This is a genomic window from Terrabacter carboxydivorans, assembly GCF_039532035.1.
Taxonomy (GTDB): domain Bacteria; phylum Actinomycetota; class Actinomycetes; order Actinomycetales; family Dermatophilaceae; genus Terrabacter; species Terrabacter carboxydivorans.
Genome location: NZ_BAAARE010000017.1, coordinates 1 through 111,186, shown reverse-complemented (window position 1 = coordinate 111,186; position 111,186 = coordinate 1). Strand labels below are relative to the sequence as shown.

The 111,186-nt window shown below is 72.1% G+C and carries 110 protein-coding genes, 3 pseudogenes and 1 other annotated feature; of the genes and pseudogenes, 60 read left to right on the top strand and 53 right to left on the bottom strand.

All coding sequences use genetic code 11. The annotated features are described in order from the left end of the window. Positions 1-613 precede the first annotated feature (613 nt). A complete protein-coding gene (locus ABD297_RS17950; protein WP_344256429.1) occupies positions 614-1,039 on the top strand; it encodes a hypothetical protein in 426 nt (141 codons plus the stop codon). Positions 1,040-1,143: 104 nt separating this feature from the next. Here ABD297_RS17950 and ABD297_RS17945 read toward each other — a convergent pair whose 3' ends face one another. The 5 genes and pseudogenes from ABD297_RS17945 to ABD297_RS17925 all read right to left on the bottom strand — a co-directional run. Further along, the gene (locus tag ABD297_RS17945) at positions 1,144-1,395 is read right to left on the bottom strand and encodes a hypothetical protein (RefSeq protein ID WP_344256428.1); all 252 of its coding nucleotides are present in this window, start codon (positions 1,393-1,395) and stop codon (positions 1,144-1,146) included. Between the two features lie 166 nt (positions 1,396-1,561). Then, positions 1,562-2,032 carry a UPF0158 family protein gene (locus tag ABD297_RS17940; RefSeq protein ID WP_344256427.1) on the bottom strand — a complete coding sequence of 157 codons (471 nt, stop codon included), beginning with the start codon at positions 2,030-2,032 and terminating at the stop codon, positions 1,562-1,564. A 160-nt stretch (positions 2,033-2,192) separates the two neighbouring features. After that, a complete protein-coding gene (locus tag ABD297_RS17935) occupies positions 2,193-3,248 on the bottom strand; it encodes a hypothetical protein (RefSeq protein ID WP_344256426.1) in 1,056 nt (351 codons plus the stop codon). Between the two features lie 335 nt (positions 3,249-3,583). After that, positions 3,584-3,745: pseudogene (locus ABD297_RS17930) on the bottom strand (ISL3 family transposase); the annotation flags it as partial. 45 nt (positions 3,746-3,790) lie between these two features. Then, a pseudogene (locus tag ABD297_RS17925) lies at positions 3,791-4,774 on the bottom strand (IS3 family transposase); the annotation flags it as partial. Next, positions 4,634-4,765: a sequence feature (AL1L pseudoknot), on the bottom strand. Its footprint overlaps the pseudogene before it by 132 nt. 80 nt (positions 4,775-4,854) lie before the next feature. Between ABD297_RS17925 and ABD297_RS17920 the strand changes: the two are divergent. Then, on the top strand, positions 4,855-5,016 hold the full coding sequence (locus ABD297_RS17920; protein WP_344256425.1) for a hypothetical protein: 162 nt from the start codon (positions 4,855-4,857) through the stop codon (positions 5,014-5,016). Here the strand turns inward: ABD297_RS17920 and ABD297_RS17915 are convergent. Beyond that, positions 4,974-5,324, bottom strand: a complete 351-nt coding sequence (locus ABD297_RS17915) for a transposase (protein WP_425581193.1) — start codon at positions 5,322-5,324, stop codon at positions 4,974-4,976. The two genes, ABD297_RS17920 and ABD297_RS17915, sit on opposite strands and share 43 nt — an antisense overlap. A 21-nt stretch (positions 5,325-5,345) precedes the next feature. On the opposite strand from ABD297_RS17915, the gene ABD297_RS17910 reads away from it, so the two are divergent. The 11 genes and pseudogenes from ABD297_RS17910 (at position 5,346) to ABD297_RS17860 (ending at position 14,362) form a co-directional block, all read left to right on the top strand. Beyond that, positions 5,346-6,257 carry a tyrosine-type recombinase/integrase gene (locus ABD297_RS17910; RefSeq protein ID WP_344256434.1) on the top strand — a complete coding sequence of 304 codons (912 nt, stop codon included), beginning with the start codon at positions 5,346-5,348 and terminating at the stop codon, positions 6,255-6,257. Between the two features lie 59 nt (positions 6,258-6,316). Further along, positions 6,317-6,523 (top strand): annotated as a pseudogene (locus ABD297_RS17905) (IS3 family transposase); the annotation flags it as partial. Positions 6,524-6,639: 116 nt separating this feature from the next. Continuing rightward, a complete protein-coding gene (locus ABD297_RS17900) occupies positions 6,640-7,527 on the top strand; it encodes a hypothetical protein (RefSeq protein ID WP_344256424.1) in 888 nt (295 codons plus the stop codon). 31 nt (positions 7,528-7,558) lie between these two features. After that, positions 7,559-8,449: a hypothetical protein gene (locus ABD297_RS17895; RefSeq protein ID WP_344256423.1), complete on the top strand. Its 891-nt coding sequence runs from the start codon at positions 7,559-7,561 to the stop codon at positions 8,447-8,449. Further along, the gene (locus tag ABD297_RS17890) at positions 8,446-8,730 is read left to right on the top strand and encodes a hypothetical protein (RefSeq protein WP_344256421.1); all 285 of its coding nucleotides are present in this window, start codon (positions 8,446-8,448) and stop codon (positions 8,728-8,730) included. The genes ABD297_RS17895 and ABD297_RS17890 overlap by 4 nt, the downstream gene beginning before the upstream one ends. A gap of 50 nt (positions 8,731-8,780) precedes the next feature. Next, positions 8,781-9,038, top strand: a complete 258-nt coding sequence (locus tag ABD297_RS17885; protein WP_344256420.1) for a hypothetical protein — start codon at positions 8,781-8,783, stop codon at positions 9,036-9,038. Between the two features lie 367 nt (positions 9,039-9,405). Continuing rightward, entirely contained in the window at positions 9,406-10,113 is a 708-nt protein-coding gene (locus ABD297_RS17880) for a nucleotidyltransferase family protein (RefSeq protein ID WP_425581194.1), read from the top strand. A gap of 30 nt (positions 10,114-10,143) precedes the next feature. Then, a complete protein-coding gene (locus tag ABD297_RS17875) occupies positions 10,144-11,049 on the top strand; it encodes an AAA family ATPase (RefSeq protein ID WP_425581192.1) in 906 nt (301 codons plus the stop codon). Beyond that, positions 11,046-12,179, top strand: a complete 1,134-nt coding sequence (locus ABD297_RS17870; protein WP_344256418.1) for a vWA domain-containing protein — start codon at positions 11,046-11,048, stop codon at positions 12,177-12,179. The genes ABD297_RS17875 and ABD297_RS17870 overlap by 4 nt, the downstream gene beginning before the upstream one ends. Beyond that, entirely contained in the window at positions 12,172-13,344 is a 1,173-nt protein-coding gene (locus tag ABD297_RS17865) for an XdhC family protein (RefSeq protein ID WP_344256417.1), read from the top strand. Before ABD297_RS17870 ends, ABD297_RS17865 begins: the two co-directional genes overlap by 8 nt. A gap of 76 nt (positions 13,345-13,420) precedes the next feature. After that, the gene (locus ABD297_RS17860) at positions 13,421-14,362 is read left to right on the top strand and encodes an SGNH/GDSL hydrolase family protein (RefSeq protein ID WP_344256416.1); all 942 of its coding nucleotides are present in this window, start codon (positions 13,421-13,423) and stop codon (positions 14,360-14,362) included. Between the two features lie 29 nt (positions 14,363-14,391). Here the strand turns inward: ABD297_RS17860 and ABD297_RS17855 are convergent, their stop codons facing one another. Then, the gene (locus ABD297_RS17855; protein ID WP_344256415.1) at positions 14,392-14,862 is read right to left on the bottom strand and encodes a PaaI family thioesterase; all 471 of its coding nucleotides are present in this window, start codon (positions 14,860-14,862) and stop codon (positions 14,392-14,394) included. An 83-nt stretch (positions 14,863-14,945) separates the two neighbouring features. Between ABD297_RS17855 and ABD297_RS17850 the strand changes: the two genes are divergently transcribed. From ABD297_RS17850 to ABD297_RS17840, 3 genes are all read left to right on the top strand, one after another. Beyond that, entirely contained in the window at positions 14,946-15,755 is an 810-nt protein-coding gene (locus ABD297_RS17850) for a FadR/GntR family transcriptional regulator (RefSeq protein WP_344256414.1), read from the top strand. Next, entirely contained in the window at positions 15,755-16,582 is an 828-nt protein-coding gene (locus tag ABD297_RS17845) for a sterol desaturase family protein (RefSeq protein WP_344256413.1), read from the top strand. Before ABD297_RS17850 ends, ABD297_RS17845 begins: the two co-directional genes overlap by 1 nt. Before the next feature lie 116 nt (positions 16,583-16,698). After that, positions 16,699-17,268: an NADPH-dependent FMN reductase gene (locus ABD297_RS17840; protein WP_344256412.1), complete on the top strand. Its 570-nt coding sequence runs from the start codon at positions 16,699-16,701 to the stop codon at positions 17,266-17,268. 61 nt (positions 17,269-17,329) lie between these two features. Here the strand turns inward: ABD297_RS17840 and mgrA are convergent, their stop codons facing one another. Then, on the bottom strand, positions 17,330-18,373 hold the full coding sequence (gene mgrA / locus ABD297_RS17835; protein WP_344256411.1) for an L-glyceraldehyde 3-phosphate reductase: 1,044 nt from the start codon (positions 18,371-18,373) through the stop codon (positions 17,330-17,332). Positions 18,374-18,559: 186 nt separating this feature from the next. Between mgrA and ABD297_RS17830 the strand changes: the two genes are divergently transcribed. From ABD297_RS17830 to ABD297_RS17810, 5 genes are all read left to right on the top strand, one after another. Further along, on the top strand, positions 18,560-19,042 hold the full coding sequence (locus ABD297_RS17830) for a (2Fe-2S)-binding protein (RefSeq protein ID WP_344256410.1): 483 nt from the start codon (positions 18,560-18,562) through the stop codon (positions 19,040-19,042). Continuing rightward, positions 19,039-21,534 carry a xanthine dehydrogenase family protein molybdopterin-binding subunit gene (locus tag ABD297_RS17825; RefSeq protein WP_344256409.1) on the top strand — a complete coding sequence of 832 codons (2,496 nt, stop codon included), beginning with the start codon at positions 19,039-19,041 and terminating at the stop codon, positions 21,532-21,534. The genes ABD297_RS17830 and ABD297_RS17825 overlap by 4 nt, the downstream gene beginning before the upstream one ends. Beyond that, positions 21,531-22,388 (top strand): FAD binding domain-containing protein, encoded by an 858-nt coding sequence (locus ABD297_RS17820; RefSeq protein ID WP_344256408.1) that lies wholly within the window; start codon positions 21,531-21,533, stop codon positions 22,386-22,388. The genes ABD297_RS17825 and ABD297_RS17820 overlap by 4 nt, the downstream gene beginning before the upstream one ends. A gap of 7 nt (positions 22,389-22,395) precedes the next feature. Next, positions 22,396-23,211: an SRPBCC family protein gene (locus tag ABD297_RS17815; protein ID WP_344256407.1), complete on the top strand. Its 816-nt coding sequence runs from the start codon at positions 22,396-22,398 to the stop codon at positions 23,209-23,211. A gap of 109 nt (positions 23,212-23,320) precedes the next feature. Beyond that, positions 23,321-23,980, top strand: coding sequence for an SDR family oxidoreductase (locus tag ABD297_RS17810; protein WP_344256406.1), 660 nt, complete (start codon positions 23,321-23,323; stop codon positions 23,978-23,980). Between the two features lie 31 nt (positions 23,981-24,011). On the opposite strand, the gene ABD297_RS17805 is transcribed toward ABD297_RS17810, so the two are convergent. Beyond that, entirely contained in the window at positions 24,012-24,959 is a 948-nt protein-coding gene (locus ABD297_RS17805) for an ornithine cyclodeaminase family protein (RefSeq protein ID WP_344256405.1), read from the bottom strand. A gap of 1 nt (position 24,960) precedes the next feature. Continuing rightward, a complete protein-coding gene (locus ABD297_RS17800) occupies positions 24,961-25,290 on the bottom strand; it encodes a hypothetical protein (protein WP_344256404.1) in 330 nt (109 codons plus the stop codon). 182 nt (positions 25,291-25,472) lie between these two features. Between ABD297_RS17800 and ABD297_RS17795 the strand changes: the two genes are divergently transcribed. Continuing rightward, the gene (locus tag ABD297_RS17795; protein WP_344256403.1) at positions 25,473-26,846 is read left to right on the top strand and encodes an L-serine ammonia-lyase; all 1,374 of its coding nucleotides are present in this window, start codon (positions 25,473-25,475) and stop codon (positions 26,844-26,846) included. A gap of 285 nt (positions 26,847-27,131) precedes the next feature. After that, a complete protein-coding gene (locus ABD297_RS17790) occupies positions 27,132-27,629 on the top strand; it encodes a hypothetical protein (protein ID WP_344256402.1) in 498 nt (165 codons plus the stop codon). A 66-nt stretch (positions 27,630-27,695) separates the two neighbouring features. Here ABD297_RS17790 and ABD297_RS17785 read toward each other — a convergent pair whose 3' ends face one another. After that, the gene (locus ABD297_RS17785) at positions 27,696-29,027 is read right to left on the bottom strand and encodes a glycoside hydrolase family 1 protein (protein ID WP_344256401.1); all 1,332 of its coding nucleotides are present in this window, start codon (positions 29,025-29,027) and stop codon (positions 27,696-27,698) included. Between the two features lie 42 nt (positions 29,028-29,069). On the opposite strand from ABD297_RS17785, the gene ABD297_RS17780 reads away from it, so the two are divergent. From ABD297_RS17780 to ABD297_RS17770, 3 genes are all read left to right on the top strand, one after another. After that, positions 29,070-30,263, top strand: a complete 1,194-nt coding sequence (locus ABD297_RS17780) for a molybdopterin molybdotransferase MoeA (RefSeq protein WP_344256400.1) — start codon at positions 29,070-29,072, stop codon at positions 30,261-30,263. Positions 30,264-30,299: 36 nt separating this feature from the next. After that, complete coding sequence (locus ABD297_RS17775; RefSeq protein WP_344256399.1) at positions 30,300-31,937, top strand: ABC-F family ATP-binding cassette domain-containing protein; 1,638 nt, start codon at positions 30,300-30,302, stop codon at positions 31,935-31,937. A 204-nt stretch (positions 31,938-32,141) separates the two neighbouring features. Next, positions 32,142-32,492 carry a VOC family protein gene (locus ABD297_RS17770; protein ID WP_344256398.1) on the top strand — a complete coding sequence of 117 codons (351 nt, stop codon included), beginning with the start codon at positions 32,142-32,144 and terminating at the stop codon, positions 32,490-32,492. 122 nt (positions 32,493-32,614) lie between these two features. Here ABD297_RS17770 and ABD297_RS17765 read toward each other — a convergent pair whose 3' ends face one another. After that, positions 32,615-32,953: a YciI family protein gene (locus ABD297_RS17765; protein WP_344256397.1), complete on the bottom strand. Its 339-nt coding sequence runs from the start codon at positions 32,951-32,953 to the stop codon at positions 32,615-32,617. A gap of 50 nt (positions 32,954-33,003) precedes the next feature. Next, positions 33,004-33,852: a formate dehydrogenase accessory sulfurtransferase FdhD gene (gene fdhD / locus ABD297_RS17760; protein ID WP_344256396.1), complete on the bottom strand. Its 849-nt coding sequence runs from the start codon at positions 33,850-33,852 to the stop codon at positions 33,004-33,006. Positions 33,853-33,889: 37 nt separating this feature from the next. Between fdhD and mobA the strand changes: the two genes are divergently transcribed. Together mobA and ABD297_RS17750 are read left to right on the top strand one after the other, a co-directional pair. Continuing rightward, complete coding sequence (gene mobA / locus ABD297_RS17755) at positions 33,890-34,513, top strand: molybdenum cofactor guanylyltransferase (protein WP_344256395.1); 624 nt, start codon at positions 33,890-33,892, stop codon at positions 34,511-34,513. 231 nt (positions 34,514-34,744) lie between these two features. Next, positions 34,745-36,805, top strand: coding sequence for a M4 family metallopeptidase (locus tag ABD297_RS17750; RefSeq protein WP_344256394.1), 2,061 nt, complete (start codon positions 34,745-34,747; stop codon positions 36,803-36,805). A gap of 160 nt (positions 36,806-36,965) precedes the next feature. Here the strand turns inward: ABD297_RS17750 and ABD297_RS17745 are convergent, their stop codons facing one another. After that, positions 36,966-37,622 (bottom strand): hypothetical protein, encoded by a 657-nt coding sequence (locus ABD297_RS17745; protein ID WP_344256393.1) that lies wholly within the window; start codon positions 37,620-37,622, stop codon positions 36,966-36,968. A 294-nt stretch (positions 37,623-37,916) separates the two neighbouring features. Between ABD297_RS17745 and ABD297_RS17740 the strand changes: the two genes are divergently transcribed. Next, a complete protein-coding gene (locus ABD297_RS17740) occupies positions 37,917-39,860 on the top strand; it encodes an N-acetylmuramoyl-L-alanine amidase (RefSeq protein WP_344256392.1) in 1,944 nt (647 codons plus the stop codon). Positions 39,861-40,121: 261 nt separating this feature from the next. On the opposite strand, the gene ABD297_RS17735 is transcribed toward ABD297_RS17740, so the two are convergent. From ABD297_RS17735 to ABD297_RS17725, 3 genes are all read right to left on the bottom strand, one after another. After that, a complete protein-coding gene (locus ABD297_RS17735; protein WP_344256391.1) occupies positions 40,122-42,047 on the bottom strand; it encodes a penicillin-binding transpeptidase domain-containing protein in 1,926 nt (641 codons plus the stop codon). Positions 42,048-42,082: 35 nt separating this feature from the next. Beyond that, a complete protein-coding gene (locus ABD297_RS17730; RefSeq protein WP_344256390.1) occupies positions 42,083-43,174 on the bottom strand; it encodes a hypothetical protein in 1,092 nt (363 codons plus the stop codon). An 83-nt stretch (positions 43,175-43,257) separates the two neighbouring features. Next, on the bottom strand, positions 43,258-43,890 hold the full coding sequence (locus tag ABD297_RS17725) for an N-acetyltransferase (RefSeq protein WP_344256389.1): 633 nt from the start codon (positions 43,888-43,890) through the stop codon (positions 43,258-43,260). A 103-nt stretch (positions 43,891-43,993) separates the two neighbouring features. On the opposite strand from ABD297_RS17725, the gene ABD297_RS17720 reads away from it, so the two are divergent. Both ABD297_RS17720 and ABD297_RS17715 read left to right on the top strand, forming a co-directional pair. Next, the gene (locus ABD297_RS17720) at positions 43,994-45,106 is read left to right on the top strand and encodes an App1 family protein phosphatidate phosphatase (protein ID WP_344256388.1); all 1,113 of its coding nucleotides are present in this window, start codon (positions 43,994-43,996) and stop codon (positions 45,104-45,106) included. A gap of 12 nt (positions 45,107-45,118) precedes the next feature. Then, complete coding sequence (locus ABD297_RS17715; RefSeq protein WP_344256387.1) at positions 45,119-45,979, top strand: Fpg/Nei family DNA glycosylase; 861 nt, start codon at positions 45,119-45,121, stop codon at positions 45,977-45,979. A gap of 88 nt (positions 45,980-46,067) precedes the next feature. Here the strand turns inward: ABD297_RS17715 and ABD297_RS17710 are convergent, their stop codons facing one another. Then, positions 46,068-47,747: a phospholipase C gene (locus ABD297_RS17710; protein ID WP_344256386.1), complete on the bottom strand. Its 1,680-nt coding sequence runs from the start codon at positions 47,745-47,747 to the stop codon at positions 46,068-46,070. 261 nt (positions 47,748-48,008) lie between these two features. Between ABD297_RS17710 and ABD297_RS17705 the strand changes: the two genes are divergently transcribed. Then, a complete protein-coding gene (locus ABD297_RS17705; protein WP_344256385.1) occupies positions 48,009-48,797 on the top strand; it encodes a hypothetical protein in 789 nt (262 codons plus the stop codon). 9 nt (positions 48,798-48,806) lie between these two features. Here the strand turns inward: ABD297_RS17705 and ABD297_RS17700 are convergent, their stop codons facing one another. Together ABD297_RS17700 and ABD297_RS17695 are read right to left on the bottom strand one after the other, a co-directional pair. After that, positions 48,807-49,367, bottom strand: coding sequence for a CD225/dispanin family protein (locus tag ABD297_RS17700; RefSeq protein WP_344256384.1), 561 nt, complete (start codon positions 49,365-49,367; stop codon positions 48,807-48,809). 27 nt (positions 49,368-49,394) lie between these two features. Continuing rightward, positions 49,395-49,718: a rhodanese-like domain-containing protein gene (locus tag ABD297_RS17695; RefSeq protein WP_344256383.1), complete on the bottom strand. Its 324-nt coding sequence runs from the start codon at positions 49,716-49,718 to the stop codon at positions 49,395-49,397. 93 nt (positions 49,719-49,811) lie between these two features. Between ABD297_RS17695 and pdxY the strand changes: the two genes are divergently transcribed. Both pdxY and ABD297_RS17685 read left to right on the top strand, forming a co-directional pair. Then, a complete protein-coding gene (gene pdxY, locus ABD297_RS17690; RefSeq protein WP_344256382.1) occupies positions 49,812-50,660 on the top strand; it encodes a pyridoxal kinase PdxY in 849 nt (282 codons plus the stop codon). 230 nt (positions 50,661-50,890) lie between these two features. Further along, complete coding sequence (locus ABD297_RS17685; RefSeq protein ID WP_344256381.1) at positions 50,891-52,159, top strand: ATP-binding protein; 1,269 nt, start codon at positions 50,891-50,893, stop codon at positions 52,157-52,159. A gap of 63 nt (positions 52,160-52,222) precedes the next feature. Here the strand turns inward: ABD297_RS17685 and ABD297_RS17680 are convergent, their stop codons facing one another. Beyond that, positions 52,223-52,774, bottom strand: coding sequence for a hypothetical protein (locus ABD297_RS17680; protein WP_344256380.1), 552 nt, complete (start codon positions 52,772-52,774; stop codon positions 52,223-52,225). A 148-nt stretch (positions 52,775-52,922) separates the two neighbouring features. Here ABD297_RS17680 and ABD297_RS17675 point away from each other — a divergent pair, with 148 nt between their 5' ends. Continuing rightward, entirely contained in the window at positions 52,923-53,597 is a 675-nt protein-coding gene (locus tag ABD297_RS17675; RefSeq protein ID WP_344256379.1) for a Type 1 glutamine amidotransferase-like domain-containing protein, read from the top strand. Positions 53,598-53,855: 258 nt separating this feature from the next. On the opposite strand, the gene ABD297_RS17670 is transcribed toward ABD297_RS17675, so the two are convergent. Then, a complete protein-coding gene (locus tag ABD297_RS17670; RefSeq protein ID WP_344256378.1) occupies positions 53,856-54,371 on the bottom strand; it encodes a hypothetical protein in 516 nt (171 codons plus the stop codon). 146 nt (positions 54,372-54,517) lie between these two features. On the opposite strand from ABD297_RS17670, the gene ABD297_RS17665 reads away from it, so the two are divergent. Beyond that, a complete protein-coding gene (locus tag ABD297_RS17665; protein ID WP_344256377.1) occupies positions 54,518-54,910 on the top strand; it encodes a tautomerase family protein in 393 nt (130 codons plus the stop codon). A gap of 15 nt (positions 54,911-54,925) precedes the next feature. Here ABD297_RS17665 and ABD297_RS17660 read toward each other — a convergent pair whose 3' ends face one another. After that, positions 54,926-55,663 (bottom strand): metal-dependent hydrolase, encoded by a 738-nt coding sequence (locus tag ABD297_RS17660; protein WP_344256376.1) that lies wholly within the window; start codon positions 55,661-55,663, stop codon positions 54,926-54,928. 121 nt (positions 55,664-55,784) lie between these two features. On the opposite strand from ABD297_RS17660, the gene ABD297_RS17655 reads away from it, so the two are divergent. After that, complete coding sequence (locus ABD297_RS17655) at positions 55,785-56,591, top strand: HNH endonuclease family protein (protein WP_344256375.1); 807 nt, start codon at positions 55,785-55,787, stop codon at positions 56,589-56,591. 217 nt (positions 56,592-56,808) lie between these two features. Here ABD297_RS17655 and ABD297_RS17650 read toward each other — a convergent pair whose 3' ends face one another. Beyond that, positions 56,809-58,206 carry an alanine--tRNA ligase-related protein gene (locus ABD297_RS17650; protein WP_344256374.1) on the bottom strand — a complete coding sequence of 466 codons (1,398 nt, stop codon included), beginning with the start codon at positions 58,204-58,206 and terminating at the stop codon, positions 56,809-56,811. A 78-nt stretch (positions 58,207-58,284) separates the two neighbouring features. Here ABD297_RS17650 and ABD297_RS17645 point away from each other — a divergent pair, with 78 nt between their 5' ends. Then, on the top strand, positions 58,285-59,292 hold the full coding sequence (locus tag ABD297_RS17645) for a YdcF family protein (RefSeq protein WP_344256373.1): 1,008 nt from the start codon (positions 58,285-58,287) through the stop codon (positions 59,290-59,292). A 15-nt stretch (positions 59,293-59,307) separates the two neighbouring features. Here the strand turns inward: ABD297_RS17645 and ABD297_RS17640 are convergent, their stop codons facing one another. Both ABD297_RS17640 and ABD297_RS17635 read right to left on the bottom strand, forming a co-directional pair. Beyond that, complete coding sequence (locus tag ABD297_RS17640; RefSeq protein ID WP_344256372.1) at positions 59,308-60,870, bottom strand: acyl-CoA synthetase; 1,563 nt, start codon at positions 60,868-60,870, stop codon at positions 59,308-59,310. Further along, positions 60,867-61,679 (bottom strand): enoyl-CoA hydratase/isomerase family protein, encoded by an 813-nt coding sequence (locus tag ABD297_RS17635; RefSeq protein ID WP_344256371.1) that lies wholly within the window; start codon positions 61,677-61,679, stop codon positions 60,867-60,869. The genes ABD297_RS17640 and ABD297_RS17635 overlap by 4 nt, the downstream gene beginning before the upstream one ends. 105 nt (positions 61,680-61,784) lie before the next feature. On the opposite strand from ABD297_RS17635, the gene ABD297_RS17630 reads away from it, so the two are divergent. The 5 genes from ABD297_RS17630 (at position 61,785) to ABD297_RS17610 (ending at position 65,242) form a co-directional block, all read left to right on the top strand. Beyond that, positions 61,785-62,384, top strand: a complete 600-nt coding sequence (locus tag ABD297_RS17630; protein WP_344256370.1) for a sulfite oxidase-like oxidoreductase — start codon at positions 61,785-61,787, stop codon at positions 62,382-62,384. Further along, positions 62,354-63,109, top strand: a complete 756-nt coding sequence (locus ABD297_RS17625; protein ID WP_344256369.1) for a ferredoxin reductase — start codon at positions 62,354-62,356, stop codon at positions 63,107-63,109. Before ABD297_RS17630 ends, ABD297_RS17625 begins: the two co-directional genes overlap by 31 nt. Positions 63,110-63,122: 13 nt before the next feature. Further along, entirely contained in the window at positions 63,123-63,413 is a 291-nt protein-coding gene (locus ABD297_RS17620; protein ID WP_344256368.1) for a DUF6510 family protein, read from the top strand. Between the two features lie 459 nt (positions 63,414-63,872). Next, complete coding sequence (locus ABD297_RS17615; protein ID WP_344256367.1) at positions 63,873-64,448, top strand: RNA polymerase sigma factor; 576 nt, start codon at positions 63,873-63,875, stop codon at positions 64,446-64,448. Beyond that, positions 64,445-65,242 carry a hypothetical protein gene (locus ABD297_RS17610; RefSeq protein ID WP_344256366.1) on the top strand — a complete coding sequence of 266 codons (798 nt, stop codon included), beginning with the start codon at positions 64,445-64,447 and terminating at the stop codon, positions 65,240-65,242. Before ABD297_RS17615 ends, ABD297_RS17610 begins: the two co-directional genes overlap by 4 nt. 116 nt (positions 65,243-65,358) lie before the next feature. Here the strand turns inward: ABD297_RS17610 and ABD297_RS17605 are convergent, their stop codons facing one another. After that, complete coding sequence (locus tag ABD297_RS17605) at positions 65,359-70,896, bottom strand: ATP-binding protein (RefSeq protein ID WP_344256365.1); 5,538 nt, start codon at positions 70,894-70,896, stop codon at positions 65,359-65,361. Positions 70,897-70,987: 91 nt separating this feature from the next. Continuing rightward, positions 70,988-71,890, bottom strand: coding sequence for an aminoglycoside phosphotransferase family protein (locus tag ABD297_RS17600; protein ID WP_344256364.1), 903 nt, complete (start codon positions 71,888-71,890; stop codon positions 70,988-70,990). 80 nt (positions 71,891-71,970) lie between these two features. Here ABD297_RS17600 and ABD297_RS17595 point away from each other — a divergent pair, with 80 nt between their 5' ends. Then, on the top strand, positions 71,971-72,579 hold the full coding sequence (locus tag ABD297_RS17595) for a thymidine kinase (protein WP_344256363.1): 609 nt from the start codon (positions 71,971-71,973) through the stop codon (positions 72,577-72,579). Between the two features lie 13 nt (positions 72,580-72,592). On the opposite strand, the gene ABD297_RS17590 is transcribed toward ABD297_RS17595, so the two are convergent. Continuing rightward, positions 72,593-72,916, bottom strand: a complete 324-nt coding sequence (locus ABD297_RS17590; protein WP_344256362.1) for a DUF309 domain-containing protein — start codon at positions 72,914-72,916, stop codon at positions 72,593-72,595. A 205-nt stretch (positions 72,917-73,121) separates the two neighbouring features. After that, entirely contained in the window at positions 73,122-73,775 is a 654-nt protein-coding gene (locus ABD297_RS17585) for an O-methyltransferase (protein WP_344256361.1), read from the bottom strand. Positions 73,776-73,847: 72 nt separating this feature from the next. Between ABD297_RS17585 and ABD297_RS17580 the strand changes: the two genes are divergently transcribed. After that, on the top strand, positions 73,848-74,561 hold the full coding sequence (locus ABD297_RS17580; protein WP_344256360.1) for an alpha/beta fold hydrolase: 714 nt from the start codon (positions 73,848-73,850) through the stop codon (positions 74,559-74,561). A 181-nt stretch (positions 74,562-74,742) separates the two neighbouring features. Continuing rightward, complete coding sequence (locus tag ABD297_RS17575) at positions 74,743-75,084, top strand: metallopeptidase family protein (protein ID WP_344256359.1); 342 nt, start codon at positions 74,743-74,745, stop codon at positions 75,082-75,084. 1 nt (position 75,085) lies between these two features. On the opposite strand, the gene ABD297_RS17570 is transcribed toward ABD297_RS17575, so the two are convergent. Beyond that, positions 75,086-75,904 carry an MBL fold metallo-hydrolase gene (locus tag ABD297_RS17570; protein WP_344256358.1) on the bottom strand — a complete coding sequence of 273 codons (819 nt, stop codon included), beginning with the start codon at positions 75,902-75,904 and terminating at the stop codon, positions 75,086-75,088. A gap of 145 nt (positions 75,905-76,049) precedes the next feature. Between ABD297_RS17570 and ABD297_RS17565 the strand changes: the two genes are divergently transcribed. Then, positions 76,050-77,432 (top strand): M1 family metallopeptidase, encoded by a 1,383-nt coding sequence (locus ABD297_RS17565; RefSeq protein WP_344256357.1) that lies wholly within the window; start codon positions 76,050-76,052, stop codon positions 77,430-77,432. Here ABD297_RS17565 and ABD297_RS17560 read toward each other — a convergent pair. The 7 genes from ABD297_RS17560 to ABD297_RS17530 all read right to left on the bottom strand — a co-directional run bounded on the left by ABD297_RS17560 (position 77,402) and on the right by ABD297_RS17530 (position 85,759). Next, positions 77,402-78,082, bottom strand: coding sequence for a hypothetical protein (locus ABD297_RS17560; protein WP_344256356.1), 681 nt, complete (start codon positions 78,080-78,082; stop codon positions 77,402-77,404). The genes ABD297_RS17565 and ABD297_RS17560 overlap by 31 nt on opposite strands. Positions 78,083-78,120: 38 nt before the next feature. Continuing rightward, on the bottom strand, positions 78,121-79,287 hold the full coding sequence (locus ABD297_RS17555) for a VWA domain-containing protein (RefSeq protein WP_344256355.1): 1,167 nt from the start codon (positions 79,285-79,287) through the stop codon (positions 78,121-78,123). Further along, positions 79,284-81,503: a DUF5682 family protein gene (locus ABD297_RS17550; RefSeq protein WP_344256354.1), complete on the bottom strand. Its 2,220-nt coding sequence runs from the start codon at positions 81,501-81,503 to the stop codon at positions 79,284-79,286. Before ABD297_RS17550 ends, ABD297_RS17555 begins: the two co-directional genes overlap by 4 nt. A 1-nt stretch (position 81,504) precedes the next feature. Further along, positions 81,505-82,602 carry an ATP-binding protein gene (locus ABD297_RS17545; protein WP_344256352.1) on the bottom strand — a complete coding sequence of 366 codons (1,098 nt, stop codon included), beginning with the start codon at positions 82,600-82,602 and terminating at the stop codon, positions 81,505-81,507. Then, positions 82,599-84,119 (bottom strand): DUF5691 domain-containing protein, encoded by a 1,521-nt coding sequence (locus tag ABD297_RS17540; RefSeq protein WP_344256351.1) that lies wholly within the window; start codon positions 84,117-84,119, stop codon positions 82,599-82,601. The genes ABD297_RS17545 and ABD297_RS17540 overlap by 4 nt, the downstream gene beginning before the upstream one ends. Beyond that, complete coding sequence (locus ABD297_RS17535) at positions 84,116-85,423, bottom strand: SWIM zinc finger family protein (protein WP_344256350.1); 1,308 nt, start codon at positions 85,421-85,423, stop codon at positions 84,116-84,118. Before ABD297_RS17535 ends, ABD297_RS17540 begins: the two co-directional genes overlap by 4 nt. Positions 85,424-85,519: 96 nt before the next feature. Continuing rightward, positions 85,520-85,759, bottom strand: a complete 240-nt coding sequence (locus tag ABD297_RS17530; RefSeq protein ID WP_344256349.1) for a helix-turn-helix domain-containing protein — start codon at positions 85,757-85,759, stop codon at positions 85,520-85,522. A 139-nt stretch (positions 85,760-85,898) separates the two neighbouring features. Here ABD297_RS17530 and ABD297_RS17525 point away from each other — a divergent pair, with 139 nt between their 5' ends. Then, the gene (locus tag ABD297_RS17525) at positions 85,899-86,591 is read left to right on the top strand and encodes an SDR family NAD(P)-dependent oxidoreductase (protein ID WP_344256348.1); all 693 of its coding nucleotides are present in this window, start codon (positions 85,899-85,901) and stop codon (positions 86,589-86,591) included. On the opposite strand, the gene ABD297_RS17520 is transcribed toward ABD297_RS17525, so the two are convergent. Together ABD297_RS17520 and ABD297_RS17515 are read right to left on the bottom strand one after the other, a co-directional pair. Further along, on the bottom strand, positions 86,581-88,782 hold the full coding sequence (locus ABD297_RS17520) for an acyltransferase family protein (protein WP_344256346.1): 2,202 nt from the start codon (positions 88,780-88,782) through the stop codon (positions 86,581-86,583). The genes ABD297_RS17525 and ABD297_RS17520 overlap by 11 nt on opposite strands. Then, positions 88,751-90,025, bottom strand: coding sequence for an MFS transporter (locus tag ABD297_RS17515; RefSeq protein WP_344256345.1), 1,275 nt, complete (start codon positions 90,023-90,025; stop codon positions 88,751-88,753). The genes ABD297_RS17520 and ABD297_RS17515 overlap by 32 nt, the downstream gene beginning before the upstream one ends. A 71-nt stretch (positions 90,026-90,096) precedes the next feature. Here ABD297_RS17515 and ABD297_RS17510 point away from each other — a divergent pair, with 71 nt between their 5' ends. Continuing rightward, entirely contained in the window at positions 90,097-91,026 is a 930-nt protein-coding gene (locus ABD297_RS17510; RefSeq protein WP_344256344.1) for a LysR family transcriptional regulator, read from the top strand. On the opposite strand, the gene ABD297_RS17505 is transcribed toward ABD297_RS17510, so the two are convergent. Together ABD297_RS17505 and ABD297_RS17500 are read right to left on the bottom strand one after the other, a co-directional pair. Next, a complete protein-coding gene (locus tag ABD297_RS17505) occupies positions 91,010-91,240 on the bottom strand; it encodes a hypothetical protein (RefSeq protein WP_344256343.1) in 231 nt (76 codons plus the stop codon). The two genes, ABD297_RS17510 and ABD297_RS17505, sit on opposite strands and share 17 nt — an antisense overlap. Before the next feature lie 115 nt (positions 91,241-91,355). Continuing rightward, positions 91,356-92,048 (bottom strand): cobalamin B12-binding domain-containing protein, encoded by a 693-nt coding sequence (locus ABD297_RS17500; RefSeq protein WP_344256342.1) that lies wholly within the window; start codon positions 92,046-92,048, stop codon positions 91,356-91,358. A gap of 168 nt (positions 92,049-92,216) precedes the next feature. On the opposite strand from ABD297_RS17500, the gene ABD297_RS17495 reads away from it, so the two are divergent. Then, positions 92,217-93,257: a DUF3800 domain-containing protein gene (locus tag ABD297_RS17495; RefSeq protein ID WP_344256341.1), complete on the top strand. Its 1,041-nt coding sequence runs from the start codon at positions 92,217-92,219 to the stop codon at positions 93,255-93,257. Positions 93,258-93,301: 44 nt separating this feature from the next. On the opposite strand, the gene ABD297_RS17490 is transcribed toward ABD297_RS17495, so the two are convergent. Next, entirely contained in the window at positions 93,302-93,874 is a 573-nt protein-coding gene (locus ABD297_RS17490; protein WP_344256340.1) for a hypothetical protein, read from the bottom strand. Beyond that, positions 93,865-94,416, bottom strand: coding sequence for an RNA polymerase sigma factor (locus ABD297_RS17485; protein ID WP_344256339.1), 552 nt, complete (start codon positions 94,414-94,416; stop codon positions 93,865-93,867). Before ABD297_RS17485 ends, ABD297_RS17490 begins: the two co-directional genes overlap by 10 nt. Before the next feature lie 202 nt (positions 94,417-94,618). Between ABD297_RS17485 and ABD297_RS17480 the strand changes: the two genes are divergently transcribed. The 7 genes from ABD297_RS17480 (at position 94,619) to ABD297_RS17450 (ending at position 97,421) form a co-directional block, all read left to right on the top strand. Continuing rightward, complete coding sequence (locus ABD297_RS17480) at positions 94,619-95,074, top strand: Asp23/Gls24 family envelope stress response protein (protein WP_344256338.1); 456 nt, start codon at positions 94,619-94,621, stop codon at positions 95,072-95,074. Between the two features lie 5 nt (positions 95,075-95,079). Further along, a complete protein-coding gene (locus ABD297_RS17475) occupies positions 95,080-95,394 on the top strand; it encodes a hypothetical protein (RefSeq protein WP_344256337.1) in 315 nt (104 codons plus the stop codon). An 82-nt stretch (positions 95,395-95,476) separates the two neighbouring features. Continuing rightward, positions 95,477-95,656 carry a DUF2273 domain-containing protein gene (locus ABD297_RS17470; RefSeq protein ID WP_344256336.1) on the top strand — a complete coding sequence of 60 codons (180 nt, stop codon included), beginning with the start codon at positions 95,477-95,479 and terminating at the stop codon, positions 95,654-95,656. After that, positions 95,649-96,029 (top strand): Asp23/Gls24 family envelope stress response protein, encoded by a 381-nt coding sequence (locus tag ABD297_RS17465; RefSeq protein WP_344256335.1) that lies wholly within the window; start codon positions 95,649-95,651, stop codon positions 96,027-96,029. The genes ABD297_RS17470 and ABD297_RS17465 overlap by 8 nt, the downstream gene beginning before the upstream one ends. After that, the gene (locus ABD297_RS17460; RefSeq protein WP_344256334.1) at positions 96,026-96,625 is read left to right on the top strand and encodes a DUF6286 domain-containing protein; all 600 of its coding nucleotides are present in this window, start codon (positions 96,026-96,028) and stop codon (positions 96,623-96,625) included. The genes ABD297_RS17465 and ABD297_RS17460 overlap by 4 nt, the downstream gene beginning before the upstream one ends. Beyond that, positions 96,622-97,191 (top strand): hypothetical protein, encoded by a 570-nt coding sequence (locus ABD297_RS17455; RefSeq protein WP_344256333.1) that lies wholly within the window; start codon positions 96,622-96,624, stop codon positions 97,189-97,191. The genes ABD297_RS17460 and ABD297_RS17455 overlap by 4 nt, the downstream gene beginning before the upstream one ends. A 56-nt stretch (positions 97,192-97,247) precedes the next feature. Beyond that, a complete protein-coding gene (locus ABD297_RS17450) occupies positions 97,248-97,421 on the top strand; it encodes a CsbD family protein (protein WP_344256332.1) in 174 nt (57 codons plus the stop codon). Between the two features lie 84 nt (positions 97,422-97,505). On the opposite strand, the gene ABD297_RS17445 is transcribed toward ABD297_RS17450, so the two are convergent. Next, positions 97,506-97,826, bottom strand: coding sequence for a DUF2853 family protein (locus ABD297_RS17445; protein WP_147062756.1), 321 nt, complete (start codon positions 97,824-97,826; stop codon positions 97,506-97,508). Between the two features lie 126 nt (positions 97,827-97,952). Then, complete coding sequence (locus tag ABD297_RS17440) at positions 97,953-98,942, bottom strand: ArsR/SmtB family transcription factor (protein ID WP_344256331.1); 990 nt, start codon at positions 98,940-98,942, stop codon at positions 97,953-97,955. A gap of 57 nt (positions 98,943-98,999) precedes the next feature. Here ABD297_RS17440 and ABD297_RS17435 point away from each other — a divergent pair, with 57 nt between their 5' ends. Then, positions 99,000-100,208, top strand: coding sequence for an MFS transporter (locus ABD297_RS17435; protein WP_344256330.1), 1,209 nt, complete (start codon positions 99,000-99,002; stop codon positions 100,206-100,208). On the opposite strand, the gene mgtA is transcribed toward ABD297_RS17435, so the two are convergent. From mgtA to ABD297_RS17410, 5 genes are all read right to left on the bottom strand, one after another. Further along, on the bottom strand, positions 100,147-102,867 hold the full coding sequence (gene mgtA / locus ABD297_RS17430; RefSeq protein ID WP_344256329.1) for a magnesium-translocating P-type ATPase: 2,721 nt from the start codon (positions 102,865-102,867) through the stop codon (positions 100,147-100,149). The two genes, ABD297_RS17435 and mgtA, sit on opposite strands and share 62 nt — an antisense overlap. 101 nt (positions 102,868-102,968) lie before the next feature. Continuing rightward, complete coding sequence (locus ABD297_RS17425) at positions 102,969-106,016, bottom strand: helix-turn-helix transcriptional regulator (RefSeq protein ID WP_344256328.1); 3,048 nt, start codon at positions 106,014-106,016, stop codon at positions 102,969-102,971. Continuing rightward, the gene (locus ABD297_RS17420; protein WP_344256327.1) at positions 106,013-106,171 is read right to left on the bottom strand and encodes a hypothetical protein; all 159 of its coding nucleotides are present in this window, start codon (positions 106,169-106,171) and stop codon (positions 106,013-106,015) included. The genes ABD297_RS17425 and ABD297_RS17420 overlap by 4 nt, the downstream gene beginning before the upstream one ends. A gap of 156 nt (positions 106,172-106,327) precedes the next feature. Then, on the bottom strand, positions 106,328-106,777 hold the full coding sequence (locus ABD297_RS17415) for a nuclease-related domain-containing protein (RefSeq protein WP_344256326.1): 450 nt from the start codon (positions 106,775-106,777) through the stop codon (positions 106,328-106,330). A 596-nt stretch (positions 106,778-107,373) separates the two neighbouring features. Then, on the bottom strand, positions 107,374-107,970 hold the full coding sequence (locus tag ABD297_RS17410; RefSeq protein WP_344256325.1) for a LysE/ArgO family amino acid transporter: 597 nt from the start codon (positions 107,968-107,970) through the stop codon (positions 107,374-107,376). Between the two features lie 70 nt (positions 107,971-108,040). On the opposite strand from ABD297_RS17410, the gene ABD297_RS17405 reads away from it, so the two are divergent. Further along, positions 108,041-108,964, top strand: a complete 924-nt coding sequence (locus ABD297_RS17405; protein WP_344256324.1) for a LysR family transcriptional regulator ArgP — start codon at positions 108,041-108,043, stop codon at positions 108,962-108,964. Here ABD297_RS17405 and ABD297_RS17400 read toward each other — a convergent pair. Both ABD297_RS17400 and ABD297_RS17395 read right to left on the bottom strand, forming a co-directional pair. After that, complete coding sequence (locus tag ABD297_RS17400; protein ID WP_425581191.1) at positions 108,885-109,304, bottom strand: rhodanese-like domain-containing protein; 420 nt, start codon at positions 109,302-109,304, stop codon at positions 108,885-108,887. The two genes, ABD297_RS17405 and ABD297_RS17400, sit on opposite strands and share 80 nt — an antisense overlap. After that, positions 109,301-109,798 carry a cysteine dioxygenase gene (locus ABD297_RS17395; protein WP_344256323.1) on the bottom strand — a complete coding sequence of 166 codons (498 nt, stop codon included), beginning with the start codon at positions 109,796-109,798 and terminating at the stop codon, positions 109,301-109,303. The genes ABD297_RS17400 and ABD297_RS17395 overlap by 4 nt, the downstream gene beginning before the upstream one ends. Positions 109,799-110,047: 249 nt before the next feature. On the opposite strand from ABD297_RS17395, the gene ABD297_RS17390 reads away from it, so the two are divergent. Continuing rightward, the gene (locus ABD297_RS17390; RefSeq protein WP_344256322.1) at positions 110,048-110,980 is read left to right on the top strand and encodes a DMT family transporter; all 933 of its coding nucleotides are present in this window, start codon (positions 110,048-110,050) and stop codon (positions 110,978-110,980) included. Positions 110,981-111,186: the final 206 nt, after the last annotated feature.

Below are 111,186 nucleotides of genomic sequence, written 5' to 3'. Positions count from 1 at the left end.
GCCTCTACGCGTACTGCGGCGACGTCCCACCGGCCGAACTCGAAGCGGCCTACTACGCTCAAAACGAGTCCCAGCAGGAGCTGGAGCTCTCAAACCAGTAAGTCTCCGGACATCCCGGGGCGGTTCAGTTTCATCGAGCGAGAGTCCTTCCACTCGTCAGGGGGAGAAATGGCAGGCCCTTCGACAGGCGACACCTGTGCACTCTGTGTAGTCATGAATACCTATCGAGATGAGCGCTCCGCGGTCACTACCGTGCGTGGCATCCGAATCTGTGCCGAGCACCTCAGGGAGCTTGAGTTGTCGGGATCGAGGGCGGCAAAGACGCTAAAGAAGATCGCGGAGGCCGCTGGCAGCTGAGCGCTGGTCAAGCGCCCTCTGCCTGTTCGCGCACTACGCGGCGCGAGGACGCAGGTAGAGGAGAGGTTCGAGAGGGGTGGGGTGGGCTGGACGCGCTACTACTTGGACGCCCCATCCAGTCCGTCGGTCGCACGAGATCGGTCCCTTGTCAGCTTGGTAGGCGGTCGAGGTGTACTCGCCACGAAACGCCTGACACCCACCCCGTGACAGGGCACCCTGTATCGAGTATGCATTTCACGCGTTCAGGAGGTCATCGGTGCCGTTTGGAAAGACTCAAGAGCAGAAGGAAATCGAAGCTAGGGAAAAGGCCCAGCGTGAAGAGGCCGCTAAGGCGAAGCGCGAGCAGGACGCCTTCTTGGCGAGCCCGATCGGGCAAGCGACCACCGCCAAGGAGCAAGGCCAAGGCTTCTTCGAGATTCAGCTAAAGGTGGGCTCCTCACAGCGCGACAGCACGGTCTGGGGCGGCAACAACTTTGCCCTCTCCAAGGTGAACACGCAGAGTCACGCCGGCACCCTTGCTGGCATCGAGGCAGTGGGCTGGCGACTTGAGCACGTTGGCTACGTATTCCTGATCACAGGCGAAAGCAGCCGCGACAAGTTCATGTCCAGCGGCCAGCAGACGGCGGTGAGTGGCGAGCTCGTCGGCATCTATCTGTTCCGCAACACCGACCAAGCAGACTAGGCAGGTCGCGAGCTACGTCGTCGGCCGCGTCTGGCCACCGAGCTGCACACATCGCGGTAAGACACCGCCGCTTCGCAGCGGAAGAACGCACGCGAGGGGACCGACTACGCCGGGTTCACCGGACCGCTTGGTGTCGTCGGGTCCGTCGGACTCGCTGCCGCGACCGGTACTCCATCCGCGAAGGCGTAGGGCCACTGACGCTTGACGGCGTCTTCGTGCCATCCTCCCTGAAGCCGGTTGTGGGCACGACTGGCGAGGATGTACAGCGAGCGGACCAGTTCCGCTGGAGGCGTGGGGTCCTTGGCGACGATGTAGCTGATGACATTGTTGACGGCGGTTGCTTCGGCGGGGGTCATGCGTGCCATCTCCCCACAGGAGGACCGTGTGATCGCTCGAACTGCCGAACCCAGACAGGCGTGCTCAACAGGTCGCGAAGGGCAGTGGCTGGCGATAGGCGGCGAAGCGACTCACGGTGGCCACGCAGCAGCCGGGTCTCGTAGCCGCATCTGCGTGGAGTGTGATTCAGGGCAGGTCGGGCTCCGGGTTGTCGCGGATGAACCGCTGACCTGCATCGTCGTCGACCAGGCCCTCGTCCACCAGCCACTGGACCGCCCGGACTCGGGCCCTGGCATCACGCATCGCCTGCCAGACCGAGATCAGCTCGGGATGGTGGTCGTACACCTCGTTCCGGAACCGCCGGAACGCACCCTTCCCCTGCAACGACGCACGCAGGCGTCGACCAGCAGCCCAGTCGCTGATGCCCTCGGCGAAGTCGACCATGTCCTGGTACCACACGTAGGACGGAAGGGGATCTATGGCAATGAGATCCGGCTCGTCGATCTCGACGGGGTTCTCACCGTCGATGCCGGTGTCGCTGGTCCAGAAAACGATCTCGCCCGTGCGCGGATCGATCAGCCAGCGATGGTCATAGTCCGTTTGGTCCTCCAGCGCCGTGGCGATCTCCTCGACGTCGATGCTGTCCAGGTTGAGCACCTGTTCAGCGTAGAACTCGAGTGCAGCGCCCCGGTCCGTGAGGCCTCGGCCGTCTGCGCCGAACTCGCGGCGGAAGGACGCAGGGCGTCGGCGCCGGCATAGAACCTGAGTTTGTTCACCTGCTGCCGTCAACCCCCGCAGTGGTCCCGTACATGCGCGTTCAAGGTGCCAGGCGCTGGGTGATCCTGTTGCCGTCACTCTCAAGGCCGCTCATTGAGATGGGGCCCACGCAATTGACGTCGTTTGCCGAGTACGACAGCTGCTTGCCAGTGTGTGGGTCAAGGGTCGCCCTCTGAGAGTTGACCGAGACCGATAGTTGGCTGGAGCTGGCACCGCAGATGCCGACGACCACAGGCAGGGCCCATCGCAGAGCGCCTGTCTCTTGGTCTAGCGCCGCCGTCGTCTCCTCGCCGGTCTGTGCACTTCTTCGAGTGATCAGAAGAATGCCATTTGCAACACCACTCAATGATTCGGTGTAGTCGTTTTTGGACTTCACGACGAAAAGCGGTTTAAGGGACGGTATTGACCAGGCCTTGATGGGCCCGTTGCCAAAGGTCCCGTTTTCCGAAGCCTCCGTGCCGAATAGCACCTTGCCATCGAGGCTACTCCCTGCACCTTCCTCAGTGAGAACACCGTGCGACCCCGCCCAGCCCCACGCATCTGGGGAAATGTCAGGCATTGTTCCCATCCTGCGGCCAGTGGCGGGATCTACCAAGGCGTATGGAACTCGATCGCCGACTACCAAGTAGTCGCCTAAGACGCCTCGAACAGAACCCCTTTTGAGTATGCTGCCACTCTTGAGGTCCAAGAGGACCCCGCCTGCCGCGAGCAGAGCGTACCTCCCGTCTGAAGTTGCAGTGAGGTGATCCAGGCTCAGGCTGTTCTCATTGAGGCACGCACCGGTGCGCTCGTCAGGTGGCTGGACCGTTGTGTTCCAGCGTTTGGAGCCGGTGACGGGGTCCCAGCCCGTCACATCGAGGCTACGTGTCTCCGGGGAGACGCCCTGGGCCGGCTGGGTAATGAGATTTTCGGTAATGACTATCCTGGAAGCTTGTGAGCCAACGTCCGCAAGCCCGCACTCTCCAGTAAACCCCTGGTCAGACGTAACCTGAGCCATTCGATTTCCCGACTGGTCGAAGCTCGAAAAGATGGACTCGTCTTTTCCGGACGGCGAGATTATGCTATCTAGGTAGGAGAATCCTGCATTACGATTCATCGCCAGAACCGGGCGGCCTTTACCGTCTACCTGGAAAAGTACCGTTCCTACTGCTGCTGCTGCTGCTTCGTCAGGCGCTGGCGACGAGGGTGTGGGACTAGCAGGACCCTGCGTATCCGTCATTGGGCCATCGGTGCCTTTGATCGACTCCGCACCTGGAACTGGGGAGGCGGCGGGTGACGAGCAGCCCGCAATGAGTGCCGGCAGCGTCAGCGCTAATCCAGCAACCAGTAGATGTGCGATTCTAGCGCGCAACATTCCTCCATCAGGACCTGAGGTTCGACAGTTGATGCTAGCGGGGCCAGGTGGCAAGTTCACTCAATCGTCAGATTTGTCTTGGTGCCGCCGTTGTTCGCGCCGGCGGTGGTGAAGTAGGCCAGGAACGCCTCGCGCCACTGCGCCAACGTGCGGCCGAGTCGGGCGATCTCCGGGATCGGGCACGAGGAGAACGAGTCGAGGATCTTCTCGGCGACGACGCGGCCTTGGTCGTGGCTGGCCTGGTGGTAGGTGAAGTGTCCTGAGTCTCCCGGAGGGCTGGTTATTTACGCGACCTCCGGGTTGGGGGCCACGGTCTTAGCCTGCCGGTGAGCGTGTTCGTATTCAATCGGGGGCAGGTTCCCGATTGAGGAGTGCAGTCGCTGGTGGTTGTACCAGTGGACCCAGCGGGCGACCTGCCACTCGACCTCGCGGCGGTCGGCCCAGGCGGGTCCGGCGATGTCGATGGCCTCGGTCTTGAACAGCCCGATCGCCGACTCGCAGAGCGCGTTATCGAGCGCGTCCCCGACGGTCCCGATCGAGCCGGCGATCCCGGCAGCGATCAGCTCGGCGGTGAACGCCACCGACGTGTACTGCGATCCGGCATCCGAGTGGTGCACCAAACCTGTTGGTGTCCAATGGGCCTCACGCCGGGTGCGGACGTTGAGCGCTTGGCGTAGCGCGTCGGTGACCAGCGCCGTGTGCTTGCTCGTGGACACCCGCCACCCCAGGACCCGCCGGGAGAACACGTCGACGACGAACGCGACGTACACGAACCCGGCCAGCGTCCACACGTAGGAGAAGTCGGCCACCCACAGCTGGTCCGGCCCGGTCGGGGCGTCCCAGCCGCGGTGCACCAGGTCCGGGTGACGGACCGCGGCTTCGTCCCGCCTCGTGGTGACGGTGCGGTGCCGGCCGCGGACGGCCCCGTGGATCCCGGCGATGGCCATGAGGCGGCCGACCTGGTCACGGCCCACCTGAAGGCCCGCACGGCGGGCTGCGTGCCACATCTTCCGGACCCCGTACACGCCCCAGTTCTCCTGCCAGAGGGTCACCAGCGCGTTCACGAGGTACGCCTCCTCCAGCACTGCGTCGGACACCGGGCGGGCCTTGTGGGTGTAGTAGGTGGACGGCGCGATCTTCATGCCGTGCTCGGTCAGCACGGCACAGATCGGCTCGACGCCGAACCGGTCCCGGTACTCATCGATGTAGGCCACGATCACTTGAGTCGGCGGTCGAGCTCCGCCTGAGCGAAAAACGGCTTGATATGTGGGTGTTCGGCGCGTCGGTTCTGGGCCTGGGCGGGGGCGGGTGGAGGCTGTGGGTGACGGCGTCCGTGGAGGAGGTCGGGATGTCCGTGCTGGGGTCGTTCGTGCCGTGCTTGTTCTTCACCACCATCGAACACCGGCCCACCATCCAGGCCCAACGCGACGACGCCAACACCAAAGGTCAAACCGGCCGCCGCGACATCTATGACGCGCTGCTCAAACGCCTCGACGACACCCCCACTTGACACCGATCACCTGCATAAGCTGAGGCGGTCTTGAGGATGTCGTTGGCCCGCTCCAGCTCGGCCACCCGACGCTTGAGCGCACGCACCTCCTCCGACTCCGCCGCACGTGTCGATGCCGCCGGGCGCGAGCCCTCGGCCCTCTCTTCGGCCTCGACCCAGTTGCGGATCGTGGCCTGGTTGAGGTCGAGCAGCGCGCCGACCTGGCGACGCGCCTCGACCTTCGATTCCCCGTGCTGCTCGAGCCGGTCCCGGTACATCCGGACCGCTCGCTCACGGGTCGCCTCGTCGAACTTCCTCGGTGCAGGCATGAGAACAGTCTCCCTTGCTAGATCAGCACCCTCCGGGAGAGTCAGGGCGGTTCACTCGAAGCCTCCCCGCACCGCCTCGCCGCCGACGCGCTGCTGCTACAACGCGCCTGCGGCCTGAGGATCGGGGAACTGCTCGACCTCGAGCTCGACGCCGTCATCGACCTACCCGGCTCCGGGTCCTGGCTCAAGGTCCCCCTCGGCAAGCTCGACACCGAACGAATGGTCCCCATCGACGCCCAGGTCCTCGCGCTGATCGACCGGATCACCACCCACCGCAGCCCCGGACGGCCGATCCTGCACCCGCGTACCGGACGACCCGCGGACTTCCTGTTCACCGCCCACGGCCACCGCATCGGACAGAACCGGCTGCGCCAGGAGCTCGACCGCGCCGCCAAGAGCGCCGGCATCGGACACGTCACCCCTCACCAGCTCAGACACACCTACGCCACCGCCCTGGTCAACGCCGGCGTCTCGTTGCAAGCCCTGATGGCCATCCTCGGACACGTATCCGCCGAAATGAGCCTGCGCTACGGGCACCTGTTCGACACCACTGTCCGTGCCGAGTACGAGCGGGCCCTCGAGCTGGCCAAGCAGTCCATCGGCGCCCTGCCCAACCCGAGCGAGCCGGCGCCGAGCACCAGCGACGACTGGCGCACCACCGCGACCGTCAAGACCGCCCTCGCCGGCGGCTACTGCCTCCGCGCCCCGGCCCAAGGCCCGTGCAGCTACGCGAACATCTGCGAACACTGCCCCAGCTTCCACACCACCGCCAGCTACCTGCCCGTGCTGACCGCGCAACGCGACGACGCGGGCGCCCTCGCCGCGGACGCCACCACCCGCGGCTGGGACGCGGAAACCGAACGCCACCTGCGGCTCATCAACCGCCTGACCACCCTGATCGACGAGGCCGCGACACGCCCGACCGCCATGTGAGGCAACAAACGAAAGGGACCGAACCGGAAAGAAGCCCGCGCCGATTAGCCGGTTAAGCCGGGGACAACGCTGCGATGGAGTCGTTCTTCGCGCTGCAGCAGAAGAACGTCCTGGACCGGCGACGCTGGGCGACCCGTGATGAGCTGCGGATCGCGATCGTCACGTGGATCGAACGGACCTACCACCGTCGCCGGTGCCAGGCCGGTCTCGGCCGGTTGACCCCTATCGAATACGAGTTGATCATGACGACAAACGCCACCCAGGCGGCCAAACCGAAACTGTGCCCGTTCGTGCAGCAGACCCACCCGCGCTGTCAGACCACGCTGCGAGGCTAGGACCTGCCGGGTCGCCGTCCGGAATGTGGCGAGGAGAGACAGGGAATATGGTGAACGTCCACGAGGCATGGCGACAGATCAAGGGCAGTACAGCGGAGACGGTCTTGCTCAACACCTATGAGGCTGGAGGCGAGGCTTTCCCGTCGGTCTACTTTGAAGGCATCGACGACACGCTCTCGGGGGCGCGGGGGGCGAACTTCCTGCGCGAGCTTGGTCTGGCTCATGATGACTCCTCGATGGCGGCGGAACTCGTTCTCACGGCCGAGGGCTCAGCGCTGGCAAAGCACATCACGCAGTCCCGCATGGATGGCCCGGAAAGATGGGATGCAGTCCAGCGGGCGATGCTGCGGCTCGTCGCGGAGGGGGCGCCCTCCCGTGCGTTCGACTTGATCGGAGTCGAAGTCGATGGTCGTCTGGTCTCGGAGGCTGAGGCGCGGCTCGCGCTGGACTACCTGACGTCGCACGATTTGTTGGTCACGTTCCGATCGTTGGGCGGACCGGATCTGCGGCCTCGTATCACCACCAAGGGGATGTACGCCATGCACGAGCCCACCATCCGGGAGTACGTGGAGCGCGGATTCGTCTCCGTGAATAACAATTACAGCACCAACACGACCATCAATGGCGGCAATGTCGGCGCGGTGAGCGGCGGCTCGGGCAACACCACCAATGTCCAGCAGACGATCACTGCCGACGAGCGCAGCCAGACACTGATGCTGGTCGAGCGGGTGCTGTCCGGTCTCGGGGAAGACACCGAGGACGCGCCCCTCCGGGCGAAGCTGGAGCAGATCAAGGCCGATGTCGAGGGGCCCGATCCGTCCAAGCCCGGCATCCTTGCAAAGGCCCGAGACGCGCTCCTCGTTGCAGCGGCAACGGAGGGCGGCCGATCCGTCATCCAGTGGATCGGCCAGATCATCTCTGGGCTCGGTGGCTGATGCGACACCGGAGAGGAGGCGGGAGGCAACGATGAACGACGACGACGTTTGGCGTCAGATTCGAGGCACCGACGCCGAGAAGGTCCTCATCGCAGCAGAGGAGGCCGGCGGGGTCCTGACGCACCAACAGGCCGCGAACGTGGTTGGCAGTGAGTGGGCGGGCAGCATGGCGACTGCTCCACTACGGACGCTCGGGCTCACCAGCCCGGACGAGGACTACGACGAGTTCCGTCTATCCGAGCACGGTCGACGGCTCGCGCGGAAGTTCAGGAAGTCACGCATCGACGGGCCGGAGAGGTGGGACGCAGTGCAGCGGGCAGTCCTCGAATTCATCCGTGACAAACGGCCGGGCCGTGCAGTGGATCTTGTTGGCACCGACGAGGGCACTATCGACGATCGCCCACTGACCGAGGACGAGGTGCTCGCGGAGTTTGAGTATCTCAGCGACCATGGGCTCGCCAAGTCGGTTCGGGCGTGGGGCGCCCCTGACCTCAGACCGGAGATCACCAACAAGGGACGGTACGCCATCCACGAGCCGAATATCCGGGATTACGTAGAGCGAGGGTTAGTATCCGTCTCGAATGACTTCAGCACCAACACCAATGTCCACGGCGGCAATGTCGGCGCGGTCGTCGGCGGGCAGGGGAACACCGCAAGCGTGGTGCAACACATCAGTGACGACGAGCGCAGCCAGACACGGATGCTGGTCGAGCACGTGCTGTCTGCTCTGGGGGACGATACCGAGGACGCGCCCCTCCGGGCGAAGCTGGAGCAGATTAAGGCCGACGTCGAGGGCCCCGATCCGTCCAAGCCCGGCATCCTCGCAAAGGCCCGAGACGCGCTCCTGCTCGCCTCAGCGACGGAGGGCGGCCGGTCCGTCATCCAGTGGATCGGCCAGATCATCTCTGGGCTCGGTGGATGACCGTGGTCGACTACATGAACGACGAGGACTTGCGCGAATGGCGCTCGATGACGCCCGAGGAACACATCATTCAGCACCTCGGCTACTCAATTATGAGTGTCCGAGACCTACTGCCCTACGCGTGCGACGACGGACGACCCATGCCGATAGACGTGGCGCTGGCATGTCGCGAGGCCTTCTATCTGCACGCGCGAATCGTCGCTGAGTTCTTCGTCCGCATGCCCAAGCAAGATTGGACAGCGCGCGACTTCTTGCCTGATTGGGCACCTCCTGAGCGCTGAACGGCCGCCTTGAACGAGTGTGGCTTGTTGCTTCGAAGCACATCGCGCACATGTCGAAGCAGCGGGTCCCAGATGTGGAGAACTTCGTACCGGAGGACACGTCCTTGCACGGCCTCACCCAGATCTCGATGGACTGCCACCGGATGCTCGCCGCCTTTGTCGCGGAGTACCAGCATCAACCCGGCGCAGAGCATTTTGAAGCCTTCTCGGGGTACCTGCGGGGCCCCGACATCGAAGCGTGGGTGCGCGATTGGATCGTCTTGGAGCCTTGGGATGCCAAAGATCGAAGCGATGACCCCGTCGACTGAGTGACGCCGTCAGCCTTGCCTCGGGGAGGCTGAGGGCCGTGCTCGGGCTCGAACCAATCAGCTGCCCAGCGCCGGTGGCAGCCGCCTCTGAAGGCGGTTCGGGTGCTGCACCAGCACAGGAGCACGAGGGGCTCGGAGGGGTAGCGGAGCGCGATGTCGGCCAACTCGCTCCAGACGCGGCCCTGCCGCTTCGCGAGGGTGTCGATGTATGCGGCTTCCTGGGCGGTAGGCCGCACGCTCCGGCACACGCCCTATCTGGGCGGGGTGACGCGGGTTTGCCGCGCAGTGCATGAGGGCGGCAGGGGGCTGCTCCGCGGGTAGGTTCACGACTGTGAGTGACCTTGAGGGAGGGCCCCATCCAGCTGCCGTGCACGGCCGGGCGGCGCATGTGCGCGGACTCGTGCTGGCCGCTGGCGCTGGGCGGCGGATGGGTGGGCCGAAGGCGCTGGTTCGCCGGCAGCCGGATGAGCCGACTATGGTCGAGCACGCCGTTTCTCTGCTGCACGCCGGCGGGTGCTCCGGCATAACCGTCGTCGTCGGTGCCGCCGCCGAGGAAGTCACTGCCATCGTCACCGCCCTCGGTCGTGACGTGAATGTCGTCCCCTGTCCTGACTGGGACGAGGGCATGGGCGCCTCGCTCCGTGCCGGCCTCACGGCTCTGACCCGCTCCACCCACGAGGGTGAGGGCTGCGTGGACGCCGTGCTCGTCACTCTCGTCGACCTGCCGGACCTGATCCCCGAGGTCGTCGCCCGCGTGCTCGACGCCCCGGGCCACGTCGACAACGACCACTCGCCGCACCCCGACCCCGACGAGCACGCCGTCGAGCTCCACGAGACCGCCGCCCAAGCCGCGCAAGCCCTCCGAGCGACGCTCCGCCGCGCGGCATACGACGGCGTCCCGGGACACCCCGCGCTCATCGGTCGCGACCACTGGGAGCAGGTGATCGCCACGGCGACCGGCGACCACGGCGCCCGCCACTACTTCCGCGCCACCCCGCACGAGCTCGTCGAGTGCGGCGACCTCGCGACCGGCCGCGACGTCGACACCCGCGAAGAGCTCGACACGTCCCGCTAGGCGGGCCCTGCGCTTCCGCAACCTCGGTTCATGAGTGATGCTCAGGGGATGGATCACCTGTTCAACAGTGCCGACGACGTCACGACCGCCCTGGGCGGCACGGGCTACCTCGCCGACGAGGCACTCGCGACGATCACCTTCCTCGCGACCCGGCTGAACCGTCCGATCCTGCTCGAGGGCGAACCCGGCACCGGCAAGACCGCCCTCGCCGAGGGCCTCGCCCAGGCGCTCGACCTCAAGCTCATCCGCCTGCAGTGCTACGAGGGCATCGACGCGACGCAGGCCCTCTACGACTGGGACTTCCCGCGCCAGATCCTGCACCTGCGCACCGTCGAGGCCCTCAGCCGCGACGAGCACCACGACGCCAAGGCCCTCGAGGCCGAGCTCTTCGACGAGCGCTTCCTCCTCGCCCGCCCGGTGCTCCAGGCCCTGCGCGAAGCGCCCTGCGTGCTGCTCATCGACGAGATCGACCGCGCCGACGACGAGTTCGAGGCCTTCCTCCTCGAGGTCCTCTCCACCTGGCAGGTGACGATCCCCGAGCTCGGCACCATCGCCGCCAAGACCCCGCCGATCGTCGTGCTCACCTCCAACCGCACCCGCGAGCTGCACGACGCTCTCAAGCGCCGCTGCCTCTACCACTGGATCGACCACCCCGGCTTGGCCCGCGAGCTCGAGATCGTGCGCACCCGCCTGCCCGAGGTCAGCGCCGCGCTCGCCGAGCAGGTCGTCACCCTCGTCCAGCGCCTGCGCACGAGCGGCGACCTCATCAAGCCCCCGGGCGTCGCCGAGACGCTCGACTGGGCCCGCGCCCTCGAGAGCGTCGGCGCCACGCGCCTGGACCCCGAGGTCGCCGCCGCCACCCTCGGCGCCGCCCTGAAGTACCGCGAGGACTCCGAGAGGATCCGCGCCTCGCTTGACAAGCTGCTCACCGCATGACCCTGACCGCCGCGCCCCCACCCGCCGGACCCGCCGAGCCCGACGTCGACGAGCTGCTCCTCGGCTTCGCCCGCGCCCTGCGCGCCGCCGGCCTGCACGTCACCGCCGACCGTGAGCGCACCTTCCTCGTCGCCGCGGCCGCCGTCGGCATGGGCGAGCGCTCGGGCGTGTACTGGGCCGGCCGCGCGACCCTCACGTCCACGCCCGCGGACTTCCCGGCATACGACGAGCTCTTCGAGCGGTGGTTCGGCGGCGAGGACGTGCCCAAGGGACGCAACGTCGACGTCCAGCGCCCGCCCGTGAGCCAGGCTCCGCTCGACAGCGGCGAGGGCGAGGCCGGCGACGGCGACTCCGACAGCGTCCAGGCCCGTGCCAGCGCGCAGGAGGTGCTCCGTCACCGCGACCTCGCCACCCTCAGCGCGGCCGACCGTGCCGCTGCCGCAAGGCTCTTCGCCGGCCTCGACCCGCGCTCGCCGCTGCGCCGCGCCCGCCGTCACGTCCGCGGACGCAGCGGCCTGATCGACGGCCCCGCGACCCTCCGCGAGCAGCTGCGCCGCATGGGCGAGCCCGGCCGCATCCACCACCGCCGCCGCGGCACCCGCCCCCGCCGCATCGTCTTCCTCATCGACGTCTCCGGGTCGATGAGCCCGTATGCCGACAGCCTCCTGCGCCTCGCGCACGTCTTCGTGCGCACGGTCCCGCACGTCGAGGTCTTCACCATGGGCACCCGCCTGACCCACGTGACCCGCGCGCTCACCGAGCGCGACCCCGACCGGGCGCTCGCCGCCGCCGGTCGCGTCGTGCCCGACTGGTCGGGGGGCACCCGCCTCGGCGAGGCCATCGGCGCCTTCCTCGACCGCTGGGGCCGCCGCGGCATGGCCCGAGGATCGGTCGTCGTCGTCGTCTCCGACGGCTGGGAGCGCGAGGGGCCGGAGGTGCTCGGCGAGCAGATGCGTCGCCTCGCCGCCCTCTCGCACCGCGTCGTGTGGGCCAACCCGCACCGCGGCAAGGTCGGCTACCAGCCGGTGCAGCAGGGGATCGTCGCGGCGCTCCCGCACATCGACGACTTCGTCGCAGGGCACTCGCTCTCGGCGTTCGAGGAGCTGATCGAGGTGGTGGCCCGTGCGTGAGGTGATGGACGAGCTGATCCAGTGGTGGTCGGCCGGCGAGACCGTCGGCGTCGGCACCGTCGTGGGCACGTGGCGCTCGGCGCCGCGCCAGGCCGGCGCGTCGATGCTCGTCGGCCCCGGGGGCGAGGCCGTCGGCTCCGTCTCCGGCGGGTGCGTCGAGGGCGCCGTCTACGAGCTGGCCCAGGAGGTCGTCGAGTCCGGCCGGCCCGTGCTCCAGCGCTACGGCGTCAGCGACGACGACGCGTATGCCGTGGGCCTCACCTGCGGGGGCATCCTCGACGTCTTCGTCGAGAAGGTCTCACGCGAGACGTTCCCCGAGCTCGGCGACGTCGCCGCCGACATCGCGGCCGGTCGGCCCGTCGCCGTCGTCACCGTGATCGAGCACCCCGAGCCGACGTGGGTCGGGCGCCGCGTCGTCGTGCACCCCGAGACCGAGGGCGACGACGACGAGACCTCGGTGCTCGGCTCACTCGGCAGCGGCCGTGCCGACGACGCCGTGCGCGACGACGCGAGAGGGCTTCTCGCGCAAGGTCGCTCGGCCATCCTCACCTACGGTCCCGACGGCGAGCGACGCGGCGAGGGCATGCGCGTCTTCGTCGCCGCGCACGCGCCCAAGCCGCGGATGCTCGTCTTCGGCGCCATCGACTTCGCTGCGGCGGTGGCCCGGGTCGGCAGCTTCCTCGGCTACTACGTCACCGTCTGCGACGCCCGGCCCGTCTTCGCCACGAAGACCCGCTTCCCCGGCGCCGACGAGGTCGTCGTCAAGTGGCCGCACGACTACCTCCAGCACGAGGTCGACGAGGGCCGCATCGACAGCCGCACCGTCATCGCCGTGCTCACCCACGACCCGAAGTTCGACGTGCCGCTGCTCGAGGTCGCGCTGCGCCTGCCCGACGTCGCCTACATCGGCGCCATGGGCTCGCGCCGCACCCACGAGGACCGGCTCGACCGGCTCCGCGAGGCCGGGCTCACCGACGACGAGCTGGCCCGGATGAGCTCGCCCATCGGGCTCGACCTCGGCGCCCGCACGCCCGAGGAGACCGCCGTCTCGATCGCCGCGGAGATCATCGCGCTGCGCTGGGGCGGTGCCGGCGAGCGGCTCGCCGCCACCGAGGGACCCATCCACCACCACCATCCGGCGCACGACAACCCGGTGGGGGAGTGACCTCGGTTCCACGCCGCCGGGCGCTCCGGCAGGTCTAGCGTGTGACGCACTCGGGATCTGACGAGAGGTGACAGCGATGAAGCGTCCGGTGTGGGTCGTCGGGGCCGTGGCCCTGCTCGTGACGGGACTGACGGGACTGGGATCCCCGGCCGCTCAGGCGCAGTCCGGAGGTGTCGACCCCGTCCCGGGCCTGCCGGTCTACCTCGCCCTCGGCGACTCGATCGCCAACGGCCAGGCGTCCGCCCCCGAGATCGTCGACTACGCCACGACCGTCGCCGGCTGGCGCGCCAACGGCTACGTCGCCCAGTTCGACGCCGTGCTCAAGGACCGCCTCAACTGCCTGCCCGCTGCGAGCACCAACGCGCGCACCGGCTGCAAGGCCCTCCAGGTCGTCAACCTCGCCCGCTCCGGCGTCCCCGCGATGGACGGACAGCCGGCCAAGCCCGGCGTCACCACCCAGACCGTCATCGACGAGCAGCTCCCCGTCGCCCTGCCCATGCTTCGGGCCCGCAACCACGACGCCAACCCGCGCAACGACGTCGAGGTCGTCACCCTCACCGTCGGCGGCAACGACATCTTCGGGCCGATCACCTCGGCCTGCCTCGCTTCCGACCGCAGCGGCTGCCCCGCAGCGATCCAGACCGCCTTCGCGGCCTTCTCGGTGCGCTACGCGACGATCCTCGCCGAGCTGCGCGCCGCCGCCGGTCCGAACACCCCGATCATCACCATGACCTACTACAACCCGCTGCCCTACTGCTACATCGGACAGGCCAACCCCCAGGCCGGCCCCTTCGCCAACTGGTTCCTCGAGGGTGGCACGCTCCCCGGCTTCGGCACGCTGCCGGCCGGCTTCAACGACCTCATCCGCGGCATCTCGGCCGCCAACGGGGCCAAGGTCGCCGACACCTTCGGCACCCTGGGCGCCGGTGACTTCGTCGGCGGCACCGACTGCCTGCACCCGGTCCGGTCGGGCCACACGAAGATCGCGGCCGACTTCACCGCGGCGATGTTCGGCTAGGCCAGGTCGGCTGGGCGGCCCACCTCGGCTCAGGTGCGCGGCCGCCAGCGCTTCCACACGGCCGTCGCCTCGGCTCGCACCTTGCCGTCGTGACGCAGCTGCACGGCGACGGTCATCTGCGGCTCGTCGGCCTCGGTGACGACGGCGTGCAGCTCGACCGCGTCGTGCAGCGGCGCCGGCCGCAGGAAGCGCACGTCGAGCCCGGCCGTCACGTAGGACAGGTCGGCGCCGGGCAGCGGCGCCCACCCGTGGCGCTCGGCCTCGAGCATGACGGCCGCCGCGCTGTGGCAGTCGAGGACCGTGCCGATGATGCCGCCGTTGAGGTAGCCGAGACCGTTGTCGTGCTCGGGCCACGGCGTGAAGGTCGCCGTCACCCCGTCGCCGGCCATCTCACCGAGCGAGTAGCTCCGCAGCTGCAGCCCCTTGGCGTTGCCCGGGCCGCAGCCGAAGCACGGGAGGTCGGGATAGAGCCGCTCCTGGATGCTGCGCTCGCTGGACATGCGGGTCACGCTACCCGTGCGCTGCGCCACAGAAGTGGTCCAACCTCTTGATGAGTCGCGGCGCCGGTGTCATCCTCGACCTCATGCCCGAGAGCACCCCCGAGACCGCCGCCGTGACCGTCGCTGAGATCTCTACCGAGACCGCCGACCACGCCGGTCCCGACACCGGCTTCAAGCCGGTCAAGCGCCGGTCCGTCTCCGCCCAGGTCTTCTCCGAGCTGCGCGACGCGATCCTGACCGGACGGTTCGCCCCCGGCGACTCCCTGCCGCCCGAGCGCGAGCTCGCCGCCTCCTTCGCCGTCAACCGGCACGCGGTCCGCGAGGCCCTCCAGCGCCTGCAGGCCGCCGGCTTCGTCCGGGTCGTCCACGGCGGCGGCACGACCGTCCTCGACGTCCGCAGCACCGCCGGCCTCGACCTGCTCGGCCACCTCGCCCGCTCCGGCGAAGGCCTGGACCCGATGATCCTGCGCGACGGCCTCGAGATGCGCCGCTGCATCGGCGTCGAAGCGGCCCGCGTCGCCGCGACCCGAGCGTCGTGCGAGGCCCGCAACAGCGTCGTGGCGGCAGCGGCGGCATACGACCTCGACGACCACCCCGACGCCGACCGCGCCTTCTGGCTCGCGGTGGTCGAGGCGAGCGGCAACCTCACCTTCCGGCTCGCCCTCAACTCGCTCGTCCAGGCCATCGACAGCGGCCCCGACGTCATGGACGCCCTCCTTGCCGCCGACCGCGCCGACCTGCTGCCGCACGCCCCGCTCGCGTCCGCCATCGCCGCCGGCGACGCCGAGCTCGCCGCGCGCCTCGCCGACGCGATCCTCAGCCAAGCCGTCGACGTGTGGGCCTCGCTCACCGACTCCGGCCGCACCCTGGACCCGGTGACCCGAGGCGCCTGATGGTCGACATCATCCTGACGGCGATCCCCTTCTTCATCGCGTTCATCGTCATCGAGGTCGTCTCGCTGTGGTTCGCGCCCGACGACGACGAGGTCGGCTACGAGGTGCGCGACACGGTCACGAGCCTGACCATGGGCCTCGGCAGCGTCGGCATCGGGATCTTCTACAAGGCCCTGCAGCTGCTCGTCTACGCCGCGCTGTATGCCGTGACGCCCCTCCGCCTCGACACCTCGCTCTGGTGGGTGTGGGTCGTCATCTTCCTCGCCGAGGACCTCGCCTACTACTGGTACCACCGCGCCCACCACGAGGTGCGCATCCTCTGGGCCAGCCACGTCGTGCACCACTCGAGCCAGCGCTACAACTTCTCGACCGCGCTGCGCCAGACGTGGACGCCCTTCGGCGGCATCCCGTTCTGGGCGCCGCTCGCCCTGCTCGGCGTGCCCGTCTGGGCGATCTTCCTCCAGCAGTCGATCTCGCTCATCTACCAGTTCTTCCTGCACACCGAGCGCGTCGGGAAGCTCTGGCGCCCGGTCGAGTTCGTCATGAACACGCCCTCCCACCACCGCGTGCACCACGGCATGAACAACGCCTACCTCGACCGCAACTACGGCGGCATCCTCATCGTCTGGGACCGCCTCTTCCGCTCCTTCGAGCCCGAGGGCGACCGCGTCGTCTACGGCCTGACCAAGCAGCTGCGCACCCACAACCCGCTCGTCGTCGCCACCCACGAGTACGCCTCGATCTGGGCCGACGTGCGAGCCGCGAGCACCTGGCGCGCCCGCTGGGGGCACGTGCTCCGCGGTCCCGGCTGGCAGCCCGGCACCTGAGCGCCGACCGAGCCGGCACCCGGCCGGAACTGGGCCGGCACGTCTGGCCGAGCCCGGGCCCGAGGGCCACGATGGAGTGATGGGAGCGGCGCCCGCTCCCGGACCAGGAGGACATCGTGAGCACCTACAAGGTCGGCTACCTCGTCGGCAGCCTGTCATCGACCTCGATCAACCGCACCCTGAGCAAGGCCCTGATCCGCCTCGCGCCGAAGGACCTCGAGTTCACCGAGATCCCCATCGGCAACCTGCCGCTCTACAGCCCGGACTTCGACGCCGACTACCCCGCCGAGCCACGCGCCCTCAAGGAGGCGCTCGCGGCGTCGGCGGCCGTCCTCTTCGTGACGCCGGAGTACAACCGGTCGATCCCCGGCGCCCTGAAGAACGCCATCGACTGGGCCTCGCGCCCGTGGGGGCAGAACTCCTTCAACCACGTGCCCGCCGCCGTCATCGGCGCCTCACCCGGGCAGATCGGCACGGCGCTCGCCCAGCAGAGCCTGCGCGGCGTCCTCAGCTTCTGCAACGCCCGCCAGATGACCTCGCCCGAGGCCTACGTGACCCTCCGGCCGGGCCTCATCACCGAGGACGGCGAGGTCACCGACGAGTCGACCGCGACCTTCCTCACCGACTTCATGCAGGAGTTCCGCGACCACATCGAGCGGGTCCTCACCGTCCTCCCGCGCAACTGACGCCACGCGGAGGTCGTATGCCGTGTGGCCGGGCCACACGGCATACGACCTCCCGACGGGGTCAGTGCGCGCTCGAGGTCTTCCAGAGGTTGATGCCGCCTTCGACGGCGTGCTGGTCGATCGTGTCGAGCTCCTCCTGCGAGAAGTCGAGGTTGTCGAGCGAGCCGAGGCTGTTCTCGAGCTGGCCCACCGACGAGGCGCCGATGAGCACCGACGTGACGCGCTGGTCGCGCAGGATCCACGCGAGCGCCATCTGGGCGAGCGACTGGCCGCGCTGCTTGGCCATCTCGTTGAGCGCACGGATGTGCGTGAGGTTCTGCTCGGTCAGCAGGTCGGTCGACAGCGACTTGTCCTGCGACGCGCGCGAGCCCTCCGGGACGCCGTTGAGGTACTTGTCGGTGAGCATGCCCTGCGCGAGCGGGCTGAAGGCGATGCAGCCGACACCCTCCTCGCCGAGCACGTCGAGCAGGTCCTCCTCGACCCAGCGGTTGAGCATCGAGTAGCTCGGCTGGTGGATGAGCAGCGGCGTGCCGAGGTCGCGGAGGATCTGCACGGCCTCGCGGGTGCGCGGACCCGAGTAGGAGGAGATGCCGGCATACAGCGCCTTGCCCTGGCGCACGGCGGTGTCGAGCGCGCCCATCGTCTCCTCGAGCGGCGTCGTCTCGTCGAACCGGTGGGAGTAGAAGATGTCGACGTAGTCGACGCCCATCCGCTGCAGCGACTGGTCGAGCGAGGACAGGACGTACTTGCGGCTGCCGCCACCCTGGCCGTACGGGCCCGGCCACATGTCGTAGCCCGCCTTGGTCGAGAGGATCAGCTCGTCGCGGTAGCGCTTGAAGTCCTGCGCGTAGATGGCGCCGAAGTTGCGCTCGGCGCTGCCGTAGGGCGGGCCGTAGTTGTTGGCGAGGTCGAAGTGCGTGACGCCGAGGTCGAAGGCTCGGCGCAGGGTCGCGCGCTGGCGGTCGAGCGGCACGTCGTCGCCGAAGTTGTGCCACAGGCCGAGCGAGACGGCGGGCAGGTCGAGCCCCGAACGGCCCGTGCGGCGGTAGGTCATCGAGTCGTAGCGGGTGCGCGCGGCCTGGTAGTCGTCGGCATGGAGAGTCATGCGTCCCAGTCTCGTCGCAGGGACGTATGCCGCGAAAGGCGGGGCCCACGACGCGTCGTGTCCCGGACGTCCCCTGTGGATGTTGAAGGTTCTTCCTGTTGCCCTTGTGAAGCAGGTGACGGCGAGTAAGACTGCGCGTGGGGAAGTCAACGATGTCAACTGCAGCGTGGCAGGAGGACCGACAGCATGACCCGTATCAATGTGACCGTCGACGGGGTGAGCTACTCCGACGAGGTCGAGCCCAGGACCCTTTTGGTCCAGTACCTCCGTGAAGGGCTGGGCAAGACCGGAACCGTCGTCGGGTGCGACACCAGCAACTGCGGTGCCTGCACCGTGCACCTCGACGGCACGAGCGTGAAGTCGTGCAACGTCCTCGCCGTCCAGGCAGACGGGCACGAGGTGACGACGATCGAGGGACTCGCCGAGAACGGCGAGCTCCACCCGGTCCAGCAGGCCTTCCACGAGTGCCACGCCCTCCAGTGCGGCTACTGCACGCCCGGCATGATCATGCAGGCCTGCGACGTGCTGAAGAACAACCCCGACCCCAGCGAGCAGGAGATCCGCGAGGGTCTCGAGGGCAACCTCTGCCGCTGCACCGGCTACCACAACATCGTCAAGGCCGTGCAGCAGGCGGCGAGCACGATGAGCTCGCAGGCGGTGTCGTCATGACGATCACCGAGGACCGGGCGGCCGACGCGGCCGACGCCCCAGCCGGCGAGATCGGCAAGGCGCGTCGCCGCAAGGAGGACCAGCGCCTCATCACCGGCCGCACCCGCTGGACCGACAACATCCAGCTGCCCGGCATGCTGCACCTCGCGATGGTGCGCAGCCCGTTCGCGCACGCGACGATCAGCTCGATCGACGCCAGCGAGGCGCGCTCGTCGACGGGCGTCATCGCCGTCTTCACCGGCGAGGACCTCAAGGACATCCAGGGTGTCAACATCACGGCGTGGCCGGTGTCGGCCGAGCAGAAGAGCCCCGACCACCTGCCCGTCGCCGTGACGCACGTGGCGCACGCCGGCGAGATCGTCGCCGTCGTCGCGGCCCGGTCGGCCGCCGCGGCGCGTGACGCCGCCGAGCTCGTCGACGTCGAGTACGACGAGCTGCCTGCGGTGCTCGACCTCAAGGAGGCCGCGAAGGACGAGGTGCTCGCGCACCCCGACCTCGGCACCAACACGAGCGCCGTGTGGCAGCTCGACTCCGCCGGCCAGGGCAGCGGCGGTGACGTTGAGGAGTCGATCGCCAAGGCCCGCGAGGGCGGCATCCTCATCGAGCGCGAGTACCGCCAGCAGCGGCTCATCCCCGCCTTCATGGAGCCGCGCTCGACCGTCGTCGACCCCACCGGCGAGCAGGTGACGATGTGGACCTCGACGCAGGTGCCGCACGTGCTGCGCTTCTGCATCGCCGCGACGACCGGCCTGCCCGAGTCGAAGATCCGGGTCATCGCCCCCGACGTGGGCGGCGGCTTCGGCGGCAAGCTGCAGACGACGCCCGAGGAGTTCGCGACGCTGGCGGTCGCGCGCAAGCTCGGCAAGCCGGTCAAGTACACCGAGACCCGCTCCGAGACGATGGTGAGCGGCCACCACGGCCGCGACCAGTGGCAGAAGCTGACGCTCGCCGCCGAGAAGGACGGCCGCGTCACCGGACTCAAGGTCGAGCTCATGGCCGACCTCGGGGCGTATGCCGCGCTCGTCGGCGGCGGTGTGCCCGTGCTCGGCGCGTGGATGTTCAACTCGATCTACAAGTTCGCGGCCTACCAGTTCAACGTGACGAACTACTACACCAACAAGACGTGGGTCGACGCCTACCGCGGCGCCGGCCGGCCCGAGGCGACCTACGCCATCGAGCGGCTCATGGACGAGCTCGCGGCCGAGGTCGGGGTCGACCCGCTCGAGATCCGCGAGAAGAACTGGATCACGCACGACGAGTTCCCGTTCACGACCGTCGCCGGCATGACCTACGACTCCGGCAACTACGAGGCCGCGACCGCGAAGGCCAAGGAGCTCTTCGGCTACGACGAGCTGCGGGCCGAGCAGAAGCGCCGCCGCGAGAGCAACGACCCCGTGCAGCTCGGCATCGGCGTCTCGACGTTCACCGAGATGTGCGGCCTCGCGCCGTCCCGCATCCTCGGCGCGCTCAACTACGGCGCCGGTGGCTGGGAGAGCGCCAGCATCCGCATGCTCGCGACCGGCACCGTCGAGGTCATCACCGGCGTCTCGCCGCACGGCCAGGGCCACGAGACGGCGTGGAGCCAGATCGTCGCCGACCGGCTCGGCGTCCCCTTCGAGAACGTCGAGGTGCTGCACGGCGACACCCAGGTCTCCCCGAAGGGCATGGACACCTACGGCTCCCGCTCGCTCGTCGTGGGCGCCGAGGCCGTCGTCCGGGCCGCCGACAAGGTCATCGAGAAGGCCAAGGTCGTCGCGGCCCACCTGCTCGAGGCGAGCGTCGACGACATCGAGTTCAAGGCGGGGACGTTCGGCGTCAAGGGCACCGACAAGGGCATCTCGATGCCCGAGGTCGCCATCGCGACGTGGACGGGCCACAACCTGCCCGACGGCGTCGAGCCCTCGATCGACGCCGACGCGACCTTCGACCCCGACAACTTCTCCTTCCCGCACGGCACCCACCTGTGCGCGATGGAGGTCGACACCGAGACCGGTGCGACCTCGATGCGCAAGTACGTCTGCGTCGACGACATCGGCACGATCATCAACCCGCTCATCGTCGAGGGCCAGGTCCACGGAGGCCTCGTGCAGGGCATCGCCCAGGCCCTCTGGGAGGGCGCCGAGTACGACGAGCAGGGCACCCTCGTGACCGGCTCGTTCGTCGACTACACCCTGCCGACGTCGGCCGACACGATCAGCTTCGTCACCGACCACACGACGTCGCCGTCGACCTACAACACCTTGGGCACCAAGGGAGTCGGTGAGGCGGGCGCCATCGCCTCGACGCCGGCGGTCGTCAACGCGATCGTCGACGCGGTGCGCCAGTTCGGCGTCAACGACATCCTCATGCCGTGCACGCCCGAGCGGGTGTGGAAGGCGATCGAGAAGGGCCGCTCGGTCCCCGGCGAGGGTGAGCGCGACGCAGCGCCGCACTTCGACGAGGGGGTCCCCAACCAGGATCCCGGCGCCGCGAGCGAAGGGAGCCAGGCATGATCCCCGCCCAGTTCGACTATCTCGCACCCGGTTCGGTCGAGGAGGCCGTGGCGGCGCTCGCCGAGCACGGCGACGAGGCCAAGGTGCTCGCCGGCGGCCAGTCGCTGCTGCCGATCCTGCGCATGCGGCTCAACGCTCCCGGGGTCGTCATCGACCTCGGGCGCATCCCCGAGCTGCAGGGCGTCACCGAGGACGGTGACCACCTCGTCATCGGGGCCATGACGACGTATGCCGCGCTGCTCGCCTCCGAGGCCGTGTCGATGCACGCGGCCCTGCTGTCCAAGGCGGTCGCCACCGTCGCGGACCCGCAGATCCGCCACCGCGGCACGGTGGGCGGCGCGCTCGTGCACGCCGACCCGGCCGGTGACGTCGGCGCACCGGCGCTCGCGCTCGGGGCCGAGCTCGTCATCGCGGGAGCCGGTGGCTCGACGCGCACGGTCGCCGCGGAGGACTTCTTCGAGGACCTCTTCACGACCGCCGTCGGGGAGGGCGAGCTGCTGACGCAGATCCGCATCCCGAAGCACACAGGGTGGGGCGCGCACTACGAGAAGTTCGTCCGCGTCAGCCACCAGTGGTCGATCGTCGGCGTCGCGGCCACCGTGCGCAGCGAGGGCGGCTCGATCGCCGAGGCCAGGGTCGGGCTGACCAACATGGGCTCGACGCCGCTGCGGGCACGCTCGGTCGAGGAGGCCCTCGTCGGGCAGCCCGCGACCGACGAGGCCGTCCGGGCGGCTGTCGCGTCCGTCGCCGAGGGCACCAACCCGCCCTCGGACCTCAACGGCGACGCCGACTACCGCAAGCACCTCGCCACGGTGCTGACGCGGCGCGCGGTCCTCGCCGCGGCAGGAGCGTGATGCCCGGATGGACCTGACGCACTCCTTCACCGTGCCGACCTCGGTCGACGACGCGTGGGGCCTCTTCATGGACCTCGAGCGCGTCGGCGGGTGCTTCCCCGGGGCGACCGTGACGGAGGTGACCGACGACGGCTTCTCCGGCACGGTCAAGGTCAAGCTCGGGCCGATCGCGCTCGTCTACTCCGGGTCGGGCTCGTTCGTCGAGCGCGACGACGCGACGCACCACGCCGTCATCGAGGCCAAGGGCAAGGACAAGCGTGGCAACGGCACCGCCGGCGCCACCGTGTCCATCACCCTGAGTCCCGACGGTGAGGGCGCCCGCGCCGACGTCGTCACCGACCTCGCCGTCACGGGCAAGCCGGCCCAGTTCGGCCGGGGCGTCATGCAGGACGTGTCCGACAAGCTGCTCCAGGCCTTCGTCGCCTGCATCGAGAAGCAGCTGACCGGGCCGTCGGCAGCGGCGGAGGCGCCGGCCGTTCCGGTGGCGGCCGCGGCTCCGGCGGGTGCAGCGGCCTCGGGGGGTGCGGCGGCTCCGGCCGGCGCGCCCGCCCCGGCCTCCTCGAACGGCTACGTCGAGACGGCCTCCGACGCGCTCGCAGCCGACACTGGTGCAGCTCGGACGGCGGCCTCGGCTCCGGCAGCACACGCAGCGCATCACGCGCACCCGCCGCGCGTGGTGCCGGCCGACGTCGAGGAGGACGCACCGCTCGACCTCGGCTCGGCCGTCATGCCGGTGCTCATCAAGCGGTATGCCGGCTACGCAGCGGCCGCCGCGATCGGCGTCGTCATCGGCTGGCTCCTCGGCCGCGGCAGCGGCAGCTGACCCAGCCCCACCCGCAGGCCCGGCCGCCGACGCGGCCGGGCCTGCGGCATACCTCGTCGGTGTCGCGTGTTGGACCGAGGAGACCCACGACCCCAACCCGAGGAGAGTCATGTCCCGCGTCACGCTCATCGGCGGCCACGGCAAGGTCGCCCTGCTCGCCGCCCCGCTGCTCGTCGCCGACGGCCACGAGGTCACCTCCGTCGTGCGCAACCCCGAGCACGTCGCCGACGTCGAGGCCACCGGCGCCACGGCGACCGTGCTCGACGTCGAGAACAGCTCGGCCGACCAGATCGCCGACCTCGTGCGCGGCAGCGACGTGCTCGTGTGGACAGCGGGCGCCGGCGGCGGCAGCCCTGAGCGCACCTATGCGGTCGACCGCGACGCGGCGATCCGTTCGATGGACGCGGCCGCGCAGGGCGGCGTCGGGCGCTACGTGATGGTGAGCTACTTCGGCGCAGGCCCTGACCACGGCGTGCCCGCGGACAACGGCTTCTACGCCTACGCCGAGGCGAAGGCCGCGGCGGACGAGCACCTGAAGACGACCGACCTCGCGTGGACGATCCTGCGCCCGAGCAGCCTGACGCTCGGCGCCGCGACCGGCCACATCGCGGCGGGCGCGGGCGTCGAGGCCGGCGAGGTGTCGCGCGACAACGTGGCCCACGTGATCCGCTCCGTCGTCGCGCACCCGGACACGACGGCGAAGCGCATCATCGCCTTCAACGACGGCTTCCAGCCCATCGACGACGTCGTCGCCGCCCCTCCCGCCTGACCCGCCTGACCCGACCACCTGACCACTGGAGTCAGGGGTGGATGACGTGCTCGGCGATGACGAGGTCCTGCCAGGCCATGCCGACGCTCTTGAAGACGTTGGGCCGGTCGGTCGCCCGCTCGACCCGCCCGAGCACGACGTCGCGCAGGGTGTGCACGTCGGCCCAGTCGAGCGCGCCCTGCGCGGCAGCGAGGATGACGTCGCCGGCCTCGCGGTGCGCCGTGCCGACGTCCTCGACGACGACGAGCGAGCGCCCGAGCAGCGCCGACCCGAGCTCGCGCCGGTGGGGCTCGTGCGAGCCGATGGCCACGACGCACGCCCCGTCGGCCACCCAGTCGTCGCCGAGCACCGGGGTCGCCGCCGACGTCGCGGTCACGACGACCTGCGCCTCGCGGACCGCCGCCTCGACCAGCCGGTCGTCGACCGTGAGGCCCCGCGCCGTGAGCCGGTGGGTGGAGGCGAGTCCCGAGATCCGCTGCGCCGTCGAGCGGGCGGCGTCGCCGCGCCGGCCGACGACCGTCACCGATGACGTATGCCGGATGGCGAGCAGCGCCTCCGCGTGACCGAGCGCCTGCGGCCCGCTCCCGAAGATGACTGCGGACTCGACGTCGGCGGGCGCCAGGGCGTCGATCGCGACGGCCGAGACGGCGGGGGTGCGCAGCGAGGTCACCGCCGTGCCGTCGACGAGCACCGACGGGCTCAGGGTGTCGGCGTCGAGCAGGACGCAGACCGCCTGGATGCGGTCGAGGCCGCGCGCCGGGTTGCGGGGCGCGACCGAGAGCACCTTGACTCCGGCCGCGCGCCGGTTGGCCGACGGCATGACCAGCAGCTGCCCGTCGCCGGCCGGCACGGCCTGACGGGGTGGGTCCGAGGCCGGGTCGAAGCCGTCGGCGAGCTCGCGCCGGATGAGCCGCCGCGCCCGGTCCGGTGACACGTTGCGGCGTACCTCTGCGGCGTCGACCCAGCGGGGCTGGTCCATCTCAGGCCTCCGCCGCGGCGGCCCGCGCACGCTCGACCCGCGCCGGTTCGGCTGCTGCTGCCCGGACCTTCGCCAGGTGCCCGCGCAGCTGCCTGGCCAGCGCCCACTGGGTGACCTCGTGCGTGAGCGGGCGCACCCAGGCGGGCGACACGGCATACGCCAGCGCCATCACGACGAGGGTCCCCTCGTCCTCGGCGTCGAAGCGCCAGGTGAGGGGTGCGGGGCGAACGTGCGGAGGCAGCCGGAGAGAGGGCTCGCCCGCGGTCGCGGTCAGCGCGCGGGCGACCGGTGGCGGGAGCGGCACGTGGACGTCGGCGCTGACCTGGGGCACCGCTCGACTCTAGGGGCGGCACGGGGCAGCCGCTCGACCGGACGCCGAGTCGATGGTGGCTCGGCGGCGACTCGGTGGCTACTCCGGGGCATGTGCGCGGTGGGTGGCTGTGGACGTACGCTCGTCCGGTCGTCCACCACCCCGGGCGGCAGCCGTCAACGACGACACGAAGTCAGGACACCATGGCGCTCAGCGTTTTCGACCTCTTCTCGATCGGCATCGGGCCGTCGAGCTCGCACACCGTCGGTCCGATGCGCGCCGCGGCGCTCTTCGCCGAGCGCCTGCGTGACGAGGGTGCGCTGGAGCGGGTCGCGCGCGTGCGGTCGCAGCTGTTCGGCTCGCTCGGCGCGACCGGTCACGGCCACGGCAGCGACAAGGCCGTCCTGCTCGGCCTCACGGGGGAGCGGCCCGAGCTCTGCGACCCGCGGGCGGTCGAGGGACGACTTGCGGAGATCCGCGGCACGAAGCGGCTGGCCCTGCTCGGCACGCACGAGATCGACTTCGTCGAGGACGAGGACCTCACCCTGCACCGGCGCAAGACGCTGCCGCTGCACCCCAACGGCATGACGTTCACGGCGCTCGACGCCGCCGGCGTCGTGGTGGCCGAGCACACCTACTACTCCGTCGGCGGCGGCTTCGTCGTCGGCGAGGATGCCGACGGCTCGACGAAGATCGTCGAGGACTCGACGCCGGTCGCTCACCCGTTCCGCACCGGCGACGAGCTGCTCGCGCACTGCAAGGAGACCGGCAAGTCCATCGCCCGGATCATGCTCGAGAACGAGCTGTCGTGGCGCACCGAGCAGGAGGTCCGCGACGGCCTCCTCGAAATCTGGCGCGTCATGAAGGAGTGCGTGCGCAACGGCATCGCCACGGAGGGTGTGCTGCCCGGTGGCCTGCGGGTGCGGCGCCGCGCGCCCGAGCTGGCGCGCCGGCTGCAGCTCGAGGGCACGAGCGACGACCCCCTGCGCGGCATGGACTGGATCACCCTCTACGCGCTCGCCGTCAACGAGGAGAACGCATCGGGCGGCCGCGTCGTCACCGCGCCGACCAACGGCGCGGCGGGGATCATCCCGGCGGTGCTGCACTACTACGCGAACTTCGTCAACGGCGCCGACCGCGACGGCATCGTCCGCTTCCTGCTGACGGCCGGCGCGATCGGCGTCATCTACAAGGAGACCGCCTCGATCTCCGGCGCCGAGGTCGGCTGCCAGGGCGAGGTCGGCTCGGCCTGCTCGATGGCCGCCGGCGCGATGGCCGCCGTCATGGGCGGCACGCCCGAGCAGGTCGAGAACGCCGCCGAGATCGGCATGGAGCACAACCTCGGCCTCACCTGCGACCCCGTCGGCGGCCTCGTGCAGATCCCCTGCATCGAGCGCAACGCCATCGCCTCGGTCAAGGCCATCACGGCCGCCCGCACCGCGCTGCGCGGCGACGGCTCGCACGTCGTCAGCCTCGACAAGGTGATCAAGACGATGCGCGAGACCGGCCGGGACATGAAGGTGAAGTACAAGGAGACCGCGCGCGGCGGGCTCGCCGTCAACGTCATCGAGTGCTGACCCACTCGGTCCGTCCCGACTGACCACTCGGCCCGGCCACTCGGCCCGACCACTCGGCCCGGAGAGCCCGCCGGGGGCGGCTCGTCGATGCGCGGTGAATGTGTCGTTTTGCGTGCAGGGACGTCCCAGACAGGGCCGGGTTTCCTGCGAGTTCGCTGGCAGTTGAGCCTTTTCCGTCTCTACCGACATCAGTCGGAGCACCTTGGATGGTGGCACCGATCGGTGCCACCCGCCGACCTCGGGGGCCTTGCGCCGGCTGGTCAACAAGGGGAAAAGGGGAGACACATGCGTTCACTGCGCAGCCGTGCCGTCATGGCCGGCGTCACCGCACTGGGCACCATCGGACTGACCATGGGAGCTGCCGTCTCGGCCGGCGCCGCACCCGCGAACGGAGGGACCGAGCACACCTCGTTCCCTGCCGCCGGTGCCGTCTTCGAGTGCGCAGCGCCCACGGGCGACATCACCGCTCTCACCGGCACGGTCAACGTCGTCGACCACTGGAACGTCGACGCGCAGGGCGTGTTCCACGAGACGGGGACCGTCAACACGAGCGGCGTCACGCTCCAGGGCTCGAACGGCGACTTCTACACGGTCTCGGGGGCGTCCTGGTTCGGCGGCAAGGTCGACGGGACGGGCACCCCGCTCGTCTTCACCGACACCGAGCACTGGGTGCTGCACGACGTCACCTCCGGCGGCATCGTCAAGGTGCAGATCGTCAGCCACTGGTCGCCCGGCTCGAGCTTCACCTGGGACAAGGGCACCTGCTCCGCTCCGGAGGGGTGAGCGGAAGGGTCGGCCCGGTCCCCGCCCCGCCCCTCGAAGGGGGCGGGGCGGTTCCGTGCCCCGGCCTCAGCGGTGGTGACTCTCGTGCTGGCTGACCGGATAGACCTGTCCCGCAACGTATCTCGCGTGCATGTCCAGCGTCCCGCCGTGCTCGTGCGCGACCTCTGAGAAGAAGCGGCCAGAGTCCCGTACCGTGCGCTCCTGGGTCTCGTAGTCCAGCGCGACGAGGCCGAAGCGCGGACCCTCGCCCTCGGCCCACTCCCAGTTGTCGACGAAGCACCAGTGGTAGTAGCGATCGACCGGAACGCCTTGTGCCCGAACCTCGCCCAGCACCGACAGGTGTTCCCACAGGTAGCGCGACCGGAAGGCGTCGGCAGCGTCAGAGGTGCCGTTCTCGGTGACCCAGACGGGGAGGCGGTAGGTCTCCCAGGCCCACCGGGCCATCACGCCGAGCCCTGCGGCATACACCTCCCAGCCGAGGTCGTTGACGGGGACGCCCGGTGGGGTGCCGTCGTCAAAGCGCGTCACAGGCGTGCGCGAGTAGTAGTTGAGGCCGAAGAAGTCCGCGTAGTGTCCGGCCCGGACTCCGGCCGGTCTGCGCAGCGGCGCGGCGAACTCGCCGGTGGTCATCGCCTGCACGATCGCGTCCTGGAAGAGGCGGCGCATCACCGCCGTGAGCGTGCGGTGCCAGGGGTTGTGCGGGTTGCCCGGCCGGAAGGGGCGCAGGTGGTGGGCGACCCCGACCATCGTGTCGGCGCCCGGTCGCAGGGAGTGGATGAGCGCATACGCCCGGATGTGGGCCGCAGCGAGCACCTCGAAGACGCGCAGGCCCTCGGGGAGGCTGCGGTGGCCGGGCGGGAAGTCGCCGAAGACGTGCGCGCCGGTGACGTAGACGTTGGGCTCGTTGATCGTCACCCACTCCGACACCAGGTCGCCGAGCCGCGTCACGACCTCCGCGACGAACCGCTCCCACACCCACAGGGCACCCGGCGCGAGCCAGCCGCCGTCTCGCTCGAACCACAGTGGGTGGCTGAAGTGGTGGAGCGTCACGAGCGGCCGGATCCCCCTCTCGTGCAACAGCTCCAGCTCCTCGCGGTAGCGCGCGAACGCTGTCTCGTCCCACGCACCCGGCCGCGGCTCGAGGCGCGCCCAGTCGACGCTCATCCGGTAGACCTGCACGCCGAGCGAGGCCATCAGCTCGGTGTCCTCGCGCCACCGGCGCCAGTGGTCGGTCGCCCGCCGGGGGGTCGAGCCGTCGGCGATGGTGCCGGGACGGTCGGCCCAGTCGCTCCAGCTGCTGTCGACATCACCGCCCTCGATCTGGGTGGCTGCCGTCGCGACGCCGAGCAGCATCCCGTCGAGACGGAAGCCGCGAGCCTGCGGACCGGAGGTCGCCATGCGCCTCAACGTACCGGGGGTCGATGCGACAGACTGGCGCTCGTGGGTCACGTCTCCGTCGCCGAGCACCGCGCCGCCGTCGAGCGGCTCCTCGGGGACGGCTCGACCGAGCAGGTCACCCTCGACCGGCACGCCGCGGGCCGCCGCCTCGCAGCCGACCTCGTGGCCGCCGACGACCTGCCACGCTTCGACAACTCGGCCATGGACGGGTATGCCGTGTGCCCCGGCTCGCCGGACCAGCGCAGCTATCCCGTGGTGGGCGACGTGCCGGCCGGCTCGGCCCCAGGCTTCACGCTCGCTCCCGGCGAGGCGGCCCGCGTCATGACCGGCGCCCGGGTGCCGGACGGCACGGTCGCAGTGGTGCCCGTCGAGCGCACCGACGCCAGCCCGACGGGTCCGGCGCCCGCGCACGTCACCGTGCAGGGCGACCTGGCGGCTGGTCAGCACGTGCGCCTGCGCGGGGAGGACGTGACGGCCGGCGCCGTCATCGGGACCGCCGGCTCGGCCGTGACACCGGCGCTCATCGCGCTGGGGCGCTCCGCAGGCTGCACGAGCGTCGAGGTCCACGCGCCCACCCGCGTCGCCGTCATCGCGACCGGCGCCGAGCTCGCACCACCGGACGCCGACCCCGGTGCGGGTGGCATCCACGAGTCCAACTCCGACATGGTCGCCGCCCTCGCCGAGGCCGCCGGCTGCGACGTGCGGCGCGTCGAGGTGTGCTCCGACGAGCCCGACGAGCTGCGCCGGCTGCTCGACGAGCTCGACGCGGACGCCCACGTCGACCTCGTCGTGACGACCGGGGGAGTGAGCGCCGGCGCCTACGAGGTCGTGCGCCAGGTCTGCTCGCCGCTGCCGACCTTCGACTTCGTGCACCTCGCCATGCAGCCCGGCGGACCGCAGGGGCTCGGCCGCTACGGCACCACCCCCGTCGTCTGCCTGCCGGGCACCCCGGTCGGGGCCTTCGTCGCGTTCCACGTGCTCGTCCGCCCTGCGCTCGACCGTCGCCACGGGGAGCCGGGAGGGCGACCGGGCCACGCGGCATACGTCGGCAGGACCCGGCGCACGCGCGCGGGACGCGTCCAGTTCGTCACGAGCGTGCTCCACGACGACGGCACCGTGAGCGCGCCCGACGCGCGCCACCTCACGGCGCTGGCCGCCGCGAACTGCCTCGTCGAGGTGCCCGAGGGCGTCGACCAGCTCATCGCCGGCGACGTCGTCACCGTCCACCCGGTGTGAACGGGGCACCCGCCGGGCGCCCCTAGGCTTGGGCCCGTGAGCGCGACCCTGGTGGCCAAGGACCTCGCCGGGGGCCACGCCCACCGGACCCTCTTCGAGCACCTCGACCTCACGGTCGCCCCCGGTGACGTCGTCGGGGTCGTCGGCGCCAACGGCGCAGGCAAGTCGACGCTGCTGCGGCTGCTCGCCGGCGCCGACCAGCCGCTCGACGGCACCGTGACGACGGCGCCCTCCGACGCGTTCGTCGGCTGGCTGCCGCAGGAGCACGAGCGCCTCCCCGGCGAGACCGTCGCCGACCACATCGGCCGGCGCACCGGTGCCACCGCCGCCACCCTCGCGATGGAGGAGGCTGCTGCCGCGCTCGGCGGCGACGACCCGAAGGCCGACGAGACGTATGCCGTCGCCCTCGACCACTGGCTCGTCAGCGGGGCGCCCGACCTCGACGACCGCATCCCGCCGATGCTCGCCGAGCTCGGCCTCGACGTGGGCGCCGACGCGCTCATGACCTCCCTCTCCGGCGGCCAGGCGGCACGGGCGGCGCTCGCCGCGCTGCTGCTCAGCCGCTTCGACATCGTGCTGCTCGACGAGCCGACCAACGACCTCGACCTCGCCGGGCTCGACCGGCTGGAGGCCTTCGTCCACGGCCAGCGGGGTGGCGTCGTGCTCGTCTCGCACGACCGCGAGTTCCTCGCCCGCTGCGTGACGCGCATCGTCGAGCTCGACCTCGCCCAGAACTCCGTCTCGGTCCACGACGGCGGCTACGAGTCCTACCTCGAGGAGCGCGAGGTCGCCCGCCGCCACGCGCGCGAGGCCTACGAGGCGTATGCCGGCACGAAGTCCGACCTCGAGGCGCGCGCCCGCACGCAGCGGGAGTGGTCGTCCAAGGGCGTGCGCAACGCGATGAAGAAGAGCCCCGACAACGACAAGATCCGCCGCTCGGCCCAGCAGGACTCGGCCGAGAAGCAGGCCCGCAAGGTGCGCCAGATGGAGTCGCGGATCGCGCGGCTCGACGAGGTGGCGGAGCCGCGCAAGGAGTGGGTGCTGCAGTTCTCGATCGCCGCCGCGCCGCGGTCGAGCTCGGTCGTCGCGACGCTCAACGAGGCGGTCGTGCGCCGCGGCGACTGGACGTTCGGGCCGGCGTCGCTGCAGGTCGAGGCGCGCCGCCGCATCGGCATCACCGGGCCCAACGGCGCCGGCAAGACGACGCTGCTGTCACTGCTGCTCGGGCGGGTCGAGCCGACCTCGGGCACCGCGTCTCTCGGTGCGAGCGTCGCGGTGGGGGAGATCGACCAGGCCCGCACCGGCCTGGACGAGGACCTGTCGCTCGGGGACGCCTTCGGCGAGGCGGTGCCCGACCTCGAGCCGGCCGACCGGCGCACGCTGCTCGCGAAGTTCGGGCTCAAGGCCGACCAGGTCGGCAGTGCCGTCGGACGCCTGTCGCCCGGAGAGCGCACCCGGGCCGCGATGGCGCTCCTGCAGGCCCGCGGGGTCAACCTGCTCGTCCTCGACGAGCCGACCAACCACCTCGACCTGCCCGCCATCGAGCAGCTCGAGGAGGCGCTCGACACCTACGACGGTGCGCTCCTGCTCGTCTCGCACGACCGGCGGCTGCTCGAGAACGTGCGCCTCGACGAGCGCTGGCACGTCGAGGACGGCCGGGTCACCCGCCTCTGAGGCATCGACCGACCTGCCGGCCCCACGCGGCGCACCAGCCGCCCACGCCCGGGCCACGCGCACACGTTCGGGCCATGAGCGCCTCCTCCCCGAGGTGCGCCTGATCCCGAGGTGAGCGGGTTGCTGGTGTCGATTTCGCGGGCGCTCGTTCGTCATCGAGGTGGGCGGCCGCCAGCCCGGCGACCGTGAACCACGGAGGTCATCATGAGCCACCCCATCGTCCACGCCGAGATCCGCTCCAGCGACCCCGACGCGACCCGCGCGTTCTTCCACGACCTGTTCGGCTGGACCTATCCCGACGAGGGGGCCTTCCCGGGCTACACCTTCGTCGAGACCGGGGTGCCGGGCGCGCTGTACACGGCGATCAGCCCGCTGCAGGGCGACACCGACCTCGTCACGTTCTTCGTGGGCATCGACGACATGGCCGAGTCCATCGCCAGTGCCACCCGGCTCGGCGGCCGCGTCGTCCAGGACCCGGTCACCGTGCCGGGCGTCTCGTTCGCCCTCATCGCCGACCCGCAGGGCCACGTCGTCGGTCTCGCCCAGCAGCTCTGAGAGAGCGAGGCGCACACGTCCGGGTCAGGGCCACACCGTGTCCGAGGTGCGTGTGGCCCAGAGGTGTGTGGCTCGCCCGGACGTGTGCGGCCGGGCGTCGCGCGGGGTCCGCGCGGGCGTGCTCAGCCGGGGGACTGGGTGGGGTCCGCGACCCACGGCCCCAGCGGCGGGTCCCAGCGGCGGACGACCCGGCGCAGGACGTAGCCGCCGAGCCAGTACGGGTCCTGGTCGAAGGTCTCCGTGACGGCCTCGACGGAGTCGGCGGAGTAGACGATGAGCGCGGCGTTGGCCGGCTCCTGGTCGGTCGGCTCGCCCTCGCTCACCTCATCCATGCCGTCCTGGTACATCCCCGCGACGAGCAGTCCGGACAGCCCGGCGAGGAAGTCCCGGTGCTCGGGCCGGATCGTCAGCATCTCGGTCACGTCGTCGGGATAGGTGTAGTGGATCGCGAAGATCGGCACGGGTCGGGCCTCCAGTCGGTCGGGCAGGGCGGACAAAGCAGGCGGTGTGGTCAGGTGGTCGTGATCCGGTGGGCCCCGGCATACACGTTGAGACGGCTGCCGCGGACGAAGCCGAGCAGGCTCATCCCGGCATCCTCGGCGCACTCGACAGCCAAGGAAGACGGTGCCGAAACCGCTGCGAGACAAGGGATCCCGGCCATGATCGCTTTTTGGGTCAGCTCGAACGACGCGCGCCCCGACACGACGAGCACGCACCCGACGCCCGGCACGCGTCCGCTCTGGAGCGCCCACCCGACGACCTTGTCGACGGCGTTGTGCCGGCCGACGTCCTCGCGCACGACGAGCAGCTCGCCGTCGGCGGTGAAGAGCCCGGCCGCGTGCAGGCCCCCGGTCTTGTCGAACGACTTCTGCTCGGTGCGCAGCGCGTCCGGCAGCTCGGCCAGCACCTTGGCGGCGAACTCCGTCGCGTCGGACCGCACGTCGAACGCCGACTGGGCCCGCAGCTGCTCGATGCTCGCCTTGCCGCAGACGCCGCACGAGGAGTTGGTGAAGAAGGCCCGCGTCGCCGAGGCGGCCGGCGCCGCGACACCGGGCGCCAGGGTCACGTCGATGACGTTGTAGGTGTTCTCGTCGAAGCCGCTCTCTCCCGAGACGACCGCGCCCTCGCAGTAGCGGGCCAGCGCGATGTCGTCGGCCGAGCGGATCAGCCCCTCCGACATGAGGAAGCCGTGCACCAGCTCGATGTCGTGCCCCGGCGTGCGCATGGTCACCGTGAGCGGCGTCCCGTTGACGCGCAGCTCGAGCGGCTCCTCGACCGTGAGCGTGTCGGGGCGGGTCGTCGACCCGGGCGTGGCGAGGTCGATCGTCGTGACCTTGCGCCGCACCGTCACCCGTCCCATGGACTCAGCCTGCCAGACGTCGTGCCAGACTCCGAGAGTGCCACCCGTCCCAGCCCCAGCGCCCGCGGTCGTCGTCGTGCTGACGGGGGGTGCGTCACGGCGCATGGGCTCGCACAAACCGGTGCTGGACGTGGGTGGCCGACCGCTCGTCGCGCGGGTGCTCGACGCCGCCGGGGACCGCCCCGCGCTCGTCGTGGGGCCGGGGCAGGGCGTGCCCGCCGGGGTGCGCGTCGTCATGGAGCCCGTGCCCGGAGGTGGTCCCGTCGCCGGGCTCGCCGCCGCCGTCGAGGCGCTGACCGCGGACCCCGGGGCACCGATCCCGTATGCCGTCACCGTCCTCGCCGCCGACCTGCCGTTCGTCACCTCCGAGCATCTCGAGCGGCTGCTCGCCGCCCTGGACGAGCCCGACGGTGCCGACCTCGCCGTCACCGTCGACGCCGACGGACGCACCAACTGGCTCTGCGCGACCTGGCGCCTCCCGGTCCTGCGCCGACGGCTCGAGGAGCTCGGCGATGCCTACGGCAGGAGCATGCGGGAGCTCGCACACGGCATACGCACGCAGTCTGTCGACGACCCCGGCGAGGTGGCGCTCGACGTCGACACCCCGAGCGACCTGGCCCGGGCGCGAGCCCGCGCCGACGGCAGTCCGACAGCCCGCTGAGAGCACGTCCCCACGACTCTGGGAGATCACCCAAGTCACGCCCTGCGGCGAATCGCCCTGCGACCAAGCGCTTCTCATGAGTTGGGACGCAGTTGGCAAAGACTTGGCATCCGACGTTGACCGCGTTCACAGGCAACTGCCAACGTCGCGCTCGTTCCGGCCCGATCTCAAGTCGTGGGATGGCGGAACTCCCTCCAAGCGGCGTGCGCCGCATCTCGACAAGGAGCAACAGTGAATCGACTGAAGTCTGGGCTGGCGACCGGAGGGCTGCTCGCCCTCGCCCTCGCCATCTCGCCGGCGATCCCGGCGGGCGCAGCGGCCGGAGCAGGGCGCGACAAGGCGCCGGCCCCCGAGTCGCAGAGCCTCAAGGCGACCGAGCAGTCCCGAGCAGCATCGTCCGCGAGCGCCCTCGGCCTCGCCTCCGGCGAGAAGCTCACCGTGAAGTCCGTCATCGCGGACTCGAACGGCGCCACCCACGTCCGTTACGAGCGCACCCTCGACGGCCTCCGCGTCATCGGCGGTGACTTCGTCAGCCACAAGGACGCCTCGGGCGCGGTCAAGAGCGTCACGTGGAACGTCCGCAAGGACGTGACGCCGTCGTCGATGACGCCGTCGATCTCCAAGAGCCAGGCGCACCAGGCCGGTCTCGCCGACTCCAAGGCCAACAAGGAGTCCGCCACCCCCGGTGAGCTCGTCGTCTTCCAGTCGGCCACCGGCCCCAAGCTCGCCTACGAGGTCATCACCGAGGGCATCAAGGCCGACCAGACGCCGACGAAGCTGCACACGATCGTCGACGCCCACACCGGCAAGACGCTGACCAGCTGGGACGACGTCAAGGAGGGCACCGGCAACGGCATCTTCGTCGGCTCCGTCACGCTCGCCACGACTGCCGGCACGTCCTACACGATGAAGGACACGCACGGGAACTACACGACCGACCTCAACCAGGCGACCTCCGGCACGGGCACGACGTTCACCGACGCCGACGACGTCTGGGGCAACGGCCTGCAGAGCAACCGCCAGTCGGCGGCCGTCGACGCGCACTACGGCGCCGGCAAGACCTACGACTACTACAACACCCAGCTCGGCCGCGCCGGCATCTGGAACAACGGCACCGGCGCCCGCAGCCGCGTCCACTACGGGCAGAACTACGTCAACGCCTTCTGGGACGGCACGCAGATGACGTACGGCGACGGCGCCAACAACGCCGCCCCGCTCGTCGAGCTCGACGTCGCCGGCCACGAGATGAGCCACGGCGTCACCGAGAACACCGCGGGCCTCGCCTACTCCGGCGACGCGGGCGGCCTCAACGAGTCGACGTCCGACATCTTCGGCACCGCCGTCGAGTGGTACGCCAACAACCCCTCCGACACGCCGGACTACCTCATCGGCGAGGAGATCAACCTCAACGGCAACGGCACCCCGCTGCGCTACATGGACAAGCCGAGCAAGGACGGCGCCTCGAAGGACTGCTGGAGCAGCTCCCTCGGCGGCCTCGACCCGCACTACTCCTCGGGCCCGCTGAACCACTGGTACTACCTGGCCTCCGAGGGCTCGGGCGCCAAGACGATCAACGGCGTCAGCTACAACAGCCCGACGTGTGACGCCTCGACCGTGACCGGCATCGGCCACACCAAGGTCGAGAAGATCTGGTACCGCACGCTGTCGACCTACCTCACCTCGAGCAGCAACTACGCCGCTGCGCGCACCGGCGTCATCAAGGCCGCCAAGGACCTCTACGGCGCCGGCTCGGCCGAGTGCGCCGCGGTCGACAAGGCCATGGGCGCCATCGCGGCCCCGGCCAGCACCGAGACCTGCGGCACCAGCGGCGGTGGCGGCGGCACGGGTGCTGCCCTGACCAACGGTGGCTTCGAGTCCGGCCAGACCGGCTGGACCGGCACCTCCGGCCCGATCACCAACAACACGGGTCGCCCGGCTCGCACCGGCTCGTGGAAGCTGTGGCTCGGCGGCAACGGCACCTCGGGCTCGGAGAGTGAGTCGCAGACCTTCGCCGTCCCGTCCACGGCCACCTCGCCGACGCTGACGTACTACATCCGCATCGACACGGCCGAGACGACGACGACCAGCGCCTACGACACGGCCACCGTCCAGATCAACGGCGTCACCAAGGCCAGCTTCTCCAACCTGTCCACGCCGAAGGCGTCCTACGTCCAGAAGACGATCGACCTCACCGCCTACAAGGGCACGAACGTCACGCTGAAGTTCGCCGACACCGAGGACTCCTCGCTGCAGACGAGCTTCGTCATCGACGACGTCTCGACGAACTTCTGAGCCAAGAACACCGGGCTGCGTGAGCAGCCCTGGACGTCACGCACCACCAGAGGCCGGTATGCCGCGGGGTCAAGCCCGCGGCATACCGGCCTCGTGCGCGTGGTGGACGAGCGCGCCTGCCCAGGCCCCGGCCTCAGCCGCCGTGGTCGTGACCCGGCGCTCAGCCGGCCTGGGGACCGGTGGGCGTGGCAGGGGCAGCGGGAGTCGTACAGCGCGTGGTCGCCGGGACCGTCAGCGTGACGTCGCCGACGAGACCCGCGACGAGCCCGGAGATCTCGCCCAGCGACGGGTCGCTGAGGTCGATGGGACGGGCGTGGTCGTCGGTCACCGAGATGGTGATCGGGTCGGTCACTGGATCCGGCGCAACGGTGGCGAGGTCCCCGGGCGGCACGTCGGTGCTTGGCAGGTCGGTGGCGGGGGCGTCGAGGCGGAGCGTGGCCAGGAGCGAGACGAGCTGGCGCTGCTGCTGCGCGGGGAGCGTGCACACGCGCCCGTGCACCGAGCGCGTCTCGACGTGCATGCGGCCGTCGAGGTCGAGCACGATCCGGTCGTCGAAGCCGGCGATGCCGCCGGTGCGACGCAGGACGAGCGGGAACGACGGCCCGTAGGAGGGCGCCAGCGCGTCGCTGCCACCACTGCCGCCGCTTGCCGCGCTGCCGACACGCGCCAGTGCCGACGTCGAGGACGGGGCGGCGGACGAGATGGCCCCGGTCGTGCCGGAGGAGCCTGCGCCGGCGTCGGCGGACGTGGCCGATCCGCAGCCCCCGACGAAGACTGCTGCGATGGCCAACCCCACGCACAGGCCTGCGCGCCCCATGGGAACCATGGTGCGCCTTCCGGACGGCTGATGCACGTGTGACGCGGTGGACTGCGGGTGACGCTCGGGTGACGGTTTCAAGTGGCGGGCCTCAAGGTGCACGGGAATGCTCGGAGTCAGAGGTGTCCTCGGTCGTTGCCGGGGACATCCGACCGCAGGGGGCGCCGGCGCCGATGGACCCACATCGACGGTTCGGTGGCCTGCGGTCCTTAGGGATACGAAAGGGACGATCGAGTGATACCCAACTCCACACCGCACCGAACTCCAGGGGCCCGCAGAGCGCGACGGTCCGTGGTGGCCCTCGGTGCGCTCGCAGCAGTCACCGCCGGGATGGCCCTGGCCGGCCCCTCGGCGCAGGCGGCCGACCCGACCGCCGCCAGCGGCGCCAGCGGCTCCAGCGGCTCCAGCGGCTCGAGCGCGGGCACCGACCCGGCGAGCCGAGAGCGGGCCTTCGCGGCCGCCGCCGCCGAGTACGGCGTGCCGCGCACGGTCCTCGAGGCCGTGTCGTACGCCCAGACGCGCTGGGACTTCAACCCCGGGCACAGCACTTCGGGGGGCTACGGCCCGATGCACCTCGTCGACGCGCACCTCGGCTCGGCGGCGGAGGGCAGGGGCCTGGGTCAGGCGCCCACCGCCGCACCGTCACCCGCCGCCGACACGCTCGGCCGGGCGGCCACGCTGACCGGCCTGTCCGAGGACGCGCTGCGCACCGACGAGCTCGCCAACATCCGCGGCGGAGCGGCGCTGCTCGCCGCCACCCAGAAGCGCCTCGGGCTGCCGACCGGGCAGGCGAGCGACGCCGGCGCCTGGTTCGCGGCGGTCGCCGACGCATCCGGCTCGGGCGAGGAGGACGTCGCGAACGCCTTCGCCGACGACGCATACTCCGTCATCGCCTCGGGCGCCTCGCGCCGCACGGTCGACGGCAAGCAGGTCTCGCTCGTCCCGTCGCGCGTCACACCGCAGACGGCCCAGGTGAAGCGGCTCGGCCTGCTCAAGAAGCAGAGCAACGGCCCGGTCGACTGCCCGCCCGGGCTCGACTGCGCGTGGGTCCCGGTGCCCTACGAGAGCCTGGGCTCCGACCCCGGCGACTACGGCAACCACGACATCGCGAGCCGCCCGGCCGCGCCGAAGATCACCAACATCGTCATCCACAACACGGAGGCGACCTACGACACGACGCTCAAGCTCGTGACCGACCCGACCTACCTCGCGTGGAACTACACGCTACGCAGCTCCGACGGGCAGATCGCCCAGCACCTCCAGCCCCAGGACGTCGGCTGGCACGCGGGCAACTGGTACGTCAACAGCCACTCGATCGGCCTCGAGCACGAGGGCTTCGCGGCGACGGGCGCCCAATGGTTCAGCGAGCCGATGTACCGCTCGTCGGCTCGCCTCGTGCGCTACCTCGCCACGAAGTACGACATCCCGCTCGACATGCAGCACATCTTCGGCCACGACCAGGTGCCCGGCGTGACGCCGGGCAACGTCGCCGGCATGCACTGGGACCCGGGCCCCTACTGGAACTGGGAGCACTACTTCCAGCTGCTCGGCGCGCCGCTGCAGGCGCACCAGTCCGGTGCCGCCAAGGACCTCGTGCGCATCCTGCCCGGCTTCGAGGACAACCGTCAGCCGGTGACGTTCTGCGACGGCAAGGCCGCCGACAGCTGCGGCTCGCAGCCGACGAACTTCGTCTACCTGCGCACCGCCCCGTCGGCGGAGGCCCCGCTGGTCAACGACATCGGTCGGAAGTCCAGTGGCGCGCCATCGACGACGTCGGTCTCCGACATCGGCGCTCGCGCGCAGGCCGGTTTGACCTTCGCCGTGGCCGAGCGCCGTGGTGACTGGACGGCCATCTGGTTCAACGGCGTCAAGGGCTGGTTCCCCAACCCGGTCGCTGACCCGACGGCCGTCCCGGTCAAGGGCTCCTACGTCGTGCCGAAGGCCGGACTCGCGTCGGCGCCGGTCTACGGACGCGCCTACCCCGAGGCATCCGCCTACCCCGCCGGCATCCCCGGGCAGGCCGTCGTCCCGCTGCAGTACACCTTCGCCGCGGGCCAGCGGTATGCCGTGGGCGACCTCACGGTGCCGACGGACTACTACCGCGCGACGACCTTCTCGGCCGACACCCCGAACGACCACGTCGACGTCGTCGGGCAGGACCGCTACTACCAGATCTCGCTCGGCCACCGCTTCGCGTACGTGCGCGCCGCGGACGTCGACGTCGTCCCGGCCCAGTAGCGACCCCCGCCCGTTCCCTTCAACCGTCGAGAGGCCACGAGTGGCCCCCTGACCAACGTCGAGAGGCCACGGATGGCCCCCTGACCAACGTCGAGAGGCCACGTCCCAGCGCGGGACGTGGCCTCTCGACTACCCCGACTCGGCCATTCGTGGCCTCTCGACGAGCCAGACTCGGCCATTCGTGGCCCTTCGACGGTCTCAGTGGGGCCGGATATGGCCTCTCGACGGGGAAGGACGGGGAAGGACGGGGGAGGCTCGGGGTCAGCGGAGGTCGTAGGACTTGAGGAAGCTGACGATGAACGGCGCGGCGCCCGTTACGCCGTTGTCGCCGACCTCGTTGTAGGCCGCGATCGCGATGTCGCCGCGGCCGGCGACCATCCACACGTGGGTGTCGGGCGGGTTCTTCGTGCCGAACTCGGCGGTGCCGGTCTTGGCGTACTCCACCCCGAGGGGCTTGAGCACCATGCCGGACCCCTCGGCCACGACGTCGCGCATCTCCTGGCGCAGCACGCCGGCCTCGGTCGGGTCGAGCGGCGTCGCGGGCTTCGGCAGGGCGGGCGCGCCGGCGACGAGCTGCGGCCGGACCGTCTGCCCCTTCATGACCGAGGCGACGACGAGGGCCATCGTCAGCGGCGAGGCCTCGACCCGGCCCTGTCCGATGAACGAGGCCGCGTGCTCGACGACGTTGTCGGTCGTGGGCACCGAGCCGAGGAAGCCGGTGAAGGGCAGGTCGAGCTTCTCGCCCATCCCGAGCGACTGGGCGGCGCTGATGAGGTCGGCCTGGCTGACCTTCTCGTACTGGCTGATGAAGGCGGTGTTGCACGAGTAGGCGAGGGCCGTGCGCATCGGGATGTCGCCGAGGTGCTTGGTCGGGTAGGTCGTGTAATTGCTGAACGTGCGGCCGTCGACGGTCAGCGACGGGGTGCACGGCAGCTTGGTGTCGGCGGTGGCGCCCTTGCGGATGTTGGCGAGCGAGCTGACGATCTTGAAGGTCGAGCCGGGCGCCTCCTTGCCGGCGAGGGCGAGGGTCGAGCCGTTGGCGGCCGGGCCGACCGCGGCTGCCAGCACCTCGCCGGTCGAGACGCGGACCGCGACGAGCGCGGTGGGGTGCTGGGTCTGCTTGGCGAGCGCCGCCTCGGCGGCGGCCTGGGCCTTCTGGTCGAGGGTGACGGTGAGCGGCTTGCCGTCGGTGGACTGCTCGGCGAAGAGCTCGCGCTTGTCGATGACGCTGCCGTCGGCGCCGCGCTTGACGGCCTGCACGGCGAGGCCGGGGGTGCCGCGCAGCTGCGCGTCGTAGCGGTACTGCAGGCCGGTCATGCCGACGGTGTCGCCGGCCTGGAGGGTGTCCTTGGAGGCCTTGATCTGCTCGGCGGTGGCCTCGCCGACGGTGCCGAGGATCGGTGCGGCGAAGGTGCGGCTGGGTCCGAGCACCTGCATGGCGGGCACCGTCAGCGCGCCCTTGACCTTGGCGATGGCTGCGCCGTTGCGCTGCAGGAGGGGGTCGGTCTCGCGGAGGGTGACGCCCTCGACGAAGGCCTTGGCCCCTGCGGCGGCGACCTTGGCGGCGAAGCGGTTGGGGTCGATGTCGATGAGCGCGGCCAGCTTCTTGGCGGAGGCGGCGGCCTCGGCGCCCGAGACCTTCGTCTTGTCGATGCCGACGGCGGCGACCTCGCGCTCGGTCATGATCTTGGCGCCGGCGGGGTCGAGGATGTCGGCGCGCTGGGGCCACTTGCGGGCGAGGTCGAGGGTCTCGTCGGACGTGAGCTGTGGTGCGACGACGCCGGGCGTCCACGACACCTGCCACTGGTTGTCGACGAGCGTCATGTTGACCTGCGTCTGGTAGGTCCAGTCCTTCGGGGACGCCGACACGTCCCACCGGCTGAAGAGGGTCGCGGTCGCGTGGTCCGAGCCGTCGTTGTGGCTCATCTCGCTGAGCGACACCTGGGGCCGGAGGGTCCCGAGGTCCTTGTAGGCGGCCTTGACGAACGCGCTGGCCTTGGCCGGGGTCGTGCCCTTGAAGGTGACGGCGCCGAGGTCGGCGGAGGCGAGGCCCGAGGCCAGGGCGCGCGCGGTGTCACCGGGGTCGGGCGGTGAGTCGAACATCGAGCACCCGGCCGCGAGCGTGCCGACGAGCACGCCCGAGAGCGAGACGGAGACGAGAGTCCTGGCGCGTGATCCCCTGAGCATGGCCCAACGGTACGTGCCGCGCTGCGGCCCCCATGTCATCGGATCGTGGCGTCGACGTGACGGTCGTCTGCAGGAGCGGGCGTATGCCGGGTGCTGGCCTCGGGCGCGGACGGCCCCTCCCCGGCGGGCGTGCTCCCGGTCGGTGCGCTCTTGGTCGGTGCGCTCGTGGACGACGGTCCACCCTGTCGGCGCCACAGCACGAGGGACCCGAGGATGCCGACGGCGAGGGCGACGGCGTGGATGCCCCACGCCTGGTTCTCGGGCCGGACGGCGGCGACGAAGACGTCGCGGCTGGCCAGGACGTGGTCGCGCAGGCCGTCGGGCAGGCCGGTGCGCGGACGCAGGTAGGCGGCGAGGTAGGAGAAGGCTGTCTGGCCCGCGGCCGCGACCGAGACGACGAGGAGCACGGCGACCCAGGCCAGCAGGCGCCGGACCGGTCGCAGACCGAGTCCGGCCAGCACGAGCCCGGCCGCGACACCGACGACGACGGCCGTCCACCGCAGCACGCCGATCGCGCGGTCGAGACCGGCCAGCGCCACGACGAGGGCGTTGACCCAGCTGCCGAGGGCGACGGCCAGGGGCGCGGCGGCGAGAGCACGCAGCACCGGACCGCCGAGCACGACGAGCAGCCCGAGCGCGAGCCCGACCACGGTGCCGACGACGGCGACCGCGAGCACACCGAGCAGCACCCGGTCGTCGCGGTCGAAGTCGCCGCCGAGCTGGCGGGTGGCTCCGGCCGACTGGGCGATGGAGTAGGCAGCGGCGAGCAGGACCCCGAGCGAGGCCAGCGTCGAGGCCGCCAGCCGACGGTCGCCGCGAGGCCGCACCCAGAGCACCGCCAAAGCTGCGAGACCACCGGCGACGAGCGTGATCGTCAGGAGCAGCCCGAGGCGGGCCGTCGTGAACGGCAGCAGGCTGATGTAGCCGTCGGTCGCGGAGCCGGTGGCGACGTCGAAGGGCCAGTCGCGCGGCGACTGCGCGCCCAGTCCGTCGAGGACCCACGGCAGGGCCCCACCGACCCACCAGGCGGCGCCGGCCAGGGGCAGCACCGGCCAGAGCCGGACTCGGGCACTCCGACGGCGGGCCCCGCGGGCCACGCCGGATCGCTCGTCAACGCCGGTGTCCACGCGCAGATCCGATCATGTCCCGCCGACATCCGCCAGTCGCGCAGGCGCCGGAGTGGGCGGCCACGCGGCAGTCGGCCGAGCGGTCAGCGCTCCGGGCGCCAGAGCTGGACCGAGGCGACGGGCTCGAAGCCGGCCGACAGGAACGCGCGCAGGGCCCGCGCGTTGCCCGGGGCGCAGGCGGCGACGACGACCTCGCCTTCCGGGATGAGGGTCAGGGCGTCGCGCACGACGTCGGAGCCGACGTGGTCCTTGGCCGGGTCGGTCTCGAGCCCGACCTCGGGCAGGCCACCCAGCCCCGTCGAGAGGGTCACGAGGGTGTGGTCGTCCGGCACGGCATACCCGAAGGTCGTGACGTCGCTGCGCACGGACGTGGCGTGCTCGGCGCGCGGGTGGTTGCGCAGGTCGCTGCGGGGCACGAGCGTGGGCTCACCGCCGGTCCCGCGCGCCACGAGGATGATGTCGAGCGCGTCGATCCATCCGCTGCCGGCCAGGCGCGAGACGAGGCGCGGGTTGCTCGCGCCGCCGAAGCCGTCGGGGCTCAGCGAGACGAGCGTGCCGTCCGAGACGTCGTGGTCGACGGCGAGGTAGGCGTGCCCGGTGAAGGCGATCACGCCCTCGACGCCGGGGCGCCACGGCTCGACGCGCTGCCACCCGCCGTCCACGGCGGGGAAGTCGCCACCTGCGGCCTTGCTGAGGACTTCGGCAATGGGGTGCACGCGGACCATCAAACCCGCCGCGTCGCGACCCCGCCCGTCGGGGTCCACCTGTTGGCACCGCGCCGTTCGCGCGGGCGACAGCCGTCACGGGTAGGTTGTGGCCATGTCACGACCGCACGCGGCCGCCATCGTCGAGGACACCGTCCACGAGCAGGTCGAACGCGTGCTCCGCAGCCGCGGGTGGGGCAACCGCGTCATCACCCACGTCGGCTACGGCTCGTCCTCGTTCGTCCGGGTCTATGCGCGAATCCTGCTGGGGCGCAAGGGGCGCGAGCGCACCGAGGGCCCGGAGCCGCGCCAGGACGCGACCGGCGCGCTCAGCCCCGCCCACTACGACCGTGGGTGGCGCGCCTTCATCACCTCCCCGGCGACCGGCGTCCCGGTCAAGGTCACCGTCGGCGACCGCGAGGTCTACGGCCGGTCCGACCGAGGCGGCCACGTCGACATCGTCGCCCGCGACCACGGCCTCGCGCCGGGCTGGCAGCAGGTCGTCGTCGAGGCCCAGGGCACGGATCCCGTCGCGGCCGACGTCTTCATCGTCGCCGACGGCGTGACCCACGGCATCGTCAGCGACATCGACGACACCGTCATCACGACGATGCTGCCGCGCCCGATGATCGCGGCCTTCAACACCTTCGTGCGCCGAGGCAAGGCCCGTCACGCGGTCTCCGGCATGGCCCCGATGTACCGCCGCATCCTGTCGGCGCACCCGGGCGCCCCCATCGTCTACGTCTCGACGGGCGCGTGGAACACCGCGGCCACCCTCAACCGCTTCCTCGTCGAGAACGGCTTCCCGCTCGGGCCGCTCATGCTCACCGACTGGGGCCCGACCAACACCGGGTGGTTCCGCAGCGGCCAGGCGCACAAGCGCACGAGCCTCGACCGCCTCGCCCGCGACTTCCCCGACATCCGCTGGCTCCTCGTCGGCGACGACGGGCAGCACGACCCGCAGATCTACGCCGACTTCGCCGAGGCCAGGCCCGACCGGGTCGAGGCCATCTGCATCCGGCACCTGTCACCGACCGAGCAGGTGCTGTCCAACCCGATGAAGATCGACGCGCCGATCCGGTCGTGGGCGGCGCGCTCCGTGCCGTCCTTCTCGGCCGCGGACGGGCACTCGATGCTGCGCGTCCTCGAGAGCGCCGGCAAGGTCGGGGAGGTCGCGGCCCCGGACGAGCAGCCGTCGCGTCCCGGCCGTTCCGTCGCCTCCGGATGACACACTGGGGCCATGCCTGAGCTGCCGGAGGTGCAGGCGCTCGTCGACTTCCTCGCCGAGCGGACGACCGGCCTCGCCATCACGGGGGTCGAGCTCGCGTCGTTCAGCGTGCTCAAGACCTTCAACCCGCCTCCCCAGGCGCTCGAGGGCGCGCCGGTCGACGGCGTCCACCGGCACGGCAAGTTCCTCGACATCGACGCCGACGGCACCCACCTCGTCTTCCACCTCGCGCGCGCGGGCTGGCTGCGCTGGTCCGACCAGCTGCCCGCCACCGTCGTGCGCCCGGGCAAGTCGCCCATCGCGCTGCGGGTGCGCCTGTCCGACGGTTCCGGCTTCGACCTGACCGAGGCGGGCACGAAGAAGTCGCTCGCGGCATACATCGTCAAGGACCCGGCCGAGGTGCCCGGGATCGCGCGGCTGGGACCCGACCCGATGGCCGACGACTTCAGCCTCGAGCGGTTCCGGTCGATGCTCGAGGGTCGCCGCACCCAGATCAAGGGGCTGCTGCGCGACCAGGAGTTCATCGCCGGCGTCGGCAACGCCTACTCCGACGAGATCCTGCACGTCGCGAAGCTCAGCCCCTTCGCGATCGCCGGCACCCTCGCGCCCGAGGTCGTCGAGCGGTTGTATGCCGCCCTGCGCGACACGCTGAAGAGTGCCGTCACGACCGCGTCGGGCAAGCCCGCCAAGGAGCTCAAGGACGCCAAGCGGGCCGGCATGCGCGTGCACGCCCGCACCGGCGAGGCCTGCCCGGTGTGCGGCGACGTCGTGCGCGAGGTGTCGTTCGCCGACACCTCGCTGCAGTACTGCGCCACCTGCCAGACCGGGGGCAAGCCGCTCGCCGACCGGCGCATGTCGCGGCTGCTCAAGTAGCGCCTCGTCCCCGGGCGACGCAGAGCGGGCCGGGTCTGTGACCCGGCCCGCTCCGTCGTGCGGGTGTGGCGAAGTGTCGCCGAGGGGGTCAGCCCTCGTGACGGGTGCGCTGCACCGAGGCGACGGTGCCGCGGTTCTCGTCGAGGATGACCTGCGGGGCCCGCGAGTCCTCGAACGAGAAGAGGCCGCGCATCGAGCCGGCCCAGGCGTCGGCGGATCCGTCACCGATGCGGCCGACGCCCCAGTTGTCCTCGATGAGGCGCAGGATCGAGGCCTGGTCGGTCTGGTGGTGGTCGACGTAGTTCGTCTTGGAGAAGGGCGAGATCACGACGAGCGGCTGGCGCGGGCCGGGGCCGCAGCGGTCCTGGTAGCCCTGGGCGATCGGCACGCCGGAAGCGGCGGCGTTGGTGCAGAAGGCAGCGTCATCCGTCGTGTTGGAGGCGTTCTTGACCTGCGCGGCCACGTGGTCGTACCAGCCGTCGGAGTCGTCGTAGGCGAGCACGATCGCCGTGTCCTTCCAGTTCTTCGACTTCTGGATGGCGTTGACCTCCTTGACGACGAAGCGCTGCTCGTCGAGCGGGTCGGAGTAGCCCGCGTGCCCGTCCTGGTAGTTCGGGGCCTTGAGGAAGCTCACGGCCGGCAGGCTGTCGGTGCCGACGACCTGGTCGAAGGAGGACATGTCGTACTGGTGGTTGGCCTGGCCGTCGTGGCCGATCTCCGCGGCGCTCGCCGGCGGCAGGTGGTGCGGGTTCGCCGTCGACGCGTAGTACTGGAAGGGCTCGTGGTGCGGGTTGTAGTCGGTCGAGGAGACCCCGGCGACGTTGGTGTGCGTGGTCAGGCACGCAGCGGGTGCGCCACCGGCGGCAGCGGTCGTCGGCGTGAAGCCGCCCTGGAACCAGCCCCACGACACCTTCTTGGCGTTGAGGAGGTCACCGACGTTGCGGCCCGTCATCGCGGCGAGCGTGTAGCTCTTCGCGTGGCTGTTGTTGGAGCAGTCGTCGTAGACGGGGTCGGGGTCGCCGGTCATCGTGCCGATGCCGTTGGCATCGGGGACGCGCACCGTGTAGTCGCCCCCGGCAGGGGTGGTGGCGGGGGTGCCGTCGGCGTTGAACTCCTTGACGCCGTGCGTGTTGCCCGAGACGAGGTTGATGGCGCCGGGGGAGGAGGGGCCGAAGGTCGTGCTGAAGGCGTGGTCGCTCATCGCGTAGTGCTGCGCGTAGTTCCACATCGCCGTGACGGTGTTGCCGTCGTAGTAGTCCATCGTCAGACCGGGCCGGCCGAACGTCGGGGCCGCGCAGGCGTCCTTGCTCGTGAACTCCACGAACTTGTCCATGGCGCCGGCGTTGTAGGCCTTCTGCTCGTTCGTGTAGGTGTGGTCCTGGTCGCAGGTCACGGCCTGGCCGGGCGTGAGGCGCTGCGGCTGCACCGAGTTGGGGTTGTTCGGCGCCAGCAGGCGGTCGTGCGCGAGGGTCGCGATGCTGCGGGGCGTGCCGGGCGCTGCGGTGAAGCTCGGGGCCGGGGTGCCGGAGCCCTGGCTGAGCTCGCCGGGGGTGTTGGCGGCCTTGGGGTAGGTCGCGAAGTAGTGGTCGAACGACACGTTCTCGCCGAAGATGACGACGACGTGCTTGATCGGGGTGGACGTCCGGACGGTCGCCGGGTGCGACGTCGGCCGCGGGTGGGCGCTGACCGCGCCGGCGGTGGCGACCACCGGGACGACGAGGGCGGCGGCGCCCACGCCTGCGAGCGCGAGGCGGGCGGAACGTTTCATGGGGTCTCCTCTGGCGATGGCGGATCGGCCGTGGGCGTGCCTGGCGCATCGCTCGGGGCCGGGGCAAAAGTACGCCCGTCATGGGGTGCCCCAGACCTTCCGGACGGGTCGTTTAAGGACTGTTTGCCGAAACTGCGCCGCGACTTGGCGCTACTGCCAGCGCGCTCGGTGGTGGCGCTCAGGTGACACTCAGGATGGGGACGAAACGGTTCGGACTGCAACGATCCGCGCCTCGTGGTTGTCTTCCCCATCATGAAGCCGATGACGTCGATGAAGCCGATGACCGTTGCCGCGCTCGTAGTGGGGACGGCGCTCGCCACGGGCGCCTGCGGAGAGGCCGCGACGCCGTCTCCGGGGACACCCACGTCGGCGGGCAGCACGGTCGGCGCGGGCAGCGCGGGCAGCACGGGCGCGACGGGCGCGACGGGTGGCACGGGTCGGCCGGTGCAGACCGTGACGTCGGGGAGCGTGCGCCTCGTGGCCACGATGGCACCGGGTGGCCCCAGGGTGGGAGGCCCGCGCCCGGCATCCACGGTCGGGGCCGGGACCGGGGTCGCGGCGACCCGGGGCCTCGTCGTCGACTACACCGTGACCAACACGGGCTCCACGCCGCGGCTGGCCTACGACATCGTGCCCCAGGACCTCGGCAGCGCCACGCTGCCCGCCGCCGTCGACGCCAAGCACGCGTGGGTCTACGAGCAGGACGGCGTGCTGCGCCTCAGCAAGCAGGGCTTCGCGACGGCACCGGGCGTGCGCTTCGCCGCCGCCCCGGTCATGGGCGGCCACGTGCTCGCTCCCGGGGCGAGCGTCACCGGGAAGGCGTATGCCGTGTCGCCGCCGATGCTGGACGTGCCGGGAGAGTCCTTCCAGGCCCCCCGTGCGGCGGTCGGGACCGGCCTGACGCAGTGGCAGTTCTGCGTCCAGGTCGACGGCCGCGCCGCGCAGGCGCGTCCGTCCGCCGCCGGGGGTGGGGTGGTCCAGGCGGCCGTCGCAGCCCCACAGGGGGACGAGCTCGTCTGCACCCGGCCGGCGACGATCCCGGTCTCCTGAGACGGCGGGTCAGTGCATCCCGAGCATCCCGAGCACCGCGGTGCAGCCGTAGAGGAGCCCCAGGCCGGGTGAGACGAGGAAGGCGAGCAGGCACCAGGTCTTGACCGACGCCGAGGTGCGGCGCGCCTCGTCCCACCGGCCCTGGGCCCACTTGGACCTGACGGAGCTCGCCTTGACGAGGGCGACGATGCCGAAGGGCATGAAGCAGAGGATGGTGCAGACGACCGCGAGGCCGACCCGGCTCGGCGGCGGGGAGCCGTACGGCGGCGGCGTCGCCTGGGGTGGCGTGGGCGCGGGAGGCAGCGGCGCGGCATACCAGCCCGGCGGTGCGCTGGGCGGCGGCGGCAGCTGGGGCAGCGTCGGCGGGAGGGCCTTGTGGTCGACCGGCGCGTCGGGCGGGGTCGTGGTGCTCGACGGTGCCGGAGGGATGACGGACCCGTCGGGCCCCGGCGGCCCGGAGGCCTGCGGCAACGGCGTCGAGGGCGGGTCGAGGCGCGGCAGCCACGCCGACCACGCGTCGGCCGTCGGGTCCGGCTGGCGCGCGTCGTCGTGGCGGTCGCGGTCGGTCACCGGGTCAGCCCCCTCGCCGGTCGCAGGTCAGATGATGCTGGGGTGGCCGTCGGCGGTGAGCTGCTTGCCGGCGCGCTGCCACTCGACCATGCCGCCCTCGACGTTGGCGACGTCGTAGCCCTGCTGCACGAGCCACTGGACGGCGCGCGCCGAGCGGCCGCCCATGCGGCACACGACGGCGACGGTGTCGTCGGTCTCGGGCAGCTCGTCGATGCGGGAGGGCAGCTCGCCGAGCGGGATGTGGATGGCGTTGGGGGCGTGCCCCGCAGCCCACTCGTCAGCCTCGCGGACGTCGACGAGGACGGCGTCGTCGGGCAGCTCGGACACGGTCGTCGTGGGGATCGCGCTCATGCGATCCATCCTGACACGGCGAACGTCGGTGACGGATCGTCCGGTGCCCGCGCGGCAGCCGGACCGCGTGCTCGCGCGGCTAGGGTTGGGCGCGTGAAGATCCTGTCGATCCAGTCCCACGTCGCCTACGGCCACGCCGGCAACTCGGCCGCGGTCTTCCCGCTCCAGCGGCTCGGCCACGAGGTCTACCCCGTGCTCACGGTGACGTTCTCCAACCACACCGGCTACGGCTCGACCCGCGGCCCGCTCATCGCCCCCGCGGACGTCGCGGCCGTCATCGACGGCGTCGAGGAGCGGGGCGCCTTCCCGACCATCGACGCGGTGCTCTCCGGCTACCAGGGCGCCGAGGCGGTCGGCGAGGTCGTGCTCGACGCCGTCGCCCGCGTCAAGGCGGCCAACCCATCCGCCGTCTACTGCTGCGACCCCGTGATGGGCGATGTCGGCCGCGGCTTCTTCGTGCGGGAGGGCATCCCGGAGTACCTCCGCGACCACGTCGTGCCGCAGGCCGACATCGTCACGCCCAACCAGTTCGAGCTCGAGTTCCTCGTCGGGCGCGAGGTCTCCACGCAGGCTGACCTCGTCGCCGCTGCGCGCGAGCTCGTGGCCCTAGGGCCCAAGGTCGTCCTCGTGACGTCGGCGCTGACGTCCGACACCCCTGAGGGCTCGATCCAGATGGCCTGCATCACCGCCGCCGACGCGTGGGTCGTCACGACCCCGATGCTGCCGATGACGGTGCGCGGGGGTGGCGACGTCACGGCCGCGGTCTTCCTCGCGCACTACCTGACCGACGGGCCCGAGGTGGCCCTGCGCCGCACGGCGGCGACGATGTATGCCGTCCTCGAGCGCACGCACGCGAGTGGCTCCGACGAGATGCTGCTCGTCGCCGAGCAGGACGCCATCGCGCACCCGAACGAGATTTTTGAAATCTTGTCGGTGGCTTGACCGTTTCGCCTGAAAGCGCGTTATAGTCGCAACGCGCCGTTCCGCATGACCACCCCTGACCGTGCGGAACGGCGCTTTTTCATGCCCACATTCAGTGGAATCCGAATCAAATGACTTCGGATTCCATCGAGTCGGTGCGTGGAAGGGGTCGCTCCAGCATGCGCGACGCGCCGATGGCGCCGTCTGCGGATGTCTCAGGTTTGCGGTAGAGACGCGTATAGCCTCCGAGCGTGGACCCGATCACGAACCCGTACGCCCCGGGCGCGGGCCAGCGCCCACCCGAGCTCGCCGGCCGCGACGAGCAGCTGCGCACCTTCGACGTCGTGCTCGAGCGCATCGCCCGCGGTCGCGCCGAGCGCTCGATCGTGCTGACCGGTCTGCGCGGCGTCGGCAAGACCGTGCTGCTCAACGCGCTCCGCTCGTCCGCCGTCCGGGCCGACTGGGGCACGGGCAAGTTCGAGGCTCGCCCCGAGCAGCGGCTGCGGCGCCCCCTGGCTGCTGCCGCCCACCAGGCGGTGCGCGAGCTCGGGCACCCGCGGGGCGACGACGTCGACCAGGTGCTCGGCAGCATCAAGGCCTTCGCCCTCCGCGACGCTCCGACGGGGGCCAAGCTGCGCGAGAGGTGGCACCCGGGCATCGACGTCCCCGCCGTCACCGGACGCGCCGACTCCGGCGACATCGAGATCGACCTCGTCGAGCTGCTCACCGACATCGGCGGCCTCGCAGCCGACGTCGGCAAGGGCGTCGCCTTCTTCATCGACGAGATGCAGGACCTCGACCCCGAGGACGTGTCCGCGCTCTGCGCGGCCTGCCACGAGATCTCGCAGTCGGGCCTGCCCGTCATCGTCGTGGGTGCCGGGCTGCCGCACCTGCCCGCGGTGCTCTCGGCGTCGAAGTCATACTCCGAGAGGCTCTTTCGCTACTCACGCATCGACCGGCTACCCCGCGAGGCCGCTGACCGCGCCCTCGTCGGGCCGGCGTCGGAGGAGCAGTGCGAGTTCACTCCCGAGGCCCTCGACGAGATGTATGCCGTGACCGCCGGCTATCCCTACTTCATCCAGGCCTACGGCAAGGTCGTCTGGGACGTCGCCCCCTCCTCGCCCGTCACGGCCGAGGACATCCGCGTCGCCGTGCCCGAGGCCGAGTCCGAGCTGGCCGTCGGCTTCTTCGGCTCTCGGTTCGAGCGCGCCACCCCGGCCGAGCGCGAGTACCTCCGAGCCATGGCCGACGCGGCACTCGTGGACCAGCCTGCGGCGCAAGGGGACTCGGGAGGTCACGAGCATGCTGAAGGCGACGTGCCGGCATACGTGCGCGACGGGGTGACCGAGCGCGAGGCGGTGCCGACCTCGGCGGTGGCGGACGTGCTGGGGCGCAAGCCGCAGTCGCTGTCGCCGGCGCGTGACGCCCTCATCAAGAAGGGCCTCATCTACTCCGGCGAGCGCGGCCTCATCGCCTTCACGGTGCCCCACTTCGGACGCTACCTGCGCACCCAGTCCTGAGCTCGCGGCCTCCGACGCCGCGGGCGCCACTCCTGCCCTGCTGCTCGCCCGTCGCGTTGGCGGTCAGGCGTCGCGGTCGACGGGTGCCACCCGGTACCTCGTCCGCACCGCGTCGCCCTCGACCCGGACGTCGATCAGGGACAGCCGGAGCGGGAGCTCGTCGGGGAGGAGGGCTGGCCCGTCCATCATGGTCGGCGTGCCGGCACCGCCGACGAGACCGGGGTAGCCGGGTGGGGTGTTGCGACAGACGAGGACGTGCAGCCGCAGGTCGGCGTCCCCGGTGAACGTCCAGTCGACCCGACCGCGCCCGTCGGCCACGACGAACCACCGCAAGGCACGCGAGGGCAGATGGTCCTGCCACAACAGGTCCTCACCAGTGGTCGGCGGTGGCCACGCGGGTGTAGGGGCGTCGGGACCGACGGACGACCCGCTGCCCTCGAGGATCACCTGGGCATCGATCAGCGCGTGACGGTCCTCGAAGGCACCGGGCACACTCATCGCCGACCACCGTGCACCGACCTGTGGGTCGAGCAGCGGCTGCTCGCGGCCCAGGGTGATGCGGCCGTCGACACTGACGGAGGTCGTCAGCACCACCTCGGGCAGGTCCACGCGCATGCGCCGAACCTAGCTGCGTCCGCCCACACCCTTGCGCTCCGGCAGTCCATCCACGAGATCGCAGAAGGGCGCAGGAGGAAGGGATGATGCGCAGACACCGGGATCCGACCGCGGACTGTGGCCGCCTCCCTGTGGTTCAGTGGGCACCGTGAAACTGCTGCTGACGTCCGGGGGAGTCACCAACCCGAGCATCCACGAGGCGCTCGTCGACCTGCTGGGCAAGCCGGTCGAGGAGTCGACGGCTCTGTGCATCCCCACCGCACAGTGGGGCCACCCGAGCTGCGGCCCGGTGTCGGCGCGCGGGTTCGTCGCGGGTCTGCCGCCGTGGGGTGGGATGACCTCGATGCCCTGGCGCTCCCTCGGCCTGCTCGAGCTCACTGCGCTGACGACGATCGGCGAAGACCGCTGGGTGCCGTGGGTTCGTGAGGCAGACGTGCTCCTCGTCGACGGTGGCGAGGCCACGTTCCTGTGCCACTGGATGAGGGAGTCGGGGCTGGCGGCGCTCCTGCCGTCGATGACCGACACGGTCTGGGTGGGCGTGAGTGCCGGCAGCATGGTGATGACGCCGCGGATCGGTGCCGACTTCGTCCATTGGCCTGGAGCACCGGACGACCGCACTCTCGGCGTCGTCGACTTCTCGATCTTTCCCCATCTCGACGTGTTCCCCGACAACACCATGGCCGATGCCGAGAAGTGGGCTGAGGAGATCAGCGGACCGGCATACGTCCTCGACGACCAGTCTGCGATCCGCGTGGTCGACGGAGTGGCGGACGTGGTGTCCGAGGGCCGGTGGAGGCGCCTGCCTGACGACGGTCCGCACTAGGTGCCGGAGCAGTTCGACCTACGCCGGCTGTCGCCGCCGTTCCGGCCGTGGATCAGGGGGCCTCGGAGTCGGTGCGGTGCCCTTGGGGCTCTTTGGCCTCTTCCAGCTCGGAATCCGTTTCGCAGTGCCATCGGACTCCTGCTCCCTCGAGGACGCCGCTTGTCGCTCGAGCGATGCAGCGTCTCTGACCGCTGGAGTCGTGAGCTCGAGCCTCGGGCTTCTGGCCTTCATCGGGGCAGTGGTCCTGCTCAATCGTGTTCAGCGTGTGACGAGTCCCCACTCGTTGAACTCGGCGCGCAGCCTCTTTGCCGCCGGACGGCCCAGGGTCAGGCCCACGATGAAGACGAAGTTGGCGCGCCAGGCGTGGTGGTGCCCCCGAGTGCTGGCGGGTCCGGTGACGGCTTCGCGCAGGCCCCCGTCGGGACCGAGCTCGGCGGTCACGACGTGCGCCAGCTCGTGGAGGCAGGCGCGCTCGCACCGTCGGGGCGTGGCCCGGTCGTCCACCCCGATCGTGACGATTCCTCGGTCGGGGTCCGCGTTGCTCCGACCGTTGCCGCCGATGACGACGACCGGCCGCGCATGACCGGGGAACGCCGGTGCGAACCACGCTGTCCGCTGCACCGCGTGCAGGTAGGTCGCGCACTGCGCCGGTGAGACGACGGCCTCCTCGGCGCCGGCGCCGAAGGTCACGCGACCGAGCTCACTCAGGGGCAGGCCGGCTGCGAGCTCGGCGTCGTATGCCGCAGCCTGCAGTCGTGTCGTCTCCGACGTCATGCGCCCCTGCCGCCGGTCAACCCTCTGGGGTGCGGCGCGGCATCGAGCTGTTCGGCATCAGCGGTGGCGCACATGCAGCCAGTCTGCCTCGACGCACCGGCCCTGGCACCGGACTTTTCCGGCGCCCCTTCTGGTATCTCTGGCACATGCCGAGCACCCTGATCGAGGTCCGCAGGTCCTACACGGCGGACGAGGAGGTCGCGATCATCGACGCCGTGCACGGCGCGTTGGTGGCTGCGTTCAAGATCCCGGCGAAGGACCGCCACTCGCGCCTCGCGGTCTTCGAGCCGCACCGCATGGTCAACGGCCTCGAGCCAGGCGTCGCCGATGCGTACACCCGCGTCACCATCGACTGCTTCGCGGGGCGCTCGATCGAGGCCAAGCGCAACCTCTACCGCGAGATCGTCGAGAGGCTCGAGGCGCTCGGGATACCGCGCGACGGTGTGTCGATCCTGCTGCGGGAGAGTGCTGTCGAGAACTGGGGCGCCGGAGGCCGAGCCGCCAGCGACTACGACCTCGGCTTCGACGTCGACGTCTGACCCGGACCGCCGCGCTCAGCCGGGCACGAGTGACTGGACGGTCCGCCACGTCGTGCCCAGCGCCGGGCCGATGACGTCGACGCCACCAGCCATCGTCACGACGAGCCAGGCTGCGGCCAGCATGAGGGCCGGCCCGACGACGTAGCGCTCGACGGCGTGGTCGGTGCTCAGCGCGAGGTAGTTGTAGCGATGCCGGTGCACCGGCCAGAACAGCGGGCAGCCCTGCACCGTGGCCATGTCGCCGAGCAGGTGCACCGTCACACCGGTGGCCACGGCCCACGGCACCACCTCGACGGGGAAGGAGTCGAGCACCGCTCCCCGCACGAGCATCGCGCCCATGACGAGGCAGAGGAGCGTGTGCCCGACCGTGGCCCGGACCATGTTGACGCGCAGGGCCGCCGCCGCGATGGCGAAGAGGAACGACAGGAAGAGCCCCAGAGGCAGTCCGCCCACATGGGTCAGCCACACCGAGAGCCCGGTGAACGCGGCCAGGCCGACGAAGGAGTGCGTGCCGTTGCGGTGCCCGCCGCTGAGTCGTCCCACGCACCAGGCGAGCCCGGCCGAGATCGGTCCCAGCGAGCGTGCCGGCGTGGCATGCGCGTGGTCGACGTCCGGAAGGATCGCGGCCCCCGCAGCCGTGACCGCAGCCACGGGGACGGCCCAGTCCTCGACGGTGACACCATGGGCCCGCAGCAAAGGTGTCAGGGCCAGCACGGCGACTGCGCCGGACAGGGCATGGGTCCTACCGAGCACTGCCGGTCACGCTTCTCACGACGGCAGACTCTAGCCAGCACCACCGACACCATCGACGTCGACCCCTCTCCCGGCGCGCCTTCCACGACGTGAATTCGACTGTGTGGCAGGGTCTCCCATCGTGCCTTCGACGATCACAGTCCGACCCCGACCGCTCCCGACGTCGCTGGCCCGCTGCCTGACCGCCCTGGTCGTGGCCGGTGTGCTCACGGGTTGCGGCACGCCGCTCGCGTCGCCGGGGGCCGGCGCGGACGTGCACCACGCCTCGACGCGCGTCGGGCCGGCCGCCCCCGGCGGCAGCACCTCCCCGACCCCCGGTGCCGCGAGCACGCCGTCGCTCACCCCGGCGCAGGTGCAGGAGGCCACGGCGGCGCTCGCCACCCTGCCGGTCAAGGGACGGGCGCCGAAGACGGGCTACTCCCGGGCGGCGTTCGGCATCGCCTGGACCGACGACGTCGACGTGGCCCTCGGCCACAACGGCTGCGACACCCGCAACGACGTGCTCCGGCGCGACCTCACCGCCGTCGTGCTCAAGCCGGGCACCCACGGCTGTGTCGTGCTGGCCGGCGTGCTCGCCGACCCCTACACCGCCCGGGCCATCGCCTTCGCCCGCGGACGCTCGACGTCGTCGCGCGTGCAGATCGACCACGTCGTGGCGCTCGGCGACGCCTGGGTCAAGGGCGCCCAGCAGCTCACCGCCGTGCAGCGGCAGGCGCTCGCCAACGACCCGCTCAACCTGCTCGCGGTCGACGGCCCGACCAACAGCGCCAAGCGCGACGCGGACGCCGCGTCGTGGCTGCCGCCCAACAAGGCCTACCGCTGCGCCTACGTGGCGCGTCAGGTCGCCGTGAAGAAGCGCTACCACCTCTGGGTCACGGCCGCGGAGCGTGCGCAGGTCGCGCGCATCCTGGCCGGCTGCGCCCACTGAACCGTGCTCAACCATCCCTTCGACGGGACAGCTCGTCGCCGCGCCGCGGCGGGCATGGTGGAAGGGCCGGACCCCACCTGACTGCCAAGCCGTGAGGGAGGGGTGGAGTGGCAGTCAATCCCGGCCCTTCCAGTAGGACAGGCTACGGGACCCGACCCGTCTCGTGGGCGGGAAGCGCCCGACGATTCGCAGCCGTCATGCAGCCCTCACGCAGCGGTCACGCAGGCCCGCGCACGGCGCCCCGCGAGCGCGCCCGTTGCGCCGCCATCTGCTCGTCGAACTCGGCGCGCCAGGTGTCGCTCACGACGATCCCCTCCGCGTCCGCCACCTCGGTCGACAGCTCGACGGGGAAGCCGTAGGTGTCGTGGAGCACGAAGAGGTCGGCGCCGGTCACCACCGACCCCCGGTGGCTCTCGAGGCGGTCGAGGCCGCGCCGCAGGTTGCGACGGAACGCGTGCTCCTCGCGCGCGAGGACGTCCGCCACGACGTCCGCCGCAGCCGCCACCTCTGGGTAGGCGGACGCGTAGACGGCCGCGACGGTCGGGACGACGTGGGGGAAGAAGTTGTCCTCGATCCCGAGGTCCAAGGCGAAGCGCACCGCTCGGCGCACGAGCCGGCGCAGGACGTAGCCCTGCGCCTTGTTGCTCGGTCGCACGCCGTCGACGGCGAGGAACGTCGCGCCCCTCAGGTGGTCGGCGATGACGCGCATGGCGAGCGTCTCGTCCTCGTACGCGCGCCCCGACAGCTCCTGTAGCCGCTCGACGATCGGCCACAACAGGCTGATCCGGAAGACGTCGGAGCTGTCGAGGGCGGCCGCCGCGATGCGCTCCAGGCCACCGCCGTAGTCGACGTTGCGCCGAGGCAGCGGCTCGAAGCCGCCCTCGACGCGGCGGTACTCCATGAAGACGGAGTTGCCGAGCTCGATGAACCGCCCGCAGTCGCAGTTCGGGTGGCAGTGCTCCCCGTAGGCGCGGTCGTGCTCGACGTGCGGGAAGAGGTAGAAGACCTCCGTGTCAGGGCCGCCCGGCTCACCGACCGGCATACGCTCGGCCGCGCCCTCGCGGCACCACCAGTTCTTGGCGCCGTAGAAGACGATCCGCGCGCCACCCGTCCCGACCTGCGCCGCGTGCTCCTCGGAGCCGACGTCCACCTGCCCGGCGTCCAGTCCGGCCGCCGTGAACAGCTCGGTCCACAGGGCGGCCGACTCCTCGTCCTTGGGTATGCCGTGTGCCTCGTCCCCGATGAAGCACGAGACATGCAGCCGGGCGGGGTCCAGCCCGACCGTGTCGGTGAGGAAGGCCCAGAACTGCCGCAGCTGCTCGTCCTTGAAGTAGTCGCCGAGGCTCCAGCTGCCGAGCATCTCGAAGAAGGTCGTGTGCCGGTTGTCGCCGACCTCCTCGATGTCCTGCGCGCGCAGGCAGGTCTGGCTGTCGACGAGGCGCGGGCCGGCGGGGTGGTCCGCGCCGAGCAGGTAGGGCACGAGCGGCTGCATGCCGCTGCCGGTGAAGAGCGTCGTCGGGTCGTCGTGCGGGACGAGGGACGCGCGCGGGATGACCACGTGGCCGCGACCGGCCAGGTGGTCGAGGAACGCGCTGCGGATCTCGTCTGCGTCCATGCCTCGATTCGACACCCCGGACCGCCTCACCCACCAGCCGGTTTCGTGACGAAGGGTCCGGGAGGGCATGCTCGTCGCATGCCTCCGCTCGTCGACCTCGTCCTCGCGGCGGCGCTCCTCGTCCTCTTCGCGCTCACGGCGCGCGCCGAGCCGCGGCGGTGGGTGACCGGAGTCCTCCTCGCTGGGGCGCTGTGGGCGGCCACGAGCGGGGCGGCCGCCGCGGTGGCGCCGTCCGCCGGAGCCCTCGCGTGGCTCGTGCTGCCGGGGGTCGGCGCGGTCGTGCTCGGTCTGCTCTTCGTCGGCAACGGGCTGCGGATGCTCACGCCCGCCGGTCGCAGCCGCACGAACGCCGTCGCCCTCGTGCTGGGGCTCGCCGTCCTCGCAGCGGCCGCCGTCGCGGTCGGCGTGCTCCCGGCGGGCACGAGCCGTCTCGCGGTGGCGGCTGTCGTCGTGCTCCTGCTCCCCGGCTACCCGGGCCTCGTGCTCGTCTCGTACGCCCTCTACTGCCTCGCCTACCTGCGGCGTCGGCCCCGGCCGGCGCCGACGGCGATCGTCGTGCTGGGCTCCGGACTCGTCAACGGCACTGTGCCGACCCTGCTGGCCAACCGTCTCGACGCGGCCGCCGATGCGTGGCGCGACGAGCAGGCCCGGGGGCACGACCCGCTCGTCGTCCCGAGCGGCGGCCAGGGAGACGACGAGCCGATGGCCGAGGGAGTGGCCATGACGGCATACCTCGTCGCCCACGGCATGCCAACGGAAACCGTTGCGACAGAGGACCGCTCGACGACCACCGAGGAGAACCTCCTGCTCTCCCGCGAGATCCTCCGCGCCCGCGGGCTCGACGACTCCGGTCACCTCCGCGTGGTGACGAGCGGCTACCACGTCGGCCGGGCCGCGCTGCTCACGCGGCGCCTGGGGCTCGACGCCGACGTGACGGGCGCGCCGACGGCCTGGCACTTCCTGCCGAGCGCCTTCTTGCGCGAGCTCCTCGCCGCGCTGACGCTCCACCCGCGGATCAACCTCGCCGGGCTCGGCGTGTGGGTGGGCGGCAGCGCCTTCCTCGCGTATGCCGTGTCGCCGCGCTGACCGGCGTCCCCTCGGTCAGGACGTGGCCGGCCGCTCCGCGAGGTCGTCGCGCAGCACGCGCTTGAGCAGCTTGCCGCTCTGGTTGCGGGGCAGCTCGTCGACGAAGTGGATCGCCTTGGGCAGCTTGAAAGGCGCGAGCGTCGCACGGGCGTGGTCGACGAGCTCGGTCTCGGTGACGCTCTGCCCCGCGCGGAGCACGACGACGGCGGTGACGGCCTCGACCCACCGCTCGTGCGGGGTCGCGATGACGGCGACCTCGGCGACGGCGGGGTGGGTGTAGAGCGCGTCCTCGACCTCGCGGGAGGCCACCATGACGCCACCGGTGTTGATGACGTCCTTGATGCGGTCGACGACGGTGAGGTAGCCGGCGTCGTCGCGCGTCACGAGGTCGCCCGAGTGGAACCACCCGTCGCGGAAGGCCTCGGTCGTCGCGTCGGGCTTGTTCCAGTAGCCGGCGCACAGCTGGGGCGAGCGGTAGAGCAGCTCGCCCGGCTCCCCGGCCGCGACGTCGACGCCCTCGGGGTCGACGACCCGCGCCTCGACGAAGAGCACCGTCCGGCCGCACGCCTCGGGCCGCTCGACGTGCTCCTCGGGCCGCAGCACCGTCGCGAGCGGGCCGATCTCGGACTGGCCGAAGCAGTTCCAGAACTCGAGCCCCGGCAGCCGCTGCTGCAGGCGGTCGCGCACCGGCACCGGCATGATCGAGGCGCCGTAGTAGGCCTTGCGCAGCGAGCCCAGGTCGGCCGAGTCGAGGGCCGGGTGGTTCGACAGCGGCACCCACACGGTGGGCGCGAGGAAGAGCGAGCCGATGCCGTGGGCCTGCACCCGCTCGAGGATCGAGGCGACGTCGGGCCGGGTCAGCAGGTGGTTCGTCGCACCGACCGCGAGGTAGGGCAGCAGGAAGACGTGCATCTGGGCCGAGTGGTAGAGCGGCATCGAGTGCAGCGGCGCGTCGTCCTCGCGCAGGTCGAGCCCGACGATGCACGAGACGTACTCGTGCACGAGTGCCCGGTGCGTCATCATCGCGCCCTTCGGCTGCGAGGTCGTGCCGGACGTGTAGAGCAGCTGCACGAGGTCGGTGTCGGCGACCTCGACGTCGAGCGCGGGCACCTCGCCGTCGCTCCACCCCGGCAGCACGGCGTCGTCGCCGCCGTGGAGCAGCAGCACCTGCTCGAGGGCTGTGGCGTCGCGGACCGCCTCGACACCGTCGCGCAGGGCCATGTCGACGAGAGCCACCCGGGCTCCGGAGTCGCGCAGCAGGTAGGTCAGCTCGGGCCCGGTCAGGGCGTAGTTGACCGGCACGTGCACGAGCCCGGCGCGGGCGCAGCCGAGGAAGGCGAGCAGGTAGGCGTCGGAGTTGACCCCGACCGTCGCGACCCGGTCGCCGGCGGACAGCCCGAGACCCAGCAGGTGCGCAGCTGCGCGGGACACGGCGGCGTCGAGGGCGGCATACGTCCACGAGCGGTCCTCGAAGACGAGGGCCACGCGGTCGGGGTGCCGCGTCGCGCTGCGGCGGAGGATGTCGTCGACCCTGCTCGACGTGATGCTGGGGCTGACGCTCGGGCTGGTGTCGCTCATGGGGTGTCTCCGTCGGTCGGGGGCGTCGGGGTCGTCGGGTGCGGACGGGCGAAGGCCTCGAGGAGGTCGCCGGCCTCGGTGGTGGCGGCGAGGCGCGCGATGGTGGCGGCCTCGTCGGCGAGCGACGCGGCATACGACCGCTCGCCGGACCGGCGCACGAGCCGGGCCGCCTCGCCCACCGCCTGGCGCGGCAGGGCGGCGATCGCGGCGACCACCTCCCCGGCGCGGGCGTCGAGCGTCTCGGCCGGGCAGACCTCGGAGACGAGCCCCCAGTCGAGGGCTGTCGCCGCATCGACCGGCGTGCCCGTGAGGAGGAAGAGGGCGGCCCGGCGGGCGCCGACGACGGCCGGCAGGAGCGCGCTGACCCCGCAGTCGGGCGAGAGGCCGACCGAGGGGTATGCCGCCACGAACGTCGTGTGGTCGGCGGCCAGCACGACGTCGGCCGCGAGCACGAGGCCGACCCCGGCGCCGGCGGCCGCGCCCTGGACGACGGCCACGACGGGGACCGGGAGGGCGCGCAGCGCCTCGAGCGACGCGTGGAGCACGCCGGCGAGCTCGGCGACGAACGCCGGACGGTCGGCAGCGGCGGCCATGGCCCGCACGTCGCCGCCCGCGCAGAAGAGCCGGCCGTCCGACCGCAGCACGACGACGCGCACCCGGTCGACGGCGCTCGCGACCTCGGCGACCGCGTCGCGGAACGCCACGGCGCCGGGCAGGTCGAGGGCGTTGCCGGCATCGGGGCGGGTGAGCCGGATCGTGGCCACACCGTCCGACGCCGACAGCGACACGGGCGGCAACGTCGTCGTCACGGGCTCATCCTGCCCCGCGGTCGCCCCGATCGGGAGGTCCGTGCCCGGAACGCTCACGTCGTGGACGGTTCCGCCCCGGCGCGCCGGCCCCTACAGTCAGTGGGCATGGACTTCGTGACGCGAGGTTTCCAGGGCCGACCGCGCGGCCGAGACGACCGGCTGCCACCGGGCCAGTACCTCACGGGTGACTTCCCGGTGCTGTCGGCGGGCCCGACCCCGGGCGTCGACCACGACGACTGGGAGCTGTGGGTCGCGACCGAGGACGGCACGCGGCACACGTGGTCGTGGGCGGAGCTCATGGCACTGCAGGCCGAGACGGTGACCGTCGACATCCACTGCGTCACGAGCTGGTCCAAGCTCGACACCGAGTGGCGCGGCGTCTCGCTCGACACGCTGCTCGCCGACGTCGAGACCTCCGCCGACTTCGCGATGGTGCACAGCTACGGCGGCTACACGACGAACCTGCCGCTCGAGGACCTCCTCGACGGGCAGGCATGGGTCGCGTTCGAGTTCGACGGCGACGACCTGCGGGCCGAGCACGGCGGTCCCGCAAGGCTGCTCGTGCCCCACCTCTACTTCTGGAAGTCCGCCAAGTGGGTGCGGGGCATCGAGCTCGTGCTCGAGGACTCGCCCGGCTTCTGGGAGGCGCTCGGCTACCACGACTACGGCGACCCATGGCGCGAGCAGCGGTACCAGGGGGACTGACCGCCCGGCGCGCGTGGCGTGAGGCCACGCTCGTCGAGCGGCGTCCCGAGACCGACAGCGCGGTGACGCTCGTCCTCGACGTCGACGGGTGGCCCGGCCACCTGCCGGGCCAGCACGTCGACGTGCGGCTCACGGCCCCCGACGGCTACACGGCCACCCGGAGCTACTCCGTCTCGGCTCCGGAACGGGGCGACCGCGTCGAGCTGACGGTCCAGCGCGTTCCCGACGGCGAGGTCTCGGGCTTCCTCGCCGACGGGCTCGAGGTCGGCGACACGGTTCGGCTGCGCGGGCCCGTCGGTGGCTGGTTCGTCTGGCGTGCAAGCCAACCCGGGCCGGTGCTCCTCGTCGCCGGCGGGTCCGGCGTCGTGCCGCTCATGGCGATGCTCCGGGCGCGCGAGCCGGGCTCGCCATGCTTCCGGCTCGTCTACTCGGTGCGCGAGCCCGACGACGTCATCTACGGCGACGAGCTCGCGACCCTGGCTGCCTCGGACGGTGTCGAGGTGCTGCTCGTCCACACGCGCCGTGCCCCCGACGGTGACGACCGACCGGTCGGACGGCTGCGGGAGTCGGACCTCGTGGCGTCCGGCTGGACGGCGCAGGACGCCCCAACGTGCTACGTGTGCGGGCCGACCGGCTTCGTCGAGGCCGCTGCCGGCCTGCTCGTCGGCCTCGGCCACGCTGCCGACCGCATCAGGACAGAGCGATTCGGGCCGAGCGGCCCGTGAAGGAGGACCCCTCATGACGATCCCCGGTGGCCCCGGGTCGGTGGCGGCCTACGACGGCAACCTCCTGGCCGGCCCGCTCTCGGAGCTCTTCGCGCTCGACGTCACCGTGGCCGTCGTCCGCTGCCGCGGCTGTGGCGCCGAGGCAGAGGTCGCGACCCTGCGCGTCTACGGTCCCGACCCCGGGCTGGTCGGCCGCTGCGCAGGGTGCGACGACGTGCTGCTCCGCGTCGTGCGCACCCCCGACGCCGTGTGGCTCGACCTCGGTGGGGTCACGTCGCTGCGGGTGCCCGCCCCGAGGCGCTGAGCCGGATCAGCCGAGCAGGGCGTTGATGCCGATGGCGGCGAAGACGCCGACGGTGAGCACGATCGCGCGGCGATGCCGACGATGAGACCGCCCTTCTGCTCGGCGTTCATCCCCTCCTTCCAGCCCAGCTCGTCGGCGACCCGGCGGATGAGCTGCCTGCCCTCGCCGGCCCGGAACGTGTGGTCGACGACCTTGCCGACCTTCCCCGTGCGTGCGTCGACACCGAGCTCGACCCGGCGCTGGTAGCCGTAGACGCGGCCGCGCTTGACCGAGCGGGCGGCCGTCAGGGACGCGCCACCCGCGCCGTAGCTCACGGTGTGGTGTGTCGGTGCCGGTCTCGTGGTCGCTCGTGGTCGGGCTCGGCCCGCGCCGGGTTCGGACCGCGGTCCGGCGACTGTAACCGGGACGCCCGGCGCCCTCGGGGTCGCGCGACCGGCCCTGAGGGTCCACACTGACCCGGTGATCGGCGCGGAGTTCGAGACCGTCCTCGCCGGCGCACAGAGAGGGGACGAGGCCGCGTTCGCCCGGTTGTGGCGAGACCTCAACCCACCTCTGCTGCGCTACCTGAGTCTCGGGGGAGACGCCGCTGACGAGGTTGCTGCGGAGACGTGGCTCACCGTCGTCAGGGGACTGACCACCTTCCAGGGTGACGAGATGGCTTGGCGTGCCTGGGTCTTCACCACGGCGCGCCGTCGCGCTGTGGACGCCGGCCGACGGCGCACCCGCAGCTCCAGGCTGTCCTGGCGGTCGTCGTGGGTCGAGCCCGTGGCTGCCGACTGCGCCGACGAGGTGGTGGACGCCCTCTCGACCGAGGCGGCGATCGCCCTCGTGCGCCGGCTCCCCCCGCTCCAGGCCGAGGTGGTGCTGCTGAGGGTCGTCGCAGGGCTGTCGGTGCCCGAGGTCGCCGAGCTCGTCGGCCGCAGTCCGGGGGCGGTCCGGGTGGCCGCCCACCGGGGTCTGCAGGCGCTCCGGAAGATGGTGGACCCCGCAGGTGTAACGCCAGGGGGCCTCGAGACGCTTCGGGGGGTGACATGACCGATCCACGGCCCGACGCCTCCTCCTCCGTCGACGACCCCGCCCTCGCTCCGGTGCTGGCGGCGCTGACCGCGCCCCCGTCGCCCCACGAGCTGGACGGCCTCGCGTCGACGCTGTCGGCCCTGCGCGCGGCTCAGGTCACCCCTGTCACATCCCCATCACGACGGAGACCATCCATGCTCGCAACCCTCGCCGGCGCCAAGCTCGGCGCCACGATTGCCGGGATCGCAGTCGGACTCGGTGGCGCCGCCACCGTCGTCTACGTGTCCGCGAACGTCGCGCACACCCCGGACTCGCACGCCAGCGCCTCCGCGACGCCCCTGGTCGACGCGACCGCCACGTCGGCCGCGTCCAGCGGGTCGACCGGAGACGCCGCCGCGACAGGCACCCCCACTCCACAGGGCACCCCCGTCGGTCCGGACGCCACCGGGGCGGCGGCCCACGGGCTGTGCACCGCGTGGAAGGCCGTCGCCGCCAACGCGCGCGGCAAGGCGATGGACTCCGTGGCGTTCAGCAACCTCGCCAAGGCAGCCGGTGGCGCCGACAAGGTCGCGGCCTGGTGCGCCACCGTCACGGCTCCCGGGTCGTCCGGGGAGCACGCGACCGGCAAGCCGTCCACTGCGGGCCGGCCCACCACGGTGCCCGGCAAGCCGACGACGGTCCCGACGGGCCGCCCGACCACCGCGCCGACCGGCAGGCCGACGACGGTGCCGACGGGCAAGCCGACCACCCTGCCTCCGGGCCAGCCCACCATGGTGCCCACGCCGACGACGCACCCCGCCGGTCGCGGCTGAGCGGTCACTGCTGAGCGCCCACCTCGGGCGCCCGGTCCGCGCGGACGCAGCCCCACGAGAGAGGGCGTATGCCGTGAGCCCCGCTCACGGCATACGCCCTCTTCGTCGTCGGTGCCTCAGCCCTGCAGGCCGGCCTCGATCGCGGCGATGATGCGCGGGCGCATGTCGTGCGCCTCGATGACGGCGTCGACCGAGCCGACCGAGACGGCCCGGTGGATGCTGTGCACCGTGTCGAACTCCGAGGCGACCTGGCCGAGCTTCTCCGCGCGCACGGACGTGCGCAGCTCGGCGAGCTCCGTTGCGAGGCGGGCCCGCTCGACCCCGGAGGCCCCGGCGAGGCGGCCTTCGAGCTCGGCCACGCGGGGGTCGGACGCCGTGCGGGCGTCGACGTCGCGGGAGAAGACGACCGCCGCGGCGGGAGCGCCACCGAGCACCGAGGCGAAGGAGCCCTCGACCGCGAGGACCGTCATGCGCGGGTTGAGCGTCTTGGAGAAGACGACGAAGGCGCCGCCGTGGTAGCGGGAGACGACGGTGAAGACGATCGGACCGTCGAAGTTGACGACGGCCCGGCCGATCTCCGCGCCGTACTCGAGCTGGAGGCTGCGCATCGACTCCGGTGAGCCGTCGAAGCCCGACAGGTTGGCGAGGACGACGACGGGTCGGTTGCCGCTGGCCGCGTTGATCGCGCGCGCCACCTTCTTGCTCGACCGCGGGAACAGCGTGCCGGCCGTGTAGGTGTCGGGGCCGTCGGTGGGCGGGAAGCCCCGCCGCGCCACGGACTTGGACTCGATGCCGACGAGGGTGACCGGGATCCCGCCGAGGTGCGCGTCCTGCACCACCGCCGTCTCGGCGTCGGCCATGCCGGCCCAGCGCTCGAGCGGCTCGTGGTCCTGGTCGCTGACGGCCCGCATCAGGGTGCGGATGTCGAACGGCTTCTTGCGGTCCGGGTTGGTCAGCGAGCTGAAGATCTCGCCGACGGTCTTGAAGTCCGACCCGGGCGCGTCGTGCGGGAAGAGCGTCACGTCGCGGTGCGACGGGTCGCTCGTCGTGACCCGCCGCGGCCCGGACTCGCCGGGGCTGACGTAGGCGTGGTCGTAGTGCGCCATGAGGATGGCCCGGGCGCCGGCGAGGTCCTTGGCCCAGTACTGCGCCTGGCCGTTGGGGCCCATGACGCGGTCGTAGCCGCCGATGCCGAAGTTGTCCTCGGCGGACACGCCACCGGAGAAGTCGAGCGACTGCTTGCCCGTCAGGACCATGGCGCTGTCCGGCGTCATGACGAGGATGCCCTTGGTGTGCATGAGCATCGTCGCCTCGGCGTTCCAGTAGGGCTGGGCGCCGACGTTGATGCCGGCGACGACGATGTTGATCTCGCCGCCCGCCTGGGTGAACTCGATGATGCGCTTGAGGGCGCGCGCCACCCAGTCCATGTTCTCGGTGCCGGAGTCCATCGAGATGCGGGCGCCGGCAGACAGGGAGTACCACTCGAGCGGCACCCGCATCTGCTCGGCGAGGTCGATGGCCGCGATGACGCGGGCGCACTCGGCCTCGGCGACCGACCCGAGCGAGCGCAGCGGGTCGCCCGACAGGACCACGCGCGTGACGCCCTCCGGGTGGCGCACCGTCGGGGAGCTGACGACGGCGACGATGATCCCGGCCTTGTTGAGGCCCTGCGGCCGGTCGACGGGCACGAGCGTGCCGGTGTCGTCGAGGTCGTGCTCGACGACGGTGCCGCCCTCTCCCGCGATCATCGACTGCAGCTCGTAGGGGTAGACGAGCCCGCGGCGCCGCGCGCGGACGACCTTGGAGGCGTAGTCGTCGAGCGGCTTGAGCGGCTCGGTTGGGGGCGCCCCGAGGGAGGCCGTGACACCGGAGCCGGGCTGGTAGAAGAAGCGGCCTGCGATCGGCAGCGGCGCGTCGCCGGGGGCTCCGGCGACGTTGGCCTGCACGAGGACCTCCTCGATGCCTGCGCCGGCGGTGACGGGGGCGATCTTGCTCTGGAGCGCCGTCAGCTGGCTGAGGTCGGCCTCGATGGTCGGCCAGATCTGCACCCACACGTGGTTCATGTCGAGCTTGGAGGCCTTGGCCCCGCGGCTCGCCCGGGTGCGGCGGATCGCCTCGAGGCAGTTGGCGATGGCGCGCTCGACGTGCGGCAGGCCCGACACCTGGCCGGACTCGTCGCGCACGACGACGACCTGGCGCACCTGCGCCAGGGCGACGAGGCGCCGGTCCTCGGGGTTGTCCTTGGCGACGCACTCGTAGAGCAGGACGTCCTCGGGTGCCGCGAGCCTCGTGACGTCGAAGGAGGTCAGGCGCCACAGGTTGAGCCGGCGCCCGACCATGGGGTGCACGCCCCGGACGAGGCGGTCCTCGACGAGCGTGCCGTCCACCGGGCGGAAGGTGAAGTAGTCGACCGGTCGGCCCTGTCCGGCGCTGACGGCCACGGCGACGCGGCGGACGTCCTGCGCGAAGGGCAGCTCCTGCAGCAGGGCGGCGAGCTGCTCGCTCGCGGCATCGGGGGAGTCGGGCTCCTGCGGCCAGCGCAGGTAGAGGTCGACGACGGAGTGCAGGCCGGTCGCGCGCGACCACACGTCGTTGGACACGGCCGCGTCGAGGCGGCTACCCGGGACGAGCTCGTCGACGCCGCCGATCGTCGACGTCAGGTGCGTCGGACGGTCGTCGAGCGTGTAGTCGGCGACGGCGAAGGGCCGTCCGCCCTCGGAGAAGGTGCGCAGGCCGTGCAGCTCGTGCTCGCGGTAGTGCCGCTTGATGAGCACCTCGAGCATCGGCTCGTGCTCGGGCAGCCGCTCCGGGGCCTCCTCGTGGAGGCGCTCGGTGAGGAAGCGGACGATCTGCTCGGGGATGGCGGCCAGCTCGTCGATGCGCGCCGTGTGGTCGGGGGCGTCGGGCTCGGAGGCCAGGGAGGCGAGCTTGTCGCGGACGCCGGCGAGCACGCTCTCGCGCTCCTGGTCGACGAGCGGCTGGTCGAACCAGCGGAACCGGACGCTGCGGGCGAGGTCGCCGATGACGGGGAAGCGCAGCTGCGTCGCGACGACGAGGCGGTCGAGCGCCTCACGGGCCGCGGCGTCGAGCGGCGGCTGCGGGATCGGCTCGGCGAGCCAGCGCTGCAGGATCGAGGTCGCCAGCTGCACCTCGGGGGCCGATCGCTGCTGGGCGAGGAAGATGCGGAAGACCGCCTCCTCCAGGTCGGGCGAGCGCTCGAAGTCGGTGACGCCGTAGTGGCGCAGCACGCGGGCGAGCTTGTCGCGGAAGTCCGCCGACAGGCCGGCGCGGTCGACGTCGAGGCTCTGCAGGTAGGAGTGGAAGTGCTCGCGCGGGCTGTGCACGAGCAGCTCGGTGTGCCGCTCCTCGGCGGCCGGGCGGTTGCGGCTCAGCTCGGCGAAGTCGGTGAGCAGCTCGAGGACGGCGATCTCCTCGGCGAGCGGGATCGTGCCGTCGGCGGCGAGCTCGTCGCGGGCCGAGAGGTAGCCCTCGAGCATCCGGCGGTCGCCGCTCGGGTCGCCGTCGAAGCCGAGGACGCTCGCCGAGAGGTCCTCGATGCCGCGGTCGACGCGCTCGCGCACCGTCGCCCGGCCGGCGCTCGAGTCAGGCAGGTCGAGGTCGACGCCCTCGGTGGCGGCCGCCTCGGCGACCTCCTCCTCGTCGCCCGTCGGCTCGAGCCGCACGAGCGGTGCGCCGGTCTCGACCTGGCTGCCGACGCTGACGAGCAGCTCACGCACGCGGGCCGCGAAGGGGGCCGGGAGCACCGTCTCCATCTTCATCGACTCGAGCACGAGCACCGGAGCGCCGGCCGCGACCTCGTCGCCCACGGCGGCGGGGGTCGCGACGACGAGCGCGGGCGCGGGGGATCGCACGACGCCGCCCTCGTCACGGGACACGCGGTGGGTGACGCCGTCGACCTCGACGAGGTGCACGGGCCCGTGGGTGGCGGTGACGAGGCGGTGCGCGCGTCCCTCGACGACGATGCGGCCGGCATACTCGTCGATGCGGTCGAGCGTGGCGTCGACGACGTGCTCGTCGCCCCCGTTGGTGATACTGACGCGGTAGCGGTGCGACGCGGTGCGCAGCACCATGACCTTGTATGCCGTGCCGCGCAGCTTGAGGTCGATCGCGCGGCCGACGGTGTGCTGGACCTGGGGACGGCCGCCGCGTGCGGACTCGAGCAGGCGGGCGCGCTCGATGGCCTCGGCGTCCTCGTAGGCCTCGATGCCGGCGGCGACGAGCGCGACCCCGGAGTGGCGGTGCGAGACGAGGCGGCCCTCGGCGCGGACGCGGTCGATCCAGCCGGTGTCGGCCGAGCCGTCGATGATCTCGGGCTGGTCGAGCAGGTCGAGGATGAAGCTCTTGTTGGTCGAGCCGCCGTCGATGACGACGGTGGTCTCGGCCATGGCGCGGCGCAGGCGGGCGAGGGCCTCGTCGCGGTCGTGGCCGTAAGCGATGATCTTGGCGATCATCGAGTCGAAGTCGGCGGGGATCGAGTCGCCTTCTCCCACACCGGTGTCGACGCGGATACCGGGACCGGCAGGGAACTGGAGCAGGCTGATGCGCCCCGGGCTCGGGGCGAAGTCGCGGTCGGGGTCCTCGGCGTTGAGCCGGGCCTCGACGGCGTGGCCGCGCTGGGTGGGCCGGCCGTCGGGAAGGTCGTCGAGGCGCCTGCCGTTCGCGACGTGGATCTGGAGCTTGACGAGGTCGGTGTCGGTGACGACCTCGGTGATGGGGTGCTCGACCTGAAGGCGGGTGTTGACCTCGAGGAAGGCGAAGAACCGCTCGCCCGGGTGGTAGAGGAACTCGACGGTGCCCGCACCGGCGTAGCCGACGGCGATGGCGAGCCGCTCCGCGCTCGTGCGGACCTCGTCCTCCTGCTCGGGGGAGAGGACGGGTGAGGCGGACTCCTCGATGACCTTCTGGTTGCGGCGCTGCACGGAGCAGTCGCGCACGCCGACCGCCCAGGCCGAGCCCTGTCCGTCGGCGATGACCTGGACCTCGATGTGGCGGGCGCCGGTCACGAGCTTCTCGAGGAAGACGACGCCGGAGCCGAACGCGCGCTCGGCCTCGTCGCGGGTGCGCTCGTAGGCGTCGGTGAGGTCGGCGTCGGAGTCGACGCGGCGGATGCCGCGGCCGCCGCCACCGGCGGTCGCCTTGAGCATGAGCGGGTAGCCGATGCGCGCGGCCGCGGCCTTGGCGTCCTCGAGGGTGTCGACACCGCCGCGGCTCCACGGCGCGACGGGGACCCCGACCTCCTCGGCGATGAGCTTGCTGCCGATCTTGTCGCCCAGCTTGACCATGGCGTCGGCGCTCGGGCCGATGAAGGTGACGCCGATGCGGTCGCACAGCTCGGCGAACGCGGGGTGCTCGGCGACGAAGCCCCAGCCGACCCAGGCGGCGTCGGCGCGGGTCTCGCGCAGCGCGCGCTCGAGGACCGCGTAGTCGAGGTAGGGGCGGGCGGACGCCGGGCCGAGGTCGTACGCCTCGTCGGCCTCGCGCACGAACATCGCCCGCTTCTCGCCCTCGGTGTGCAGGGCGATCGTCTCGATGCGGTGCCCGTCGCGGCCCGCCGCCGCGTTGAGGTCCCGCACCGCGTGGATGAGCCGCATGGCGGCCTCGCCGCGGTTCACGATGGCGATGCGCGAGATCATGCGTGCTCCTTTGGGACGGGGGTGGTGTCGCACCCTGCAGCCTTCCACGCCATCGCGGTGACCGGCGAGTAGACAGGCGCCGAGTCGCCGGTCAGGTCAGCTCGGCGACGACGGCGCGCACCATCCGGCGCCCGTGCTCGGCCATCCGCGGGAAGGTGTGCCGGTAGTAGTCGATGCCGGTCAGCGACGGCGCCAGCGCCCACCCGCAGGCGCGCAGCCACGTCGCGTGGTCGGGACGGACGGCCTCGCGGTAGACGTCCCGGGCCTGCCCCGTGAAGGTCAAGAGGGCGGCGGCGACGTCGGGTGCCGGGTCGCCGACACCGAGCGCGCCCCAGTCGATGACCGCGACGAGCCGTCCGCCGTCGACGACGAGGTTGCCCGGCTGCAGGTCGCCGTGGAGCCAGACGGGCGCGCCGTCCCAGTCGGGCGCGGAGACGCAAAGGTCCCAGGCGCGCTCGGCGGCCGCGAGGTCGATGCCGTCGTCGTGGACGCGGAGCCGCTCGAGGGCGGCCCTCGCGGCGTCGTCGACGTGGCGCAGGGGAGTGCCGCGCGACCCGGGCGGCTTGGCCGGGCCACCCGTGGCGTCGACGTCGCGCAGCCGCAGGGCGAAGGCCGCGAGGTCGCGGGCCAGCGGCACGTCGTCGGCGCCGAGGCGTGGCGGGGTCGCACCCTCCACCCAGGGCACGACGGACCACGCCCACGGATAGCCGTCAGAGGGCCGGCCCAGGTGGACCGGCACCGGCACGGCGGCGGGCAGATGAGGGGCCAGCAGGGGCAACCACCGCGAGTCGGAGGTGGCCTGGTGCTGCGCCCACTCGATCTTCGGCATCCGCACGACGAGCTCGTCCCCGAGCCGGAAGAGCACGTTGTCGGTGCCCTCGAGCTCGTCGGGCAGGGCGGCGACGGGCAGGTGCGCCCACTGAGGGCACTGCTCGGCGACCAGTCGCTCGACGAGCTCGGGCGTGGCGCGGACCTCGTCCTCGTGCATCGGCATCCCGGTCACGCTAGGGGCAGCGCGCGGCTGCGAGCGAGGGGTTTTCGGACTGACACCGGTGGCCGATAGCGTTCTCGCCCGTGACCACGATCGACGACGTCAGGCAGGCCGTCCGCACCGCCTCAGGGGTGTCGCTCGACGTCGTCCTCGGCCCGATGAAGTCGGGCAAGAGCCTCGCCCTCATCTCGACGCTGTCGCCGTTGCAGTTCACGCGGGTGCGCCACCGCGTCTACCAGTCCGAGCGGCACGTGCGCGACACCGGCGTCACCTCGCGCAGCGGCGGCGAGCTCGCGACGACCAAGGTCGCCTCGCTGAGCGCCGCCCTCGACGAGCAGCTCGACGTCGTGGGCGTCGACGAGGTGCACATGTTCGACCTCGACGACGTGGCCGTCGTCGACGAGCTGCTCCGGCGCGGCACGCGCGTCGTCGTCGCCGGCATCGACCTCGACCATCGTGGTGAGCTCTTCGCGCCGGTGCGGGCGCTGCTCGAGCTCGGTCCCGACACGGTGACCTACCGGCGCGCCGTGTGCGACCAGTGCCGTGACTTCAGCGCGACGCACACGCAGGTGCTGCGTTCGGGCGAGCCGTTCCTCGACCACCTCGGCGGCTCCGAGGCGCTGCCCGACGACGGCACCTTCACCTACGAGGCGCGCTGCCGGTCCTGCTTCGTCCGCCCCGCATCGTCGTGACCCACGCCGGGGCTCACAACCGTCCGACGTGATTCCGTGCGTGCTCCACGACCGCATCCAGGTCGAGCCCGTAGGTCGAGCGTCCAGTCGCAGCAAAGGTGGTCAGGCGCTCCACGGCGCGGTCGAAGAGCCGGTCTGCCCCGACCTGGTTACCGCGCGCCGCGTGCGTCATCGCGACACAGACCTGCGCCAACCCTTGCCACAGGTCCCGTTCCTCGACCGGTCCCGCCTTCCAACGCGCCTCCAGCACCTCGTGGGCGGAGAACGGACGGCCCCTTCGCACGAGGTCTCGCGCTGCCTCGAGCGTCTCGTCCGGAGGCAGGGGCTCCTCGGACACCGGCTCGACGCCCTCGGCGCCGTAGGGCAGCGGCCGGCCCAGGGCGTCCCGCGGCCTCGCTTGGCGAGCGCGGCCTCCCCCGTCCCGGTCGCGATCAGGTCCCGTCATACGGGCAGTCTCCCAACACGAGGCGCGAGAGCGCGTCCTCGGGGACGTTCGTCTCCATTCGGGCCGCCGGTCGGGGTCCCCTCTCAACGTCCCGAGGTCACCGGCGTCGGGCGATGGTCAGCCCGTCGAAGGCGGTCAGGACCACGGTCTCGACGCGATCGTCCGAGGCGACCAGGTCGTTGAAGGCGCGCAACGCGATGGTGTCCGCGTCGGTGGACCGGGGGTCATCGATCCGGCCGCTCCAGAGGACGTTGTCCGCCAGCAACAGCCCGCCAGAGCGGACCCGCGGCACCAGCTCGGCCCAGTAGGCGGCATACCCCGGCTTGTCCGCGTCGATGAAGACCAGGTCGATGTCGGCCGTCGGGGGGAGAGCCCGCAAGGTCTGAAGCGCCGGTGCGATCCGCAGCTCGATCCGGTCGGCCACGCCGGCGGAGGCCCACGCCCGTCGGCCTATCTCGGTCCACTCCGCGCTGACGTCGCAGCACAGGAGAGAGCCGCCCTCGGCCAGCCCCCTGGCGATGCACAGGCTCGAGTAGCCGGTGAAGGTTCCCACCTCGACCGCCCGTCGCGCGCCGACCAGGCGGGCGAGCAGGGTGAGCAGCTGGCCCTGATCGTCGCCGATCTGCATCCCTGCCACGTCCCCGAGCGCGGCCGTCTCCGCCTGCAGCTCGCGGACCACGGCATCGGGGCGCCAGGTTCCGTGAGCGACGGCGTAGGAACGAATCTCGTCCGTGACCGGAAAGCTGCGCATCCTCGGACGCTACGCGCACTCACCCCCGCCGGCGTACCGGCCATGTCAGCGTGGCTCTGTAGCGTGCCCGGAATGGCGACGGCACCCGTACACACCGTTCTGGTCCCCGGACTGCTCTGTTCGGCCCGGCTGTACGAGCAGCTGCTGCCGGCGGTGTGGTCCTACGGCGGTGTCACCATCGCGGACAACCGTCGCGACAGCACCATGACCGCGATGGCGCAAAGGCTGCTCGCCGCAGCGCCGGACCGCTTCGTCCTGGCGGGTCTCAGCATGGGCGGGTACGTCGCCCTCGAGGTCCTGCGCCTCGCACCGGAACGGGTCACGGGGCTGGCGCTGATCAGCACCTCGGCACGTGCGGACTCGCCCGAGCAGGTGGCGAGCCGCCGCGAGCAGGCGCAGGCTGTGGCCGTGGGCCGGTTCGGCGAGCTCGTCGAGGCTGTCTACCCCCTCCTCGTCGACGCCGCCAACATCGCGCGCACCGACCTGGCCGACTTCTGGCGAAGGATGGCGCTCGACATCGGTCCCGATGCCTTCGTCGCCCAGCTCACGGCTGTCATGGGCCGCCCCGACTCCCGCCCGGACCTCGCGTCGATCCGTTGCCCCACCGCTGTGGTCCACGGAACCGGCGACCGACTCATCGCACCGGAGAACGCCGTCGAGATCTCACGAGCCATTTCCGGGGCCGAGCTCACCCTCGTTCCGGACGCCGGTCACATGATGGCGCAGGAGCAACCGGGTGCGCTCGCGGACGCTGTGGTGGAGCTGCTCGACGCTGTGACTCGCTAGCCTCGACAGCCGGCGCACCGGGACGGTACGCGTCGTCGTCGTCAGTGAGCGCAGCAGCGCGAGGTCCTCGGCGATCAGGATGCCTCGATCCTCGGTGTGCTCGCAGCCAACGGGTAGACCCGTTGGTCCCTGACCGGACACCGAGCTCCGATGCCGTCGGGTCGGGTTGGACACTGGGTGCATGGTCGAGGTCGATCCGGAGCAGTTCGAGCTGATGGTGAGCGAAGCGCTCGACGGCCTGCCCGCGGAGCTGGGTGAGCTCATGAGCAACGTGGCCGTCACCGTGCAGCACGACCCCGGGCCGGCTGGCCTTCTTGGGCTCTACCGGGGAGTGCCGCTGACACGTCGATCGTCGTCGTACGCCGGAGTCCTGCCTGACCGGATCACGATCTACCGGTATGCCGTCTGCGCGGTGTGCGACAGCGACACGGAGGTGGTCGAGCAGGTTCGACGGACGGTCATCCACGAGGTCGGCCATCACTTCGGGATCGGCGACGCGCGGCTGCGCGAACTCGGCTACTGAGTCACTCGGTCTGGTCCGCCAAGGCCTCGAACTCGGACACGTCATGGGCGCAGAAGATCGTCACCGGCGCGGGGCCGCCGGACGTCCCGGCCAGGCCGGCGTGCAGGCTCCGGAGACGCTCCTGGTTCCGACGACGAGCCGGCCCGTCGACCTGGATCGCCGACTGGAAGGCGCGCAACCCGATGGGGGCTCGTCCCGCCGGGAGCTTCTCGCCGGCAGCGAAGTAGGCGTCGCCCGCATGCAGGAACCAACCGCCCCCCGGCCTTCGCACAGCGACCCCGCAGTGACCTCGGGTGTGGCCCTCGAGCGGGATCAGCAGCACGTCGTCGCCCACCGCCTGGACGGCGTCGAAGTCGAGCCACCGGTCTCCGTGCGGCTCGTGCATCGTCCAGTTCGGCCCATGCGCCCACTGCGAGGTGACGTAGCCGAAGCGCTCCCGCCGACGTCGGGGCGTCATGCCGGCCGCATGCTCGCTGGCCGACACGTGGATGCGAGCGGCCGGGAAGTCGCTGATTCCCCCGGCGTGGTCGAGGTCGAGATGGGTGAGCACGATGTCGCGCACGTCCCGAGGGTCGAATCCCCGAGCCTCGAGCTGGATGGCCGCCGGTTCCGCCGGGTCCAGCCGGGCCCCGAGCGCCCAGGCGTAGCGCCTTCCGATGCGGCCGTGGGTGTCCGCCGTGCCGAACCCGGAGTCGACGAGCGTCAGTCCGTCGTCCCGCTCCACGACGAGGCAGTGCGACACCAGGCGGCGGGGGAGGCCCAGGCCGAGGCCGAGGTTCGGAGTGAACGAAGCGCAGTTCAGGTGATGAATGCGTGTCACGCCACCCATCGTGCAGCCTCCTCGCGCCGCGGTCCCGCGATCACAGAACCTGCGTCCGGGCGCGCATTCCCCGAAAATCGACGTCCCGGCCCGGCCACGGTCCTACGCTCGAACGGTCCACGACGACGCCCAGGGGGTGGCGAGGATGGCTGTACGAAGGAAGCAGGCGCTGCTCGCGGCGTCGGCGCTCGTCCTCGTCACCGCCGGCCCGGCGGCCGCGGTGACCTTCTCGCCGGGGGCCTCCGGCGCCGGCGACCCGTACTTCCCCCAGGGGGGCAACGGCGGCTACGACGTCGCCCACTACTCGCTGACCCTCGGCTACGAGCCCGGCTCGAAGCAGCTCACCGGCACCGCGGTCATCACCGCGACCGCGACGCAGAACCTCTCGCGGTTCGACCTCGACCTCCGGGGCTTCACGATCTCCGACGTGCAGGTGAACGGCTCGACCGCGGCCTTCGGGCGGTCGGGCGACCAGGAGCTCGTGGTCACCCCGAGCAGCGGCCTGCGCGCCGGTGGGACGTTCACCGTGTCCGTCACCTACTCCGGCACACCCCAGGTGGTGACCGACCCCGACGGGTCGATCGAGGGGTGGGTCCCGACGGCGGACGGCGCCTTCGTCGTCGGCGAGCCGCAGGGCTCACCGAGCTGGTACCCCGTGAACGACAACCCGCAGGACAAGGCGACCTTCGACTTCGCGGTCACCGTCCCCGACGGTCTCACGGTGATGGCCAACGGCGTGCTCGTGTCGAGCCGGTCGACGGGTGGACGCACGACCTGGGTCTGGCGGGAGAGCGACCCGATGGCTCCCTACCTCGCCACGGCGACCCTCGGTCGCTTCAACCTGACCGTCTCCCAGGTCGGGAGCATCCCCTCCTACGTCGCCGTCGACCCGACCCTGCCGTCGGGCAACGTCTTCCGGAAGATCCCGCAGATCGTGCAGTTCTACGAGTCGATCTACGGGCCCTACCCGTTCGACGCCGTCGGCTCCGTCGCGGACAACGCCCCGGAGGTGGGCTACTCCCTCGAGACGCAGACCAAACCCGTCTACGACCGTATGCCGGACGAGACGACGGTGGCCCACGAGCTGTCCCACATGTGGCTCGGAGACTCCGTCACCCTCCGCCAGTGGCCCGACATCTGGCTCCACGAGGGCTTCGCGACGTGGTCGGAGTGGATCTGGAGCGAGCACAACGGCCAGAAGAGCGCCCAGGGCTACTTCGACACCCTCTACAACACGCCGGCCTCGAAGACCTCGTTCTGGACGCCCCCGCCCGGGGACCCCGGGGGCGCGGCACACCTCTTCGACGGGACGATCTACGACCGTGGCGCGATGACCGTGCAGGCGCTGCGCCAGACGGTCGGTGACGACGCCTTCTTCCGGATCATGCGCACGTGGGTGCGGGACAACCGTTACGGCAACGTCACGACCGCCCAGTTCATCGCGCTGGCCGAGAGGGTCTCGGGGATGGACCTCGAGCACTTCTTCGACGTCTGGCTCTACCAGCCGCAGAAGCCCACCTCCTGGTAGACGGCGGCGCCCTGAATCCGGGGACCCGCCGAGACGTTGCGCGTCAGCGGCGGTGGGTCGCCCCGTCCGTCTCGGCCTTGGCGTTCAGGGTCGTGCGCCCGGGCGTCCGGTCGGCCTCGAGGGTGCGCACGACGAGGTCGGCCCGCTCCCACGGGCGGTCCGCCGCGAGGAACGGCTCCTCCGACGTCATCCAGTCGTCCCAGACGCGCCTCGACCCGGTCGGACTGCACCCACACGACCGCGTCTGCGCGGGCGGCCAGCGACGCGCGTCCGGCACCGACCCCCTCGAGGACGAGCACGCGTACGTCCGCAGGCACCCTCACCGAGCCGTCACGGCCCTGGGCGACCCAGCCCGGCGGCCGGTGGTCGACGTCCTCACCGCGCCGCCACGGCGCGATGACGTGCTCGAGCGCCAGGTCGTCCCAGGCGACAGGGTCGTGGTGCCACGCAAGGTCGTCGCTGTGCACGACGGCCCCGCCGAGCAGGGTGGCCGCGCGCTCGGCGAAGGTCGACTTGCCGCTGCCGGACCGCCCGTCGACGAGCAGGACGCCCCGGCCCTCGGGGAGCTGACGGGTCAGCAGCGCCGAGAGCGCGTCGTCGTCCACGTGGCTCCACGGACCCGCCTCGGTCTCCTCGGGGTGCAGTCGCATGCGGTGAGTATGCCGTCCGGCCGGCCGGGTGCCCCGCCTCACGTCAGGGCGTCGGGCTCGTGGGTGGTCACGATGTCGTTGGCGGCGGCCCAGGCGGTGATGTCGCGCTTCTCGATCGCCGTCGCCATGAGGTCCGGGAAGCGGTCGGGGGTGCACGCGAAGGCCGGTACACCGACCGCCGCGAGGGCAGCCGCGTGGTCGGCGTCGAAGCTCGGCCGGCCCGAGTCGCTGAGCGCCAGCAGGGCGACCATCGTCGCGCCGGACGCGACGATCGACGAGGCCCGCCGCACCATCTCCTCGGCGATGCCTCCCTCGTAGAGGTCGCTGATGAGCACGAGGATCGTCTCGCCGGGCTGCTCGATGAGCCCCTCGCAGTAGGCGAGCGCCTGGTTGATGTCGGTGCCCCCGCCGAGCTGGACGCCGAAGAGCACGTCGACGGGGTCGTCGAGCTCGTCTGTGAGGTCGACGACGGCGGTGTCGAAGACGACGAGCCTCGTCTCGACGGACCGCAGGGAGGCGAGCACGGCGCCGAAGACGCTGGAGTAGACGACCGACTCGGCCATTGAGCCGGACTGGTCGATGCAGAGGATGATCCTGCGCTCGACGCGGTGCGCCCGCCGGGCGTAGCCGACGAGCCGCTCGGGCACGACCGTGCCGTGCTCGGGCTGGTAGTGCTTGAGGTTGGCCGCGATGGTGCGGTTCCAGTCGATGTCGGAGGCCTTGGGCCGACGGGTCCGGGCAGCCCGGTTGAGGGCGCCCGTCACGGCCTGGACGGTCTCGGCGCGCAGGCGCTCCTCGAGCTCGTCGGTGACGACCCGGACGACCGCGCGCGCCGTGGCACGGGACCGCTCGGGGATGACGCGGTTCAGCCCGACGAGCGTCGCGACGAGGCCCACGTCGGGCTGCACGGCCTCCATGAGCTCGGGCTCGAGGAGCAGCTGGGTCAGGCCGAGACGGTCCATCGCGTCGTGCTGCATGACCTGCACGACCGACGACGGGAAGTAGCCGCGGATGTCGCCGAGCCACCGGGCCACACGCGGGGCCGAGGCACCCAGGCCGCTGCGGCGCTCGCCGTCGTAGAGCTCGCGCAGGGCCTCGTCGCGCTTGAGGTCGTCGGCGTCGAGGGAGGCTCCCTCCCCGATGCCGTCGGACTGCTCGCCGCCGAGGACGAGTCGCCACCGGGTCAGCCGGTCGCGGTCGGTCATGACGCCACCTCCATCCCGAGCAGGCGGGCGACGGCGGCGACGGCTGGAGCGGCGCGCTCGAGGTCGAGGGAGTCCGTGGTGGGGGATTGCGTATGCCGTCCGCTGCCGAGGTCGCGCAGGTGTGTCCCGATGAGGCGGCGTTCGGCCGGCTGGTAGCGCGAGAAGGTGCGGCGCACGAGGGGCAGGAGGTCCTCGAACGCCTCCTCCGTGGCTCCGACGAGCCACTCGTCGATGATCGAGAGCAGGTCGTCGCCGTGGACGAGCAGCAGGGCCTCGCCGGAGAGGAAGCCGTCGAGCCAGGCCGCCGCAGCGGGGGCGGGTGTGCCGGGGGAGAGGCGGCGGCTCAGGCGGGCGGCCGCCTCCGCGTGGGCGAGGTGTCCGCCGTCGAGCAGGAGCCGGTTGACGCGGCCGGCGACGGCGCCGTGGATGTGCTCGTCGCGCCCGACCGTCACGAGCGCCTCGGTCCACGGCTCGCGCAGGTCGTCGCGGTCCACGAGGGCGACACCGCGGTGGGCCGCCTCGACGGCCGTGCGCATCGCGGCGGCGCTGTCGTCGTCGAGGCTCGAGCAGGCCGCGCGCAGCCCCACCGACGCACGCACGACGACGGTCTGGAGCACGTGGGTCACGTCCGCGACGTCGACCCCGCGCACGTCGCCGTAGCGGCAGGTGCGGGCGAGGGGTTCGACGGTCTCGAGCAGGGCCCGGGTGTCGTGCTGCCGGGCCGTCCGTTCGGCGAGGGCCGCCACGACGGAGCGCAGGCCCTCGGCCAGGTCGGCGAGCAGGCACTCCTCGATGAGGCGACCGAGCGCCGCGAGGTCTGCCGCCTCACGGGCCTCCTCGGCGATGCGCGCCTCGGCGGCGCTGCGGACCGTCGTGCCGTAGAGGCTTGCCTCGATGACGGCCACGGCCAGCTCGGGCGTCCACTCGAGCTCCCACGCCTCCTTGAAGGTGCCGGTCGTGCGTCCGGCCTCGACCTGCGTGCCCCACGGGACCTCGAGCACCGCCAGCCGGTGCAGCAGCACCGACCGGGCCAGCTGGGACTCGCGCCGCAGGTCGAGCTGGACGACGGTCGAGGTCGCGGAGGCCTTGAGCCGCAACGACTTCTGCTGCCGGGAGAGGTCCGCAGCGAGCGGCACCATCGGCGTCGACTCCGGCACCCGGCCGAGCTCCTCGCCGATGACGAGGGTGCGGTCGACGAGCCGCAGCGGCAGGTCGGCCCCCTCCGTGAGCACGGCGCGCGCGGCGTCGGTGAGCTCGGCCAGCCCCACGGACGGGCGCCCGCGTACCGCGGCCAGGGCGCCGGCCAGCCGGGTCGCCTCGACGACCGACGCGGTCGACGCGTCGAGGTTCTCGCCGCGCAGGGTGCGGGCGACCCGCACGAACCACGACGGCACGACCTCGTCGTCGGGGGTGACGAAGAGGTGGTGGTACCACCCCGGCGAGCGGACCCCGGCGCCGTAGCCACTGGCATACGAGAGCCGCTCGGAGCTCCAGGGGGCCCACGTCGCGGCGACCTTGATCCTGGGCAGCTTGCTCGTCAGCGCGTTGTCGCGGCTCACGGGCGGGAACGAGTCCGGGTGGAGGGCCGGCGCGTGGTAGGCGCCGCAGACGACGGCGACGCGCTCGCGACCGGAGCGCATCTCGGCCCGGATCACCTTGCGCATGAAAGCCTCTCGTCGGTCGTCGTCGTCGACCTCGAGGTCCCCGCGGACGCCGTGCATGGCCTCGCGCAGGTGCGCGAAGTGGGTCAGCGAGGAGGTGCGGCGGTGCTCGACGGCGTCCTCCCACCAGCGCTCCGGGTCGTCGTAGCCGGCGGCGGAGGCGAGCGCCGTGATCGGGTCCACGCGCCGGCCCACCCGACGCGGGGTGTCCTCCGGGGCCTGCTCGGTGTCGCTGTCGGCGAGGTGGTGGGTCGCGGGGAGGTCGGCGAAGCGGACGTCGACCCCGTGCGCGAGCGCCCAGCGCAACGCCACCCACTCGGGTGAGAAGACGGCGAACGGGTAGAAGGCGGCGCGCCTCGGCTCGTCGACGGCATACACGAGCCCGGCCACCGGCGGCACGAGGTCGGGATCGCCTGCGAGCGGGACGAGCGCGTCGAGCTCGGGCGGCCCCTCGATGATCACGACGTCGGGCTGCAGCTCGTCGAGGGCGCGCCCGACCGACCGGGCCGATCCGGGACCGTGGTGCCGGACGCCCAGCACCTCCACCTGGGTCATGTCAGCCCAGCTCGCGGCACGCGCGGTAGAGGTCGGTCCACTCGGCGCGGTCCTTGACCACCGTCTCGAGGTACTCCTGCCACACGATCCGGTCCTGGACCGGATCCTTGACGACGGCCCCGACGAGGCCGGCGGCGACGTCGTCGGCCCGGACGACCCCGTCGCCGAAGTGCGCGGCGAGCGACAGGCCGTTGGTCATGACCGAGATGGCCTCGGCCGTCGAGAGGGTCGCCGAGGGCGACTTCACCGTGGTGCGCTGGTCGGCGGTGACGCCCGAGCGCAGCTCGCGGAAGATCGTGACGACGCGCTCGATCTGCGCGAGCGACTCGAGGCCGGGTGGCAGCTCGAGCGACCGGCCGAGGGAGTCGACGCGGGTGCGCACGATCTCGACCTCCTGCTCCAGGGAGTCGGGCAGCGGCAGCACGAGCGTGTTGAAGCGGCGCTTGAGGGCCGACGACAGGTCGTTGACGCCCTTGTCGCGGTTGTTGGCGGTGGCGATGACGTTGAAGCCCTGCTGCGCCTGCACCTCCGAGTCGAGCTCGGGGATGGGCAGGTGCTTCTCGGACAGGATCGTGATGAGCGCGTCCTGCACGTCGGCCGGGATGCGCGTCAGCTCCTCGATGCGCACGAGCGAGCCCGTCTCCATGGCGCGCATGACGGGGCTCGGCACCAGCGCACCGCGCGTCGGACCTTCGGCGAGGAGGCGGGCGTAGTTCCAGCCATAGCGCAGCGACTCCTCGGGAGTGCCGGCCGTGCCCTGCACGACGAGCGTCGACGACCCGCTGACCGCCGCGGCGAGGTGCTCGCTGACCCACGTCTTCGCCGTGCCCGGCACGCCGAGCAGCAGCAGGGCGCGGTCGGTGGCCAGTGACGCCACGGCGACCTCCATGAGCCGGCGCGACCCGAGGTACTTCGGCGTGATCTCGGTGCCGTCGTCGAGGGTGCCGCCGAGGAGGTAGGTGGTGACGGCCCACGGCGACAGCCGCCACCGCGGCGGCCGGGGGCGGTCGTCGGTGGCCGCCAGTGCGACGAGCTCGGCGGCATACGCGTCCTCGGCGTGGGCCCGCAGGACCGTGGTGGCAGAGGGGGATTCGCTCATCTGAAGGCCTCGGTGATCGATCGCTTGACGGAGTGGAACTGGAGCAGGTTGCGCAGGTTGGTCGTGAGGGTCTGGTCGGCGCCGGTGGACTCGATCCACCGCTCGACGGCGTCGAGGGCGGCAGGGTGCAGCCCGGCGACGAGGTGGGGCATCGTCGCCACGACGACGGCGGAGCCGAGCTTCGAGGCGCGCAGCCTCGACACCAGCCCGACGCTGAAGTCGGGCGACCACGGGGCCTCCACCGCGGCGATGACCGCGGCGGCCTGGTGCGGCTGGGTGCTCAGGGCGTCGACGCGCTGCAGCACGGCACGCTCTCGGCGCTCGCGAGGCAGGGCCGGCACGACCAGAGGGTCCCAGCCCAGCTCGAGCAGGGCCGTGGCCCAGTCGGGGTCGCGTCGCGAGGCCACCGCACGGCGTATGCCGGCCAGGGCGTCCGTCGCCTTCGCGTCGGTCAGCCGCTTGACCGTCGCGGACGGCGACGCGCCGGTCAGCTCGGCCCAGACGGCGAGCGGCGCGCCGGCGCAGATCTGCTCGAGCCACCACCCGCGGGCCGAGCGGCGCGGCGGGGGCTTGCCCAGGCCGTCGCGCACCCCGGCCGGGTCGGGCTCGTCGGGGAGCGTGAGCTCGAGGCCTCGGCCGAGCACCCCCGTGCGGCGGACGAGGGGCCGCAGCCGGTCGGCGAGGCGGGCGGCGCGCGCCGAGTCCGGCAGCGCGTCGAGCAGCTCGGCCGAGATATCCCGGACCGTGCCGGCGCGGTCGTCGAGCCCCGTCTCGAGCAGGGGCTCGTCGCCCTGTCCGAGACCGATCCGGAGGGTCTCGAGGTGCACGCGGCGGTCTCGCGCCGAGTCGGTCGCCCACGTGGAGCGCACGAGGTCGCGGGCGGCCCCCGGGTCGTGGGCACGCACCCCGGCCAGCACGACGACCCGGTCGGCGGACGGGAGCCGGGCCCAATCGTCGGCCGCGGGGGCGGCGGCGCCGCTGCGCGACGCCGACCGCGCGTCGGCGCCCGGCGCGGCGTCGGCCACCCAGGCCCACTCGGCGCGGAGGCCGGCCAGCCAGCGGCCGCGCTCGTCGAGCACGGCGGCCGTGGGCCGGCGCAGCTCCCGCGAACCGGTCGCCAGGGCCAGCAGCGTCGGCAGCAGCACGTGGGGCACACGGCAGCCGGCGTCGTCGGCGGCACGCAGCCAGTGGACCATCAGACCGACCCGTTGCGCCGCGCCGGCCGGCGGCTGGGTCATGACGAGCTCGAGCAGCTGGACGGCTCGTCGTGGCGCGGCCGGACGGCGGTCGTCGGGCGCCGCACCAGGCGGCTCCGAGGACTCGAGCCGGCGACCGGCACGAAGGGCCGCACCGCCGAGCGCCGCGGCGTCGAGCAGGTCGTCCTCGCGCCGCGACTCGACCGCACGGGGGCGCACCCCCGCCGGCCGGAGGTCGGGCAGCGGCGGGACCGGGCGCCGGGCGGTGCCGAGGAGGGCCGCATTGCCGACGTCACGCCACCACGTGTCGAGGTCGCTCACAGACCCACCACCTCGTCGTCGACCACGACCGTGAGTGGCCGCAGCCGCGACTCCTCGAGCTCGCCGAACACGCGAGCCGGACGACCTCCGGTCAGGGCGAGCAGCGACCAGACGTCGGCGTCGTCGGTGAGCGGCATGCTCGCGCCGGCGGCGTCGACGACACGGTCGACGCCGACACGCACGTCGGACAGGACGACGGGCACCCTTCGAGCCCAAGGGTTCTGACCCCACGCCTGGGCAGCGACGGACTGCGCGTCCTCGAGGGACGCGCCGGACGGCATACGCACACCGTCGTCCGAGACGGCGGGCTCGTCGACGAAGAGGGCGCGACGCACGGCGCCACCGGGGTAGCGGGCGAGGGTCGCGTGGAGGGTGGAGCCCACGACGCGCGCGACGGGCAGCACCTGGCCGCCCGCGGCGAAGTCGAGCACCTGCACCGTCTCGCCAGTGGCGCTGCCGCGCAGCCAGGTGCGCTGCTGCTGCAGGCGGCCGTCGTCGCTGCGGTGCGCGCCGAGCACGAGCCAGCGGTCGGTCACGGCATCGGCCCGGCGCACGGACTCGGTGCTCGTCGACCAGCCGAGGTAGGCGCGCAGGTCCCCCATCTGCGCCTCGCCGAGCGACTCGCGGGCCGCCCAGGCCCGGGTCGCGGTCCACCACCGACCGAGCGCGACGAGCAGCCGCTCGGCCCAGTCCGGGCGGCCGCTCACGGCGCCACCGACCGACCGCACGTCGTCGGCGAGGCCGGGCAGCTGCGCGTCGACGAGCCGGGCCGCCGTGCCGTCCCACCAGGCGTAGGGCTGCTGCCGGGCGGACGCCGTGCCGCTGCGGGCCAGGTCGGTGAGCCAGCGGGCGAAGTCGTCCATGCCGCCGTCCATGAGGGCGAGCCGCTCCTCGAGGCGCTTGGCCGCCGCAGCGGGGTCGGGCGTCCGCGTCGCGCGCGCGGCGTCACCGGCCGCCCTGGCCTCGGCCCGCGCCGAACGCTCGGCGGCCCACTCCTGCGCGAAGCCGGCCGCCTCGTCGGCGTCCGCCACCGATCCCGACCCGTCGACCCAGAGCAGGAGCAGCGCGAGCCCGTGCTTGCAGGGGAACTTGCGGCTGGGGCACGAGCATCGGAACGCAGGGCCGACGAGGTCGATGCTGACCTGGTAGGGCGTCTTGCCCGACCCCTGGCACTTGCCCCAGAGCAGCGTCTCGGTGGACCCCGTGTCGGACCACGGCCCCGGCCGCGCCAGCTTGCGGGCAGCCGCCAGCGACGAGGCGTCGGGGGCCAGTCCGGCCACCTGCTGGGCAGTCCATCGCGTCATGACTCGCACATCATGACCGACGCCTCCCACAACCGAGGGCGGACGGGCGTATGCCGTGTCGCCGGGTCCGGGTCCGTCAGGGTCTGCCGGCAGGCGTCAGCCGTGGGCGAGGCGCACGCGGTCGTCGTCGGCCTCGCGCGCCAGGCGCTCGAGGTGCGCCACGACGCAGCTGCGCTCGAAACGGCGGTGACCGCCAGGGGTCCACGTGCAGGGCAGCAGCCCGACCCGCGCCCAGCGGGTGATGGTGCCGGGTGAGACCCGGAAGATCGTGGCGACCTCGTGCGGTGCCATGAGGTCCTCGTCCCGGTCGTACCTGGACGGATGCGTCTGTGCCATCGTGCTCTCCCCCGAGAATCCGCGCCCCCGTGACGCGGCTCCTCCAGTCTTACCCAACTCGGGCCCCCGTGGACCCCGGAGGACCTCGCGGATTCGGGCGCACCTTCCGGGCCGGCGCCTCCCGGGTGATGATGAGCGCGTGACCGACCTCGCCGCAGCCCATGTCCTCGTCCTCGGCGCGACGGGTGGCCTGGGCAGGGCGATCGCGCGTGGGCTCGTGGCGTCGGGTGCCCGGGTCTCTTTGAGCGGCCGCGACGGCACCCGGCTGCAGGCGCTCGCCGACGAGCTCGGAGCCGGCGTCGTGACGACTGTCGTGACCGACCTGACGATGCCGGGTGGACCCGCCGCGGTCGTGGCTGCAGCCCACGAGGCTGCGCCCCTGACAGGCGTCGTCAACGCCGCGGGGGTCGTCGCCTTCGGCACCGTCGAGGACCTCGACGACGACACGCTCGACGAGATCCTGCTGCTCGACCTCGTCGCGCCGATCCGGCTGGCCCGGGCTGCGCTCGGCATCATCCCGGAGGGCGGCTTCCTCGCGCAGGTCAGCGCCGTCGTCGCCGAGAAGGCGATGCCGGGCATGGCGGCCTACAGCGCCGCCAAGGCCGGCCTCACCGCCTTCGACGCGGCGCTCGCGACGGAGCTGCGACGCCGGCGCATCCGGGTGCTCGACGTGCGGCCGCCGCACACCGAGACCGGCCTCGCCACCCGACCGCTGGCCGGCGAGGCCCCCCGGCTGCCGCAGGGCCTCGACCCCGAGGCGGTCGCCGCGCGCGTCGTCCGTGCTCTCGCCGACGACGAGCGCGACCTGCCGTCGACGGCCTTCACAGCCTGACGCCGGACGCCCTGAGCAGGTAGGCGAGGTCGGGTGCGAGCTGTCGCGCGTACTGCACGGACGTGTGGAGGTAGTCGCCCTTGAGCACCGTCCCCGTCGTCGTCGTGAAGATCGGGCAGCGGCCGTCGACGCAGTACCAGTGCGTCGTGTCGACGAAGACGGCGTGCTGCACCGTCTTCTCGACGTCGCGCGTGCGCGCCCACCACGTCGGTATGCCGGTGACGCACCTGCCGGGGGAGCCGCCCGGTCGGTAGCAGTCGAGGAACGCGACCCCCGGCATCGACGGCGCGACGATGACGACGGTGCCGACGCTCCCGCGCACCGAGTCGACGAACGCCTGGTCGGCGGCGAGCCACTCCTTGGCCGACGCGGCCCCCTTGGCGCCGGACTTGAGCCGAACCGCCCACGAGTAGGTCTCGGTCATGAGGAGGACCTTGGGCTTCACCCGCCGCACGTAGTCGAGGACCATCTTGCGGTGGTTGACGCAGGGGATCGCCCACTCGTCCTTGCCGTAGTTCGCGTCGACCCCGTTGACCGCGCAGGCGATCTTCGTCATGCCGCGCACCTTGTAGCGCGCGCCGTAGGCCTTCTCGACGGCCGCGAGGAGGGGGAAGCCGATCGAGTCGCCGTAGACGATGATCTCGGGGCCCTTGCGGTTGCCGAAGGTGCACGACTCGGGGTCGGCGGCGTCGGTCGCGGTGCACGCGCTCATCGCTGCCCGCTGGTCGGCGGTCGTCTGCCACTGGTCGGGTGACGGGTTGAGGTTTGCGGGCCAGGAGTCGGAGGCGAGGGCGCCGCGCAGCCCGTCCTGGATGCGAGTTCCCGTGGCGCCCAAGGGGATCGGGGTCCAGGCGGTCGGCGTCGGTGACGGCACCCGCGTCGGCGACGGAGACGCCCCGGGCGCGGACGGGGTGGGAGCGGTGGGCGTCGCGGACGTGGTCCCCGGCGTCGCTGGGACCTCGGGCGCCTCACCCGCCGGGGCGGGCACGGCGCCGTCGGGCTGCTCGGCGGCCACGACGGTCCCGCCCGAGAAGAGGTCGGGCCGGGCGGCCGCCGCGCCACCGACGCCGACGACGAGGAGCACGAGGGCCATCGCGGCGGCGAGCATCCCGCGCCGCCTCACCCGGGGCGCGTCGAGGGCAGGACGTTCGACGAGGTGGTGCGAGATGACCGACAGGGCGAGCGTCCCGAGCAGCACGACGGCCGCGCTGACCGCCCCCGTGGCGGCGAGGACGACCGGTGCGAGCACGACGAGGGGGAAGTGCCAGAGGTAGAGCCCGTAGGAGATGTCGCCGACGTAGCCGCTCACCCGGTTCGTCAGCAGGACCGCCGCGTGCGGCGCCTCGCCGATGCCGGCGACGAGCACCAGCGCGGTGCCTGCGGCGGCCCCCAGCGCCCCCGGCCAGGGGCTGCCCGTCTGCGGCGTGACGACGACGTATGCCGTCACGAGCGTCGCGAGGCCCGCCCACGACAGCGTGGCGCGGGCTGCAGGACGCAGTCGGACGGCATACCCGGGCAGGGTGGCGAGGGCGGCCCCGAGAGCGAGCTCCCACGCGCGGGTCAGCGTCGAGTAGTACGCCGTCGTCGGGTCGGACGTGCCCTGGACGGCTGCCCAGGCGAGGGACGTGCCACCGACGACGACGGCCAGCGCTGCGATGGCGGCCCGGTGCCGGGAGGGCCGGCCGATCCGGTGCGCCAGCGCGACGACGAGCACGACGAGCAGCGGCCACACGGCATAGAACTGCTCCTCGACGCCGAGCGACCAGTAGTGCAGGAGCGGCGAGGGGGCCGACCCGGTGTCGAAGTAGGTGTCGGCGCGGGCGGCATAGTGCCAGTTGGCGGAGAAGAGCGCCGCCCAGACGGCGTCGGCGCGGATGGAGGCCGCCTTGGCCCCGGCCCAGGCCCAGGGGGCGACCACGACGACGGCCGCGATGACGAGCACGGCGAGCGGGAGGATGCGGCGCGCCCGTCGGATCCAGAAGGCGCGCAAGGAGATCCGTCCGGTCCTGTCCCGCTCGCGCACGAGGACGCCGGTGATCACGAAGCCGGACACGACGAAGAAGGCGTCCACCCCGAGGTAGCCGCCCCGGGGCCAGCCGAAGAGGTGGAAGGCGATGACGGCGAGCACGGCCACGGCCCTGAGGCCCTGGATGTCCGCCCTACGTGGTCCCCCCACCGGACCGTCGCTCATGCGGGACAGCATGCACCGCGTCGGGTGCCGCCGGAGGCGTAACGGCGTCACGAGCGGGGGAGCGGGCGGGCAGCACCGTGAGGGCGAGCCCGACGGCGAGGGCCGCGAGCGCGACGACCGCTCCCACGACGGCGCCCCAGCCCAGGCCTGACCACGCGTAGCCGAGCAGCCAGCCGACGAGCGCGGAACCGCTGTAGTAGAAGACGTTGTAGAGCGCCGTCGCCTGGGCCCGGCCGGTCGTGGCGCGCGCCCCGACCCACGCCGAGGCCGTCGCGTGGGCGGCGAAGAAGCCGGCCGTGAGCACGAGCAGCCCGGCCACGACGATCGGCAGCGACCCGGAGAGCGTCAGCAGCGCGCCCACGGCCATCGTCGACGTCCCGGCGACGAGCACGCGCCGCCGCCCGAGACGTGGCACCCAGCGGCCGGTCAGGCGCGAGCTGACGGTGCCCGCGGCATACGCGGCGAAGATCAGCGACCCGACCGTGGCGGGCAGGCCGAACTCCGGCCCCTCGAGCCGGAAGGCGAGGTAGTTGTAGACCGCCACGAAGCCGCCCATGAGCAGGGCGCCCTGGGCGTAGAGCGCGAGCAGCGCCGGGTCGCGCAGGCTCGTGCGGATGCCGTCGGCCACGGTGCGCACCGACGCACCGGTCGGGCGGTAGCCGCGCGGGCGTGGCATGAGGCGCAGGAAGACGACGGACGCGACGGCACACACGGCGGCCACGGTGAGCAGGGCAGGCCGCCAGCCCACGAGACCCGCGAGCGGACCTGCGATGAGGCGCCCGGCCGCCCCGCCGACCGTCGTGCCGGAGATGTAGGCCGCGGCGGCAGCAGCGGTGTGGCGGGCGTGCACCTCGTCGTGGAGGTAGGTGACGGCGAGGGCGGGCAGGCCGCCGAGCGCCATGCCCTCGACGAGGCGCAGCGCGAGCAGCGCCTCGATGCCGGGGGCGAGCGCGACGAGCACCCCGAGCACCGTCGAGGCGACGATCGCGACCTGCATGGCGCGGAGGCGACCGACCCGGTCGGCGACCCACGACCACGGCAGCACGGCGAGCGCGACACCGAGGGTGGCGAGCGACACGGACAGCGCGGCGTCGGCGGGGCTCACCTCGAGGCCGCGGGCGAGGGTCGGGAGCAGGCCCTGCGGGGAGTAGAGCTGCGCAAAGGTCGCCACCCCGGCGGCGCCGAGCCCGACGAGGATGCGGCGGTACTCGTGGCTCGCGGGGAGGTGTCCGGCCCAGGTCATGCGCCCGACGCTAGGTCGACGCCACTCAGAGCACCAATGCATGTCATGGCTATCACTCATACGATCGGGACATGAGACCTGCCGAGTTCCGGGCCGTCGTGCGGCTGCTGCCCGTCTTCGTCGTCGTCGCCGAGGTCGGCCAGGTGACGACGGCGGCGGCGGTGCTCGGCACGCCGCAGCCCACCGTCAGCCGGGCCCTCGCGCGGCTCGGCGAGCTCCTCGGCACACCCGTCGTCGAGCGCGAAGGGCGCGGCATCGCGCTGACGGCGGCGGGCCGGGCCCTGCTGCCCTTCGCGCAGGAGGGCGTCGGTGCCCTCGAGCGCGGCGTCGATGTCGTGACCCGCTCGAGCGTCGTCGGACACGGCACCGTCGGGCTGTCGTTCCAGACCCTGCTCGGCGAGGCGGTCGTGCCCGCCCTGATCCGGCGCTTCCGCGACCGTTTCCCCGGCGTGCGGTTCGAGCTCGCGCAGGGCTCGCGGCAGAAGGCGCTCGAGGACTTCGAGGCCGGGCGCTGCACCGTCGCGCTCGTCGCCTCACCGCCGCAGCTGCCGGGTGCCTCGACGACCGTGCTCTACGACGAGCCACTCGTCGTCGCCGTCCACCGCTCGCACCCCGTCGCGGGTGCGGGCTCGGTGTCGGTCGAGCGGCTCGCCTCGGTGGCCCGCGACGAGCTCATCGTGCTCAAGACCGGCTTCGGCCTGCGAGGGCGCGTCGAGGAGATCTATGCCGATGCCGGAGTGCCGTTGCGTGTCGGCTTCGAGGCCGAGGACGTCCACACCGCAAGGGGACTCGTCGGTGCCGGCCTCGGCGTGGCCATCCTGCCCGCCTTCACCCCGGAGGGCGACGTGGTGCCGGTCGGGCTCGACCACCCGCAGGCGCTGCGGACGATCGGGGCGGTCGTGCGCCACCCCGCCCACGACCCCACGGTCGCGGCGTTCGAGGAGTTCGTGACGCGCTCGGGCCGGTCGGTCGCGCTGACCGCGCTCAGCCGGCCATCGTGATGACGAGGGCGATGAGTCCACCGACGAGCAGTGCGGCGCCGGCGATGCCCGCGATGACAAGGCCTAGGCGCGTGTCACGGCCCTTGCGGCTGGTGCCGTCCATGAGTCCCGACCCGAGGTGCTCGACCTGATCGACGGGCTCGACCTGCTCGACCTGATCGACGGCCTCGACCTGCTCGATGCGGTCCGGGTGTCCGGTCGGTCCTGCGGTCATGGGGGCTCCATCGGTCGGGTCCTGCGGATCACGGTGCCTGGGCACGGCAAACGAGCCTATCGCCGCAGGGGTCACGCAGGGCGGACGGTGGCCCGGCCGGGCTCCGTGTCGCGTCTCAGGCCGGGGTGTCCTCGACGAGATCGGTCCCCAGGTCCGTCCCGGTGTCAGCGCGTGCTTCCCCGTACGCCTCGTGCAGGGCCCGGGCCGCCCAGACGGGGCCGCCGTCGAGGCGCGTCGCGTGACACAGGGCGGCGACCTCGTCGGTGGCGCCCCCGGCCGCGAGGTGGACCGCCGTCGACCTCGCCACGCGGCGCAGCGCCGGGGCGTGGGCCGCGAAGGCGGTGGCGCGGTGCGCGGCCACGACGACGGCCTCGGGCCTGAGGGTGCGGGCAGCCACGGCCAGCTCGGCCGTGGGGGTGTTGGCGCCGAGGTAGCTGGTGCGCCACCCGAGTCGTGACAGCACGATCGCGGTGGCCATGAGTCCGAACTCGTGACGCTCGCCCGGCATGCACGCGAGCACCGCCAACGGCCCGTGGGGGCTCTCGTCGGCGCCCATGAGGACGGACAGGCGGGACCGCAGGACGTTGCTCGCGAAGTGCTCCTGGGCCACGCCGATCGACCCGGCGGACCATCGTTCCCCGACCTCGTGGAGGTAGGGGAGCACGACGAGCGAAAGGGCGTCCTCGACGCCGAGCTGCTCGAAGACCCGGCTGAGCACGCGGTGGCCGCCGGCCTCGTCGAACGACTCGAGCGTGTGCTCGAGGGCGTCCCGCCACTCCTCGGGTGCCGGGACCGGTGACGTCGTCATGGTCGGCTCCTCTCCGCGGGTCGGGGACCGTGAAGGTCCCGGGTCAGAACTGACGCGTCGTACCCGTTGGCGCCGCCCAGCCCACCGTCCAGCCCACCGTCGTGACCGAATCGTGCCCTGCCGGGCTAAGTCGGTTGGCGAGCCGACGCCCGCGGCACAGGATGAGGTATGCCGTCCGCCGCGCCCTCGCGCACCGCCGTCCTGCTCGAGGTGGCCTGCGACGAGTCGGGCTCGGAGGGCGAGAAGCTGGTGCGCGGCAGCACCGACACGTTCGCCCACGCGAGCGTCGACGTCACGACCGACACCGCCCTGGCCACGGTCGAGCGCGTGCGGGTCGAGGCGCGTTCGCCCGCGACGGAGGTCAAGGCGAGCGTCGTCCTGCGACCGCAGAACCGGCGGCTTCTCGAGTGGCTGCTCGGTGACGACGGGCCGCTCCTGGGCCACGCCCACGTGCACCTCACCGACAAGGCGCTGCACCTCACCGGGCGGCTCGTGTCTCTGCTGGGTGGTGGTGGGGACGGTTTCGGCGGGGTTGCCACCGGGTCGGCCCGGGACCTCGCACGCCGGGTGCGGCTGCTGCACCTGGCGGCCACGCGAGGTCTGGGCGCTGCCGGCTGGGAGGCGGTCCTGGCCGACTTCAACGACGTCGTGCGCGCCCGTTCGCTCGACGACGCGGCCCTGAGCGCGTCGGCGTTGCGTCGCGGTCTGGGCGAGCTGGCCGACCGGCCCGGTCTGCCCGCGGACTCGGTCGAGCTCGTGCGATCCGTGCTCGCAGGCGTGCCCGGCGAGCCGGAGGGCCTGCTCGCCTTCGTGGCGCGGGGGCGAGGGGCGCTCGACCCGATCGTGCCCGCGCTCGCCGAGGTCCTACGGCACTGGGGCGGCTCGGGCCGGCCGCTGTGGGTGGTCCACGACGTGCAGGCGACCCTCACCGATGCCGCCATCCGCACCGCTGTCGGGTCGAGCGCCGACGGGTGGTCGGACGCGCTCGAGGGCATCAGCTTCGTCGACTCGCAGGACGACCCTCGCGTGCAGCTCGCAGACTTCCTGGCCGGTGCCGCACGGCGGATTGCCGCGCACGTCCTTGCGGGACAAGCAGATCCGGCGCTCGTCGAGCTGATCTCGCCCTACGTCAGCCCGCGCTCGACGTGGCTCGACCTCGGGGAGGAGCGTGACGGCATACGCCTCGTCGGGCAGCCGGCCGGCGCGTGACCCGCGGGCGGGCGGGGCGGCCCGGCTCGTCGTCGGTGTCGACGTCAGCTGCGGGGGTCGTGCGGGGTGACGTCGACGATCTCGACGTCGACCACGACGTCGCGGGCGAGGCCGTCCCGCGGGGGTCCGAGCACGTCGGTGAGGGTGTCGAGCGTGAGGCGGCGGGCGTGGTCGGCGACGGCGTGCAGGTCGACGTCGTAGGCGGCGACGAGCGAGATGCGGGCGCCCCGGCACCGCAGGCTCCCCGAGGGCCCGTCGTCGACGAGCAGCTCCACGCTGCTCGGCTGGCAGCGGGGCACGGCGGTCAGCGACCGGCGCAGGGCGTCGACGACGACGAGGTCGCTGACGAGGAGCTCGTCGCTCCGGGCGTCCGGGTCGGCTGCTCCGGCACGGTCCGCGCCGGCCGTCGTCGGCCAGGCCGCGTCGATCTCGACGCTGCGACGGGCGGCCGACCGCACGGCGCCGGTCACGCGCTGCGCGACGTCGAACCAGCCGGGAGCTGCTTCGGACCGCATCTCGTCCGCGCCGCGGCGCAGCAGACGCTCGGCCCGACGGAGCTCGTCCGGCGTCGGGCTCGCGGCAGCCTCACCCTCGTGCGGCGTTCCGTTCACCGCCATCTCGCCATCCTCTCGGTCAGGTTGCGTCGCGCGCGGAAGATCGTCCCGCGAACCGAGTCGGGCGTCATCTCGAGGACCGAGGCGACCTCGGCCTGGCTCAGTCCCTCGACCTCGATCAGGACCCAGCAGGCGCGCTGGTTGTAGGGCAGCTCGTCGAGGGCGGCCTCCAGGGCCTGGACGAGCTCGCGCTCGCGGGCGTGGTCGTCAGGTCCGGCGTCCTCCGACGGCACCGGCTCGAGCAGCTGGTCGTCGATGGGCACCGCGCGCCGTCTGCGGCTGGTGTCGGCGACCTTACGCGCCGCGATGGCGAAGAGCCACGTCTTGACGCTGGCGCGACCGTCCCACCGGGCCAGTCCGCGCCACGCGGCGACGAACGTCTCCTGGACGACGTCCTCGGCGTCGGCGGGGGTCTGGCAGGTGCGCAGGGCGTAGCGGTGCAGCGCCGGACCGTGGCGGTGGAGCAGCACCTCGAAGGCGAGGCGGTCGCCCAGGGCGGCGTCGCGAGCCAGGCTCGCGTCACTGCGCTCGACCTCCTCGCGCATCTGCTCGCCCTCCCCGTGTCGCCGCAGCCCTCGAGGCACGGTGCCCAGAGGTCGTACCCGGTTCGTGGCGCCGGCCGAATCGGATGCTCGCCGGCCGTTGGTCGCCGATGTGACTCAGGTCACAGGTCCGGCGGCGTGCGGTTCCGGGATCTCGGCGCGACTACACCTCTGACAGACCGAACGAGACGAAAGGCATCCAGCCATGGCTGACACGAACGCCACCAAGGTCCAGACCACCCAGACCGGCCAGGCCACCCAGGCCGGCTCCTCGAGCCAGCAGGGTCGCACGATCATCTCCGACACCGTCGTGTCCAAGATCGCGGGCATCGCCACGCGCGAGGTCTCCGGCGTGCACGACCTCGGTGGCGGCGCGGCTCGTGCCGTGGGCGCGCTCCGTGAGCGCATCCCCGGCGGCCGCGTCAACCAGAGTCAGGGCGTCGGCGTCGAGGTCGGCGAGACCCAGGCAGCCGTCGACATCGACATCGTCGCCGAGTACGGCGTGGCCATCGCCGACCTCGCGGCCGACATCCGCCGCAACGTCATCTCCTCGGTGGAGCGCATGACCGGCCTCGACGTCGTCGAGGTCAACGTCACGGTCCACGACGTCTACCTCGACGAGGGCGACGACGCACCCGCCGAGGCACCGCGGGTGCAGTGACCGCCATGGATGGTGGACCGGTCGTCGAGCCCGCGGGCCCGACCCCGCCCGACGAGACGGACGAGCTCGACCGTCTGCAGTCGGCCGTCCTCGCCGTGCCGGGAGTGACCGGGCTGCACGGCGGACCGTACGGCGCGCTCGCCACCTACCTCCCCGGTCGTCGCGTCGTCGGCATCCGACGGCGTGACGACCACACGGAGATCCACGTCACCGTGGGGACGGCGCTGCCGGTGCGACACGTCGCCGACGACGTCCGCCGGGCCGTGCGTGCCGTCGTGGACCTACCCGTGCGCGTCACGGTCGAGGACGTCACCGCCTGAACGCGGCCGCTCGTGCGGCCCGCCGGACGCCCCGGCCACCCCAACCCCCTGATCGAACCCGTACGACCTGGAGATGAGACACATGACCACTTCGACCGTCGGCCTCCTCGCCGGCCTCCTGCTCGGAGTCGCCGGCGCTGCAGGCGGATTCACCGGCTTCCTGCTCGCCCTCGTGCTGGGCGGCGTCGGGTTCGCCCTCGGCGGCCAGCGTGACGGCGAGCTCGACCTCGGCCGCCTGCTGCGCGGACGCGGACGTGAATGAGGCCGTCGCCCCCGACGCCGTCGTGACCGACCCGGGCGAGCGGGGGGCCCTGCACCTGCGTGACCGTGCCGTGGAGCGCATCGTCGAGGCGGCCGTGCTCGAGGTGGACGGCGTGCTCCGCCACGCCGAGACCCTCGACCGCGTCACCGGACGACAGCTGCCTCGCATCGAGGTCGTCGTCGCCGGCACCCGGGTCAGGGCCTCCGTCGAGGTGGCCACCCGCTGGCCGACCTCGCTGGCCGACCTCACCGCCCGCACGCGGGAGAACGTGACCGGCGCCCTCGAGCGCCTGGCCGGCCTCACCGTCGACGCCGTCGACGTCCACGTCGCCCACCTCAGCACCGACACCCCCGAAAGGAGGCGGGTCCAGTGACCCAGGCGCAGCACGAACCCCACGCACCGTCGTCCGGGCTCGCCCCGTCGACCGCGCCGACACCCTCGGGCGCACCGGCACCCACCGGTGCCGCGCCCGCGTCCACGTGGGCCGTCGTGCTCGGACTCCTCGTCGCCGCAGCCGGAGTGCTCCTGCTGCGTGACGCCGCCGTCGCCGCAGGACTACTCGGCGGCAGCCCCCTGACGACGCCGCTTGTCGACAGGCTCCGCAGCGTCCGCGCCCAGGCGTGGTTCGTAGCCGCCGGAATCGTCGTGGCCCTGGTCGGGCTCTGGCTCGTCGCGGCCGCGCTGCGCCGCCGACCGCGCCGGGACCTGCCCGTCGGCGACTCGTCACTGGTGTGGCTCACGCCGTCGGCCGTCGCCGCGATCGCTCGCACGAGCGCTGCTGGTGTCGACGGGGTCGTCGAGGCACGAGCGACCGCAGGCCGCCGCGCCGTGCGGGTCACCGCACGCACGACCACCCACGACTCCGACGTCACGTCCCGGATCACGACCGCGGTCGAGCAGTCGCTGCGCGGGCTCTCGCCGGTCCCCAGGGTCCGCGTGACCACCCGAGCGATGGGAGACGTCTCATGACCCGCCGCACCCTCGCCGTCGACCGCGTCCTCGTCCTGGTCACCGGACTCGTCCTCGTCGCCGCCGGCGCCGGGGCCGCCCTCTGGCAGCTGCGTTGGCTCGCAGGCACTCCCGACCGGCTGGTCCTCGACCCTGCCGTCGCCGACGCACCCCGGCAGGGCTGGTGGACCGTCGCGCTCGTGCTCGTCGGCCTGTTCCTGCTCGGCCTCGCGCTCTGGTGGCTGCTCTCGCACCTCACGCGGTCGCGACCCACCCGGATGGGCCTCGCGGGCAGCTCCGCCGAGGGTCGGCTCGGCTACGACGTCTCCGCCGTCGCCGACGCGGCAGCCCGCTCGCTCGCCGCCCGGCCCGACGTCACCAGCGTGCGGTCGTCCACGGCCTACGCCGGCGGTAAGCCGCTCGTCGAGCTCAAGGCAACGACGTCCTCCCGGGCCGACGTCACGAGCATCGAGAGCGCCGTCGCCGACGTCGCCCGTGAGCTCGCCACCGCCACCGACGACACCGTGCGCCTGCGGGTCCGAGTCGTCGTCGGACGCCGCGCCCCGGCACCCCGCCGGGTCGCCTGAACCCCACGGATCCCGGCCGCCCACCCCGGCCGTCATCACGAGAGAAGGAATGCACCATGGATATCGCTGACAAGGCCAAGAACGCCGCCCAGGACCTCGCCGGCAAGGCGAAGGAAGCCATCGGCGACGCGACCGACAACGAGCGCCTCGAGGCCGAGGGCCGCAAGGACCAGACGGAGGCCGCCGCCCGCAAGGCCGGCGAGAACGTCAAGGACGCCTTCAAGAAGTGACCTGACGGTCACGTCGTCCAGACGCACGCATGCCGCCGGGCCGGGCCCGGCGGCATACGTGCGTTCGCGTCTCGCTCGGCGAGGTCAGCGGAAGAGGTCGAGCTTCCCGTGCTTCTCGGCCAGCAGGTAGTAGACGGTGACGCGGTTCTTCGTGCGGTCGCCCTTGAGCGTCTGACCGACCTCGGCCAGCGACGCGTCGAGCTCGGCGTCGGAGCCGGTGAGGCCGAGCTTCTTCTTCATGAAACCGTCACGCACGCGGTCGGTCTCGCTCTTGTCGCTGAACGACACGAGTGACGAGTCGCGCTTCTGCAGTGCGATGCCGCAGTGCCGGACGATGCCCTTGATCGCTGCGTCGTCGGCGTCGGGGGAGTACTTCTTGACGTCTGCTGCCCAGTCTTCTGCCATGTGCCGTGCCCCTCTTCGTTGATTGGCTGGAACACGAGCGACGCTAAACCCGCACGGCGCCCCTGAGAAGGGGTGCCGTGCAAAGTTCAGCGACTGCACAGGTGACCGAGGGCCGGCGTCGCGAGGTCAGGAGGGGGTGCCGTCCAGCGGGAGAACGCCCGGCCCCGAGGCGACGAGGGCGTCGCCGAGAGCCGTCCGCCAGTAGAGCACCTCGCGCCCGGAGCGCCGCCGCAGCACGGTCCCCGACGCGAGCAGGACCTTGAGGTGGTCACCGACCGAGCCCAACGGCATACCCGTGCGGGCGACGAGGGCGCTCGTGCTCGACGGCCCGTCGAGGGTCCGCAGCAGCAGCGCGCGGGCGCTGCCGACGAGACGGTCGAGGCCGTCGTCCGCCTGGCCGTCGACCTCGGCGAGCGCCCCGGTGACGGGGTAGTAGATCGCGTAGCGCCTCGGCAGGTGCCAACCGACCCAGGTGGCCGTGCCGTGGGCGGGGACGAAGTAGAGGTCGGCGTCGTCGTCGAGCACGCGTGAGGGCAGGTCGAAGCGGTTGATCCTCAGCTGGCCGTCGCCGAGCCACTCCCGGTCGCGCCCGAGGTCGCGCAGCACGGCCGCCCAGCCGTGGGTCGCGAGTCTCGCTGTGCGAGAGACGATGTCGGCGCGCAGGATCCGTTCGCGACGGGCCCAGTCGGTGGCGAGGGCATGGGTCCAGACCCACTCGAGCAGCTGCGCCGCGTGCTCCGCGATGCCGGGCCGGCCGAGGCTGCGGGGCAGGGTCGCCTCGGGTGTGCTCTCCCGGAGGCAGGCGCGAACGTGCCTGTCTCCCAATGCTCGCACGTCCTCGATCTCCTGGGCGAAGGTGCGTCCCGGACCGTCGGGTGGCAGGGCGAGCCAGTCGGAGATCCAGCCCGGACGCCAGCTGTGCTCGAGGACCGCGCGTCGCACCGGGTGCTCGGTGAGCATCGCCTCGAAGGACTCGCGGTGCGCCGCGGCGAAGGCGCGTCCGGCCGCGTCGCTCGGGCGCACGAGGTCGTTGAGGGCCGCGACCGTCTCGATGCGCGGGGACACGACGAAGCGGCTCCGCGCCAGCAGGTCGGCCGAGATCTGCCACGTCCCCATGTTTCGCCTCCGTCCGAAACGTTAGCGCAGCGGGTCTCGAGTGGGCAGGGTGGCCGGGTGCAGACCTACCGCCAGCTGTTCGCCATCCGCGAGTTCCGGGTCCTCTTCGTCGTCCAGTGCATCAACGTCGGGTCGTATGCCGTCGCGTCCCTCGCACTCGGCACCATCACCTTCGCCGCCACAGGGTCACCCGTCCTGACCGCGCTCGCGATGTTCGGCGCCCCGCTGCTGCGGCTCGTCGGCCAGACCCTCTTCGGCTCCGGTTCGGACCTCGTGCGGCCGCGCACGGCGCTCGTGGTCATCGCCGCCACGACGATGGTGACCGACCTGCTGCAGGCCCTGCCCGGGCTCGCCTGGGGCTGGCGCTTCGCGCTGCTCGCCGCCGCCCCGCTCATCACCTCGGCCCTCGGCGGCAGCATGATGGCGCTCGTTTCCGACATCCTGCCGCCCGACGGCTTCATCCTCGGCCGGGCGACGATGAACATCGCCGTCGGCGGCATGCAGATCGTCGGCTTCGGCATCGGCGGCCTGCTGCTCATCACCTTCTCGACGACGCAGCTCTTCCTCGGCGCGGGTGCGGCCCTGCTCGTCGCGGTGCTGCTGCTGCGCCTCGGCCTCTCGGACCACCCGCCGCGCCACGCGGGAGTCTCGCTCGTGGGCCGCACGCGCGAGGTGAACCGGGCGCTGCTCGGCTCGCGCGTCATCCGGCCGCTCTACCTGACGATGTGGGTCCCCAACGGCCTGATCGTCGGCTGCGAGGCGCTCTTCGTGCCCTTCGCGGGCGAGCGCGCGGGCTACCTCTTCGCCGTCACGGCCGCCGGGATGCTGCTCGGCGACGTCGTCGTCGGCCGGTTCCTGGCCGTCGGGGTGCGCGACCGCCTCATCGGCCCGCTGCGGCTGCTGCTCGCCGTGCCCTACCTGGCCTTCTTCCTCGTCCCGTCGCTCCCGTATGCCGCGTCGCTCGCCTTCGTGGCCTCCGTGGGCTACTCGGCGAGCCTGCCCCTGCAGGAGCGGTTGGTGTCGCACACGGACGGTGCGGCGCGCGGGCAGGTCTTCGGTCTGCAGGGCACCGGCCTCATGGTCGGCCAGGCGCTCGGAGCCCTGCTCGGTGGCGCGGTGGCGAGCGGCCTCGGGCTCGGTCCTGTTGCGGCTGCGCACGCGATGGGGGTCATGGCTCTCGCCTCCGTGGCGGTCTCCGTCGCGCTCACGCCCGGCCTGCGTCGTTCGCGGCCGGGGGTGGCGGTCCTCGACGGCGCCCCGGCCTGAGGGGGAGCGCCGGTGGGGCGGCGACGCTGAAGCGGGCCGCACGGCGTCGCACGTAGCGCGTGCCGAGGTCGGTCGGGGCCCCGGCGCGCGGCGCCGCGGCGGCGCGGTAGAACCACCGCTTGCCGAGCTCGACGAGCACGAGATAGGCCACGACCATGAGCACGAGCGCGGCGAAGAAGCCGCCGGGCAGGGGCGCGAAGCCGAGGGTCGCCGCCAACGGCGTCGCGGGCAGCACCGCGCCGACGAGCACGACGCCGAGGGCCGCGAGCGTCAGCGGCAGGCTCGGGTGGCTGCGGAAGAAGGGGACCGTGCGCGTGCGGATGGCGAAGATGACGAGCGTCTGGGTGGCGAGCGACTCGACGAACCAGCCCGACCGGAAGAGGTCAGGACCGGCGTGGAAGACCCACAGCATGACGCCGAAGGTGAGGAAGTCGAAGAGGGAGCTGAGCGGCCCGAAGAGGAGCATGAAGCGGCGGATGAAGGCGATGTCCCAGTGCGACGGCCGGCGCAGCTGGTCCGGGTCGACGTGGTCGGTCGGGATGGCGAGCTGGCCCGTGTCGTAGAGCAGGTTGTTGAGCAGGATCTGCGACGGGAGCATCGGCAGGAACGACAGGAAGAGCGACGCGCCCGCCGCCGAGGCCATGTTGCCGAAGTTGCTCGACGTGCCCATGAGGACGTACTTGAGCGTGTTGGCGAAGATGCGGCGGCCCTCGACCACCCCGTCGGCCAGGACGTCGAGGCTCTTCTCGAGCAGGATGACGTCGGCGGCGTCCTTGGCCACGTCGGTGCCGGAGTCGACGGAGATCCCCACGTCGGCGGCGTGCAGCGCGACCGCGTCGTTGACGCCGTCACCGAGGAAGGCGACGCCCCCGCCCCCGTGCCGGTGGGCCCGGACGATGCGCGCCTTGTGCTCGGGGCTGACGCGGGCGAAGACCGTCGTGGCCGTGACGGCGTCGATGAGGTGCTCGTCGTCGAGGGCGTCGAGGTCGCTCCCGGTGAGGACCGCGTCGCCCGGCAGTCCGAGGTCGCGGCACACCTTCGCCGCCACGACGGCGTTGTCGCCCGTCACGACCTTGACCCGGACGCCCAGCGAGGCCAGCCGTCCGAGGGCGGCCGCGGCGTCGGGCTTGGGCGGGTCGAGGAAGACGAGGAGTCCGCACAGCTGCAGGTCGTGCTCGTCGGCCGCTTCGGGGGCCCGCGCGACGCTGACGGGCCGGGTCGCTACGGCGACGACCCGGTTGCCGGCGGCGAACTCCGCGTCGAGGGCGGCGCGCGTCTCCGGCGCCACCTGCCGGCAGCGGTCGAGCACGGTCTCGGGGGCGCCCTTCGTGACGAGCAGCAGGGCGCCGGCGTCGTCGCGCACGACCACCGAGAGCATCCGTCGCTCGTGGTCGAAGGGCAGCACGCCGAGGACCTCGTGGGCGCTCAGCGACTCCCTGACGGCAGCCGTGGCCGGCGACTCCCACAGCGCCTGGTCCAGTGGGTTGGTGCCGACGGCCGCGCCGCCGCCGGCACCCGCAGGGGCGCTCTCGGTGCAGAGCAGGCCCCACCGCAGCACGTCCTCCGACCGTCGCCCGCCCACCGGCACCGCGCGGGCGTAGTCGACGCGGCCGGCGGTCAGGGTGCCGGTCTTGTCGGTGAAGAGCAGGTCGATGTCGCCGAGGTCCTCGATGCAGACGAGCCGCTTGACGAGGACCTTGCGCCGGCTCATCTGGCGCGACCCCGCGGCCAGGCTCGTCGAGACGACGGCGGGCAGCAGCTGCGGCGTGATGCCGACGGCGATCGCGAGGGAGAAGAGCAGTGCGTCGAGGAACGGCTTGTGCAGCAGCACGTTGATGACGAAGATCGAGCTCGTCAGGGCGCCGGCGACCTTGACGAGCAGCATCGAGAAGCGGCGTAGGCCGAGCTGGAACTCGGTGTCGAGCTGGTGGGTGCTGAGGCCGGTGGCGATGGCCCCGAACTCCGTCCGTGACCCCGTGGCCACGACGACACCGCGCCCGCTGCCGGCGTGCACCACGGTCCCCATGAGCGCACAGCCGGTGAGGTCGGCCAGCGTGGCCGTCCCGTCCACCGTGTCGGTGGTCTTCTCGACCGGCTGCGACTCGCCCGTCAGCACCGACTCGTCGCACTCGAGCCGCACGACGGACACGAGTCGGATGTCGGCCGGCACCACCTCGCCGAGACTGAGCTCCACGACGTCCCCGGGCACGAGCGAGGTCACGTCGACGCGCCCGAAGGACCCGTCGCGCAGGACCACGGCCTCGTGGCTGACCTGCGAGTGGAGCGAGGCCGCGGCCTGCTCGGCGCGGTACTCGTTGACGAAGCCGAGCCCGACCGACACGACGACGATGACGCCGATGATGACGGCGTCGCTCTTCTCCCCGACGAAGTAGGACGCCGTCGCGGCGACGAGGAGCAGCCCGAGCAGGGGCGAGTTCAGCTGGTGCCACAGGACCGTCAGCAGCCGGGCGTGGTGGGTGGCGACGGCGTTCGCGCCGAAGGTGACCCGCCTCCGGGCCACCTCGTCGGCCGAGAGCCCGGTGGTGAGAGCCGTGGTCGGGTCGCAGCCGAGCGACCGGAGCACCTCGGGGGCGTCCCGGGAGGCGGCGGCGCGGATCGACGCCGCCGCGTCGGTGGGTGCCAGGACCCGGGAGCTCACCTCCTCATGGTGCTCCTGCGACCCGTGCCGGGATCACGATCTGCGCCACATCGAGGCCGAGGTCACTCCAAGAAGTCACGCCAGGAGGTCACGCCAGGAGGTCACGTGACGAGGCCACGCCGCCGGGCGACGGCCGCGGCCTCGGTGCGACCGGAGGCGCCGAGCTTGGCGAGCAGGTTGGACACGTGGACGCTCACGGTCTTGGTGCTGATGTAGAGCTGCTTGCCGATCTGGCCGTTGGTCAGGCCCTGGGCGAGCAGGGCCAGCACCTCGAGCTCGCGCGGGGTGAGCTCGGCCGTCCCCGTGTCCTGTCGGTGGTCGACCGCGCCCGTCCGCACGTCGTCGAGCTCGGCGAGCAGCGGCTTGGCCTCGAGGCGCACGGCGACCGCGCGGGCCTGCTCGCCTACCTCGCGTGACGCGCCGACGTCGCCGGCTGCCCGTAGGGCGGCGGCCAGGCGGGCCTGCGACCGCGCGGTCTCGAAGACGTGCCCGTAGCGCTCGAAGGCCGTCACGCTCCGGCGCCAGGCCGCGACGAGGTCCTCGGCCGGAGGTGGGTCATCCAGCCCGGCGACGCGTTGCAGCCGCAGCACCTCCGCCTCCACGCGGGCGATCCACGCCCACGTCTCGCGGCTGGTGTCCTCGAGGGGCTCGGCGGCCGCGCGCTCGAACATCGGCCGGCTCGGCTTCTCCACCGCCGGACGCAGCTCGCCGATGCGGCGGGCACGGTCGGCGAGGTCGTCGACGAGGGCCACCGCACGGGCGCGGAGGGCGGCGTCGGCGTGGGGCACGAGCGCTGCCGCCTGTCCCGCGACGACAGCGGCGAGCCGTGCGACGGCGTGGTAGTCGCCCCAGGCGACGTCGAGCACGCGCACGGCCGCCTCGGCGAGGTCGAGCACCCCGGCGAGGTCACCGGCCTGACCAAGCACGTCGACCCCGGGCATGACCGTCAGCACGACGCAGAGCCCGTCGACGTGCCACCACTCCCGCAGCGCCGCGATGAGGTCGGGGTCCACGGGCTCCCCGCGCCCGGCCCGCACGGAGAGTGCGGCGGCCGTGAAGATCGTGCGTCCCGGCTGGGGCGCGGGTCGGCCTGCGAGGTCGAGTCGACGCGCCGCGCCGTCCCAGTCACCGAGCTCGTATGCCGTGAGGCCGCCGAGGAGCCGGCACTCCTGTCCCCAGGGGGCCCACTCGCGGTGCATCCGCCGGGCCACCTCGGCTCCTCGGTCGTAGAGGGCGAGCGACCCGGGCAGGTCGCCGCGGCGGTGGGCGAGCGAGGCCAGCTGGTGCAGGGCGCGCAGCAGGAGTGGGTCCTCGGCAGGGATGTCGGCGACGACCGAGCGCAGGTGCGCCTCGACCGACTGGAGGTCCTCCTGCGCCTCGAGCACCCGCGCCAGGATCGTGCGCACCTCGGCCAGCGCGACGCCCAGCCCGAGGCGCTCGGCGAGCAGCGACACCTCGTTGCCGACGACGGCCGCCTCGACGAACGATCCCGTGTCGACGAGGGCCTGCACGCGCGCGACGAGGACCCGGACGCGCCGCTCGTCGGCCTCCTCGCCGATGAGCGACAGCGCCTCGTCGGTCAGGGCGACGGAGTCGACGGGCAGGTCGAGCACGCGCGAGCGGATGACGAGGGCGGCGAGCAGGTCGGCGCGCGAGCCCGGGTCCTGGGCCGTGCCCGGGTGGTCGAGCCGGTCGCGCAGCAGGTCGATCGCGCGGATCGGCTCGCCGGCGACCATTGCCGCGCGCGACGCCCGCAGGGTCACCTCGTCGCGCTCGGGGTCGTCCTCGTCGAGCCAAGACAGAGCCCGCTCGAGGTGCAGCAGAGCCTCCTGCGGACCGCCGACGGCCATGGCGGACTCGGCCGCGGCACGGCTCGCCCGCACCGCCGTCGGCAGGTCGCCCACCGCGGCGGCGTGGCGGGCGAGCTCGGACGCGGGTGCGAGGTCCGGGCGCTCGGCCAGCACGGCGGCATACGCCCGGTGCAGGCGCAGTCGCTCGCCCGGGAGCAGCCCGTCGGCGACCGTCTCTCCGAGGAGGGCGTGGCGGAAGGTGTAGGCCGGTGGCCAGCGCGTCTCGAGCACGTGGTGCTCGACCGCGGCCGCCAGTGCCGCCTCGAGCGTCTCGTCCGGCAGGTCGAGGACCCTGGACAGCAGCTCGTGACCGATGAACTGGCCGCCCTTGAGGGCGATCGCCCGCAGCACGCGCTGCGCCGTGTCGTCGAGCTGCTCGACGCGGGCGCGCAGCACCCGGCTCAGGCCGCCGCTGAGGGACTGGCCGGCTGCGGCGCTCGCCACGAGCTCCTCGGCGAAGAAGGGGTTGCCCTCGGACCGTCGGGCGATCTCGGTGCTGGTCTCGGCGTCGGTGGGGGCTCCCTCGATGCCGGAGACGAGCTCTCGGACGGCGTCGTCGGGCAGCGGGGCGAGCTCGACGTGCTCGAGCCCCGCGATGCGCGCCCACACGGCGAGCGTGTCGTGCAGGGGGTGGCGGCGGAAGAGGTCGTCGGAGCGGTAGGTCACGACGAGGCCGACGGCGCGGGTGAAGCCGCGCGTCAGCAGGAGGGTGATGAGGTCGCGCGAGGAGTGGTCGGCCCAGTGGACGTCCTCGATGACGACGAGGGACGGCTGTGCGTCGCCCAGCGCCGACAGCAGCGCATGGACCGCCTCGGCGACCTGCCCGGGGTCGGTGGCGTGGCCGGCGGACCCGACGCTCTCGGGCTCGCTCGGCCGTCCCGGGAGCCGCCCGGGGAGGAGGTGCCCGAGGCTGGGGTGCGTGTCGAGCACGTGCTCGACGACGTCGGGGTGACCGGCGTCGATGGTGGCGACGAGCTCGACGAAGGGGAGGTAGGCCAGGCTCGCTCCGGCCAGCCCGACGCAGTGGCCGAGGGCGGTGAACCACCCCGCGTCGGTGGCGTCGCCGACGAGCTGTCCGACGAGCCGCGACTTGCCGATGCCCGCGTCGCCCGACAGCACGACGACGCCACCGGGCTGGGCGCCCGGTGAGGGGCGCAGCCCGATGGCGTCGGCGAGACGGGACAGGTCGGCGTCCCGGCCGATGAGGGGGCCCGTGCGCAGCGGCATACGCGGCATCATCGCGTACTCCACCGACAGCAGTGCGGCTGTCGGGGATGCGGCTCCCGGCGCCGCGGTCACCTGCGGCGACCCGTGCCGTTCTCCTCCCGGGTGTTGCGTGCCATCGTGCGGCGGATGACCTCCAGCGACGAGTCGCGCCGGGCGCGACGGCGCCGGGGGTAGCGGGACTCGATCTCGGCCTGGACGGCCCGGAGGTCGGTGTAGTGCTCGATCATGGTCGTTCCTCTGCTCGTGCCTTTCTGGACTCCTCCAGAGTCGGCGGCTGAGGTAGGGCCCCACATCGGGCGACCTCTCTATCCGTGCGGGCCAGCTACCTCAGATCGGATGGCGTATGCCGTCCGCCCCGGTCTGAGGTAGCCCACGGTGCCGCGTCAGGCGGGCGGGAAGGCGCGAACGATCCGTGCACGGACCGACGCGACGTCGAGGGCGGGCGGCGCTGCGGCGCGGGCCGGTCGCTCGGCCGTGACGAGCTGCACGAGGCGCTTGGACCACAGCACGTGGACGCCGCGGGTCTCGAACGCCCCACCGATGAGCGGCCAGTCGGCTGCCACGAAGCAGAGCACCCCCGTCACGGTGACGGTGTCGTCGTCGAGGGCGGCGCGGACGAGGTCGACCTGCTTGAGCACGCCGTCGACGAGCTTCGTGCAGTTCCGGCCGCCGACGACGAGCGTCTCGGTCCGAGGTCGGAAGAGGCCTCCCTCGACGCGCAGCGCCGGGCGACCCTTGTACTTCTTCGCGTCGACGACGAAGACGCCGTTGCGAGAGACGACGATGTGGTCGATGTTGGCCCGCGTCCTCGGGATGCGCCGGTCCTGGAGCACGGCGACGTCGTCCCCCTGCGAGCGAGTCCAGACGGCCGCCGACGAACTGCTCGCCCTGCGCGCCGGTGTCCCACGCGCGGGTGCTCTGCGGCTCCTCGGTGACGGCGAGCAGGAAGCCACCGATGCGCGGGAAGCGCTGGCGCACCCGCTGCTCGCGGGCGTCTCGTCGCCGCTCGAACTCGCGTCGCGCTGACGCGCCGGCCTGCCCGGTCTGCCCGGTCTGCCCCACGGGCTCGGCTGCCTCGATCGAGGGCGGTGGATCGGGAACGGCGGCCTCGGTCGCTGCAGCGTCCTCGCTCCCGACGGTGACGCCAGAGTCATCGACCGGAGGAGTCGTTGCGGCCGGGACGTCAAGGTCTGACGTCGCGGCAGAGGCCGCTGGGCACTCGAGGCAGCGCACCGTGCGGCGGGAGCGCTCGTAGACGGCACGAGTTCCGGCTGGGAGGTGGGCGCCGCACTCACGACAACGACCGGCATACCGAAGCCTCATGCGCTTGTCGTCGCCGGTCGCGACCTCCCCCGTGCTCACGCAGCCGAGGGTAGGTCGGGTCCCGGCGGCACGCAGGCCGACGCGAGAACCCGTGGACGCGGGAACGTCAGCCGAGCACGAGGGTCGCTGCGATGGTGAACATGACGAGGGCGATGGCCACGTCGAGCACGCGCCACGTCGCCGGGCGGGCGAAGAGAGGGGCGAGCAGCCGCGCACCGTAGCCGAGCGCCGTGAACCACGCGAGGCTCGCGAGCGCCGCGCCCGCGGCGAACCACCACCGCCCGTCGGGGCCGTGCTGGTTGGCGAGCGACCCGACGAGCAGCACCGTGTCGAGGTAGACGTGCGGGTTGAGCCAGGTCAGTGCGACGACGGTGGCCAGCACGCCGGTCCGGCTCACGGGCGTGCTGTCGGTCGCCAGGGCCTTGGGGTGCCGGGCGTTGCGCAGGCAGAGCAGGCCGTAGCCGACGAGGTAGGCCGCGCCGACCCAGCGCACGACCGTGAGCAGTCCCGGGTGCGCCGTGACCAGCCCTCCGACGCCGAGCACACCTGCGGCGACGAGGGACGCGTCGCTGAGCGCGCAGACGGCGACGACGAGCCCGACGTGCTGGCGCGCGAGGCCGGTGCGGAGCACGTAGGCGTTCTGTGCGCCGATGGCCACGATGAGGGAGGCCATGGTGAGGAAGCCGGGCAGCAGGGAGGTCACGTCCTCGACGTTACGGGCGGATCGGGCATCAGTGAAGCGAAGGTTTCTTCAGCATCATTAGCATGGCTTCATGCGGCTCCAGCCCGACCACCTCGCGACCCTGCTCGCCATCGTCGACACGGGCACCTTCGACGCGGCCGCGCGGCGGCTCCATGTCACGCCGTCGGCGGTGAGCCAGCGGGTCAAGGCGCTCGAGGCCGAGGTGGGCAGGGTCGTCGTCGTGCGCACGGCCCCCTGTCGCGCGACGCCGGCGGGCGAGGCGCTCGTGCGGCTGGCACGCCAGCAGAGCCTCCTCGAGTCCGAGGCGCTCGCCGACCTCGCCACCGGGCAGCAGGCCCGGGTGGACCTGCCGATCGTCGTCAACGCCGACTCGATGTCGACGTGGTTCGGTGCCGTCCTCGCCGAGGCGGCCTCGTGGGACGACGTCGTGCTGCGGGTCCGCGTGGAGGACCAGGACCACTCGGCACAGCTGCTGCGTTCGGGGGAGGTTCTCGGCGCCGTGACGTCCGACCCGACACCGGTCCAGGGCTGCTCGACGGAGCCGCTCGTCACGATGCGCTACCTCCCGGCCGCGACGCCACAGCTCCTCGAGCGCCATCGCCTGGGACGCGGGTTCGACTGGGCCGCAGCGCCACTCGTGTGCTTCAACGCCAAGGACGACATCCAGCGGCGCATCCTCGACCGGCACGGCGTGACCGCGGCCCCACCGACGCACGAGGTCCCCGACGGCGGCGGCTTCCTGACGGCCGTGCGCTCCGGCCTGGGCTGGGGCGCCTTGATGACGACGCAGCTCGCCGCCCTCCTCGAGAGCGGCGAGCTCGTGCGGCTCGGATCGCGCGACCACGTCGACGTCCAGCTCTACTGGCAGCGCTGGCGCCTGCCCTCGACGCAGCTCGACCGGTTGAGCGAGTCGCTCAGGACTGCGGCGGCGGCGGTGCCACGTGCGGGCGTGCGGCGTCCAGCAGCGCCCGCCACGCGGCATACCCCCCGATGACGTCGGTGGCGCGGTGGATCCCCAGCTCCTGCAAGGCCGCTGCCGCGAGACTGGACGTGTAGCCCTCCTGGCAGAGGACGACGACCTGCAGGTCGTGACTCGCGATCGGCAGGGACGCGTCGCTGGCGGGGTCGAGGCGCCACTCGAGCACGTTGCGCTCGATCGGCGTCGCGAACGGCAGCTCGCCCTCGGCCTCCCGTTGTGCGGCTGGGCGGATGTCGACGACGAACGCACCGTCCGCCCGCGCCGCCTCGGCCTCCTCGGGCGTGAGGCGGCGAAGGCGGCCGCGGGCGTCGGCGAGCATGTCGTCGATGGTGCGGGGCCGCGGTGGCGTCGTCACCAGTCGACTCCGACCTGGGCCTGCTCCTCGACCTCGAGCACGCCCTCGACGGCGCGGTAGTTCGTCATGGACGTCAGTCTGGGGGCATAGACGTGCAGGCTGACGGCGGGGTCCGAGCCCGCGTTCGTCACCCGGTGCAGGTGACGGCTGCCGAAGGTGCGCTGGTCGCCCGGCGTGAGCAGGACGCCCGGGCCGGTGACGCGTCGCACGCTGTCGAGGTCCATGGCGGACCTGTAGCCGGCGACCTCCTCGGTGAGCGCGCCCTGGAGCACGACGAACGAGCCGGCGCTGCCGCCGTGGTCGTGCCACGGCGTGCCCTGCCTGGGCAGCCAGGTGAGCAGCCACGCCTCGTGGTCGTGGTCGGCCAGCAGCCGTGCGTAGTAGCGGGTGATGGGGTCGAAGTCGACGAGGCCCTGCCAGAGGGTGCGCTGGCGGGACAGTCGCCGGGCGGTGTCGGCGAGGTCGACGGAGGTGCGCTGGGCGCCGCGGGACATGGTCGTGCCTTTCGGGGTCGGTGTGCGGGGTGGGCGGGGCGCTCGGGAGGGGCCGCGCTCAGCGCGCTGCGTCCGTCCCGAGCGGCCGACACCGCGCGCCAGCCCAGACATAACCATGCATTGCCATGATGTAAACGTTAACTTATGAATGTTGGCTGTCACAAGCGGGGTCGACCGTGGCGGGATCTCGGGGACATCTGACCGGATACCGGGCGGCGCGCTGTCGGCACCGACCCCTACGGTCTGGGGGTGACCGTCGACTCCCGCACCGCCTCCGAGACCCCGTCGGGTGCCCGGCGCGCCAACCTGCTCGTGCTCGCCGCCGTGGCCGTGACGCTCCTGCTCTGGGCCTCGGCCTTCGTGGCGATCCGTCACCTCGGGCGTGACGTCCCGCCCGGCGCGCTGTCGCTCGGACGCCTGCTCGTGGCGTCCGTCGCCCTGGGGGTGCTCGTCTTCCGCCGACCGCGCACGTGGCCGGCCAGGCGCGACTGGCCGCTGCTGCTGCTCTGCGGCGTCGGGTGGTTCGGCGTCTACAACCTCGCCCTCAACGAGGCCGAGCGACGCATCGACGCCGGCACGTCCGCCCTCATCGTGCAGATCGGGCCGATCATCGTGGCCCTGCTCGCCGCCGTGTTCCTCGGGGAGCGCATGAACCGCTGGCTCCTCATCGGCATGGCCGTCGGCTTCGCCGGTGTCGTCGTCATCGCCCGCGGGTTCTCCTCGGGCGACTCGGGCGACATGGTGGGGGTGTGGCTCGCCGTCCTCGCCGCGATCACGTATGCCGTGGGCGTCCTCGCGCAGAAGCCGCTCCTCGGGCGCCTCCCGGGTCCCGAGGTCACGTGGCTCGCCTGCATCATCGGCGCGGTGGTGTGCCTGCCGTGGAGCGGGGAGCTCGTGACGGTCGTGCGCGACAGTGATGCGAGCACGCTGTGGTGGATCGCCTACCTCGGCGTCTTCCCGACCGCGATCGCCTTCTCGACGTGGGCCTACGTGCTGGCGCGGACCGACGCCGGCAAGCTGACGCTGACGACGTTCCTCGTCCCCTTCATCGCGACCCTCATCGCCTGGGCGCTGCTGTCGGAGGTGCCGCCGCCGCTGACGTTCGCGGGTGGAGCGCTGTGCATCGCCGGCGTGCTGCTGACCCGGCGCAGGTCGCGGCTCTCTCCTGCGCCCGAGGATTGAGCAGATCGGATCTCGCTGTGCTGCAACGAGATCCAGTGTGTCTGGGTGTGGAAAACACCTTCTCAGACGATCGAACATGTGTTCTGCATATCTGCTTAGGTGAAGTCCGGTATGCCGGTTTCTGCTGGCTTGAGAAGGTCCTTGAGCGGGTGCGGGTCAGTGTCCACGGCTTGCTCGAGGAGTCGATAGAAGAGCAGGCCGCGGGA

Excerpts from the sequence above, each read along its gene's own strand:
- ABD297_RS17945 (WP_344256428.1), bottom strand. The coding sequence starts at position 1,395 with ATGACCCCCGCCGAAGCAACCGCCGTCAACAATGTCATCAGCTACATC.
- ABD297_RS17935 (WP_344256426.1), bottom strand. The coding sequence starts at position 3,248 with ATGAATCGTAATGCAGGATTCTCCTACCTAGATAGCATAATCTCGCCG.
- ABD297_RS17920 (WP_344256425.1), top strand. The coding sequence starts at position 4,855 with ATGTCCGTGCTGGGGTCGTTCGTGCCGTGCTTGTTCTTCACCACCATC.
- ABD297_RS17915 (WP_425581193.1), bottom strand. The coding sequence starts at position 5,324 with ATGCCTGCACCGAGGAAGTTCGACGAGGCGACCCGTGAGCGAGCGGTC.
- ABD297_RS17900 (WP_344256424.1), top strand. The coding sequence starts at position 6,640 with ATGGTGAACGTCCACGAGGCATGGCGACAGATCAAGGGCAGTACAGCG.
- ABD297_RS17895 (WP_344256423.1), top strand. The coding sequence starts at position 7,559 with ATGAACGACGACGACGTTTGGCGTCAGATTCGAGGCACCGACGCCGAG.
- ABD297_RS17890 (WP_344256421.1), top strand. The coding sequence starts at position 8,446 with ATGACCGTGGTCGACTACATGAACGACGAGGACTTGCGCGAATGGCGC.
- ABD297_RS17885 (WP_344256420.1), top strand. The coding sequence starts at position 8,781 with ATGTCGAAGCAGCGGGTCCCAGATGTGGAGAACTTCGTACCGGAGGAC.
- ABD297_RS17875 (WP_425581192.1), top strand. The coding sequence starts at position 10,144 with ATGAGTGATGCTCAGGGGATGGATCACCTGTTCAACAGTGCCGACGAC.
- ABD297_RS17870 (WP_344256418.1), top strand. The coding sequence starts at position 11,046 with ATGACCCTGACCGCCGCGCCCCCACCCGCCGGACCCGCCGAGCCCGAC.
- ABD297_RS17860 (WP_344256416.1), top strand. The coding sequence starts at position 13,421 with ATGAAGCGTCCGGTGTGGGTCGTCGGGGCCGTGGCCCTGCTCGTGACG.
- ABD297_RS17855 (WP_344256415.1), bottom strand. The coding sequence starts at position 14,862 with ATGTCCAGCGAGCGCAGCATCCAGGAGCGGCTCTATCCCGACCTCCCG.
- ABD297_RS17850 (WP_344256414.1), top strand. The coding sequence starts at position 14,946 with ATGCCCGAGAGCACCCCCGAGACCGCCGCCGTGACCGTCGCTGAGATC.
- ABD297_RS17845 (WP_344256413.1), top strand. The coding sequence starts at position 15,755 with ATGGTCGACATCATCCTGACGGCGATCCCCTTCTTCATCGCGTTCATC.
- mgrA (WP_344256411.1), bottom strand. The coding sequence starts at position 18,373 with ATGACTCTCCATGCCGACGACTACCAGGCCGCGCGCACCCGCTACGAC.
- ABD297_RS17830 (WP_344256410.1), top strand. The coding sequence starts at position 18,560 with ATGACCCGTATCAATGTGACCGTCGACGGGGTGAGCTACTCCGACGAG.
- ABD297_RS17825 (WP_344256409.1), top strand. The coding sequence starts at position 19,039 with ATGACGATCACCGAGGACCGGGCGGCCGACGCGGCCGACGCCCCAGCC.
- ABD297_RS17820 (WP_344256408.1), top strand. The coding sequence starts at position 21,531 with ATGATCCCCGCCCAGTTCGACTATCTCGCACCCGGTTCGGTCGAGGAG.
- ABD297_RS17815 (WP_344256407.1), top strand. The coding sequence starts at position 22,396 with ATGGACCTGACGCACTCCTTCACCGTGCCGACCTCGGTCGACGACGCG.
- ABD297_RS17810 (WP_344256406.1), top strand. The coding sequence starts at position 23,321 with ATGTCCCGCGTCACGCTCATCGGCGGCCACGGCAAGGTCGCCCTGCTC.
- ABD297_RS17805 (WP_344256405.1), bottom strand. The coding sequence starts at position 24,959 with ATGGACCAGCCCCGCTGGGTCGACGCCGCAGAGGTACGCCGCAACGTG.
- ABD297_RS17795 (WP_344256403.1), top strand. The coding sequence starts at position 25,473 with ATGGCGCTCAGCGTTTTCGACCTCTTCTCGATCGGCATCGGGCCGTCG.
- ABD297_RS17790 (WP_344256402.1), top strand. The coding sequence starts at position 27,132 with ATGCGTTCACTGCGCAGCCGTGCCGTCATGGCCGGCGTCACCGCACTG.
- ABD297_RS17785 (WP_344256401.1), bottom strand. The coding sequence starts at position 29,027 with ATGGCGACCTCCGGTCCGCAGGCTCGCGGCTTCCGTCTCGACGGGATG.
- ABD297_RS17770 (WP_344256398.1), top strand. The coding sequence starts at position 32,142 with ATGAGCCACCCCATCGTCCACGCCGAGATCCGCTCCAGCGACCCCGAC.
- fdhD (WP_344256396.1), bottom strand. The coding sequence starts at position 33,852 with ATGGGACGGGTGACGGTGCGGCGCAAGGTCACGACGATCGACCTCGCC.
- ABD297_RS17745 (WP_344256393.1), bottom strand. The coding sequence starts at position 37,622 with ATGGGGCGCGCAGGCCTGTGCGTGGGGTTGGCCATCGCAGCAGTCTTC.
- ABD297_RS17735 (WP_344256391.1), bottom strand. The coding sequence starts at position 42,047 with ATGCTCAGGGGATCACGCGCCAGGACTCTCGTCTCCGTCTCGCTCTCG.
- ABD297_RS17720 (WP_344256388.1), top strand. The coding sequence starts at position 43,994 with ATGTCACGACCGCACGCGGCCGCCATCGTCGAGGACACCGTCCACGAG.
- ABD297_RS17715 (WP_344256387.1), top strand. The coding sequence starts at position 45,119 with ATGCCTGAGCTGCCGGAGGTGCAGGCGCTCGTCGACTTCCTCGCCGAG.
- ABD297_RS17710 (WP_344256386.1), bottom strand. The coding sequence starts at position 47,747 with ATGAAACGTTCCGCCCGCCTCGCGCTCGCAGGCGTGGGCGCCGCCGCC.
- ABD297_RS17705 (WP_344256385.1), top strand. The coding sequence starts at position 48,009 with ATGACGTCGATGAAGCCGATGACCGTTGCCGCGCTCGTAGTGGGGACG.
- ABD297_RS17695 (WP_344256383.1), bottom strand. The coding sequence starts at position 49,718 with ATGAGCGCGATCCCCACGACGACCGTGTCCGAGCTGCCCGACGACGCC.
- ABD297_RS17680 (WP_344256380.1), bottom strand. The coding sequence starts at position 52,774 with ATGCGCGTGGACCTGCCCGAGGTGGTGCTGACGACCTCCGTCAGTGTC.
- ABD297_RS17670 (WP_344256378.1), bottom strand. The coding sequence starts at position 54,371 with ATGACGTCGGAGACGACACGACTGCAGGCTGCGGCATACGACGCCGAG.
- ABD297_RS17665 (WP_344256377.1), top strand. The coding sequence starts at position 54,518 with ATGCCGAGCACCCTGATCGAGGTCCGCAGGTCCTACACGGCGGACGAG.
- ABD297_RS17650 (WP_344256374.1), bottom strand. The coding sequence starts at position 58,206 with ATGGACGCAGACGAGATCCGCAGCGCGTTCCTCGACCACCTGGCCGGT.
- ABD297_RS17645 (WP_344256373.1), top strand. The coding sequence starts at position 58,285 with ATGCCTCCGCTCGTCGACCTCGTCCTCGCGGCGGCGCTCCTCGTCCTC.
- ABD297_RS17640 (WP_344256372.1), bottom strand. The coding sequence starts at position 60,870 with ATGAGCGACACCAGCCCGAGCGTCAGCCCCAGCATCACGTCGAGCAGG.
- ABD297_RS17630 (WP_344256370.1), top strand. The coding sequence starts at position 61,785 with ATGGACTTCGTGACGCGAGGTTTCCAGGGCCGACCGCGCGGCCGAGAC.
- ABD297_RS17625 (WP_344256369.1), top strand. The coding sequence starts at position 62,354 with ATGGCGCGAGCAGCGGTACCAGGGGGACTGACCGCCCGGCGCGCGTGG.
- ABD297_RS17620 (WP_344256368.1), top strand. The coding sequence starts at position 63,123 with ATGACGATCCCCGGTGGCCCCGGGTCGGTGGCGGCCTACGACGGCAAC.
- ABD297_RS17610 (WP_344256366.1), top strand. The coding sequence starts at position 64,445 with ATGACCGATCCACGGCCCGACGCCTCCTCCTCCGTCGACGACCCCGCC.
- ABD297_RS17605 (WP_344256365.1), bottom strand. The coding sequence starts at position 70,896 with ATGATCTCGCGCATCGCCATCGTGAACCGCGGCGAGGCCGCCATGCGG.
- ABD297_RS17600 (WP_344256364.1), bottom strand. The coding sequence starts at position 71,890 with ATGCCGATGCACGAGGACGAGGTCCGCGCCACGCCCGAGCTCGTCGAG.
- ABD297_RS17585 (WP_344256361.1), bottom strand. The coding sequence starts at position 73,775 with ATGCGCAGCTTTCCGGTCACGGACGAGATTCGTTCCTACGCCGTCGCT.
- ABD297_RS17580 (WP_344256360.1), top strand. The coding sequence starts at position 73,848 with ATGGCGACGGCACCCGTACACACCGTTCTGGTCCCCGGACTGCTCTGT.
- ABD297_RS17575 (WP_344256359.1), top strand. The coding sequence starts at position 74,743 with ATGGTCGAGGTCGATCCGGAGCAGTTCGAGCTGATGGTGAGCGAAGCG.
- ABD297_RS17565 (WP_344256357.1), top strand. The coding sequence starts at position 76,050 with ATGGCTGTACGAAGGAAGCAGGCGCTGCTCGCGGCGTCGGCGCTCGTC.
- ABD297_RS17560 (WP_344256356.1), bottom strand. The coding sequence starts at position 78,082 with ATGCGACTGCACCCCGAGGAGACCGAGGCGGGTCCGTGGAGCCACGTG.
- ABD297_RS17555 (WP_344256355.1), bottom strand. The coding sequence starts at position 79,287 with ATGACCGACCGCGACCGGCTGACCCGGTGGCGACTCGTCCTCGGCGGC.
- ABD297_RS17550 (WP_344256354.1), bottom strand. The coding sequence starts at position 81,503 with ATGACCCAGGTGGAGGTGCTGGGCGTCCGGCACCACGGTCCCGGATCG.
- ABD297_RS17545 (WP_344256352.1), bottom strand. The coding sequence starts at position 82,602 with ATGAGCGAATCCCCCTCTGCCACCACGGTCCTGCGGGCCCACGCCGAG.
- ABD297_RS17535 (WP_344256350.1), bottom strand. The coding sequence starts at position 85,423 with ATGACGCGATGGACTGCCCAGCAGGTGGCCGGACTGGCCCCCGACGCC.
- ABD297_RS17530 (WP_344256349.1), bottom strand. The coding sequence starts at position 85,759 with ATGGCACAGACGCATCCGTCCAGGTACGACCGGGACGAGGACCTCATG.
- ABD297_RS17520 (WP_344256346.1), bottom strand. The coding sequence starts at position 88,782 with ATGAGCGACGGTCCGGTGGGGGGACCACGTAGGGCGGACATCCAGGGC.
- ABD297_RS17515 (WP_344256345.1), bottom strand. The coding sequence starts at position 90,025 with ATGACCTGGGCCGGACACCTCCCCGCGAGCCACGAGTACCGCCGCATC.
- ABD297_RS17510 (WP_344256344.1), top strand. The coding sequence starts at position 90,097 with ATGAGACCTGCCGAGTTCCGGGCCGTCGTGCGGCTGCTGCCCGTCTTC.
- ABD297_RS17505 (WP_344256343.1), bottom strand. The coding sequence starts at position 91,240 with ATGACCGCAGGACCGACCGGACACCCGGACCGCATCGAGCAGGTCGAG.
- ABD297_RS17500 (WP_344256342.1), bottom strand. The coding sequence starts at position 92,048 with ATGACGACGTCACCGGTCCCGGCACCCGAGGAGTGGCGGGACGCCCTC.
- ABD297_RS17495 (WP_344256341.1), top strand. The coding sequence starts at position 92,217 with ATGCCGTCCGCCGCGCCCTCGCGCACCGCCGTCCTGCTCGAGGTGGCC.
- ABD297_RS17490 (WP_344256340.1), bottom strand. The coding sequence starts at position 93,874 with ATGGCGGTGAACGGAACGCCGCACGAGGGTGAGGCTGCCGCGAGCCCG.
- ABD297_RS17485 (WP_344256339.1), bottom strand. The coding sequence starts at position 94,416 with ATGCGCGAGGAGGTCGAGCGCAGTGACGCGAGCCTGGCTCGCGACGCC.
- ABD297_RS17480 (WP_344256338.1), top strand. The coding sequence starts at position 94,619 with ATGGCTGACACGAACGCCACCAAGGTCCAGACCACCCAGACCGGCCAG.
- ABD297_RS17475 (WP_344256337.1), top strand. The coding sequence starts at position 95,080 with ATGGATGGTGGACCGGTCGTCGAGCCCGCGGGCCCGACCCCGCCCGAC.
- ABD297_RS17470 (WP_344256336.1), top strand. The coding sequence starts at position 95,477 with ATGACCACTTCGACCGTCGGCCTCCTCGCCGGCCTCCTGCTCGGAGTC.
- ABD297_RS17455 (WP_344256333.1), top strand. The coding sequence starts at position 96,622 with ATGACCCGCCGCACCCTCGCCGTCGACCGCGTCCTCGTCCTGGTCACC.
- ABD297_RS17450 (WP_344256332.1), top strand. The coding sequence starts at position 97,248 with ATGGATATCGCTGACAAGGCCAAGAACGCCGCCCAGGACCTCGCCGGC.
- ABD297_RS17445 (WP_147062756.1), bottom strand. The coding sequence starts at position 97,826 with ATGGCAGAAGACTGGGCAGCAGACGTCAAGAAGTACTCCCCCGACGCC.
- ABD297_RS17440 (WP_344256331.1), bottom strand. The coding sequence starts at position 98,942 with ATGGGGACGTGGCAGATCTCGGCCGACCTGCTGGCGCGGAGCCGCTTC.
- ABD297_RS17420 (WP_344256327.1), bottom strand. The coding sequence starts at position 106,171 with ATGATCGAGCACTACACCGACCTCCGGGCCGTCCAGGCCGAGATCGAG.
- ABD297_RS17405 (WP_344256324.1), top strand. The coding sequence starts at position 108,041 with ATGCGGCTCCAGCCCGACCACCTCGCGACCCTGCTCGCCATCGTCGAC.
- ABD297_RS17395 (WP_344256323.1), bottom strand. The coding sequence starts at position 109,798 with ATGTCCCGCGGCGCCCAGCGCACCTCCGTCGACCTCGCCGACACCGCC.